Below are 115,343 nucleotides of genomic sequence, written 5' to 3'. Positions count from 1 at the left end.
TTTTAAACGTTTTTTGCTGCCTTATCCGTTATTGTGATACAAAGGTAAGGACATATTATCAAAAATCAAGTACCTTTGTAAAAAAAATCTGAGACCATGCCAGAAAACATGCACAAAGCAGGCTTTATTAATATTATAGGTAAGCCTAATGTGGGCAAATCTACCTTGATGAATGCCCTGCTTGGAGAAAAGCTTTCTATCATTTCGTCAAAAGCCCAGACCACTCGCCACAGGATTTTGGGAATTATGAATGAACCGGAATACCAGATCGTCTTCTCCGATACTCCTGGCATGCTGAAGCCGAAATATGAACTGCACAAAAGCATGATGGGTTTTGTACACCTGTCGCTCGAAGATGCTGATGTAATCGTTTTTGTGACAGATCTTTTTGAGAATGATGAAGAAATTGAAGACATTATCCAAAAGGTAAATGCGGCAGGAGTGCCTATTTTGCTTGTCATCAATAAAATTGACCTGAATAAGGAAGAAAAACTTGCTGAGGTAACGGAATATTGGACTGAAAGGATAAAAGCGGACGTAGTTATTCCGATTTCAGCATTGGAAAGTTTTAACCTCCAAAAGATCATGCAGGAAATCCTGGACCGCCTGCCAGTACATCCACCATTTTATGACAAAGAAGAACTAAGTGACCGCCCCGAACGTTTCTTTGCTTCCGAAATCATAAGAGAAAAAATCTTTAACCAGTACAAGAAAGAAATACCCTATAGTACAGAGGTTCGAATAGAAGATTTTGAAGAAACCGATCAATTGCTTCGCATGAGAGCGGTGATTTATGTGGAAAGGGACAGTCAAAAAGGAATTATCATCGGAGACAAGGGGAAAGCATTGAAAAGAGTGGGGACACAAGCCAGGATTGAAATGGAGAAATTTTTTGGAAAAAAAGTTTTTCTAGAAACCTTTGTGAAGGTTGAAGAGAACTGGAGAAAGAATAAAAACAAATTGAAAAAATTTGGTTACGACCAATAAAACATAGTATTATGGCCAATATAGTAGCAATTGTAGGGAGACCTAACGTGGGTAAATCCACGCTTTTTAACCGACTGGTAGAAGAGCGAAAAGCCATTGAAGACAACCTTAGTGGTGTGACAAGGGACAGGCATTATGGCCATGCCCAATGGGGCGGAAAGTTTTTCTCTGTCATTGATACCGGTGGGTATGTGATGGGATCAGAAGATATTTTCGAAAAGGAAATTCGCAAGCAAGTTAAGCTGGCCATAGAAGAGGCCTCTGTTATCCTATTTGTGGTGGATTGCATGGTTGGACTTACTGATCTGGATGCGGATTTCGCCAAAGAGCTGAGAGGTACAGACAAGCCTATCTTTATGGTAGCCAATAAGGCGGATAACCTGGACGACCTTTTAATGGCCAATGAATTTTATGCTTTGGGCATAGGAGAGGAAATCATCTATCCAACTACCGCCACTAGTGGAAGTGGTATAGGTGATTTACTGGATGAGGTGGTACAGAAATTTCCTGATGAAGGAGAAAGAGATCCTGATGAAGGAATTCCTAAATTGGCCATACTGGGAAGACCGAATGTTGGTAAATCTTCCTTCCTAAATGCTTTGATAGGCAAGGAAAGGTCAATAGTGACGGATGAAGCAGGAACGACCAGAGATGCCATCCATACGCGTTACCAGCTATATGGTAAAGACTATATCCTGACAGATACAGCAGGAATTCGTAAAAAGGCCAAGGTGAAGGAAGACATTGAGTTTTACTCAGTGATGCGCTCTTTGAGGACTCTCGAAGATTCAGATGTGATCATCATCATGGTAGATGCTACACGTGGGTTGGAAGCTCAGGATGTAAACATTATCTCTCTTGCTATTAAAAACAATAAAGGGATGATGATTATGGTCAATAAATGGGATTTGGTAGAAAAGGACCACAAGACCATGCAGGCTTTTAAGGACAATATGACAGAAAAACTGGGTGAAAATAAGTGGATCCCTATCATATTTATTTCTGCGCTTACCAAGCAAAGAATATTTCAAGCCATGGAATTGGCCATGCAGGTTTATGAAAATAAACAGCGTAAGGTCTCTACTTCTAAGCTGAATGAGATATTGTTGCCAGAAATCGAAAAATATCCACCACCAGCAAATAAAGGCAAATACATTAAAATTAAGTACATCACGCAGTTGCCAACTAAAAATCCTGTGATTGCGTTTTTCTGTAACCTGCCACAGTACATTAAATCGCCATACACGCGATTCTTGGAAAATAGGTTAAGGGAAAATTTTGATTTTACAGGTGTGCCTGTTAAAATTACTTATAAAAAGAAATAATAATTTCTATGAAAAAGTTTTCATCAATTCTCTCTTTGTTAGTGCTTTTGTTTATCTGGAGTTGTAAAACGACTCCTGAAGAGGAGAGTCCAGCACTAGAATTGGCAAAGAAAGAGTGGCGCATGCAAGAGGCTACTTTAACTGGTAGAGGTGTTGTCACAGTGTCTGGCGCTTCAGTGCCAGTGAGTATTGAGGGAAATGGAGAGGATTATGACATGACACTTGAATTTGGTGACGGGGATCAAATGGTCTCTGCGGCTGGGAGCTTCGTTTTTGATGTAGACTTAATAGCGCTAGGCTTTACGCTTCAAAATGAGAAAATCCCTGTCCAGGGTGTGGAAATTTTTTCCGGCACCTGGGAGTTGGTGGGTGATCAGTTGGTGATTACAGACAAAGAAGAGATAGTGATACTCGAAGTAGTGGACTATTCAGATACTATGCTGAGGCTTAAAGGTGAGATTGAAGTTTCGGATTTTGACCGTTTTCAGGAAGAGGGACTTACGGTAAGCGAAACCAATATTGAAGTGGTTTTGGTGAGGTGAGAAAAGTTCTCCTTGTTATTATAACCCAAGACAGGTAGTAAATGACCAGTCTTGGGTTATTTTTTTTTGACTTTTTAGTGAAGATGTGCAGAATAGGCCATGACTTTGGCCGAAAAACTAAATTTGAGATTGATCCGGGCAGTAATTATGTAAGGATTGATCCAAACCGAAAAACTTACCTTTTGCCTTCATAGGGTAGATAGACTACTTTTTTGGTCTCAAAATAAGGTTCGGTAAAATAATCTTCAAGATGGTAACTTACATAATTAAGGTTCAATGCTTCCAATTCCTCATCCACATCACCACCTTTTAGGTAGAAAACACCATTTTGGAACTCTTCGTGAACATCTTCTTTTCTAAACTTGTCTTTGATCCAGGGGTAAAATTTCTCCATCTGGGTTACTGCTCGGCTGACGATAAAGTGATACTTCCGGTCCTCTAAGCTTTCTGCACGCACTTGTTGTGGTTCTACATTTTTTAAACCCAATTGCTTGACAACATCCTTCACCACGGATATTTTTTTACCAATGGAATCCACAAGGTGAAACTGTACTTCAGGGAATAAGATGGCTAGTGGGATCCCTGGGAATCCTCCGCCCGTACCTATGTCGAGAACTTTGGTGCCGTCTTGGAATGAAAGTAGTTTAGCAACACCTAGAGAATGAAGTACATGGTGAATGTAAAAACTTTCCATGTCCTTTCGACTGATGACATTAATTTTACTGTTCCAATCAACGTAAAGGTCCCCCATACGCTCAAATTGATCCAATTGTTGGGCATTCAATTCCGGGAAATAATGTTGGATCAGTTTATGGTCTGCACTCATTAATTAAATGTGTTTATTTTTGCCCTTAGCAATTTCGTAAAGTAATTCTCTTGATCTGTGAAGTTGTGCTTTTACCGTTCCCAACGGTTTGTCCAGTTCAGCTGCGATTTCATCATACGACAACTCATCAAAATACCTTAGCTTAACCAGCTTTCGGTATTTTGCAGGCAACTTGTCGACAAAAATTCGCACCATCTCTTTTCTCTGGGTTTTGATAAACTCATCCTGCGGATTATTGTCATCATCTTCCACATCTATATTTACCGAATTCCCACCATCATCTGTCATGGTGTTGTTTAGACTCATGGTCTTGAGTTTCTTTTTTCGGATAAAATCGATGGTATTGTTGGTCGCAATTCTAAAAAGCCAGGTACTGAAAGTATAGTCTTTTTTGAATTTGTGAAGATTTTTAAATGCCTTAGCAAAGGCTTCCATGGTAAGATCTTCCGCATCATCGGTACCTCTGATCATTTTAAGGATCATAAAGTATACTGCTTTCTTGTACCGCTTCATGAGCGAAGCATACGCCTGCTGGTCTTTATCATTGACCGCTTTGTCGATCAATTCAAAATCTTCTAACGCTTTATCTGAAAAACTTCTTTCCTTTATTTCCATTTAACTGTTTTTGACAGATAACCTTTTGTTCCTAAGGTCCAAAAATAAATCATGTACATCAAATCAAAAAATAAAGTCCAAATTACCTTACCAGTCCCTTCTAATTTTTTTCTTGCCCTATGAATAATTAAATATTGCAGCATGGCCCTTGTAAAAACTAACCCCAATACAAGGGCAATTGGTTCCCAGCTGCTTTCAAGAATTACAATTCCTGCTGCGGAGAGCCAGAACACTAAATGACTTAACGAATACAAACCCAGTTTTAGTTTATCTTTAGTGCGATAATATTTCCCAGCGTGATAATGTCGCTTCTTTTGGGTGAAATAAGCTTTGAAACTCGTCTTCGGTTGAGAAATAGTAATGCTTTCAGGATGTGCTACCATGGCTGTATTTTCGGCCGTAGCATAGCGATTCACAAAAAGATCATCATCTCCTCCTTCAATATGCCAGAGTGATTTGAATGCTTTCTTTTCCATAAAAAAGTTCTTTTTGTAGCAGAGATTTCTGCCTACCCCCATAAATGGGGACTTCCAATAGCCAAAAGAGTAATAATAAATGGCGGTAAAAAGGGTTTCATATTGAATGATTTTGTTCAATAACCCAGGTAGTGCCAGGTATGATCCATGCCCGAGAGCAAAAGTTTTGCCCTCATTGCGTATAGGGGCAGTCATCCTCCTGATCCAATGAGGAGAAACAGGTCTGCAATCCGCATCGGTAAGTAAAATGGTATCGTATTTGGATACCTTTATGCCCAAAGTAAGGGCATATTTCTTGGCTGTTACATGATCTGGCGTATACCTGATGTTCACAATTCGCAGTTTGCTGTAAGTTTCAGCAAGCGATCTCAACATGTCTTCTGAATTATCAGTAGAGCAATCATTCACGATTAGCACTTCAAATTCAGGATAGTTCTGCTCCATAAGTAATGGAACCAGGTCTTGCAGGTGCCCGGACTCATTTTTAGCGGCTATAATAATAGATACCCCGCTGAGATTCATGTCCTGTTTTGCTTTTTGGTTGGCTTTGTTAAAAAAAACAAACCGGCCAAAAACTACCATCAAATAGGTAAACTGCACGCCCAAAGCTAAAAAAAATATCCACCATAATGTGTTTCCCATATTTGCACCTACTTTCGGTTCTTTAAGATTAATTCAAAAATCTCAAATTTTTGTTTAATTGCGGTTATTTTTGTGTTCCATTTGGAATAGGTCATGAACTGTGCAATGCGTGTTTTAATTAAAAAGAAATCAGGAGGGTTGAAGACCAGAACATAGCAAGGCCATGTGGATGTCAAAACTCGCAACGATTGACTGATTCTGAAATAATTTCAATGCATACTAAAATAACTATCGCCTATTTCGGATTCAAATATAATCAGTAAATGGGGGATTTATCAATGAAAGGGAGGAATGAAATTTAAACTTGAAAGCAAGGATCAAAACTCGAAAGCTCGAGCTGGCGAAATTCAAACAGATCACGGACTGATTCAAACACCTATATTTATGCCTGTGGGTACAGCTGGTTCGGTTAAGGCTGTTCACCAAAGGGAGTTGACCTATGATGTGAAAGCCCAAATTATTCTTGGCAATACCTATCACCTTTACCTTCGACCTGGACTGGAAGTGCTGGAAAAGGCCGGAGGTTTACATAAATTCATGGGATGGTCAAGCCCCATTCTTACGGACAGTGGTGGCTATCAGGTTTTTTCCCTTGAAGGGAATAGGAAAATAAAGGAAGAAGGGGTGGTCTTTAAATCCCATATTGATGGTTCAAAACATCATTTTACTCCTGAATCAGTGATGGACATTCAGCGGACTATTGGTGCAGATATTATAATGGCCTTTGATGAATGTACCCCCTTTCCTTGTGACTGGAGCTACGCTAAAAATTCCATGCATCTCACCCACAGATGGCTGAAAAGATGTATTGATCAGTTTGATAATACCTCGGGAAAATATGGTTACAGCCAATCTTTGTTTCCTATTGTCCAAGGGAGCACTTTCAAAGACCTGAGATTGGATGCGGCACGTTTTGTTAGTGACCAGGATAGAGAAGGCAATGCTATAGGTGGCTTGTCCGTAGGTGAACCTGCTGAGATGATGTATGAAATGACAGATCTCGTAACAGATATACTTCCAGAAGACAGGCCAAGATACCTTATGGGGGTTGGTACTCCCGCCAATATCTTGGAAGCAATAGCACTGGGCATAGACATGTTTGATTGTGTGATGCCTACGAGAAATGCCAGAAATGGCATGCTATTCACTACGGAAGGCATTATTAATATTCGAAATGAAAGGTGGAAAATGGATTTTTCTCCTCTTGACAGTGGCTTCCAGTCCCATGTAAGTAATTTCTATTCCAAGGCCTACCTTAGACACCTGACAATAAGTAAGGAAATGCTGGCTGCCCAAATTGCAAGTATTCACAATTTATCCTTCTATCTTTGGTTGGTTACACAAGCCAGAGAACACATACAGGCAGGTGATTTTACCACTTGGAAAAATGCGATGGTAGAAAAAGTGAGCAGGAGGTTATAAGGATTCTGCTAAAGCAGCCGTTTCATTTAATACAAAAGAGAAAGACCAGTTGGCATGAAACTATTGGATAAATTAATCATTAAAGATTTCCTCAAGACCTATTTGTTTGTGGTCATGATGTTGATTTTGGTCGTTTTGGTGTTGGATTTCACCGAAAAGAATGATACCTATATCCGAAACGAAGTTCCTGCCACTGAGATTCTTCAATACATGCTCAATTATGGGCTCTATTTAAACAATTTACTTACTCCAATTACCGTCTTTATTTCTGTCATTTTTATTACGTCAAAAATGGCAGGAAGAACAGAGATCATTGCGATTCTCAGCAGTGGGGTAAGTTTTATAAGAATGTTGGTGCCCTTTATAATGTCTGCAGTTTTGATTGCAGTCATCAGTTTTTTGCTCAATGGTTGGGTACTGCCCGTAGCTACTGCGGGAGTTTCGCAATTCAGGGTTGAATACCTGGACAAACAACAGGACCAAAACCAACAAAACATTCACATAAAAGTAGCTCCTGATTTGTATGCCTATATCCGCAGGTACTTTACCTCCGTCGATCAAGGGCATGATTTCACCTTGGAATATATTAAAGAAGGGCAACTAATATCCAAATTCTCCGCAGAAAGAATCGTCTGGGACACCACCAAAAATGTTTGGAATGCCCGAGATTGGAGGTTGAGGGTGTTGAATGAAATGGGGGAGACCTGGACCACAGGTGACGCTATGGATACAACTTTGTCCATTACCCCCGCTGATTTTGATCTACCTCTCAATCACCACGAAACCCTGACACTGCCTGAGCTTTCCAAGCAAATAGTTATTCTTGAGGAGAGAGGAGCGGACAATATTAGTTTCTATAAAATCGAAAAGTACGTTCGCTTTATGTCCCCGTTTGCAGCCATTCTTCTTACTTTCATTGGGGTTATTGTTTCTGCCAAGAAAACCCGGGGAGGTTCTGGTTTTAAAATAGCACTGGGCTTTATGCTGGCCTTCGTGTACATCATACTTTTTTTACTTTCGAGGACATTTGCTGAAGCAGGTACAGCTTATCCTATTTTGGCAGTATGGATACCTAATATTGTTTTTGGACTTACGGGACTGGTGCTTTACAAAACCGTGCCCAGATAATATTTAGTTTATGGTAAAAGATTATTTATGGCTTCATTTGGTCGTTCTTATCTGGGGATTCACTGCTATTCTAGGTTTATTGATAAGTCTTCCAGCAGTTGAAATCGTATTCTACCGCACACTACTTGCCAGCATAGGTCTTTTCTTGTTGCTTAAATTTAGAGGTCGGCCTTTAAAAGTAAATGGAAATGCATTACTCAAGTTTCTACTCACGGGAGGGCTGATTGGAGCACATTGGATTTTGTTTTTTTGGGCAGCGCAGGTCTCTACCGCATCAGTTTGTTTGGCGGGGATGGCTACCTGCTCGCTATGGACAGCACTTATTGAGCCATTGGTCAACAAACAACCTATAAAATGGTATGAAGTAATGCTGGGATTGGTCGTGATTCTTGGTTTGATAGTGATTTTTAAGTTTGAATCTGGCTACAGTCTTGGGATATTTCTAGCAGTCACCTCTGCCTTATTGAGCGCCTGTTTTACTGTGATAAATGGTAGGCTGACCAAAAGCCACAGTCCCTTTATTCTAACCTTTTATGAAATGATTGGTGCCTTTTTACTAACGGCAGGCTTTATTCCATTTTATGCTTATTGGTTTACTGTGGAAGGTTTTTCCTGGGTTCCGCAGGGTATGGATTGGTTTTGGCTGCTTGTACTTTCGCAGGTATGTACCGTCATCGCTTTTACCCTGTCTGTAAAACTCATGAAGCGGATATCAGCTTTTGCTGTTAACCTGACAGTAAATATGGAGCCCGTTTATGGTATCCTTTTGGCCTTTATCATTTTCGGAGAAAAAGAAAAAATGACACCTGAATTTTATTTGGGAACCCTGATCATTTTGGCATCCGTCTGTATTTATCCCATAATTCGTTTTGTCCAAAAAAGAAGGGTAGCTAGAACAGTTAGAAAAATACATTAATTTAAAAATTAGAAGGCTTATTGTCTATTTCGGGTTTAAGGTAGTTTTTCAGAGAAAAGAAAATAATGTCCTGGAAATTTCATTTCTTCTGGTGGATCCTTGAACAATCCAAATACTGCTGAACCTGATCCAGACATGGCAGCGTACCATGCGCCGGCATTATAGAGCTTTGCCTTTATGGCGGCTATTTCCGGATAATTAGAGAAGATTCCTTTTTCGAAATCGTTGACAAGGTTTGATTTCCAAGAAGATGGTGCTGCAAGAATAGCCTTCAGGTCCAATCCTTTTTCTGTGGGTTTGATCCCTGCATAGGCCTCTTTAGTGCCTATATGAATACCGGGATGAATTAAGTAAAGCCAATTTCCTTTTAGGTCAACGGCAACTGGCTCAAGCTTTTCGCCTCTTCCTGTTGCCATTTGTGCTTTATTTTGTACAAAAAAAGGGCAATCGCTACCTAATTGGGAGGCATAGTCTTCGAGTTGTTTTGGGTCCAGATCTAAAGAAAACAGTTTGCTCAAAAGTTTCAAAGCAAAAGCTGCATCAGCTGATCCCCCGCCTAAGCCTGCGCCTATTGGGATGTTTTTATGGAGGTGGGCAGCCACTGCTGTTAGCTTTGGGAAATCCAACAATAACAATTGGTAAGCTTTCACGATCAGGTTATGTTCTGACGTGCCAGGTATGGGTATTCCACTATGGGTAAAAGAAAAAGTTTTGGAGGGAATGATTTCCAAAGCTTCTGTTAAAGGTATGGGATACATGCAAGTATGAATATCATGGTACCCATCTATCCTCTTTCGGAGTACATGTAATCCAAGATTGATTTTTGCATTGGGAAAAACGATCATAATTGTACATCTTTAGGCCCTAAAAGTAAAACAAAGGTGTGGATTTTCTAGGAGGCTTTTTAAATCATTTAAATGGATAATTGCTTACTTAAGTTTAAAGTTGGTAAGGATGTCTTGAAAGTCGGTTTTTTTCCCAAAAAATTAACAAAACCTTGCATCAGAATAAAATTTTGAATTTTTTCGTCATTATAGAATAATTAAAATAAAATTGTATTAAATCTGTAATAATAAACTTTAATTTTTTAAATAAATTCATTTACATTATTTTCTTATTTTTTGTAAATTAAAAAAAGAATTAAAATATTGTAAGTATGGATTATGAGTTTTAATATTGCATTATAATAGTACAAATTAAAGTCAAAGAAAATACTCCGAAAGAGATATGTTAGTAGTTGTCAGCCTTGTCGTCCTAATTGTCATTATCATTTAGTAAGTGATGAAGCGCTGATCTATTGCCAATAGAAAAAATCAATCAAAGTGCTTCATTCGAGTGAAGCACTTTTTTTTATAAGCCAGTTGTTAAAAATAATACAGTTATAATGAGCAATTCGAAAAAAAATAGTTGGGAGGTAAGCGATAATCAAGAGAATCCGGCTTCAATGGCCATGTTGTATGCAACTGGGCTGACGGATGAACAGATGAAGCAACCTTTTGTAGGGGTGGCTAGTTGTGGATACGAGAGTAACCCTTGTAACATGCACCTTAATGACTTTGCAAAAGCCATCAAGGCTTCTACAATAGAGTCTAAGCTGACTGGATTGGTCTTCAATACAATTGGTATTAGTGATGGCATCTCAATGGGTACATCAGGCATGCGTTATAGCTTACCGTCTAGGGAGATCATAGCTGATTCCATAGAATCATTTATTTTAGGCCATTCATTTGATGGCATAGTAGCTGTAGCTGGCTGTGACAAGAACATGCCTGGTGCCGTTATGGGTATGCTACGTGTGAATAGACCTTCTATATTGGTCTATGGTGGTACCATCAGGTCTGGTAAATACAAAGGAGAAAAACTGAATATAGTTTCTGCTTTCGAAGCATACGGAAAGCGTATCAACCACGAAATTTCTGATGAAGACTATACAGGAGTAATAAAAAATGCTTGCCCGGGAGCTGGGGCATGTGGAGGTATGTATACCGCCAATACCATGTCTTCGGCTATAGAAGCCATGGGCCTTTCATTGCCTTATAGTGCATCCAATCCTGCCAATTCCAAAGAAAAGGCGGCTGAATGTGAAGCAGTGGGTGAATACATAGCCAATTTATTGGCCATGGACTTGAAACCGAAAGATATTCTGACAAAGAAAAGTTTGGAAAATGCAGTAAGGGTGGTAGTTGCACTTGCTGGTAGCACCAATGCAGTACTTCACCTATTGGCCATTGCCAGGACAGCGGAAATTGACTTTGGACTTGAGGATTTTAAAAAAATAAATGCCACTACACCTGTTTTGGGTGATTTTAAACCTAGTGGTAAATACATGATGGAGGACCTGCATGAGCAGGGAGGCCTACCTGCATTTATGAGGTACCTTTTGGACCATGGCTTATTGCATGGAGACTGTATGACAGTAACTGGCAAAACCATAGCTGAGAACCTTGCCGATATCGCTCCTATAAAAGCAGAAAAAGGCAGTGTGATTAATCCTATAGATGCACCAGTAAAAGCAACTGGGCACCTGTGCATTTTGACAGGAAACCTCGCTCCAGAAGGGTCAGTGGCAAAAATTTCCGGAAAAGAAGGTGTTTCCTTTACCGGTCCTGCTAAAGTGTTCAACTCGGAACAGGAAGCCAATGATGCCATGAAAAACAGTGAGGTGAAGAAGGGCGATGTAGTCGTCATTAGGTATGTAGGTCCTAAAGGAGGACCAGGAATGCCTGAAATGCTTAAGCCGACCTCTATTATTATCGGAGCAGGTTTGGGAGCAGATGTTGCGCTCATTACAGATGGAAGATTTTCAGGAGGAACACATGGCTTCGTAGTAGGACATGTGACGCCGGAAGCATATACAGGTGGCCCCATAGGGCTTTTACAAAACGGTGATAAGGTTACCATTAATGGTGAGACGCTCGAAATAAGTTGTGATGTTTCTGATGAAACTTTCGCAGAGAGAAGGAAAACCTGGGTGAATAAAGACTTAAGCCATTTAAACGGAACGTTAAAAAAATATTCTCAGTTAGTTTCTACCGCATCTGAAGGATGCGTGACAGATAAAGATTAACGATTATGAATGATTCAAAAATAAGAGGGGCAGAAATTGTAATCAAATCCCTGGTAGCAGAAAATGCCAAATTTATTTTTGGCTACCCAGGTGGTGCTATCATGCCGGTGTATGATGCACTCTATGATTATATGGATCAAATCCAGCATATCCTGACCCGACACGAACAGGGAGCAATTCATGCTGCCCAGGGATATGCAAGGGTTTCTGGGAAAGTAGGGGTTTGTATAGCTACTTCTGGACCTGGAGCCACGAATTTAATTACCGGCATGGCGGATGCCTTGATTGACAGCACTCCTTTGGTCTGCATCACAGGTCAGGTATTGTCACAGCTGTTGGGTACAGATGCTTTTCAGGAGACTGATGTAGTAGGTATCTCTATGCCTGCCACCAAGTGGAACATACAGGTAAGAAGAGTGGAGGATATCGCACCAGCGATAGCCAAAGGCTTTCATATCGCCAGATCAGGAAGACCAGGACCGGTTTTAATAGACATCACTAAGGATGCTCAAGTAGCCTTAGGGGATTTCAACTATGTTCCTTGCTTAAACATTCGTTCTTACCGTCCTTATCCTAAGGTACCGGACAGTGTGATCGAAGCAGCAGCAGCGCTTATCAACGAAGCCAAAAGACCTTATTTATTATACGGTCAGGGAGTAGTGTTGGGAAAAGCTGAAAGTCAGTTGAAAGCATTCTTGGATAAAACAGGAATTCCTGCGGCCTGTACTTTATTGGGAACAGGAGCCTTGTCAGAAGATCATCCAAATTATGTAGGGAAATTGGGGATGCATGGAAACTATGCGCCCAACTTGCTTACCAATAAATGTGATGTTTTAATAAGCGTCGGGATGCGTTTTGATGACCGTGTGACGGGTGATGTAAAGCGTTATGCCAAGCAAGCCAAGGTGATTCATCTTGAGTTGGATCCTGCAGAAATCGACAAGATTGTGAAAGCGGATGTACCTGTTTTAGGTGACTGTAAGGTCAGTTTGGAAAAACTTATAGAAAAAGTCGATAAAAAAGAACACCCAGAATGGATCAAGCAATTCAGGGTACTTGAGGCTGAAGAGAAAAGAGTAGTGGTAGGCAATGACATTTCCCCAACCAAAATAGGGTTGACCATGGGAGAAGTGATTCGGCATATCAATGAGTTTAAGGCTGATGACGCCATATTAGTAACGGATGTTGGGCAACACCAAATGGTGGCCTGGAGGTATTTTAAATACAAAACCACCAGGACTCAGGTAACATCAGGTGGATTAGGAACCATGGGTTTTGCCCTTCCGGCAGCTCTGGGAGCACAACTTCACGATTACAACCGAGAGGTAATATGCGTGGTAGGTGATGGAGGAATCCAAATGACTATTCAGGAACTTGGGACGATTATGCAAACCAAAGCACCTGTAAAGGTGGTATTGCTCAATAACAATTTCTTAGGCATGGTAAGGCAGTGGCAGCAATTGTTTTTTGACAAGCGCTATTCTTTTACGGAGTTGGACAATCCTGATTTTATTAAAATCGCTGAAGGATATAATTTCAAGGTTCAAAAAGTAGATGAAAGAACTGATTTACGCCAAGCTGTGGCTGAGATGTTTGTTCATGATGGACCCTATTTTCTTGAGGTTAAAGTAGAAAAAGAGGACAATGTATTCCCCATGATTGCTACTGGCAGTTCTGTTGAAGAAATTAGACTTAAATAACTCAGATGAAAAGAAGATATACAATTTCTGTTTTTACAGAAAATTTCATAGGCATACTCAGTAGAATTACTTTAATATTTACTCGGAGAGGGATTAATATCGATGGTTTTACTGCTTCAGAAAGTAGAGAAGAGGGTATTTACCGGATCACCATAGAGGTGAATACAACAGAAGCACAAGTGATTCAGTTGTCCAGACAAATTGAAAAAATCATCGATGTAATTAAAGCATTTTATTACATCGATGATGAAATGGTTTTTCAGGAAATTGCCTTGTATAAAATCCCAATCGAAAGCATAGATTCAGGTTTGGAAATGGTAATTCGCCAATACAATGCGAAGATTATTTCAGCAGAGAAAGGTTTTGTGGTCATTGAAATGACAGGTCATAAAAAAGACACCCAGGATTTGCTGGAAGAGCTAAAAGACTTTAATGTTCTGGAATTTGTTAGGTCCGGCAGAGTAGCAGTGGCCAAACCAATGGTGAGCATTGATAAATATTTATAATACCAATTTAAAATCAATTTTAATTTATAGTTATGAAACTGAAGTTCGGTACAGTTGAAGAAAACGTAGTGACAAGAGAAGAATTTCCTCTTGAGAAAGCCAAGGAAGTCCTAAAGGATGAAGTAATTGCCGTATTAGGATACGGAGTACAAGGCCCAGGACAGGCGTTAAATCTTAAAGACAATGGTTTTAATGTCATCGTTGGACAGCGAAAAGGTTCTAAAACATGGGACAAAGCCATTGCTGACGGATGGGTACCCGGTGAAACACTTTTTGAGTTGGAAGAAGCGTGCGAAAAAGGAACGATTCTTCAATTCTTGTTGTCTGATGCCGGACAAATTGCCTTATGGCCAACAGTTAAAAAACACTTGACTCCAGGAAAAGCACTTTACTTTTCTCATGGTTTTGGTGTTACTTACAAAGACCAAACAGGCATCATTCCTCCAGCAGATGTTGATGTAATTTTGGTTGCACCAAAAGGTTCAGGAACTTCATTGAGGAGAATGTTTGTTGAAGGAAGAGGCTTGAACTCATCCTATGCAATTTTCCAGGATGCAACAGGAAATGCGAAAGACAGAGTAGTTGCTTTGGGAATTGGTGTAGGTTCAGGTTACCTGTTCGAAACAGATTTCTACAAAGAAGTTACTTCTGATCTTACAGGAGAAAGAGGAACACTTATGGGTGCTATTCAGGGTATATTTGCTGCTCAATATGATGTATTAAGGGCAAATGGACATTCACCTTCTGAAGCCTTTAATGAGACTGTGGAAGAACTGACTCAAAGTTTGATGCCTTTAGTAGCAGAAAATGGAATGGATTGGATGTATGCCAACTGTTCTACTACTGCACAAAGAGGAGCATTAGATTGGTGGAAACCTTTCAGAGATGCAACCAAACCTGTATTTGAAGAATTATACAATAGTGTGAAAACAGGTAAAGAAGCTACCAAATCTATCGAGTCCAACAGTAAAGCGGACTACAGAGTGAAATTGGAAGCGGAATTGAAAGAATTGAGAGATTCTGAAATGTGGCAGGCTGGAGCAACTGTCCGAAAATTAAGACCAGAAAACAATTAAAAATAGCAATGTCAGAAAAGCTTTGGATATTTGATACCACCCTTAGGGATGGTGAACAGGTGCCGGGTTGTCAACTCGATACCAGGGAAAAAATTGTAGTAGCCAAGGCTTTAGAAGCATTGGGAGTTGATATCCTTGAGGCTGGATTTCCCATATCCAGCCCTGGGGATTTCAATTCTGTTGTGGAAATATCAAAGGCGGTAGAAGAACCTATCATCTGCGCACTTTCCAGAGCAGTTGAGAAAGATATAGAAGTAGCTGCTGAGGCGCTCAAATTTGCCAAAAAAAGTAGGATACACACTGGAATAGGTGTGTCAGGTTACCATATTGAGCATAAATTCAGAAGCACTCCGGATGCCGTTCTTGAAAAAGCCATTAGGGCTGTGAAATTTGCAAGGAATCTTGTCGGTGAAGTGGAGTTTTATGCTGAAGATGCTGGAAGGGCAGATCCTGAGTTTCTTGCAAAAATAGTTGAGGCTGTCATTAAGGCTGGAGCTACAGTTATCAATATCCCAGATACTACGGGCTATTGCCTTCCCGAACAATATGGCGATATCATTCGCTTCTTAAAAGAAAATGTCTCTAATATAGACAGAGCCATTCTGTCTACCCACTGTCACAATGATCTTGGATTGGCCACAGCAAATAGTCTTGCAGGCGTCATGAATGGAGCAAGGCAAGTGGAAGTGACGATGAATGGCATTGGAGAACGTGCCGGAAATACCTCGTTGGAGGAAGTGGTAATGGCCATTAAAAGCCACAAAGAGGTTCCTGTTTATACTGGAATCAATACCCAGAAAATCTACGAAACGAGTAGAATTATTTCCAAATTAATGAACATGCCTATTCAGCCAAATAAGGCCATTGTAGGTAGAAATGCTTTTGCTCACTCTTCTGGAATTCATCAGGACGGTGTCTTGAAAAATCGGGAGAATTACGAAATTATTGACCCTAAAGATGTTGGGGTTGAAGAATCATCCATAGTGCTAACCGCTAGAAGTGGAAGGGCAGCCTTGAAGCATCACCTCAAATTATTGGGATTTGAATTTGACAAGGAGAAATTGGATGAAATCTATGAGGCTTTTTTGATTCTTGCAGATTCAAAAAGAGACATAGGAAGAAAAGACCTTTTATCCTTATTGGGGGATCACCTGGAAAATTCTTCGTTTATAGAAATGAAGGATGTTTACTATGAAGGAAGTGAAGGCAAGGGTGGTCATGCCAAAGTAGTTCTTACTATAGGAGAAGAACAAAAGGAAAGTGAAGCCGATGGAAATGGCCCGGTAGATGCTGTAATTAAATCGATCAAAAAGCTTATCCCTCAGACGGTGATCTTGGATGAATTTCTAATTCAAGCCATTACCAAAGGAAGCGATGATGTATGCAAAGTACACATGAGATTGATGCATAATGAACGGCCATATCACGGCTTCGGATCAGAAACAGACATAGTATTGGCTTCGGCCAAAGCATTTATAGATGCTTTAAATAAATTACCTGTCAATTAAATTGACGAAAAGTTAAATATAATGGAGAAGAAATCATTATTTGATAAGATTTGGGATGCACATGTGATCCAGTCTATCCCAGATGGTCCGGATGTGTTTTTCATAGATAAGCATTTTATCCACGAAGTAACAAGCCCGGTGGCATTCCTGAACCTTGAAAAAAGAGGCAATAAGGTAATGTTTCCAGAAAGGACGGTAGCTACTCCTGATCATAATGTACCCACTATCGATCAGGACAAAACAATCAAGGATCAACTTTCTCGAATGCAAGTTGAAAGGTTGAGAGAAAATTGTAAAAGACATGGAATAGAACTTCATGACCTTGGAACAGATCATCATGGTATCGTCCATGTAATCGGACCCGAGCTTGGTATCACCCAGCCAGGAATGACGATTGTATGTGGAGATAGCCACACCTCTACTCATGGTGCCTTTGGTACCATCGCATTTGGTATTGGTACCTCAGAAGTAGAAATGGTATTTGCTACCCAATGCATTATGCAAGCAAAAGCCAAAAAGATGCGCATTACCGTAGATGGTGAACTAGGTAAAGGCATCACCTCAAAAGATATTATTTTATACATCATCGCACAGATTTCTGCGAGTGGTGGTACCGGATATTTTATTGAATATGCTGGAAGTGCCATCAGGGCATTGAGCATGGAGGCTAGAATGACCATCTGTAATATGAGTATAGAGATGGGTGCAAGAGGTGGATTGATAGCGCCTGATGAAACTACTTTTGAATACTTGAAAGGCAAGCAATACTCGCCTAAAGGTGAAGAGTGGGACAAAGCAGTGGCACATTGGAAAACCCTTAAAACAGATGAAGGTACTGTATTCGATTTGGAATACCATTACAATGCAGAGGACATCGAACCAATGATCACCTACGGTACCAACCCAGGAATGGGCGTAAAGGTAAAAGGGAATATCCCAACTACAGATGGGATGAATGACAGTGAAAACAAATCTTATATAAAATCTTTGGACTATATGGGCTTCAAGCCTGGCGAGTCTTTACAAGGCAAGAAGATTGATTATGTCTTTGTAGGGAGTTGTACCAATGGACGAATAGAAGATTTAAGGTCAGTGGCTCAATTTGTAAAAGGCAAAAAGAAAGCTGATAATATCACTGCATGGATAGTACCTGGTTCTAGAGAAGTTGAGAAAATGGCTATCAAAGAAGGTATTGTCCAAACACTCGAAGAGGCTGGGTTCAAGTTAAGACAACCTGGATGCTCCGCTTGCTTGGCAATGAATGATGATAAAATACCATCAGGAAAATATGCGGTTTCGACTTCCAACAGAAACTTTGAAGGACGCCAAGGACCTGGTAGCAGAACATTGCTCGCTTCACCACTTACAGTAGCGGCAGTTGCCATTACTGGTGTGATTACAGACCCTAGGGATTTTATAGAAGAATTAGTACAAGAAAAATAAGACCATGGCATACGATAAATTTGAAGTTTTGACAAGTAGGGTAGTCCCTCTTTCCTCTGAAAACGTAGATACTGACCAAATTATTCCGGCCAGGTTTTTGAAAGCTACAGAGAGAGAAGGATTTGGTGACAACCTCTTCAGAGACTGGCGTTATGATACTGAAGGAAAACCTAAGGCTGACTTTGTGTTAAACGATCCCACCTATTCGGGTAAAATCCTTTTGGCTGGAAAGAATTTCGGATCGGGCTCTAGCCGTGAACACGCTGTTTGGGCCATTTATGACTATGGATTTCGTTGTGTGGTTTCTAGTTTCTTCGCTGATATATTTAAAAACAATTGTTTGAATATTGGTGTTCTACCTGTAACAGTGTCTCCTAAATTTGCAGACGAATTGTTTTCAGCGGTTGAAGCCAACCCAGAAGTAGAAGTTGAGGTAGATATAAAGAAGCAAACCATCACGCTTTTATCCACAGGTAATTCTGAATCTTTTGATATAAATTCGTACAAAAAAGAGAACATGCTAAATGGGTTTGACGATATTGATTATCTGCTCAACCTAAAAGAAGAAATAGTGCAGTTCGAAGCCAATAAATAAAAACTACTCTGGGATTCGAAGTTGAAAATGTGTCAGGATAATGGTAAGCGAATGAGTAGAGAAAAGACAATAGAAATCATGGACACCACCCTTAGGGATGGAGAACAAACCTCAGGGGTGTCATTTCTTCCTTCAGAAAAGCTTCAAATAGCGAAGCTTTTGTTAGAAGAATTAAAAGTGGATCGGATTGAAGTGGCTTCAGCTAGGGTTTCAGAGGGAGAGTTGGAAGGTGTCAAACGGATTACTCATTGGGCAGAGGAAAAAGGCTATTTGGATAGTATTGAAGTTTTGGGATTTGTAGATACTCCCAAATCTGTGGATTGGATGGTAGAGGCAGGCGCTAAGGTGATGAATTTGCTCACCAAAGGTTCACTCAACCACTTGACCCATCAACTAAAAAAGACGCCAGAAGTTCATTTTGCTGAAATAGAAAAATGCATTGTTTATGCAAACCAGCATGACATTGAAGTGAACGTTTACCTTGAGGATTGGAGTAATGGCATGCGCAATTCCAGAGAGTATGCAATGTCCATGATTCAGTTCCTTTCCAAACAACCGGTTAAAAGAATAATGCTTCCTGATACCTTGGGACTGTTGTGTCCTGATGAAGTTAAGGAATTTATGGAGATGATATGCACAAAATTCCCTGAAGTACATTTCGATTTCCATGCGCACAATGATTATGACCTTTCGGTTGCCAATGTTCTTCACGCTGTCAATACTGGTGCAAAAGGTATCCATACCACTGTTAATGGTCTTGGTGAGCGTGCAGGTAATGCACCTTTGGAATCAATTGTAGCAGTAATAAAGGATTTTACCCCATTTCATCTCAATGTTAATGAGAATAAAATCTATAGAATTAGTAAACTAATAGAACAATTTTCTGGGTTGAGGATTCCGGCAAATAAACCTGTCGTGGGGGAAAATGTGTTTACCCAAACAGCAGGAGTACATGCAGATGGAGACAATAAAAAGAACCTTTATTTCAGCGATTTGCTTCCTGAACGATTCGGGAGAACACGTAAATATGCACTGGGTAAAACATCCGGCAAGGCCAACATTTCAAAAAATCTTGAAGAGTTAGGCATTTCTCTTGAACCAGATGAATTGACCAAAGTAACGCAGAAGATCATAGAGCTGGGAGATAAGAAGGAAAGGGTGACCACAGAAGATCTGCCTTATATTATCTCAGATGTGTTGCAAAACAACTCCATTCATAAGGACATTGTCATCGACGGGTACCATATGGTTCATTCCAAGGGTCTAAAGCCTTCTGTTCAGTTGCGAATGAAAATTTTCAGCAATTATTATGAGCAGAATGCTTCAGGAGATGGCCAATATGATTCTTTCATGAAAGCACTGAAAAAAATATACAAGGGCTTAGACATGGAGCTACCCAAGTTGACTGATTTTCAGATAAGCATACCTCCTGGAGGTAAAACAGATGCTTTTGTGGAATGTGTGATTACCTGGGATCTGAGTGGAAGAATATTTAAGACCAAAGGTTTGGATAGTGACCAGACTATAGCGGCCATGAAGGCCACTGAAAAAATGCTGAATATCATAGAACAAATCAAAAATAGTAACAAAACTGAAAAAAAGAATCCTTATGGAAATGAATATAGCCCTATTACCTGGTGATGGTATTGGCCCTGAAGTAATCGCTCAGGCAGTAAAGGTAGTGAATGCTGTCGCTAAGAAATTTGGACATACAATTACTTTTAAAGAAGCCATTACAGGAGCTGCAGCCATAGATGCAGTAGGAAATCCTTATCCTGATGCTACTCATGAAACCTGTCTTGCTTCTGATGCTGTTCTATTTGGCGCTATTGGTGATCCTAAATTTGACAATGATCCAAGTGCGAAGGTAAGACCTGAGCAGGGTTTATTGGAGATGAGGAAAAAATTGGGACTTTTTTCTAACGTTCGTCCTACATTTACTTTTCCTTCCTTGTTGCACAAGTCACCATTGAAACAGGAAAGGATTGAAGGTACTGATTTGGTATTTTTAAGGGAGCTGACTGGCGGCATCTATTTTGGAGAGCCAAGAGGTAGAAACGAACAAGGGACCAAAGCTTTTGATACCTGTGTATACTCTGTAGAGGAAATTGAAAGATTGGCTAGAATGGGTTTTGAGTTTGCCATGAAAAGGAGAAAACTTTTAACCTGCGTTGATAAAGCCAATGTATTGGCAACTTCCAGATTATGGAGGGAAACGGTACAGCGTTTAGCTCCTGAGTATCCAGAAGTAACAGTTGAATATGAATTTGTTGACGCGGTAGCAATGCGTTTGGTTCAATGGCCTAAAGCGTATGATGTCTTGATTACGGAGAACCTGTTTGGAGACATTTTAACGGATGAAGCATCTGTGATAAGTGGATCTATGGGATTGATGCCTTCAGCTTCTATAGGGCTTAAAACCAAGCTTTTTGAACCTATCCATGGCTCTTACCCTCAGGCTGCTGGTAAAGACATTGCCAATCCCTTGGCAGCTGTTTTGTCTGCATCCATGATGTTTGAATATGCCTTTGATTTAATGGACGAAGCCAACATCATTTCTGAAGTGGTCAATATGTCCCTGGAAAAAGGAATAGTAACTGAAGACCTATCCGAAGGTGAAAAAGCTTACAAAACTTCGGAAGTAGGAGATTGGTTAGCTGAGCAGATTGCTAAAATGTAAAAGAAAAATAATCACAAAAAGCCCCTATTGCTTGTTTAGCGTATATAGGGGCTTTTTTTTGTCAAAATATTGTTATTTATTTTTATTTGCCACGTAGGCATCGATCAAATCTTGCGTAATACCCGTCGTAGAATAGCCACCATCGTGAAACAAATTTTGCATGGTTACCATTCTGGTATAATCGGAAAACATGGTGATAATGTATTCTCCACATGCTTCGGCAGAGGCATTTCCAAGAGGAGAAGCCAATGCTGCAAAATCAAAGAAATCATCAAATCCTCCGATTCCTGATCCTGCAGTTGTTTTAGTTGGGGACTGGGAAATAGTATTGACCCTTACATTTTTGAGTTTACCATACCTTAAACCATAATTTCTAGCAATGCTTTCAAGAATTGCTTTGGCCTCAGACATATCGCTGTAAAATGGGAAAGACCTTTCTGCAGCAATGTAGCTTAATGCCACCACTGAAGCCCATTCATTAAGGATGTCTTTCTTTTCTGCTACATGAAGCATTTTATGAAAAGAGGTAGCAGAAACGTCGTAGGACTTCTGAACCCAATCATAATTCAGGTCACCATAGGATCTTCCTTTTCGGACATTTGGTGACATACCAATAGAGTGGAGCAAGAAATCGAAATTCCCACCCAAATACTCCTTTGCTTCATCGTATAATTTTTCAATGTCTTCGACGGATGTAGCGTCGGCAGGAATAATAATGGTATCACATATATCAGCAAGTTCCTGAATGGCTCCCATGCGCATAGCTATTGGGGCATTGGTTAGAACAAATTTTGCACCTTGCTCTTTTGCTTTTAATGCAGTTTGCCAGGCGATAGAATTTTCATCTAGAGCACCAGTGATAATTCCTTTTTTTCCTTTTAATAAATTTTCAGGCATTGTATTCTTTTGATTTTCTGACTTCAATTAAATAATATTCTATAAAATTAACTAATAATGGGTAAAACATTTTCCGAAGGGCTTTTAGAAAAGGCTAGTGGGCCATTATTTGTTAAGCAATTCTTTTGCGTTTTCAAAAGCGGTAGCTGAGGGATTTGAACCGGAAATCATTGTAGCGATTTCCAGTAATCTTTCTTCAGGATTTAATAGCTTTATTTTACTTATGGTCTTTAGCGCACTATTGTCTTTGTATACGAAATAGTGTTTTTCTCCTTTGGCGGCTACCTGTGGTAAGTGGCTAATGCAAATGACTTGGTGCTTTTTTGCAATTTGTTGCATCATGCGAACCATCTGCAACGCTATTTCGCCAGAAATACCAGTATCAATTTCATCAAAAATCAAGGTTGGTAGAGCCATCTTATCCGCCATTACATATTTAATGGCAAACATTAACCTTGAAAATTCACCTCCTGAAGCCACCTGACCTATAGGTTGGGGCTGGATTCCTTTGTTGGCGGAAAATAAGATGTCAATATCATCGATACCTGAATCATTGGGTACAACCTCACTTCGCTTAATTTCTACCTTGGCATTTTCCATGCCTAACTGCCCAAGTAAGGATTGAATCTCCTTGCTGAAATTGTTGAAAATGGACTGTCTTTTTTTCGAAAGATTATTGCCAAATGTGGTTAGCCTGGCCTTTGACTGTGTGAGTAATGCCCGCTGCTTGACCAGTTCTTCTTCCAAATGATCCCCTTTGAATACCTTGTCTGCAAGGGAAGAGGCAAGTGCTAAAAGCTCTTTATCACTCTGAAGCCCATGTTTTTTCTGTAGCTGGTAAATTTTACTTAGTCTTTCCCTGACCCACTCAGACTTTTCATAATCAACCTCTATTTCCTGCTCCTCAAGTGAGAGGCTTTCAATAATATCTTTAAGTTCTATAAGTATGCTTTCAAATCTCTGGTTTAAATCTTCAAAATTCTTACCGAATTTCTTTAAGTATTGGAAATGCTGTTGGGCTGCTCCTAACTGTTGCATCGCCCCCAACTCTTCGTTTTCCAAATGATCTAAAGCCTGTGACGCCCTGGATTTTATTTCTTCAGCATGGTTCAGTAGCTCTTCCTTTTCCTCCAATAAATCTTGTTCTCCTTCTTCAAGGTCCAATCCGGATAGCTCTTCCAGTTGAAACTGGTTGTAATCAGCTTCTTGCTGGTATTGTTGTTTCTCCTGTTCTAAAAGGCGCACCTTCTTTTGCGTCTTAATAAAGTCCTGAAACTGGTTGAGATAAGCTTCTTTTTCCTTTTGGACATTGGCAAATGCATCTATCAGAGATAGTTGGTAGGAAGAAGCCCCTAATAGCAAGGTCTCATTCTGGGAATGAACATCCATCAGAATTTTGCCCAATACTTTCAAGGTTTCCAGCCTAACTGGAGTATCATTGATGAAAGCCCTGGATTTTCCAGAGGGTGAAATTTCCCGCCTGACAATGCATGCAGGCTCATAATCCAACTCCTCCCTTTGGAAGAAAAGCTTTAAACCATAATTCTGGATATTGAAAACGCCTTCAATAATGCATTTTTTGGTTTCATCAAATAAAGTCCTGTTATCGGCCCTATTTCCAAGAAGTAATCCTACTGCTCCAAGCATAATGGATTTTCCTGCTCCAGTTTCTCCCGTGATCATGTTGAGTCCGGCACAGGGTTCCATTTCTAACTTTTCTATCAAAGCATAGTTTGTGATGCTAAGGTTGGATAACATGTTGCTTTGGTTTCGTTTAGAGGGTCAAAATTAACCAAATTTGAGGATTATCCTTTCAAAATATCATTGTATTTTCTGGCATTGTTAGGGTCAACCTTAAGTAGTACTTCTACTGCTTCCTCTTTCAATTCCATAGGTGCTCCTTTCAAAATTTTACTTATTTCATCAGATTTCGCATCCATAAAGCTAATTGTAAGAATACTATTTGGTTGAACCTTATTGGCTTCTTGTATCATTTTTATAGCTTCTACTATATTTTTATAGCTTTCTTCTGGCTTGGTTGTTAGTAAATCAAGTCCTTTTCTATGGTACAGGTAATAGGCATCTCTAACAGGAACCATTACTTGTGAGTTATACAGGTCATTGGCTAACCAATACCTGTTCCGCTTATCCGATGGGTTTTGGTTCCATCCCGGGTTGGAGGATTGTTGGGCATTGGCAACAATATTGTTGGCGATTTCAAAAAAAGCATCTCCCCCACGAGGTGAAAAAGAATCGTAATCTATGCCTATGGTTATGTAGGCATAATAGGCCAGCAGAGAAGTGATATTATTTAAGTAGGAAAATTGATTAAATTCCAGGGGCTGAGATTCCGTATACTCAAAAGTCCAATTTCGATCAGCAAAATTCAGGACCAAACTTTCATAATTGGATCCAAAAACGGGCCGTACTGTCTGAATCTGCACCGTTGCACTGAACAAACCTACTTGAGGCATATCGTTTATCGTGATTAATAAATTTCCTTTTATCCTTTCCTGTGGCTTAAGATCCGCATCTGTCCAATTTCGTCCATTGAGAAACTGTTCAAATGCCGATTTCATTTGTTCAAAAATATCTGTATCCTGGGTTTTTGCCCGCTCACTGTTGATGGTAACCGTAAAATTGAGCTGCTGAGATAGTACCGGAAAGGGTGCTATAAAAAGCGTCAAGAGGCTGAAGAAGATTATAGGACGTACCATTTGATAAATGAATTATTATTTAATCCGCTAACACATATAATCCGAAATGGACAATTGCCCATTTATTACTTGCTGAGATTGGTTTAAATAAAATCAGCAGCTTTGGTTTAGTTTTCCACCTGATGTGAAATTTTTTTAACATCAAAAAGGCCATCCCATTTTCAGAGATTTGGACAGTTTACGTTACCTTATTTACGATGCTTTTCTAATCGAAATTACTGTTTTTCCAGAATGGATGCTACCCGATCTAGTAATTGAATGGCCAGCAATTCTTTAGTCAACACTGGAGTTTTTATTTTCTCCCCATTCTTTGATAATATAGTAACCTGATTCGTGTCTTTTTGAAAGCCTGCTTTTGGATCAAGTAGTGAGTTTAAAACTACAAAATCAAAGTTTTTTTCCATTAGTTTTTTTTCGGCGCTCCCAAGACCTTCGTCCGTTTCCAGGGCAAAACCTACATGGATTTGCCCTTGTTTTTTATTCTCACCCAATGTTTTAGCAATATCGGGATTTTTTATTAATGTAATGGTCAAAGCATTTTCCTTCTTCTTAATCTTTTGAAGGGAAGGTGCCTCTGATCTGTAATCAGCAACTGCAGCACAAAATATAGCTACTTGTGCCTCATCATGGTGACTTTTAGTTGCATCAAACATATCAAGTGCACTCATTACAGGAATGATTTTAATATTGGGGTGTGGTCTTGGTTTTAAAGCGGTAGGACCTAGAATTAACGTGACTTTTGCGCCTTTATCGGCAGCCTTCTCCGCCAGGGAAATCCCCATTTTGCCACTAGAGTGATTGCTTATGTACCTAACAGGATCAATGGCTTCCTGTGTTGGTCCTGCCGTTATTAAAAACTTTTTGCCTTTAAGAACGGTATTAGGTTTTAGGATTTCCTTAATGGAAGTAAAGATCGCTTCAGGTTCTGGCATTCTCCCTTTACCAATCAGTCCACTGGCCAATTCCCCAGATGTTGCTTCCATAACCTGATTCCCAAAACTTTCGAGAATTTGTAAGTTTCGGATCACAGAAGGGTGTTGGTACATGTCTAAATCCATCGCTGGAGCCACAAGTACGGGGCTCGTACAAGATAAATAGGTGCAGGCCAATAAATTGTCGCTTTGACCTGTTGCAAATTTAGCCAATGTATTGGCTGAAAGGGGGGCGACAACCATTAAGTCAGCCCAATTTCCTAAGGCGACATGGTTAGTCCATTCACCAGTTTTCTTATCAAAAAAATCAATAGAAACTGGATTTTTTGATAAAGTGGCTAGTGTGAGAGGCGTAATAAAGTCAAGAGCAGAAGTCGTCATTATGACTTTGACTTCTGCTCCTGATTTTATCAATAACCGAATAAGTTGGGCTGCTTTATAGGCAGCAATTCCTCCAGTTACGCCTAATAATATACGTTTGCCAGATAATGGCATGTTAAGACTTGGTTTCCTCCTCTTCAGGGAACCTGTACATCACCTTGTCTTCCATGAATTCTTCCATTGCCAATGTACTTGGCTTCGGCATTCTTTCGTAGAATTTTGAGATTTCTATTTGCTCCTTGTTTTCAAAAACTTCTTCAAGGTTGTCTACTGTAGAAGCAAATTCAGATAATTTATTATTCAGCTCCTCTTTCATCGTAGATGAAATCTGCTTGGCTCTTTGAGAAATAATGAAAATAGATTGATAAAGATTCCCTGTTTTCACAGCTACCTTGTCTAAATCTCTCGTGATAATTGACGGATTAATTGCCATATAATTACTTGTTTTTAATTGCCTACTTCTTTTAAAGCCTCTGTAGCTTCCTGATCTTTCTTTTCTTCTTCTCGTAATCTTATTGCCTCGGCTGTTCTGGCTTTATACTGTTCTTTTATAGTATAGTGGTCCTCAAGTTTGGCCTTGGATTTCGATTGAATATTACTTACGCTATTCAGGTATTCACTTTCAGGGAATTTTTTCGCAAAATCTTCTGCAAAACCCAATGCCTGTTCAAATCGCTCTTCTTTTTTATCAAAAACACTTCTGTCAGCGTATGCTGCACTAACTTCCACTAATTTAAAGGCCAATTCCTCATTGTAATCACTATCAGGGAAGGATTTGGCAAAATTCTGAAAGTTAACGATACATGCCCTGTAAAAGTCCCCCGGGAATAATCCTTCTGTAAGACGATAATACATTTTTGATTCCTCAAATGCTTTTTCCTCAAATCTTTTTTGAAGATCGTCAATCATGGTAATGGAACGTTCATAGGAATCAGATTCGGGGAATCGATTCATGAACAGTTGTATAGCATTCACTGCTTCTCTGGAACTTCTTTGGTCCAGATTGTAATCCGGAGAGTCCAGGTACAGAGAATACGCATTCATAAATAAAGCCTCTTCTGCTAAAGGTGAGCGATTATAGGTGTCAAAAAAGGTTTTGAAATATTCTGCTGCTTCAATATACCTCTTGGTTCTAAAATGAGCATAGGCATAATTAAACTCAGCTAATTCTGCTTTGCCACTACCTTTAATTACTGGTAAAACCCTGTCATATAGGATTATAGCTTTATTGTGCTCGCCTTCGTCATAGTAACGATTGGCCGCTTCATAGAGTTCGTCCCAATTGGTGCTCTTCTCTAATTTGTAAAATTCACCACAACCGAAAGTCAGTAGTGAGGCAAGGAATATAAATAGGTATTGGTGTACTTTTATCATTTGACCTGCAAATATAATGGATTAATAATTGGTTATCAAGGCAGTTCCACTGCGAATGCGCATTCTTACCTTTTGACGTAAAGTTTTTTTGTGACAATATTCTTATTGTCAACGATCAAAGTGTAAAAATAAGTACCTGGGTTCAGGTCTGTTACTGGAATTATTAGGGTTTCTTGAGTAGGATCAAGGCTGAAATCATAAATCGGATTGCCGATAAAGCTATTGATTACTATCCTGACCTTCGCATTAGGGTTTTTGATTTTATAGTCTAATTGCGCGGTTCTCACGCTTGGGTTAGGATAGATTTCATCCATATCCACATCCCTGTGGCTAACATTGTCTGCGGGTTGGTCTGAGGTAACATTGTATACATTTTCTACAATAAAAGCATCTCTTTGATTGGATGTGTTGAAAAAATGTAAATCAAATGTTCCTTTTGTAGCCGTTATGCCTAGTTCAAATTCTATGTAGATGTTTGTTGAAACTTCTCCGGGTGCCAGTGTAAATCTAATTTGTGAAAGATCATTTCTAGGGTCAATACAATTGTCTCCTATACAAATAAGTATATTTTGAGAGGAGCCAACATTTCCCCGAAGGTAGCGTAGAAAGTAAGTAGCACTTTCGTTGGAGTCATTCTGAAGAATCAATGTTTTTCTTTGGGTGGTGTTCACTTTTCCGCTAAACTCAATTTTTTCACTAAGCACACGTACTTGTCTGGCGTCCAATGACTGTAGCGCAAACAATTGTAAGGTGATTAAAAGTGATAAAAATATTCTCATGTAAAGTTTAGTTCTATAAAATGTGCTTTATGTTAACAAAGATTTTCTACCTCTTTTAGAAGTATATACGTATAAAAATACCAAATTGGTTCGACTTTATCGGTAGGTTTGGGTTAAAAAATGTTAACATTGATGAAATTTTTTTTATTCTTCGGCGTTAAAAAACCTTTTTTACAAGATTTTTTTTCACAAAAATGTAATATATACTACAAAAGTTATTAATTGTCTGTAGGAATTTGTAGTTCGTCATTCTCCGGGTAAGGTAGTTTTACATCCGGCTCATCAAAAAAGCTATACCGATTTTTGTCTCTTATTTTAGGCGTTCTCCAGTCATCGATCTGTTTTTTAGTGGGTCTTTCCTCGTCTCTCCAAACAAAACCCTCCAATTTTTGCTCGCCTTCCTCGAATAAATGGGGAGGGGTGAAGGATGCTTCTGGCTTTATAGTATGACTAATTCTTGAGACTGTTCCTTCCTTAAATTCCATGATGATTCTGCCACAAAGTAATTTATTTAGTCCTTTTATGGTGGTGTCATTTTCAATAGCAAAGTACAAAGATTCCCCATTGCCTTCTACATCCAGTTTATCCATATCTCCATCCAGGAAGTATGCGGTCATTTTCCGACCTTTTATCTGGTTAAAATTGGCCACTGTGTCTCTTGTGATGGCAAATGCATTGTCCTGCAGTATGGCCTGGTCAATTTCCTGATTGGCAATAGTAAACTGAATACTATCCGCAGTAATCTGACTTTTATTGTTCCAAAGTATAGGGTCTGAATAAAGATGAACGGTTGAGTCAGCGTAAATATAGGCCATTGAATCAGCCCTACCGGCTAATTCTGCTTTTATCATTCGCATGTTGGGATAAGCAAGGGTGTATTTGTCCTCAGGATTTGCCCCGTCCTGAGTAATAAGCGTGTCCGCTATTACAAATAAGGTGTCTATTTCAAAATATTTACGAACCAGGGCTCTGCCAAAAACTTCTGAGTATTGCTTTTCCTCCCAATATTTACCTTCATCTCCAAAAACTTCTGCATTTTGCTCCTTATTAAAAATACTTACGTTTTCCTTGGCTTCGTAATATTGGGCATTTTCGTCAAAGAAGAGCTCCTCACCGTATACAATACTGGTTTCTGATTCGACATCTCCATCATAAAAACGGAAAATTTTATTCGCAGTATCATAGAAACTGCCTTTTTGGGCATTTAATCTATTGTCGTCTTTTGAAAGAATATTGGTAAGTCCTTCTGTTTCAGCAATCTTTGTAGTAGTGAAATAATACAAGATATTGGATTTCATGGTGTAATCCGGATTTTCCAAGACCACTTTTTTATTAAAAGTGATTTTTTCAATTTGAGTTTCGTAAAGCCCTTTCTCGCTTGTCAGTACATTGGTACTGTCCTTGACCATCCCGTTATTAAAATAATTCGCTTCACCATTGGCGCGGTTATAATCCAGAAAATCGGTATAAAGGGTGGTGCCTTCATTGACCAACACCACGTTAGTACGCAACAGAGCCAGTTGGGTATCTCCATCATACTCAGCATAGCGACTAGTGACGGTGACCGAATCTTCTTGATCATCAATCTTGACATTACCAAAAAGTTTAGCAAGGTTGTCCTCTGAATAGAAGTGGGCAGAATCACAATAGATTAATGAAGTTTTGTGCTTTAGAATCACATCTGTCAGTAACCTTTCAAAACCCTTGCCTCCTAAAAGTTGCTCAGCCTGTAATATTTCCAATCGGTTTTGCTCCTTCTGGGCTTGGGCCTTTGAAAAGACCAAAGATGTAAGTAAACAAAATAAAATAAATTTGATCTTTGTCATTCGAATTGATTTCCAAGGCAAAATTAATATAAAATAGTACTTTTGGTTTATGCTGGAGCGATTTATAAATCATGTACGCAAAAATAATATTTTGGATGTGCAATTGCCCTACCTCGTGGCGGTCAGCGGTGGGATAGATAGTGTGGTATTAGCCCATTTACTCCAAAGAAATGGTTTCAATATAGCGATTGCACATTGTAATTTTCAATTGAGAGGCAAAGCAAGCGATGCAGATGAAGCCTTTGTCATTAATTTGGCAATGAAATTGGGCGTGCCGGTTCACACAAAAGTTTTTGATACCCTCGCTTATATGGATGAAATGAACATCTCTTTACAAATGGCGGCAAGAGAAATAAGGTACAGCTGGTTTGAGGAACTTAATTTCAGTCTGGGTACCCAGGGAGTATTGGTGGCGCACCATGCAGATGATCAGTTAGAAACCGTCATGCTTAATTTATTAAGAGGTACAGGGATAGAAGGGATTTACGGCATGAGTAGCAAAAGAGATTTTATCCGAAGGCCTCTTTTACCTTTTTCCAGGCAAGAAATATTAGGGTATCTAAAAGAAAATGGGCTGGAATGGAGAGAGGACAGCAGCAATGAAAAAACAAATTATAAAAGAAATTTTGTCAGACATAAATTATTGCCCTTGTTTAAGGAGTTTGATCCCAAGGGGCCGGAATTGATGCAATACAGTTTCGATAGGATAAAGGATACCGGAAAAGCATTTTTCTATTTTTTTGATCTTTGGATCAAAACGAATGTTGTATCCAAGGGAGGTTATGATATGCTGCCATTTGGCAGTTTGGCGTCGGTGCCCGGTAAGTCATCGCTACTATTTTATTGGTTGAGAAAAAAAGGTTTTGTATATGCGCAGATTGAGGATATATTGTGTGCAGTTGATAACCAGGAGGCAGGTCGTCAATTCTTATCAGGGGATTGGATACTGAATATTGACAGGGAATCCTTGATTTTGGGGAAGCGTAAGGAAATTGACAAACCTATTCAAATAGGTGTAGAGGAGGAAGCGTTTTCTATAAATGGGCAATACCAGTACAGTTGTACCAAGATCGATGCCGGAGAATTAATAGATCGGTCCCCAGAGAATGCCATGCTGGATTTTGATTTACTTGATTTTCCATTGACATTGCGATCTTGGGAGCAAGGAGATAAATTTATGCCCTTAGGGATGCAACACTTCAAGAAAATAAGCGATTATTTAATTGACAATAAAGTACCTTTAATTAAAAAGGACAAGGTAAAAGTTCTGTGTTCCAGAGATAAGATCGTGTGGTTGATAGGATTCAGGATTGATGATCGATTCAAGGTACGACCGACAACCAGAAAGGTACTTTATTTAAATAAACATAAAGATGAATAACCCTTTTAGAAAAACTTATAGCCCTGCAGAGCGGGAGGATTTTGCTTTTTTAGGGAAAGTAAAGTTTTTTAAGCATTTGAATTTTGATGAGATGTCAAGGTTTTTGCCGGCGATTCATAAGAGGAAGTATGTCCAGGATGAAGTCGTGTTTTTTAGAAATGACCCCAGTCAGGCACTTTATATTTTAGAAAAAGGTGAAGTAACGTTAAATATTGATATTCGAACAGATTTTGAAACCATAATAAAAATTAAGGAAGGGGAACCGTTTGGTGAAAACTCCTTGCTGGAAAATTCCAAAAGGATTTATACTGCCATCGTAAATACGGAGGAAGCGATTTTATGGGTGATTCCGAATTATGCTATTTTAGACATTTTCCATAGCAATCAAAAGATAAAGGCCAAAATGATGAGTTCGCTGGCGACCTTCTATGATGGCAGGAACCAACAGCTTTTTTCTTCCTATAAGAAATCCTATGGATTTTTTAACCTCGGGCAGATGTTTGAATAATTATGATGAATCCTTCATATAAAGGACATTCTTTAATAACTTAGCGCAAATTTTGAAAAAACATCAATCTTAATCGATTATAAAAAATGACGAAAGTAACCGTAGTCGGAGCCGGAAATGTTGGTGCCACATGTGCAGATGTATTGGCTTACCGAGAAATAGCAGAAGAAATTGTCCTCGTTGACATTAAAGAAGGAGTAGCCGAAGGCAAAGCTTTAGATATTTGGCAAAAGGCCCCTATCAACGCTTACGATAGTAGGACTATTGGGAGTACCAATGATTATTCTAAAACTGCCGGGTCTGATGTGGTGGTAATCACTTCAGGTTTACCACGTAAGCCTGGTATGACCAGGGATGATTTGATTGAAACCAATGCTGGAATTGTGAAAATGGTTACAGAAAATGTTGTAAAACATTCTCCTGATGCTATCATCATCATCGTTTCCAATCCTTTGGATGTAATGACCTATCAGGCACATATCGTTTCTAAATTGCCAAGAACAAAAGTGATTGGTATGGCAGGAATTCTTGACACTGCAAGATATAGAGCTTTCTTAGCTGAAGCACTTGATATTTCTCCTAAAGAAATCCAAGCAATTTTATTGGGTGGTCATGGAGATACTATGGTACCATTGCCTAGATATACAACAGTCGCTGGTATCCCAGTTACTGAATTGATAGGCAAAGAGGCTTTAGATGCCATCATAGAAAGAACGAAGTCTGGCGGCGGAGAACTTGTGAAGTTGATGGGAACTTCTGCATGGTATGCACCGGGAGCAGCTGCGGCCCAAATGGTAGAGGCTATCGTGAAGAATCAAAAAAGAGTATTCCCTGTTTGTATCAAATTAGAAGGAGAATACGGTATTGACGATTGTTACCTAGGAGTACCTGTTATCCTTGGTAGAAATGGTATTGAAAAAGTAATTGAGCTGGATTTGAACAGTGACGAAAAAGCTTTATTGGAAGTTTCTAGAAGTCATGTCAAAGAGGTTATGTCTGTTTTGGATAAAATTGGCAATAAATAATTAGTAAATTATAACATCATAAAAAAATCCCAACTTTGAATCGTTGGGATTTTTTTGTTGTTTTGACAGTAGTTGATAAACATTAAATGAATAGGGCCTATTGAAAAATCTGCTGATAATTTTATTGATTTTGGTGTTTGGGTTCATCGCCTTTTTGTTGGTGAAGAGCGACTTTTTTGACTCCAAATTAAATGGGATGGAAGTAGTACCTCCAAATGCCATTTTTGTTTTTGAAACAAATGATCCGGTAGGTTATTGGAATAACCTGGTGAATCAACCTGTCTGGGAAAAACTTCACAATTTACCTGCCTTAGCTGACGTAGAGTCACAATTGATTTTTTTAGACAGTATCACAGGTAAAAGTGGGAATCTTGACAAATACCTCAAAGGACACCGTTTTAGGCTGTCGTTACATCCTATAGGTAAAGGTGCATTTGGCTTTTTAATAGGTATCGCCTTTGAAAATGAGCAATTCTTTGACTTTATTCAGCAACTTGCAGAAAACCCAGAGAATGGCATTTCAGGCCTTAAAAAAAGAAATTACAGCGGTGTTGAACTCTATGAAATTATAACAGACGGTGGAGCAAAAACCTTTACATTTACCCGCTTTGAGAATGTGTTGATTGGAAGTCATACTTCATTTTTGGTGGAAGATGGTATACGTTATGCAAAATCCCTTGAGCTACAGAACTTCAAACAATCCTATCCCCATTTATTTCAGCCATCTATCCCATTAAATTCCAAAGGTGTTTTGAGATTTTCGGGGGAGGGATTTGCGGCTCTTGTAAATGAACTGACGGATGGCATTGCAGAACCATTGCTAAAAAACCTGAGGGAAAATAAATTGTCCTCAAATTTGATTCCCGCATTTAGTGACACATCCATTTCATTTAGTGGACAATTTTATACTGATGGAGCTTCAGGAACAATGACGTCAGAAGGTGTAGCGCCAAATGGTATGTCTTTTGCATCGGTCATTAGTAATAGGGCCGCCTGGGTAACCCAATACCTGTTTTCGGGCTTTCAAGGATTCAAACAAATACCCAACCTGGCCTTTAATCCCAGACCCTTAATCGTAGCATCGCTCGATGAAAGCCAGGAAATCAATGATTTCTTAAATGCCTTGGGAGGTGAAGCCACCATGGTGCTCGAAGAAAATCTATTTGATAAAAACCCCAATCAAATTCTTTTGCTCCATCCTGAGAATGCGGAAAGAAGGTACCAAAATCTCGAGAAGTTTGCCTTACAAGTGAGTCAAAATGACAGCACAAAGCTCTTCAAAGAATACTTCATGGGAAAAGAAATCTTTTTGCTCGATGTAGAGGAATTTCCAGCGCATATTTTTGAAGGGAACTTCACTGGATTTTCTCGAAGTTATATTTCCATGGCGGGGGAGCACCTGATCATTGGAAACAGCCTCAAAACCGTGAAAAATCTTTTAGAAGATTTTTACAATGACAATACCTGGGGAAAATCACTGGCCTATAAGGACCTATTGAAGGAACAAAATAATGGTGCACCTGTTCGTTTGATATTAAATAATGACCGTTTTTACCCCATTTTAATTAAAAACAGTAACCCTACCTGGAGTCCTATATTTCAAAAATATGCGCCTGTTTTCCGTTCTTTTGACTGGGTGAACATTTCCATCTTCAAGGAAGGAACCGTCCAAATTAAGTTGGATATTGATTTAGGTGAGCCTGAAATTAACAAGCAATTGATTCTTTCTGAATCAAGAAGCACTTCCTTTGGGAGGCCATTGATCTACGGGCCTAAAGGAATCCAAAATTTTAATGATCGAAGTACTGATTTCCTGGTGCAGGATGAAGACTATTTTATTCACCTGATAAGTGGAGAAGGAGAAAGGATATTTTCCCAACGAATCCCCGGAGCCGTCATTAGTGAAGTACATCAAATAGATTATTTTAAAAATGGTAAACTCCAGCTTGTTTTCGCTACCAATGACTTTATTTATGCCTTGGACAGGTATGGCAATTTATTACCGGGATACCCAATTCCATTTATTGAAGACAAAGAAATCGCCTTCTTAAATGTACTGGATTATGACAATAATAGGAATTACAGGTACTTTGTGGCAGACAGTGAGGGCGAGTTATTTTTGTACGACCAAAAGGGCAATTTGTTGGAAGGATGGGAACCCAATACGCATAGAAGCGGACCATTAAGCTATATGCCAGGTCATCATCGGGAACCTGGACTTGGGGATTTTATGGTGAGCCTTCACCGCAATGGGAAATTAAACCTGTTTAACCGAAGGGGGGAATTGAAAGTAGGAGGAGGGGTCCTTATTGGTGATGGAGTCTCGACTGCTTATGCCATCGAAGAAAGCGGGAACAGCGAACCTTCCAAACTCGTGACTATAAATGATGCAGGAGAAGTGGTGAATGTGAATTTTAAAGGGGAGCTTACTTATAGAAACCAATTGCTTAGGCCAGATACAGATACGAGGTTTAGTTTGGTGAACGATCAGAATAAAACGGATTATGTATGGGTAATTGAGGAGTACAACAAGCTTACAGTCCTGCGGCCAAATGAACAATTGTTTTTTGAAATGAATATTCCATCCAACGAGATAGAATTCATGTATTTTTCCTTTGGTGAGGGAAAGAAAATATTCGCCGTACTGGATAAAGTGCAGGATTTTGCTTATTTGTATAATGGGAAAGGTCAACTTATCAATCAAAAGCCGATCAGCATTAGCCAAAGCCTTTGGATAAACTTCTCAGGAAGTGACAATGAGTATACGCTAATGACCGTGTATGGCGACAAACTTTACGAATACAAAATTCCATTGTAAATTCGAGGGAAGGCAAGTAAAATTAAGGGAGGTTTATAACAATGAATAATTGCATGCGAAATATATTAGTAATTTGTTTTTTGATCTTTTCTGGGTGGTTTTCACCCCTTCTGGCCCAGGTTTTCAATTCGGGGTCCGTGGTACTCGTTGATACTACAGATCACAACAACTTCAGTTCTCCGTACCATACGGTTTATACTTTTTTCTATAACTTAAATGAGCCAAATTATCACCCCGAGATAGCGGCGAAAGCTTTGAATATGGCTGGAAATGAAGGGGAAGATGCAGCCGCCTTAGCGATCAAATTAAAACAGGTTTTTGATGGAAAAGGCGTTTTTGTTAGGATGAATACTGTTCCTAATGTATCTGATTATAGGGATACTGTCAGAAACGGACAACAAGTTTATGTATTTGATGAGCTAATACTTCCAGCCGTTTATCTGGAGAAAGTCGGAGATCGATGGAAGTTTTCTTCGGCCACAGTGAAAAATATAAAAGCATTGCACCAAGAAACCTATCCCTTGGGGACAGCTAAATTGCTTGATATTTTGCCTAGAATCGGTAGCCAGGATTATTTTGGCTTGTACCTGTGGCAGTTAATAGGGATTTTCTTTTTGCTCTTGATGGTTTTTACCAGCCATAAGTTTTTTACTTTTTTAATTGACAGGCTCTTTTATTATGTTCTTATCAAGTCTGGATATGGGCAAATAGCCAAACAGTACCTTCTTCCGGTAGCAAGGATAGTTAGTGTTTATATAATAATACTGCTACTGTCAATATTCATTCGAGTTTTGCAACTTCCTATCAATATTGCGTCCTGGATTACCATATTGCTTAATGCTACAGAGCCTTTTATAGTCACTGTTATCTTTTATAAGTTGGTAGATGTGTTTGCGGCCTATATGGGTCGTATGGCTGAAAAAACAACTTCTACCCTGGATGATCAATTGGTACCATTGGTGCGCAAGACCCTCAAAGCATTTGTCATTGTTATCGGTTCCTTATTTATATTGAAATATGGCTTGAGAATTGATATTGTGCCTTTCCTTACCGGCTTGTCTATTGGTGGTTTGGCATTTGCATTGGCTGCACAGGATACTATTAAGAATTTTTTCGGTTCGGTTATGATCTTTATTGACAAGCCTTTTCAAGTAGGAGACTGGATCACCAGTGGTGAGGTAGATGGTACCGTTGAGGAGGTAGGGTTTCGCTCCACTAGAGTGAGGACCTTTAGAAATTCACTGGTGTATATTCCCAATGGTAAAATCGCCGATGCTACAGTAGACAATCATGGACTTAGAAAGTACCGCAGGTTTTATTCCACCATTACCATTACTTATGATACTCCCCCTGAATTGATTGAAGTTTTTTTATCTGGATTGCGAAAGATCGTTCAAAACCACCCCAAGACCAGGAAAGATTATTACAATATTTACCTAAACAACCTTTCTGCGTATAGTTTGGACATTATGTTTTATGTCTTTTTTAAGGTGCCATCCTGGCCTCAGGAGTTGAAAGCAAGGGAAGATTTAATTCTGTCCATCATCCGACTAGCCAATGAATTGGGGGTAAGATTTGCCTTCCCTACGCAAACGCTACACATGGAAACTTTCCCCGAAAAAAGTGGCTTTACGCCTATATATGAAGGCGACAAAGCTACTTACCAAAAACGCCTTGATTCATTTATCGAAACGGAGAAAGGGCAGGATAAAGATTAAGCCAAAAGGTTCACAAGTCAAATAATTGCGTTCCTTTTCATCTCAGACACTTTTCTGTAATGCCTTCATTTTCAATTTTAGTAAGATTGGTTTGATTTTTGAAACTATTATTTCAAATGAATTTTTAGTTAAATCGAACTATTATGGAACTAAATAACAAGATTGCAGTAATTACGGGGGCCAGTAGTGGCATAGGGAAAGCTATTTCTAAAACACTTTCTCAAAATGGATGCACGGTAATATTGGCCAGTAGAAGTATTGAAAAACTAAAGGAAATTCAAAATGAATTGCCTAACGAAAGTTTGGTGGTGGAAATGGACGTGAGTGATAACCTAAGTGTAGCAAGCGGCTTTAAAAAAATAAAAGACAAATACAGTCGCATTGATATTTTGGTAAATGCTGCTGGGGTGATGCCTTTGAGCTATATGAAAAACCGACACATTGATGAATGGCTTCAAACAATAGACGTAAATGTGAAAGGTGTGTTGCGCTGCATTTACGAAGTATTGCCGGAAATGAAAAGCCAAAACAGTGGGCATATTGTAAACATCACATCGGTTGACGGGAAAGAACTTTATGAAGGAGGAGCTGTTTATGGTGCTTCGAAAGCTGCGCTAATTGCCCTTTCAAGAGCCTTGCGTATGGAGTTGTCCCCAGAATTTAATATTCGCGTCGCGTCTATAGAACCTGGGACAGTAGATACAAATCTCCGTGATGATATTACCGATGAAGAGTTGTTGGAGGACAAGGATTATGGAGGAGATGAGGCCAAGCTTCAACCGGAAAATATTGCCGACGCTGTGCTGTATGTCCTAAGTCAACCGAAAACTGTTAATGTCAATGAGTTATTGATCAAGCCCACGGGGAAAGCTTAGAATTATTTCGATTCAATTAACTTCAGAAGGACTTTTATATCCTTTGAAATTATTTAAGGTATTATACGCTTTATAAACGTGAGATATGGTTGTCTTAGCAGCCATATCTTTTGGGTGGGGTTGGGATAGAAAGGTTGTGGCAGCACACGTTCAGTTGGAATTATTATGGATTTTTCGCTCAATGCTTTCTCTATATCTACTGTCTAACAATGATGAATTCCCTGGGAAATTAGATTGAACTAAGGGTATAATGGTGGCTAATTATTTAGCATAAGCCTCTAAAGTTAGTTTGATATTATTGAGTCTTTTAACTAAACTTATGGAAAAATAAAGTAACTTATAACACGCACCATTTACCACAAATTCAGGTTTTAATTTTACCCATAATCTAAAAATAACCTTACTTTAACTTGATTGAATATAGGTGATACCAATTAATAATCCTTAACCTGATGAATAATAGTTTTTTATTTTTTTTTACAATTTCCTTGTTGTTTTCATGTGCCAATAAAAACGAATCCATTACGCCTCAAATTAAAGACATTACCGAAAGTGTCTATGCATCAGGGTTTATAAAAAGTAAAAACCAATATGAGGTTTATGGAAAGTCCAATGGGGTAATTGAGAAAATATTTGTAACCGAAGGAATGCAAGTGAAAAAAGGTGACCCAGTCTTCCAATTGGAAAACGAAAATTCAAAAATAGCCACAGAAAACGCAAGGCTTGCCTCAGCTGCATCCGATTATAAATTAAATAAAGATAAATTACTTGATGCGGAGAAAGCCATAGGCTTGGCTGAAAAGAAACTTGCCAATGACTCTTTATTGTACCAAAGACAGAAAAACCTTTGGAGCAAAAGCATAGGGACCAAAATGGATCTTGAGCAAAAAGAGCTGAACTATGAAAACGCAAAAGTAGCTTTGGCCAATGCGAGAACGAATTTTGCGGACCTGAAACGGCAAATTAAATTGTTGTCAGAGCAGAGTAAAAACAATTTAGAAATCGCAAAAATTTTGGAGGAGGACTTTATTGTCAAAAGTGAAGTAGATGGTATCGTTTATAAGATTAACAAAGAGGAAGGGGATTTAATAAATGGTTCCGGTGCTGCAGCTATTATTGGTAGGGAGGATTTTACAATAGAATTGAACATCGATGAGTTTGATATTGTGAAGATAAATAAGGGGCAGCGGGCTTTTATTCGAATGGATAGTTACAAAGATCAAGTGTTCGAGGCTGAGATTGTTGCTATTGATCAAATGATGAACCTACGGACAAGGTCATTTCAAGCAGAGGCCGTGTTTACCCAAATACCTCCTACACTTTATCCCAACCTTACCGTCGAAGCCAATATTCTTATACAAACCAAAAATGAGGTATTGACCATTCCTAGGAGTTATTTGGTTAATGACACAAGTGTTAGGCTAGAAGGGGGTAAAATACAAAAAGTGGAAATAGGCCTAATGGATTACGATTATGTGGAAATTAAAGCCGGCATAAATAAAAACACTGTATTAGCATTGCCGGAACCATGAAAATTAAACACATAACGGAGATTTCTGCTGCACTTATGCGGGCACGATGGAAACAAACCCTTGTAGCGGCAGTTGGGGTTACTTTTAGCATTGCCTTTTTTATATCTCTGCTGGGTTTTATGGAAGGATTGAATCAGCTGCTTGATGGGATAGTCTTGAACCGTACCCCTCATGTACGTCTTTACAATGATATTCGGCCTTCTAAAATTCAGCCCATTGATTTAAGTGAAAATTTCAAAAATCACCATAATTTTATAAGCTCTTTAAAACCCATTAATAGCCGTAAAGAGATCTACAATGCCACACAGATAATGAGTAAACTCAATAAGGACAAGCGAGTGATAGGCGTGGCACCTAAGATTACCGCTCAGGTTTTTTATAACCTTGGGAATATCGACTTGAATGGCATTATCAATGGTGTAGACCCTGAAAAGGAAGCGGCATTCTTCTCCTTCAATGATTATATAGTTGGAGGTAATCCCCTGGGCCTTAAAAATGTTTCAAATAGCATCATACTCGGGCAAGGGGCAGCCAATACGATGAGGGCCAAGGTAGGAGATCTTATCACCGTCACTACGACTGAAGGAGAACAGTTCTCTTTAAAAGTGATTGGCTTTTTTCAGTCAGGTATATCGGAGATCGATAAAGTGCAAAGCTTTGCCAGCATAGCTACTACACAGAAGATCCTCGGGGAAAACAGTAATTATATTAGTGACATTCAAATAAAATTGAAAGACATGGCCCAAGCCCCGGCCATGGCAATCGAATTTGCTGATTTTTTTAAAATTGATGCAGAAGACATTCAAACAGCCAATGCGCAGTTTGAAACTGGTAGCAGTGTTCGCTCTATTATTTCTTATGCCGTCGGGATTACTTTGCTTGTGGTTTCAGGTTTTGGGATTTACAATATTCTCAATATGTTGATCTATGAAAAAATGGATACCATTGCGATATTAAAGGCTACGGGGTTTGCAGGTACCGATGTTAAAAAGATTTTCATTTCCATATCACTAAGTATTGGCATCTCAGGGGCATTGGCGGGAGTGCTTTTTGGGTTTTTACTTTCGGTAATCATTGATGCTATTCCTTTCAATTCGCCTACACTACCAACAGTAACTACCTATCCGATTGATTATGGTATTCAGTATTATACTATTGCTGCAATATTTGCACTTTTTACGACCTATTTGGCAGGGTATTTTCCAGCAAAAAAAGCAAGTAAGGTAGATCCTGTTGTAATAATAAGAGGGAAGTAAATGGAGAACAATAAAATTTTAGAGGCTCAGGCAATTACCAAATCGTTTCTTTTTCCTGTTAAGGTGGATGTGTTAAAGGAAGTTTCTTTTAGTTTGTCGCGTGGAGAATATGCATCAATCATAGGGAGATCAGGAAGTGGTAAATCTACTTTGCTTTATATTCTCTCCACCATGGATTCAGACTTTACAGGAGAACTCTTATTAGATGGGATAAGCATACGTGGCAAATCAGAAAAAGAATTGGCGGCAATACGAAATGAAAAGATAGGCTTTGTATTTCAATTCCATTATTTATTAAATGAGTTTACAGCATTGAAGAATGTAATGTTGCCAGGATTTAAGCTTGATAGATTGAGTGAAGAAGAATTAGAACACAATGCCTATGGATTCTTGAAAGATTTAGGCATAGAGAAATTGGCACATAAAATGGCTTATCAATTGTCTGGAGGAGAAAAGCAACGTGTTGCCATAGCCAGGGCCATGATCAATGATCCGCTGATCATTATGTGTGACGAGCCCACTGGTAATTTGGACAGCAAAAATGCGGACATTGTGTTTAACATATTTAAAGAGCTTACCGAGGCCTACAACAAAACACTTTTGGTGGTGACTCATGACATGGATTTTGCACACAAAACATCACGCATCATTGAACTGGGTGATGGTAGGCTTTTGAAGGAGTAAATTTATTTCCTGACTTTAATGTAGTCTGCTTTTGTATAAATCGATTCAGATTGTTTTATACAAGTTTCAAAAACATATAAAGCTCTGCATAAAACCCCAATTATTTTTTATAACCATTGGTCATCACTACATTAACAGTTGATTTATTACATGGGCTACTTCTAGGTTAAATGGGCCTGATTTTAAAGTGATTTCATCATGTATTGGAAGGTCTATTGTATAATGACGCGAAAACCTAAATAAACAATGATAAGGAAGAAAATAATGGTGATTGTCTTTTTTGCATTAGGCTTATTCAATGGCTGTCAGGACAAAGGAGGGACTGAACAATCGGGTGGTTTGCAAACCATTCGGATTGAACATAAAAATCAAACAGAGCTGTTTCTAGAGGATATTGCAGCAAATTACACCAGCATTCCTTTAGAGATGACTGAAGAAAGTTTAATAGGTTATATAGACAATATTGCAGTCTCTGAAAATTTCATTTATGTCAATCATGCAAAAGGTATACTTCAATTTAACCATGCAGGAAAGTATATCAAAAAAATAGGAGAAAATGGGGAAGCTCCGGGAAACTACAGACAGGTAAGGTCCATGATTATTGATCCAAAGGATCAGTCAATTGTTGTTACAGATTATGTATTGAGAAAGAGCTTGAAATTCAATGAGAATGGTAAGTTATTGGCTGAATCTGAAAGTTTGTCATCTCCACCCATTTTTATTACATCAATACCTGAGGGTTATGTGATAATAACTGATGACATTATTAAAGATGAAAATTCGAACATTCTTTCAATTAATAATTTTTTTATTCAGGACAGGGAATTTGTAAAATTAGACAGTTTAAAACCTTTAATGTCGAAGGTAGATAAGTTTGGTGGATCCATTTGGCGTCATCCTTCCTTTATTACACGATCAGATTCCATAAATTATCTATTTTTCCCAATTGGCCCGTTCAATGAACAGATAGAAAAAGACACACTGTTTCAGATAAATGAAAACGGTGATTTTATTCCCCATTTAAAATTCCAATTCTCAGAAAACGTAATCAATGAGGAAGGGAAGAGGGTGTTTTTCATTGAAAAGATTGAAGTCAATGAAGCCTACTATTTGGTGACCTATCATTATGAAGGGAATTATTATCTCTTTGGTTACGATAAGAAAAAGGATAGTTCTTGGCTGGTAAAGGATGGATTGAGGGTAAAGAACCTGGAAGGGCATTATCTTCCAAAGAGAAATGGGATTTCTTATTTAATTACGGAGGGAGTTTCTGAAATAAAAGGTGAAGAACCAAATCCTATTATTCATTTGATTGATTGGGGGAAATAGAAATCTGCTCATTTTATTTCTTACCTACCCATTTCCCTAAAGAAAATACATGTGATCCTAATTATGGAAATTGATATTTAATTAACTTATGGTAAGCCATCTTTTGTTAGGTATTAGTTAATTTGGCTCCTTACGATATGAAAAGACTTTTAGTTTTACTCAGCCTTGTTGTTCTAACAAATATTCCGTTTTCATGTGTTGATGATTGTGGACCTTTTAGTCCCATGGAATCCAAAATCACCAAGTTGTATGTCTTTGTAGGTAGCTTAACTTCTTCTGGTTTCATAGAAACAAAATCTACTGACTTTGATCTAGCGGCCATTCAAATTGGGATTGCTGACCTGGATTATACTGAAGTCATGGCATCCATTGCTCAGCCTCGATTTTCTTTTATTAATGCAGCCATAGCTTGCAGTCCCCGCTTACCTGAACCTACTCAGGCAATTGAATCAATGGTCATCACCTCCGTATCAACTGTGTATGCTCAAGGGAATGAATTCTTGCCTGGGGAGCAACTGAATGAGCTATTTAAATTAAATGGAAACCAATCAGTACCTGAGTATATCACAAAGCAAAAAAGTGATATTGAGCTTTTTGGAAATATTGGCTCAAGTATTAATTTCGAACTATTAGAGCAACCTGATAGTACCATCAATCAAACCTTCACTTTTGAAATTTAATTTTTTGATTTGAGTGAGATGATTGTGAAAAGTAAGGTTTTTGAGGTAAATAGCTAAAATCAGCCTGGTAGTTTTTTCCTACCGGAAAACGAACCATCTAAACCAAAATCACTTTAACCCCTTTTTCTTCGAGCATCTCTACATAATGTGCAGAGAGGTTCTTGTCTACTATAAAGGTGTCTATGTCTTCAAGGTTGGCAATCTTTCCAAAACTCTTTTTACCAAATTTGCTGCTGTCTGCTAAAACAATGGTTTTTTGAGCGGATGCTATCATGATGCTATTTAAATGGGCCTCTAATAAATTGGAAGTGGTCAACCCAAATTCAGGGTCAATGCCATCTACACTGATAAATAATTTGCTGCAGGCAAAATCCTTTATCATATTTTCGGCAAAATGCCCTACTACTGAACTACTGCTCTTGCGTACGACACCGCCCAGTTGTACTACCTCGGCCTCTGGCACATCCAATAATGCCATACTAACATTCATTGCAGCAGTAAGTACTGTGATCGAAAGCGTTTTGGGTATGGACTGAGCAAATGCCAGAACAGTTGTTCCCGAGCCAATTATAATCACATCGTCTTGTTGAAGAAATGCTGTAGCTCTTTTGGCAATGGCATTTTTTTGACTTACCTGGACCAATCTCTTTTCAGTAACAGGTTTGTCATTGACATAGGGGGCAACAGGTGTAGCGCTTCCATGGGTTCTAAAAAGCAAGCCCTTTTCTTCCAGGATTCTAAGGTCTTTTCTGACCGTAACCATGGTCACATCCATTTCCTTACTCAAAGCAGCTACACTTACATAACCCGCTTCCTCAAGCTTGTCTAATATGTGTTTATGTCTTTTAGCAATTATCATAACAGGAGAAATAATAGAGTTCAAATATACAAAATGATTTCCTTTTGTTTCTTTTTATTTCCTTTTGTATTACTTTAGTAATGTAAAATGTTGGCGATGAATAGAAAAGACAGTATATCAAGAATTAAAGACGAAAAGGGGAGTTGGGACCTGGTAATCATCGGTGGTGGTGCTTCTGGGTTAGGCGTTGCATTGGATGCGTTATCCAGAGGTTTAAAGGTCTTATTGTTAGAAAAATCGGATTTTGCTAAAGGAACTTCCAGTAGAAGTACCAAGCTTGTTCATGGGGGGGTTCGTTACCTGGCCCAGGGTGAAATCGGCTTGGTATTGGAGGCCTTAAGGGAGCGAGGTCGATTATTAAGGAATGCACCTCATTTGACGATCAATCAGCCCTTTGTTATTCCTTTGTATACACATTTTGATCGACTAAAGTACGGTTTGGGCCTAAAAATTTACGATTGGATGGCTGGTAGTCTACGACTGGGTAAATCCAAATTTGTGTCCAGGGAAGATACCATTAAAAGGTTGCCACAAATTCGTCAAAAAGGATTAAAAGGAGGTATTCTATACCATGATGGACAATTTGATGATGCGCGACTGGCTTTGGTTATCGCCAAGACCTGTATTGAAATGGGAGGATGCATTCTTAATTATGCAAGGGTCAATAAATTGACAAAAGATGCCTCTGGTACAGTTAGTGGGTTGGCTTTTAGGGATTTAATAGGTAAGCACAATTACGTAGTTTCCGCAACATCGGTGGTCAATGCAACTGGTGTTTTTGCCGATAAAATATTGCAAATGGATAATCCTGAAGCCCGTAGAATGATTCAGCCTAGTCAAGGGATTCATTTGGTGATGGACAGTTCCTTTTTGGGAGGTAATGATGCATTGATGATTCCTGAAACATCTGATGGTAGAGTGCTTTTTGCTGTTCCATGGGAAGGAAAGTTGGTGGTAGGAACTACCGATACTTTAGTGAAAAAACCAAAAATGGAGCCGAGGCCTTTGGCTGCTGAGATTAACTTTATATTGGAAACAGCCAGCAATTACCTGGTAAAACCACCAAAGAGAGCTGATGTTTTGTCAGTATTTGCTGGGCTTAGACCCCTTGCAGCTCCCAAAGAAGGGAGTACCAAAACCAAGGAGATTTCCAGAAGCCATAAAGTTATCATATCAAAAAGTAAGCTGATTACTATCACTGGTGGGAAGTGGACGACTTTTAGGAAAATGGGAGAAGATACCGTCGATGCTCATTTTAAAAATCACAAATTGAGTAAAATTGAAAGTACTTCGGCAGACAAGCATCTCCATGGATACAGTCAGAAAAAAATCAAAGGGCATTTGCAGCTTTATGGGAAAGATGCCAAATTTATCCTTGCCTTACAAAAGGAAAACCCAGCATGGGCGGAACGAATACATAAGGATTACCCCTATACTGGAGCAGAAGTAGTTTGGGCAGTACGAGAAGAGATGGCGCTAAAGATTGAAGATTTTCTTTCCCGTCGTTGCAGGATTTTATTGCTGGATGCCAAAGCTTCTATGCTAATGGCTCCTAAAGTAGCTGCAATAATGGCAGAGGAACTTGGGAAAGATGAAGCATGGATAAGTGAAGAGTTAGAAGAATTTTATAAATTAGCCAGGAAGTATTTAATAAATATCTAAAACCCAATGAACCCAAATAACCAATATCTAATGGCCATGGACCAGGGAACGACCAGTTCAAGGGCTATAATTTTTAATAAAAAAGGGCAGATTGTAGCTACCGCCCAAAAGGATTTTGAGCAATTCTTTCCAAAATCCGGCTGGGTAGAACACGATCCCAAAGAAATATGGTCTTCACAAGCCTCTGTGGCAACTGAAGCCATTACCAAGGCCAATATCACTGCCAGTCAGGTGGCTGCCATAGGGATTACCAACCAGAGGGAGACCACCATACTTTGGGATAGAGAAACCGGTGAACCAGTTTTCAACGCCATAGTATGGCAGGATCGACGTACCGCCGCCTATTGTAATAAGCTTAAGGAAGAAGGTTATTCAGAGCTGGTCCAGAGTAAAACTGGTTTGATCATAGATGCCTATTTTTCAGGCACTAAAATCAAATGGATACTGGATAATGTAGAAGGAGCCAGAAAAAGAGCGGAAAATGGAGAATTGTGCTTTGGCACGGTGGACAGTTGGCTGGTATGGAAAATGACAGCCGGGCAGACCCATGTCACCGACATTACCAATGCCAGCCGTACGATGATTTTCAATATTCATGATAGGCAATGGGACAAAGAATTGCTTGAGCTTTTAGATATTCCTGCAGCCATTTTACCAGAGGTAAAATCAAGTAGCGAAATTTATGGCAAAACTTCTGGCAATTTGCTTTCAGCAAAAATCCCAATTGCAGGAATTGCAGGTGACCAGCAGGCAGCATTGTTTGGCCAGTTATGTACCGAGCCTGGAATGGCAAAAACCACTTATGGTACTGGATGCTTCTTGGTAATGAATACTGGAGATAAGCCCGTTAAATCAAACAATAAACTTTTGACTACTGTTGCTTGGCAAATAGGGGATAAGGTTAATTATGCCTTGGAAGGCAGTGTGTTTATAGGAGGTGCAGGTATCCAGTGGCTTAGAGACGGTTTGGGGATATTCAATGATGCTAAAGATAGTGAGGCCATGGCATCCGGGTTGAAAGACAATGGTGGTGTTTATTTTGTACCTGCGCTTACTGGCTTGGGTGCACCCTATTGGGATCAAGAAGCTAGAGGTGCTTTTTTTGGGATTACCAGAGGCACAACTAAAGCCCATATGGCCAGGGCCGGCTTAGAAGCCATCGCTTTTCAGGTACATGATGTATTGAAAGCGATGGAAAAAGACGCTGGGGAAGAAACCAAGGAATTGCGTGTAGATGGTGGTGCCACCGCCAATAATTTTTTAATGCAGTTTCAGGCTGATTTGAACCAGTGCTCGATTAAACGACCAGAAATAATTGAAACCACTGCCTTGGGAGCAGCTTATCTCGCCGGACTAGCAGTTGGCTATTGGAAAGACATGGATGAAATTAGGAGCTTGTGGAAAGCAGATGAATCATTTGAACCTAAACAAGATGCAAAAACAATGCACTCAACTTTAGCCTATTGGCACAAAGCGGTAGAGCGATCACTAAACTGGATAAACGGGTAACTATGAACGTTTATATAGCTGAATTTATCGGAACCGCTTTGCTCTTGGCCATGGGCTCAGGAGTAGTAGCAAACGTAGTCTTGAATAAAACCAAAGGGCATAATTCAGGTTGGATGGTCATCACAACCGCATGGGCTTTGGGTGTTTTTATTGGAGTGGTGGTTGCAGGACCGCACAGTGGCGCCCACCTAAATCCTGCAGTAAGCATTGGATTGGCCATTGTGGGTGACTTTGGTTGGGAGATGGTGCCAGGGTATGTTTTAGCCCAAGTATTAGGCGCAATGTTGGGAGCAGGTGTTTCATACCTGGTCTATAAAGATCACTTTGACGCAACAGACGATCCAGGGCTTAAGTTTGCCCCATTTGGTACCGCACCTGCAATTAGGAATTTGTCCTCAAACTTCATTTCTGAAGTGATTGGAACCTTCGTTTTGATCCTTGTCATTCTATATTCCACCGGTCCCGTCATAGATGATGGTCAAGGAACTCCCATAGGTTTGGGCTCTATAGGAGCATTGCCTGTTGCCTTTTTAGTTTGGGTGATCGGTCTTTCTTTGGGTGGAACTACCGGATATGCCATAAACCCAGCCAGAGATCTTGGCCCCAGAATCATGCATCAGATACTCCCCATAAAAGGAAAAGGCACATCAGATTGGAGTTACAGTTGGGTGCCTATTATTGGGCCTTTATTAGGCGCTTCATTGGCAGGATTGCTCTTTTTGTTTCTGGGCAACTCAGGTGTATCCTAATGTAATATCAGAAATACGTAGCCCTAATGTTTAAATATAGGATTCAAATGGATACAAAGAGGGGGATTTGTCAAAGAGAGGAGTAAAGGCTATGGTGTAGATGAGCTGCAAGTTAGTAGCTTGTTTAGGTTTATTTGGTTCAAAAAAAATCCGAGGAATTAACCCTCGGATTTTTTTAGGCAAATAGAATCCCTACTCCTTAAATGGATTTTGCGAAACACTGTATGCTAGTAACTTCTTCCCAGGATCTGAATTCTATTAGAATCTAATTTTATAAAGATAAATAGCAGGATCGTAAAGGACCATAATGAAGAGCCTCCATAACTGAAAAAGGGCAAGGGAATACCTACAACAGGAAATAGGCCAATGGTCATGGCAATGTTTATAGTAAAGTGGAATAACAGCAAGCTTACCACGCAATAACCATAAATTCTTGAAAAGCGGGTCTTCTGTCTTTCCGCTAAAAAGACCAGTCTAAGGAGTAGTGTGACAAACAATGCGATCATTACAAAACTGCCAATCCACCCAAATTCTTCTCCTAGGGTACAGAAAATAAAATCTGTATGCTGCTCAGGGACAAAGTCAAATTTAGTTTGAGTGCCTTCCAGGTAACCTTTTCCAAGCAAGCCGCCTGAACCGATGGCTATTTTGGATTGGGTAACATTCCAGCCTACACCTAGGGGGTCAACATCGGGGTCAAACAACACCATGATTCGGTTTTGTTGATGCTCCGGAAGCTTCTCTACCACATAGTCCAGACTTAAGGCATAGACAGCCATGATACATCCCAGAAAAAGAAAGCTTATTGCGTTCTGCCAGGATTTTTTGCTCATGGCTACCAAAATAAGAATAACCACACCGATACTCCCAAATAAATACAGGTTGTTTTCAATGGCCAAGGTAAGGACAGTGAGGCCAGCCAATGCCAGGCCGATGACATAGTACCTTTGTGGCATGCCTTCTCTATAAAGCATGATGAAAAAAGCGCTGTAAACCATAGCTGTACCGGTATCCGGCTGGAGCAAGATTAGCGCAATAGGCAGGCAGATAATTCCTAATGCCTTCATCTGGTCTTTAAGCTTGCTTAGATCAAAACTTGGATTTTCCATTACTTTAGCCAATGCCAGTGCGGTGGCAAACTTGGTGAATTCGGCTGGTTGCAATCTGAAAGCACCAATCTCGAACCAGGCCCGCTGCCCATTTATTTCTTTACCAATAAATGGAGTTAAAAAAAGGATGAGAACAAATATGGCGTATAGTACTAGGCTGAGGTTATGAAAAAGTCGATAATCTGCGACCATGATGATTATGATCAGCAAAATGGCTGTGCCTATCCATACTAACTGTTTCCCGGAGTTGATGGAGAAATCAAAAATGGAGGTAGCATTTTGCTCATCATATACAGCCGCATAGATGTTTAGCCAGCCTATAAAAACCAGCGCGAAATATAGCCCTATGGTTACCCAGTCTATTTTATGTAAATTGGTCTCTTTTTGTCTCACTTAATAAATAAAATCTCCTTTTAGCACATATTCCTCCAATTCCGGCCTTTTAATTTCTCCAGTCAGGTATTTTTCTATTAAAAGACTTGCCGTACTAGCCGCAGCTCTTCCACCCCATCCAGCATTTTCAACATATACTGCAATGGCTATTTTTGGGTCATCTTTGGGGGCGAAAGCAATAAATACGGAATGATCTTCACCGGCAGGGTTTTGTGCAGTACCTGTTTTACCTGCTATTTCTATGTCTTTCATTATTGCTCTGGTGGCGGTACCTGATAGTGCCTCTACCATGGCATTCTGAATCAAGTCAAAATGTTTGGCGTCAATGCCGGAATCTCTTTTTTCTTTAAATCTATCTGGAATTCTGGAAGGATCATCATTGATCGATTTGATCAGATGGGGGGTATAAAAATAGCCTTTATTGGCAAAAATAGCCGCAAGATTTGCCATTTGTAAAGGAGTGACCAACATCTCCCCCTGGCCAATTGACAAGGAGTAAATGGTAGAATACTTCCACCTCCCTTTACCGTAGATCTTGTCATAAAGCCCACTTGAAGGGATGGAGCCACCTTTTTCTCCGTACATGTCTATCCCCAATCGGTTACTCAAACCAAATTTCAAAACGGCTTTTCTCCATTTGTCTAGTCCAATTTGAGTATCCGTATAGGTATTGGAGGAAACTTCCTGATTGATTACTTGCCTGAAGGCCTGGTGATAATAAGGGTTACAAGAATTTCTTATGGCTCCGAATAGATTGACAGGGGAAGGGTGGTTATGACAATTAACCAAAGCTTTATTACAAGTGAAAGTAGTGTTTGGTGTCAATATCCCTTCCTGAAGCCCTATTAGGGATTGGACTATTTTAAAAATTGAACCAGGAGGATAGGTGGCCATGATGGGCCTGTTAAACAATGGTTTTTCTGGGTCACTATTCAAAACAGAATAATTTTGACTGAATTTTGCACCAGTCAAAAGGTTGGGATCATAAGTAGGTGCGGAAATAATGGTTAGAATTTCTCCGGTTTTGGGTTCTATCGCCACAACAGATCCACGTTTCCCTTGCATAAGTAACTCCCCATAGAGCTGTAAGTTCAAATCGATTGTCGACTGAAGATTCTCACCGGGCATAGAAAGTGTGTCGAGGTCTCCATTTTTAAATGCTCCTTTTTCAATACCTCGGACATTGACCAGCTTGTATTTAACACCTTTTTTACCACGTAGTTCATGTTCATAAAAAGCCTCAATACCACTATGTCCTACATAATCACCCTGAACATAATAGCGGCTACTGTCACGTGAAAGTTGAGAACCACTTATTTCACCAATGTACCCCAAAACATTGGCAGCTGAAGACCGTGGGTAAGACCGAACCGAGCGTGTCATCACAAAGAGGCCTTTATAATCAATGAGAAAGTCTTGTACTTTGGCAAAGTCTTCCTTGGATATTTGCTTGATCAAGGGGTAAGGTTTTACCCAAGAGTAATTTTTTGCTGCCGTAAAGTTCTCTATTAAGAAATCTTTTTCTATGTCAAACAAGTTGCAAAACTTGCTGGTGTCTTGCAGGGTAAAATCTTTGGGAATAACCATAAGGTCAAAAACGGGGTCGTTAAAAACCAACAAAGAATTATTCCTGTCATAAACAAGACCCCTGTAAGGATGGTCTACTACACGCTGAATAGCATTTCGCTCTGCTTTTCTTAGGTAACTGTCATCCGTTACCTGAATTAGAAATAACTTACCCAATAAAATCAAAGCAATTACCCCAATTGTAATGGCAACGACTAAAGATCTTCCTGTGAACATTTATACTACCCTTTCTTTTTTGTAAAATATAGCTTGCACGATTGCCCCTAAAAGAAATGTGAACGCCATACTGCTGAATACTCTAATAACGAGAGGGAGGTACAAATCCGTTCCTAAACTGTCAATATAAAAAAATATAAGATGATGAAGAAAGATCAGAGGAAGGCTGTAAAATATATACCAACCCAATCCCATGTTTAATAAAGTAGGGGGAACATTGTCATCATAGCCACCTGTCGGCATTATGGCCTTGATCCAATTGTTGCGAACAAAGGCCAGGAAAACGGTGCTGGCCGCATGAATTCCAAAACTATCATAAAACATATCGATAAATAGCCCTAAGAAAAAGCCAATCAATAATAACCAAATAGTAGGTATTTCGTGTGGAAGACTTAAAAGAAAAAACACGTATAAAAAGCAAAAGGAGTAGCCAAATAAAACCAAATCCTTCAGGATAAAAACCTGAATTAGAAAGTAAAGGCAAAAGCTAAAGCTATACTTGAGTAATTTAACTGTTGTCATTGATTGGGATTCACCATTACTGTTTCCAAACTGTCTATTTCTTCCCGAAGGTCATTTTTCACTAAATACACGAAATTGAGCTTACTAAAATCTGCCCCCAAGGTGATTGTAATATCAAGGTAATTGGTCTCACTTCCATGAGAAACCTCTTTAACAATTCCTATTGGAATGCCTTCGGGGAAAACTGCATTGTAGCCAGAGGTAACGATTTCCAAGCCTGGCTCCACCTTTACATGGCGAGGAACATAAAGCAATTTGGCTTCATTAGAGTTAATTCCATCCCACTTTGTGGATCCAAAAACCTCTGTTTTTTTTATTTTAGATGAAATCAAAAGGTCTGTATGTAATAAAGATATTACCGAGGAGAAATGGTTACTTGTACCTTTTACCCTTCCAATAATACCCTGCTCATTGAATACACCCATTCCTTCTACTACCCCGTCAACTTTTCCTTTATCCAGAGTGATAAAGTTTTGACTCAGATTGATAGAGTTATTGATCACCCTGGCTGACCAAAAGTTGAAATTATTACTAAGGACACTATCTAAAGCGAAGTAGGCAGAATCGGTAACAGGAGTCATTCTATCCAACCGATTGAGAAGTGAAGCATTTTTCTCAGCCAAGGCTTTATTGGTAGAATAGAGCGTAAAGTAAGAGACAAAGTTGTTTTTTGAAGACAATAATCGTCCTGTGAACTTATTGCTACTATTAAAATAGACAGCCCCTTGTGGTGAATTATGCGTGAAAATAATCCCCAATGCCAGTAATTCCAGAATCAGAAAAAGAATAAATGCCCTTAGTCTATATAAAAATAGAAAGATTTGCTGCATTCTTTTTAGGTCATGAGAACAGTTCTGAATTGTTTGATATTTTTCAAGACATTACCAGTGCCTCTTACCACCGCCCTTAGCGGATCTTCTGCAATATGGATCGGTAACTTGGTCTTCTGATGTAACCTTCTGTCTAAACCTTTAAGCAAAGCCCCACCCCCTGTTAGGTGGATGCCATTGTCATAAATATCAGCAGAAAGCTCTGGTGGTGCAATCTCCAATGCTTTGAGTACAGCCTCTTCAATTTTAGAAACGGACTTGTCAAGTGCAAAAGCGATTTCTGAATAGGAAACTTTTATGACCTTTGGTATGCCGGTCATCAAGTCTCTACCTCTAATCTCATAATCTTCCGGTGGATCATCCAGCTCAGTCAAAGCTGAGCCGATGGCTATTTTCACTTTTTCGGCTGACCGCTCACCAATAAGTAAGTTGTGCTGTCTGCGCATATAATCCAGTATATCTTTGGTGAAAGTATCACCAGCCACCCTTATGGATTGGTCTGCCACTATTCCTGAAAGTGCTATAAGCGCAATCTCCGTGGTTCCACCTCCGATATCCACAATCATGGACCCCATCGGTTTCTCTATGTCTATACCTATACCTATAGCTGCTGCTAAGGGTTCATAAATCATGTAGACTTCTTTGCCACCTGCATGTTCACACGAATCTCTAACTGCTCGTTTTTCAACTTCAGTAATGCCAGAAGGGATACAAACTACCATTCTGTGAGATTGAGGAAACATGCCTTTGCTATGCCCAGGAATCATTTTGATCAATCCTCTGATCATTTGTTCAGCTGCATAAAAATCTGCAATAACCCCGTCTTTTAATGGCCGGATCGTCTTGATATTTTCATGCGTCTTCTCATGCATGTTCATGGCTTCGCGGCCAATAGCCAATACTTTATTGGTTGTTTTATCTATAGCGATTATGGATGGTTCATCCACAATTATTTTTTCTTTATGTATAATCAGCGTATTGGCAGTACCTAAGTCAATGGCGATGTCACTTGAGAAAAAGTCGAATAATCCCATTTTGATATTTTCTAAATTAAATGATCCTTGTTTCTTTAAATTTAACACAATTAAATCCGTGTGAATAACCAGGTCTAGCCAATTATCCCAACTTCCGGTGGAACCTGTGAGGTGATTGAATCAGATTTACCCCGAATTAAGCAATAGATATTCTATGATTAATTGGGAAAACTGATTTTTATCCACATCCCCAAATAGGTACTACCACTCATCTTCAATATAGCCTTATTTTAGGTGTTTTCAACACTAAATATGAATCCTATTACCGATTACATAATCCGTGTCTAATTTGTCGGCAATGTAAAAGGAATATTAATGGAAATAGGTATTTTTTCCAGATGAATCACATAAATAATAATCTGGCAATAAAAGCCAAAGCTTATGTCGATTAATGCTTAAAATGTCGAATGCCTGTCATTACCATACTCATGTTATTGGCATCACAATAAGCGATGCTGTCTTTGTCTTTGATAGAGCCTCCTGGCTGTACCACAGCCGATATTCCTTCATTTCCTGCTATTTCCACACAATCAGGGAATGGGAAAAATGCATCAGATGCCATAACAGCACCTTTGAGATCAAAGCCAAATGCCTTGGCTTTTTCTATCGCTTGTTTAAGTGCATCCACTCGGCTTGTTTGTCCCACTCCACTTGAGAAGAGTTGGTCATGGTTGCTGAGAATGATGGTGTTTGATTTAGTGTGTTTACAGATTTTTAATGCAAATACCAAAGCATCTTTCTCAGCTTCACTTGGCGCCAATTTGGTCACTACCTCAAATTGAGCTTTGGTTTCTGTTTTCAGGTCTTTGTCCTGTTCTACAAAACCATTCAACAGGGTTTTGACTTGTTTGGTACCTGCCAAGTTCATTTTTTGCTTTAAAAGGATTCTCTTTTTCTTTCCTTTTAGCAATTCCATGGCATCCTGGTCAAAATCCGGAGCGATAAGTACTTCAAAAAACAATCCATGCATGGCTTCAGCTGCGGGCAAGTCCACCTTTTTATTGGTAATTAAAACGCCCCCAAATGCAGAAATAGTATCTGCAGCAAATGCTTTTTCATAGGCTTCCTTTACAGTGGAACCAAGAGCAACACCACAGGCATTGGTGTGTTTTAAAATAGCGAAAGCAGTTTCTTCAGTGAACTCAGCAATTAAGGATACCGCAGCGTCCACATCTACCAGGTTATTGTAAGACAATTCCTTTCCGTTCAGCTGATCGAATAAGGCTTTAAGGTCTCCGTAAAAACGGGCTTCCTGGTGTGGGTTTTCTCCGTACCTTAAATCTGATGCGCTTTCCTCACTGATTTTTAAAGCAGGGATTTTTTCTTCCCGGTTAAAATAATTGAATATATGCGTATCGTAATTAGAAGATACTTTAAACGCTTGCGCAGCAAAATACCTGCGGTCAGCGGCTGTCAATGCGCCATTTTGAGCCTTTAATTTTTCCTCTAATTCTCCATATTGTGCTTTTGAAGCGATGATGGTTACATCCTTACAGTTTTTAGCCGCTGCCCTGATTAGTGCAATTCCTCCAATGTCAATTTTTTCTATAATATCTGCTTCAGAAGCTCCCGAGGCCACGGTCTCTTCAAAGGGGTAAAGGTCTACTATTACCAAATCTATAGCCGGAATACCATATTCACTGGCTTGTTGGATATCGTCTTCATTTTCTCTTCTATAAAGAATGCCTCCAAATACTTTGGGGTGAAGGGTTTTTACTCTTCCTCCAAAAATAGAAGGATAGCCAGTCAGTTCCTCCACAGGAATTACATCGGCACCTTGTTCTTCGATAAATTTTTGTGTGCCACCCGTAGAATAGATGGTTACCCCCTGGTCTTTTAATAGTTGAATAATGGGTTCCAGGTTGTCTTTATAATATACCGAGATAAGCGCAGATTGTATTTTTTTTTCAGCCATTACGATTGTAATTTATCACATTTAAATCTATCGGGGAATTTTAATTGGAAACAAACCGATAGCGAAGGAAATTATTTGGTATTTACTTTTGAGTATAACTTTATGAAGAGACAAAGTTAGGAAAATCAAGGCATTAAATCAGACTTTCAATGATTTTTGGATAGTATTTATGTTCGAGTACATGAACTTTCTCTGCGATTTGTTCAGGACTGTCATTTTCACCTATAGCTACTGCGGTTTGAAAGATGATTTTTCCCTCGTCATAATTTTCATTGACAAGATGTATGGTGATCCCTGTTTCGCTGTCTCCGGACGCTTTTACTGCCCGGTGCACATTGTCTCCATACATTCCTTTACCTCCATAATTTGGCAATAAAGCGGGGTGAATATTGACCATCAGGTCAGGGAAAGCTTTGATTAGATTACTAGGGATCTGGAGCAAAAAACCTGCCAATACCACAAAATCAATCTGCTGGGTTTGAAGCATTTTAGTGAGTTCACCACTTTCTAATTCTGATTTGGAAAAAACATGGCTTGGAATACCTAGTTTTTTTGCTCTTTCTAGCACAAATGCTCCTTTTTTGTTAGAGGCAATTAAGGCTATGCGGGCTTTTGTAGAACCCTGAAAATGATTTGCTATTTTTTCGGCATTTGAGCCGCTTCCTGAAGCGAGTATGGCAATGTTTTTCACTGTATGATTCGTTTATTCCTGCTGTAAAAATACTAAGTATTCTCTTTCACTACCTCATTTTTTAATCCTGAACCCCAGGTTATTTAGTAGGGAAATGTAGTGCCACCTCTGGGTGCATCGTGTAGAATCTAAATTGTTTGCCGTCATAAACAGGGAAACCGCTGGATTTGTTGTCTCCCATAATTGGATTTTCTGGATATTTTGTCCAGGTCTTCAAATCTTCCGAAACAGCCATGTTCATGGTCCAATCACTCCAATCCTCTAAGGAGGTGGCATGATAGTAGGCATAATAATGGTCCTGGTATTTAATGATTTTATTTACAGCTACCCCATATTTATCGTAAGCTTCAGGGCCAATATGGATTACAGGATCATCCTGCACATTTGTCCATACTTTTCGGTCTTTGGAGGTCGCCAACCAGATGCCTAGATCACCTCTTTCGTAAAACAGATACCAAACCCCATCCTCTACCCAAACAGTAGGTGTGCCATAAGGTCCCTCGCTTATTGGTGAGCCATCCACCTTTTTGATATTAAGGTCTCCTTGGTTTTCCCAATGAATGCGATCAGTGGATGTTAGCATTTTGGCAATGTCGCCTCTTCCTTCGGCAAACATATAATAAACACCATCCTCTTTCCATACCATCATGTCTTCTACCCAACTTTCGCTAAAAATAGGATTGCCTTCATATCTGGTCCATTCGATGCCATCTTCTGAAAAGGCATATCCTAAAATAAGGAACCTATCTTCACCAAACTTATCAAAGCCGGTATACCACATGTGATAGCCGTCCTCTTCTTTCATTATAAATCCCCTTTCTCTGATTCCACTGTCCCATGCACCTTCACTTGCTGCAGTGAAAATTGGGTTTCCTTCGGCTGGACTGAACTTCGTGATTTCGTCAGGAAAGAGTTGCGGTGTTTCTTCAGCAACAGTATTTGAGTGATTGGTTTTTCCTGAGCAGGAGAGCAGGAGAAAAGGCACTGCGAAAAGGACTAAAGCGATGGTATTGTTTTTCATGGTTATAAGTTTTTAATTTCTGGATTTGATTAAAGGAACCCCATACTTAGTATGCCCGTAAGCATAAGTATTTTGGAAATAGTACTCAGTTCAGAGAAATGAGATTTTCGATCTGCTTTGTATATCTTCACCATAAAGGCGATGAAAAATAGACTAAGGCCACCGAAATATAGAAAAAGCAGCGGCTCATTAATTTTGAAAGTAACAAAAAGAATAGCGACTACAAATAGGAAAGCGATTATAAATATAATGTTTTTGGTTTTTCGAAAACCCAATACAATGGGTAAGGTTTTGCAGCCATGTTTCCGATCTCCATTCCGATCTTCAATGTCCTTCAGAATCTCACGTATTAAATTGATGAAAAAGGCAAATATGGCATAGGTGATGATCAAAAGCTCTGATTTTTGATAATAAATGCCAATAATCCAAATGGCAAGCCCGGTCAAAGAAGCTACAGTCAGGTTGCCTATAAAAGGTAGGCGCTTAAGGGTATTGCTGTAAAGCCATAAAAGGAATGCCGCTACAAATGTAATGGCTCCGATTTTTGGATGGACCAATAAGCCAATCAAAATACCAACCACATTCATTACGGTATGAAGGATCATTACCATGCGCCTTTTCATACCTTTACCGATGACTACGGCTTGGGGCCGGTTCACATAATCAATCTTTACATCATAATAATCATTAATCATGTAACCTGAGGCCGTAAGTATGACCGTTGAAATGATCAACAAGTAGAGGTGGTAATCCCGCAAAACCGAAATCCCTTCGTTGGTAGTACCTACCAGAAAGAAGGCTGTCATCAATTGTGCAAAGGCGACCATAAGCAGGTTTTCAGGACGTATGATTTTCATAAATCCACCAAAAGTAAATACAGGAGAAGCCTTTGGATTTTTCATGCTACAAAACTAAGGAGATTAAGTGCAATCTGAACATTTAGAATTAATAAAATACTGATTTTAATAGAGATAACCGATAATGAGTCCATAATTATGGTCAATTGGCATCCATGATATCTTGAGAAATACTTCTATAAATCTCGGCAAGTTGTTCATTATAGCTCAGGTAATCATGGTGGTTTTCTAAGGTGTTGATATCATTTCTTACAGCTGGACCAGTTTGAGCTTCGCTTGCTCCTAATAGAAGCGTTTTATTCATCTGCTCAATGATCAGCGGTTTTAAAATATCAAAATCCAAACCTTGGCGTTTCATTATGGATTCAGCTAATAACACCATATGGTTGGTAAAATTAGCAGCAAATACTGCAGCAACATGGATGGATCTTCTGTCTTTAGATTTAATCTCATAACTTGGTGCTTTGAGACTTTTGCAAATGTTTTTTAAGTTTTTTAAAGTCTTTTTATCCTCTGACTCCAAGAGAAAAGGTACTTCCTCAAAGGATACCTCTCGGCTTTTGGTGAAGCCTTGTAAAGGATAAAGTATGCCTGTGAAATCAGCCGAGCTATAGGATAAAATATTCAGGGGCATGGTGCCACTTGTGTGAACAAGGATACTACGCTCTGGCAAAAGGACAGCTTCTGCAACGTCGGCTATGGCCTGATCACTTACTGCAATGATAAATAAATTGGCATTGCTTTCTGTGAAGTCCAGATGATCCTGTGCCTCTGTTGCATATAGCCTGGAAGACAGTTGACGTGCTTTTTGGATGTCCCTTCCATATACCTCCAGTATTTCATGCCCCGCATTCTCCAAAGCTGACGACAGGTGCCAGGCTACATTTCCCGTTCCGATAATCGCTATAGTAAACTTCATGTCCATAAATTTATAAAAAAATAACCCCTAAAGTTATTTAGGGGTTAAAACTTATTTATTTACTTTTTCTGACATCATTCCAAGCCTTTGGCTTTCATTTTTTGAAACTCGTCAAACCTGCGGAAAATGGCTACAGAAAAACCAATCAACATAATGATCGTACCTAGCCATAATAGGTTGATCATGGGCTTGACAGCAGCTTTCATCACTACATAATCTTTCTGGTAGGTGTTGACCTTAAAGACAAATTTGTTTTCTTCGGGAACGATATTATCGACTTCCACTTTAATGCCCAGGTCATGGTCTATATAATCTACTTTGCCTACTTGATTTCCACGAATTAAGAATACTGGTTTCAATGTTTTCTTTACATCATAGTCCATAATGGTAAGTACTGCCTGAACAGCAATGTCTCCTTCCTCCAAGGGAATCCCATCCATTTCTTTCACTACATCTGCACTCTCAAATTGAGTAACGAAATCATTGATGAAAAACTGTTCACCAGGAGCAGCATTGATAAACTGATCATCATTCCATTCTGGTTCCTCGTAATCATTTATCGCTGACACGTGCGTATAAAGGTCTTTGGTCAAGTATCTTTTTGAATCCGGGGAGGAAATCAAACCCATAGTAGGGTTAGGTTGAGACATGGGATACAATGTGAATTTCTTGTCATCTTCCTGAAAATATTCCACCTTGAAATAAGAATTTTCCTCCAAAACCAGTTTGAGTGTATCCCCTTTTTGGAAATAGACCTTGTCGGCAACTTCAATATTTTTTAAAGCCAGGGCTTCATTTACGCCATCGAGGGATTCCATCGCATCTGCTTTGACATAGCCAGGGACACCTACTACTTTCTTGTACCTTCCTCTGTAGACGACATCATAATCTTTCATCTGTAAAGGCTTGTTGATCCAAAGAAGTACATTTTCTTTGTTCAAGTCATCCTCCCAATCTTTTTTATAAGTGAGGCCAGACATATTGATAGATATGGTATCAGAGTAACCTGAAGAGAACATAATACCTATCAAGATCATGCCCAGCCCAATATGAGCAAGAGACCCTCCTGCCAATTTAAAGGTTTTTCGCTTCAATAATTTCACAAGAATGGTGAAATTGGCTACAATGGTGAACGCTCCTGCAAGAACAATCACGATATAGGTAATGTCATAAACTTTACCAACCGTAATGATAATGGCTGCCAAAACCATGGAGATAATATAAGGCGTGACCAAGGCGTTCTTAAGTTCCTCTTTGGTCATCTTGTTCCACCAGAAATACTGCCCAACACCGGTTAACAGTGCTAAAGCAACCGCAAACCAAAGTTGGAATTTGGTGTAAAACTCTATTTGGTCAGCTGGCGGAGCTAAATTAGACAAGCCACCAAATATTTCAACTATGGCATTGTAAACAGGAATGGAGGTGGGTACAATCACCTGAAAAGCCATCAAGGCAAGCGTGGTGGCACCTATAAAGATCCAAAATTCCCTGGAATATACTGAGGCTTCTTTTTCTGAGGTTGGAATGTGTTTCCATTCTTTAATAGTAAGGAAGATCGCAATGCCCAGAAAGAACAGCATGTAAATAAGTAACTGTCCCGATAATCCGAGATCAGTAAATGAATGCACAGAAGAATCTCCCAAGACACCACTTCTAACCAGGAAGGTAGCGTACAGAACCAGTATAAATGAACTGATCACAAGTATCATAGAAGTTTTTAATGCAGTGCTGCTTTTCTTAAAGGTGATCATGGTATGAATCGCTGCTACCATAATAAGCCATGGAACATAGACGGCATTTTCTACTGGATCCCAGTTCCAATACCCTCCAAAGTTAAGGGTTACATAGGCCCAATAAGCACCCATAATAATACCCATGCCTAAGATCATGGCAGAAAAGATGGCCCAAGGTAAAGCGGGTCTTATCCATTCAGAATAGCGCTTTAAGGTTAATCCTGCCATCAAAAATGCAAAAGGAACCAATGTAGAGGCATAACCCAAAAATAGGGTAGGTGGATGAATAACCATCCAAATATTTTGCAACAAAGGGTTTAGACCAGTTCCATCCTCAGGAACGAAATCTGGATTGATTTGAAATATTGGTGCTTCAGAAACATCGCGAAGCAACATAAAGGGTGAGCTACCTATTTTCAGGTCACCAATAACGATTCCCAGTATCATGGAAACTAAAAATGCTTGAACAAGCATGAACACCAACATGACAGGTCCTTCCCAGAATTTATTGGTATTTATAATGACCAGGCCAAGTACTACATCCCAGAATATCCAAAGAATAAAAGCACCTTCCTGACCTTCCCAAAAACTGGAGATCATATAATGTACAGGAAGCCCTTTTGAAGAATGCGAGTAGGCGTAAAAATACTCAAATCGATGGTTGTATATTATTTCAAAGAGGCAGAAAGCAATAGAAATAGCGGCAAAACCGTGGATGTAGAAAGTGATTCTGCTAAAGTTTTTCCATGATGGTTTATCCAACTCGCTAGCACGGGTGTAATAGAAGTAGGATACTGCTGAGACCAAGGCACTGACAAAAGCCAGAATTACCATAAAGTGCCCCAGATTACCCATAAAGGTATTCGTCATTATAAGGTTCTTTTTGAGTGGATAATAAGACCAGAAGCAATCAAGATGTTGTAGGTTTTACATCAGTTTCCTGGTATTTTGAGGGGCACTTCATTAGTATTTTTTCGGCTACGAACATTTCTTCGGTCTTATAAGTGCCTATGACCACTACTTGCTCTGATCTGATGAAGTCAGCTGGTACAGGTTCATTGTAATAAACTTGTTGTTCTTTACCGTCATTGTCTACCATTATGAAAATAAATGAGGTTTTATCTTCTCCTACCTCTATTCCTTCTACCTCTCCATTTTGTCCTTTTTTCAGTTGCCCTACCACATGAATGGCTTCGGTTTTCCCATTCATGGCCATCGATTTGGCAGTTGAAAAGCTTTCGTAAGTACTGGCATCACCTATTGAAGTGATAATGATTACAATAGCTACCGCTATTATACCCAAGCCTAATATATGTCCTCTTTTCATGACTTAATCGTTATATTTTTTTTCCAACCCACTAATCTTTCTATCTGTTTGTATCACATAAACGAGAATACCACCCAAAACAATTCCAATAATGCTGACTAATACGTAGATTTTTCCTTCTGACCGCATTTTGTCTGCCATATCGACACCTGAATTCTGGTAATCTTTTTCTGTAATTCCAATTTTATCCTGCGCTTTCGCGAAAAAGCTGATTAATAACAGGAAAATAACAATGAACTTTTTCATATTACTGATTGATCAATTTGTCTTCTAATTTTCTTTCCAATCGCCTTAACCTTACCCTTACCGTACTTATCCAGGTTCCAAGAAGGGCCCAGCCGATAATTGCCGGATAGAATACCATCCTTAAGTTGCTGTCCATATCGTAAGCGTTGAATCCGGGGTTGCCACCGTTGCCGGGATGAAGACTATCTGTAAGTCTGGGGAGGATAAATATCAAGGGTATAAATACGGCAAAAGCAAAAATGCTGTAAACAGCACTAATTTTGGCTCTTTGGTAGACGTCTGTAAGGGAATTTCGTAATACCAGATAGGCGAAATACATTAACAATCCTATTGCTGATGCATTGAGCTTGGGGTCGTTGGTCCAAAAATCACCCCAGGTAAATTTGGCCCATACCATGCCTGTAGTAATGCCTATGACGCCAAAAAGTATGGCCCCGTTGGTGAATTCTACGGCCATGTCATCATCTTCAAGTTTTCCTGTTCTAAGATGTCTTATGCCATAAACCACGGCAACGACCAGCATAATTAACATTCCAAACCACATGGTTACATGAAAGAACAATCCTCTGATCGTTTCATTCAGAATGGGAAGCCTTGGCACATCAATCAATAAACCTGCAATTATGGTATAAGCCAGCATTAAAATGGCCAGTATTTTCCACCAATAAGCCTTCATATTCGATAGTGTTTAGTGGGTCAAGTTCTTCCCATTGCTTTCATCCATAGATTAATATCCATAAATGCCTGAATCTTTTACAACAGTGAGTACAGGTGGGAAAACTGAAAATTGACCTCATTGAATCAACACGCAAAAATAGGGCATATTAAGTGATTTATTTACTTTTATCCCGTTTATTTGCTTATCGGTAAGTGTAAATCAATAAGCTGCTTTTAGTGGTGTTTTTAGAAAACATATAAACTGCTTTTTCCTAGCAATGGAATGGTTGGTTTTTTTAGTAAAAGGCGTGAAACTGGTATTTTATTTGGTTATGGCGATTTTCTTCCAAAGGAGAAATAAACTCGTTTTCTCCGTATATTTTCATCCCTAAACCTTCAACTGGCAATGGTACTCATCGGATTTCGCATGAATCACGTTAAAATCAATGAAATTTCATCGGACTTCACACAATCTGGACCTGTTGGTCCCGATCTGGTCTAAGTTTACCGAAGGGTAACTTAGACCTAAAATGCCGAAAGTTTTCAAATTCATTTAATAGTCCAGCTTTCCTTCCACACCAATTGATTAAAAAAAACCACTTCAATAGGAATGGGCTTCAGCCCATTTATTAGGGCAATGTATCATCATATGGCTTTAGCCAAAATACTAGGGGGAATAGTGAGACTATTAATTATGGTTCAACTTTAGGTAGGGCTTCAAATTAATTTAATGCCCTCTTTATATGAATCATTGGGCTAAAGCCCCAAAAAGAAGCAAACCCACATTAACTCCCAGCTGAAGCTTGGGCCATTGATAATGGGGAATCCATTCGATTGGGAATGGATTACATTACCCCGATCTGATCTAAGTTTACCGAAGCGTAACTTAGACCAAAAATGCCGAATGTTTTCAAATTCATTTAATAGTGCAGCTTTCCTTCCACACCAATTGATTAAAAAAAAACAACTCAATAGGAATGGGCTTTAATCATGTAGCTATTTAATTCATCTTAAATTTTTCCCTGTATTCGGTAGGACTTATACCTTCTTTCTTCTTGAAGAGTCTTGAAAAATAGTGCGGGTACTCAAAACCCAATTCATAAGCCACTTCAGAAATCGTTTTATTGGGTTTCAATAAAATATTCTTTGCTTCATCAATCAGGTAAAGTTGTAAATGTTCGGTAGATGTTTTGCCTGTTTCCTTTTTAAGGGTATCGCTTAGGTAACGCTGCGAAACCGACAGGTTCTCTGCAATTTGCTCAATGCTAGGAATTCCATTTTCCTGCAATTTTCCTGACTCAAAATAATTTTCCAATTGAAGGTTAAACTGTTCGAGTAGTTCGGTAGAAAGGTCCTTCCGATTGATAAACTGCCTTTCGTAGAACCGATTGGAATATTTCAACAGGGTGCTCAGTTGTGAAAGGATGATTTCCTTGCTAAATTCATCCTGATTGTTCTGATATTCCAGGTCAATATTTTCCACAATTGCTTCAATCTGCTTTTCTTCCCGTGGAGAAAGGTGAAGTGCCTCATTGACCGAATAGGAAAAAAAACTACATTTCTTAATCTGATGCGCCAATTCTGTCCCTTTTATGAAATCTTCGTGAAAGTTGATTGAAAAGCCCTTTTGCTCAAAGACGACGCTATTATCCCACTGCAATACCTGCCTTGGGGAAATGAAAAATAAAGCTCCATTCGTAAAATCATATTTGGTTCTCCCATAATTTAAATCTCCTTTTACAATCTTTTTAAAGCTTATGGTGTAACAATCGTTTAAAATGGGCGGTGAACTTTCCCTTGGACATGGTAATAAACCTTCCCCAGTAGCAGAAAAAACGCTTAGCATGGGGTGCTCAGGACGAGGAAGCTCCAGGTATTCCAAATAAGCTGATAATGTTTTGAAATGTTGCATTTTACTTATCTAATTCTATTTCTGCTTGTTGTAACTGTTTGTGGTAATTGTTAACCCGAGCATGCGCAGTCCCATCGATCAACAAAATCACCACTAACATGGCGATCGAGGTAATCATGCTTGCTCGCCAAATAGGTGAATTAACAAATAGGAGAATAAGTGCACAGGCTGCAATAATTATTGGGACTGCAGTAAAAACAACATTTTCATATTCTATTAAAGTGCTTTCCGTCCGCTCAAGTTCAGTGGCGACAAAAGCCATTGCATCTGCATTGTAGGCTGATTCAAATTGCGTGATCCTTGCTTTATTGGTGAAAAATAATCCAAGCCCGATGATTAATAGCAAAGCACCCGCCACCAAGGTGGGGATAATGTAAGCCCTGGCCATGTCTGTTTTCCCCAATTGCCAAAAACCTAAGCTCACCACCATAAAGATCACTCCAAAAAGGATGAAAAATGGTGTTGAAAAAAGTTCGGCTTTTGCCCAATCTATTGCTGATTTCAATATGTCCATGTTTTTGTGTTTTAGAGATATTCTAATTTATAAATTCCATTTAAAACTTGTAGCTTTTTCAGACATTTCCCACAATTTCTTTGCTACCGATTTGTTTTTTGCGTGGGACTCTAATTTACATTCTCCAACCGGCCCGGTCCAGTAATTTCGTCCTGTTGGCCCATAAAAACCATTTTGATCTAAGTTAGGCGCTGTGGCACACATCAATTCGGGATAAGCTCCTTTCTCAGCAGATTGTACCATGGGGGACAGTTTCATGAGTTGCCATAAAAAACGTGTTGTCCAACCACCACTGGTTTTGATAAGGGAAGTTGCAGAAGCCCCGGGGTGACAAGCATACACTTTCACTTTCGACTTCCCTGCATTTTTCAACCTATCTTGTAATTCATACACAGTCATAATCTGGGCTAATTTACTTTGACTATACACTGCATTAGGGCTATAGTTTTTGTCCCAATTCATATCCTCAAACTGGATGGTTTTAATTCCTAAATTATAACCCATACTTCCTACAGTCACAATACGACCTGCTGACGCTTCAATTCGTGGGTAAAGCAGACCTTGTAATAAAAAATTTCCGTAGTGGTTAACACCAAGCTGACTTTCAAAACCATCAACAGTCAACACTTGTTTTGGTACTTGAGCAATGGCAGCGTTACATATCAAGGCATCAATATGGGGCACCTTTTGAAGCACCTCTTCGGCCGCCTTCCTCACAGAAGCTTGTACTGCCAAATCCATACTTACATTAGAAACATCAATATTTTTTCCAAGCGCTAGTTTTAAAGCATTTATGGTGTTTTCTGATTTCTTGGCATTTCGGTTTAGCATTACCACTTTCGCTCCCTTTGAAAGTAATATTTTTGCTGCTTCATAACCTGTACCGCTAGTAGTACCGGTGATAACGTAGGTTTTACCATTTAATTCCTTTATTCTATCAGGCGTCCAACCTTGCTTTCCAAATTTATTTGCCTTCATCTTTCTTTTAGTTTTTTGTGTTAATGAATAAAACAAAGGTAGAATGCAGGATGGTATAACCATTTACACGGAATTTCAAATCTTGTGTACTTTTTGGTATGTTGTGTCTGATCCCTGTTTAAGGCAACCTTGAACCCATTAACCCGATCTGGTCTAAATTTAGCGAAGGGTAACTTAGACCTAAAATGCCGAAAGTTTTCAAATTCATTTAATAGTGCAGCTTTCCTTCCACACCAATTGATTAAAAAATACAACTCAATAGGAATGGGCTTGAGCCCATTTATAAAGGACAATATTATTTCATCTGGCTTTAGCCAAAATTTGCAGAGAAATGGGTGGCTCTAAAGCCCCAAAAATAAGGTTAATCGGTAAGTATTTTCAAAACCATCTTATAAGGGCCATTTAACGAATTCAGTAGCCTATCCTACAATTGAGACTGGAGAGAAAGGACAATCCATTATAGGAAAAAAATTAAAGGCTTCTTCGCGCAAGTTTGATAGCTTTTTCTGGGCAAACCTGAACACATATACCACAGGCATAACACAAATCCGGGTCTTTTACATAGGCTTTTTTTGGCTTGAAAAATGTTTTTAATTTCCCTTTGAAATTTAGCGTTAGCCGATCTTCTTCGGTTATCATTCTCATTTCCAATACATCATAAGGACAAGCGGTAATACAGTCTTCTTTATCACCACAATTACTAAGGTTGATAATGGGGACTAACTTTCCGCTTGTTTTGTCACAATTAGTTTTGTCTTTATTCATAAAAAGATGGGTTTTCAGAAGTGCTATTCACCATAGACCTTGTTCTTCTAAATGTTAGACAGGATTATTTTTTACAGGTTTTACCGTGTTTCAATTATTCAATCGTTAAAAACAGCCTGTTACCTGTAGGATCATAGACACAATAGGATCCATTTTTTTCTTCAAATACAGTGACATTATTTAAGGCTTCGCTTAGTTTTTCTTTGGTGCTATAGTTGAGTTGAAAATGAGCCATTCCTGCATGATCAGTTGGGGCCAATGGTTTATCTATTCCATGCCAGGAATTTATCGCCAAACGGTGTTGGTAAGGACCTCCTGCACCCAAATCGGCAAACATGAATTCTGGAAAGTTATTGAATTGAGTAAAACCTAATTTTTTATAAAAAGTATTGGCTTTTTGGACATTGTTGGCGTAAAGGTGTAAATGGCCAATATAGGTATGCTTGGAAAGCGGTTTATCTACGTCTTTGTCCTCCACATCTTCCAGTATCTTGTCTACATCAAGGTAGACCGAAGCACCTCGGATGTTACCGGTAGCATCTTCAATTCGGATTCCTCCGTCACTTATTACTCTTTTGAATCTTTCAGGAGTTTCCAGAGTGAATTCCACATTGATTCCATCGGGATCGTCTAAATACAGTGACTTTGACATGGTATGATCTACAGGGGAATAAGGGTAGTTGTTAATATGCAAGCGGTGTAACATTCTGGCAAATTCACCCTTGTTTGGCGCATGAATAGCAAAATGGTAAATGCCACTATAGCCTTTTTTAAAAGGAGTCTTGGCGGTTTGGTGTACGACTACCAATGTCTTGGTTTCAGTACCAAACTCAGCAATGTTTCCCCTGCTTTCCCTTAATTTCATGCCTACTATTTTGGTCCAAAAATTAGTAGACTTTTCCAGGCTAGTATTTTTCAGGTGCATTGCGCCAAATGAAGCAAATTCCTCTGAAATTTTATTTTTTTGATTCTTTATCGGATTGGCTTTTGCCAAGTTTGAAATTGTGTCCATATTTTTTCTAAAATCGAAGTGCCATTTCTTTTTAATTGATTCTTTTTGCTGCACAGTTCTAAGTATTTTATCGGACAAATGGGTTTATGTAAAGTTTCGACTAATCCCTTACAAACTTAATTCCTGCCGTAAAAAGGTTGGAGCTAAAAGTAGTATTTCTGTCATATCGGTAGAATTTTAAATCAATACTTTTCAATCCCCATTTCGCAATATGGGCCTTAGTGAAAATATCTGTATAGGAGACTCCAAACCCAAGCTGATTGGCAGAGAATTGAGATAAATCATAATCAGAAGTGTAATATTCATCTGTTGACACTGCTGTTTCATAGGGATTAAAATAATCAGCAGCAGTTTGGTTATAAAATCTGTAAGAAGGATAAAAGGTAAACTTACTTGTAACTTTGATTGGGACTTCGATACTTGCTGTATGCGAAGTAATTCCCCAGTTATCGAAATAATACCTGTAAAATGTTCTTAGTGTCATCCTTTCATTTAAGTACCAATTAAGTCGCCCACCAATCGCCACTTTAAATCTATTGTCAGGAAGCCGCTCATTGGCGTCTGCCAATTGAAAATCATCAATAAATGAGTCTGCTACATCACTGAAGTAGACCCTTTGAAAAGGAGTGGACAGTAAGCCTTGCTGTTGTACAAAATCCAAAGCCATTGATCCTTGAACATTCTTGTGTAGGATTTGAGAAATTCCTAATCCCATAGAATAAGAATTTCGTCCTTTGGCAGCATATTCATTAAAAATAGGACTGTAATTTGGGTTGCCTGTAAGGGTATTGTTAGTAAATAAGTTGTTTGTTAAACCATTTTCTCCGCCCGAAAAAGGCCTTAATTCTATTGGGTAAATTGTAGTCCAAGAATCAAAAAACACATTCCCTTTTACACTAAGTTCTGTATTTTGCTCATTGAAGAGTTTGGTATAAGCGCCTCCTGCACCTATTGAAAAATAGTCATATTCATTGGCGAAGGATATGCTTGTAGACCAAATGGAATTGCGGTCGTCAGAACTATGACTATAGCTTCCAGTAAAGTTTGTCCATACATCACTTTTGGAAGCGCCAGAGGAGGCCTGAAAAGCATCTGCTTTTCCACCGTCAAATGGATCTATATTACTGGATGAAGCAGAGGTATAAGCAGATATTCCTGCGTCAATGGTTAAAATGTCATCATCGTTTAAAGGGATAGAAATTATAAATGTGGTAGTGAAATCGGTTAAAGCTTCGGTTCCAATGCCACCACTTACAGCGGCATTATTACCATCCTGACTATAATAACTCGATAGAATATCGACTTCCGCGCTTTCTAATACCCGTTTTTTATATACTTGGGTAGTATCTTGAGCAAAACCTGCAAATGAAGTTGTAACCAAGCAAAGGAGTATGATATATTTTAAGGTATGCATTTTTCTTGTTTAATTAATTACAGCCACATCCACCACCAGTTTTTCCACCGTTGGCACCAACGGCAGCTTCTCTGTATGAATGCATAGTGGTTACATTTCGGTCAAACTTCTTATCAGAAAGCCCCATGTCCGGATCATTGATGTTTATTTTCTCATATCCTTTTACAACCACACAGCTACTTGAAAGACAAGTGATAAAGGAGAATATTAAAATTATTCTTTTCATAATTTATCGATGGCTATGTTATTCGATTTTGAAATGTTTCCCTTGTCATCTATAATGATACATTCTATGTTGGGAAGTTGATTAATGCGGTCCAATCCAGCTTCTTTGCCCATTACGAATACTGAAGTAGCAAGGGCATCAGCGAGCTCTGCCTTTGACGCAAAAACAGTTACGCTAATTATTCCAGTTGAAGGATATCCTGTTCTTGGGTCAATTATGTGTGAATACCTTTTACCATTAAAATCAACATATTTCTCGTAGTCTCCTGAGGTGACAACAGCACCATTGCTGATTGGTAACAAAGCAAAAACTTTGTTCTTATTGAGTGGATTGGTAATGGCGACTTTCCATTCCTTGCCATCCGCTTGCTTGCCCCAGGAATTCATATCGCCCGAAGCATTGATAATGCCAGAAGTAACTCCTTTAGCTACAAGTAATTGTTTAGCCATATCTGCAGCATAGCCCTTTCCAATGGCCCCAAAGCCAATTTTCATTCCCTTAATTTTGAGAAACACCGTAAGTTTGTCTTTGTATAGCAAAATATTATTATAACCTACATTGGTTACTGAAGCACGAATGTCCTCCTCAGAAGGCATTTTTTTCATGCTGCCATCAAACTTCCAGATTTTATCCATTGAGGCATAACTGATATCAAATGCTCCATCCGTCAATTTCGAAATCAGCATAGCCCTCTCAATAAGACTGAAGAGCTCAGCCTCAACTTTAACGGGTTTGATCCCTGCGAATTTATTTATTTCCGAAGTTTGAGAATTTTCATCCCATGAAGAGATTAATTTTTCTATCCTGTCGATTTCTTCTATTGCACTATCTATATAATCCTTTGCTGTAATCGAATCTTCGGCAACGACTGTAATGTCAAATCTGCTCCCCATTAATTTTAGGGTGCGTTTGTAAGCTTGTTGTGCGTTAGTTGTGATTGACAGGGAGAATACAAGGAGTGCAATAAATAGTCTCATTTTACTTGATAAAACTGTTCAGTTCCTCGATGTAAGCTTTTGGAGTGGTGTTTTTATAGCCTGTCTCACCCAGTAATTTCCCTTTGTTGTCCAGAACAACGACCAATGGGAAAACCCCGTTTTTATCATAAATTTCCGCCAATTTTGCGTTGGCAGTAGCTTGTTTTTCTGGCAAAGCATTTTTCTTTTTTCGAGGAAAATCTGCCTGAAACATTATATAGTTGTCTTTTGCGTACGCTATAAATGTTTCTGTGCTCCAAATCTCCCTGCTTAGTTTAATACAGGGCGCACACCAGTCCGAGCCTTGGAATACCAAAATTATGGGCTTTTTTTCTTTAGTAGCCAATTCTTTCGCCTTTGAAAAATCAGTTTGCCAATCTTGAGCATATCCTGAACCCATGCCGGTAAATGCAATAATTAAAATGATGAGGCTTTTTTTCATGGTCGCGGGAAATTATTTAATTTTCTCTGAAGTCCTTAATATAAACGGGTCTACTAATCAGGGAAATGAAATTTTATCTCAGATTCGAAGACATTGATAAGTAACGTTTTGCAACAAATTTAGGTCGATATTTTGTTTGTATTGTTGCTGAAAAAGGCATTAATATGACCAAAATCATGGATTCAGCCTAGGTTATGCATTTAGATTTCCTGATTTCAATTGAAAGGTGATTCGATCGGGTATCAGAATGTCTATTGCTTTTTTCGAGTTTAATTGAATTGGCCTTTTCAAATGAAGAAAATCGTCCGTTATTAATAGAACGTTTGATTTATATGGGAGGGCATAAAATTGTGAGTAATTATTTTAAAATCAATATTTCACTAACATAACACTTGGTCCGTGTCGATTTTTTCCTGGCATGTATACACCTTTCCGGATCCTCGATCTGGTCTAAGTTTAGCGAAGCGTAACTTAGACCTAAAATGCTGAAAGTTTCTAAATTCATTGAATAGCCCAGCTTTTCTTCCACACAAATGGATTAAAAAACCTCCTCAATAGGAATGGGCTTCAGCCCATTTATAAAGGCCAATATCATTTCATCCGGCTTTAGCCAAAACTTAGATAGAAAATCGGTCATTAAAAACCACATCTGTAATCCTATGGCTTCGACAAGCTCAGCCACCGGGCTTCGACAGGCTCAGCCACCGGAATTTGACAGGCTCAGCCACCGGACTTCGGCTCCGCTCCGCCAGCGGTAGGGGGGATCGCTTGGGCTAAAGTCCAAAATCAGATGCTCCCATACCATCCCCCAGCAGGCGGCTGGGGGATATTGATGATCGGGGATCAATTCGATGGATAATAATTTAACAAGACTATTTATTTGAATTTTATTTTGCGAGAATGGGAGCTTTTTTACTTCTTCCCCAAGCCACAAATAAAGCAATTGCCATAAATACCACATTCGCTCCTATACCTGAGAATTCACCTCGTGAAGCGTGAAAAAGCGCTGCCAATACCATAACTACTGCAAGTCCGATTGCTGCCCATACCGTTAAAAATGGTTTGATTCGAAGCAAGGCAGGAAGGATTAGACCTATACCGCCTAATAATTCACTAATACCAATAAATCTAACCAGCCCTACGGAAGTAGAGGATACCCATGGAAGTGACTCTGCCAATACTTCAATGGGTTGTGCAGTTTTCATAAAGCCTGCCATTATAAACATAACTGCCAATAATGCTTGTGCAATCCAAAGTGAGATATGAATTGCTTTGTTGTTTTTTTGATTTGCCATTTTTTTAATATTTTTTGATTAACAATGGCACAAAGTTGCGGCAAAGTGGCCTAACAAAAAATAAGATACCTTAAGAAATGCGTATGGGTTTACTTTTTAGCCATCCTTCTTCTAATGTCACTTAAGTATTCAGGTGTAACACCAATATAGGCTGCTATTAGTTTAAGGGGAAGCCTTTGCACCAATGTGGGATAAGTTTCTGTAAAATCGATGTACCGCTGTTCGGAAGTAGCACTTAGCAGTCCCAGAATTCTTTTATTGGACGCTATGAGGTTGTTCCTGAATTTATTGGCGATATCTACCACTACCTCTTTATCAAAGCTGTCGATATCTATAAAGTCTGATTTGGAAATCAGTGATATCTCGCAATCCTCGATCGTTTCAATAGTGACGGAAGAAGGTACCTGATTGGTAAAGCTGTCTAAATCTGAAATCATCCAATTTTCGGGAGCAAACTGCATAATATGCTCTTTGCCGGCATTGTCTACTGTGTAACTTTTTAAGCAACCTTTTTTTACCAAGTACCCATATTTTGCAATTTCTCCCTGTTTTAAAAGGATATCTCCTTTTTTAAAAGTTTTTAATGCGTTGATTTTCAGGTTTTTCATTTTAATCAGGGTTGGTCAATTGTTAGGCTTAAATTAAGTCTTTTTACTAAAAAAACAGTAAATTCCTGAAATAGAAAGGTGCTATAGTGTATTTGTATTTTCTCAGAACGAATTTATCAATTTGTTTTTTGATCTTTTTACAAATCTGATTTTTCTTTTCTGAACAAATTGTTAATTTCTTTCGAATTGAACGAAATTACACACCTGCAACATTGATTTCTAAATAGGTGTAAAAGTGTAGATAAATTAATGAAATAGTTTTACTTTTGGTTAGTTATAAACGTAAGAATGCCAACCTAAAACGGGCTCAGAGGGATTAGAATGAAAAAAATTGCTTTTATCAGATTTTTCATATTGGGATATATGCCCTTAAAGTTAATGATTTTTTCAAATTTTAAGCCATTGCTCTCTCTTCAGAATCCTGAAAAAATAGGCGAGACCATTGGTGAAGTGTTGGGCATTTTGATCTTGATTTTAGTACTTTTATATCATGCACTTCAGGGTATTAAAGAGTTGAAAAATGAGAATTTTAGCTCAAAAGGTTTAAGAATTTTGTCTATTTTGTGGGGCTTTTTCTTAATAATAGTTGTTGTAACTGGTATACTTCAAGTCTTTAAATTTGGGATTACAAGTGCCTTATTGTTTTCGATACTTTTTGTGACGGGGTTATCAATAACTATTCTGACTGATATTAGATTAGTGAAAAATAAATTTTGATTAAATCCAGATTATGCATTGGGATTACCCCATTAAATCAGGAGTTGATGTCAATATTCAACAGAAGGCAAAAGAATCCGGAAATTTTAGAGACTTAATTGATATTAATTTGTTTTTTTTGGCTTTTTGAAAGGTGGGTCTTATTTCTTAAGTCTAGTGACATTAAATGTTAATAATGCAATGATGTAAGAAAAAGTGACTCAACACTAAAATTTGTAAGTATTGATCAAAACTTAAAATTGTAAGATATAGATGATAAAGAAGACATTGTTTTATATTGTTTCGATTAATTTTTTAATCGCTTGTAATGGGGAAGATGGGACGCATGGATTTGATGGGAAAAACAGTCTTATAAATGTTTTAGATGAAAGTGCAGGTGATTTCTGTGAGAATGCTGGCTTAAAAATAGAAACTGGGCTCGATGCCAACTCCAATGGAATCCTTGATATTTACGAAGTTCAAAACACAAAGTACATCTGTAACGAATCAATGGAAATAGCAGTCTTACCACTGTTATCAATGAACCAAGTGGAGCCAACTGTGTAAATGGTGGGATAAAATTGAATTCAGGTTTAGATATAAATGGAAACGGTAATTTGGAAGAAAATGAAATAACCTCTTCCGCCTATGTTTGTGATGGGATAACCGGAACAGCGGGCCTTATAAAAATTACCAATGAAAATTCAGGTGACAATTGCATAAATGGAGGTTTGAAAATTGATTATGGCTTGGATTCTGATATGGACGGAATCTTAAATGAAAATGAAGTAGAATATACTTCCTATACATGTAATGGATTGAATGGTACTTTAAGTCTTATTAATATTACGGATGAACCTGATGGAAGTATTTGTGCGTATAGCGGCATAAAAATTGAATCAGGAATTGATCAAAATGAGAATAAAATTTTGGACAAAAGCGAAGTTCTGGTAACCAAATATGTTTGCAATGGAAGTAGTGGGGTGATTAATGAAGAAATCCGGCTAAGGATTGCCGAAGGAGTAGGTGGCCCAGCCAATACGACCAGCACATCTCCAACAATTGTATCGGGTATCCCATTTGACCTTAAAAATTACCCAAATGTAGGAACAGTTTACTTTGAAGCTGATCCATATGTAGAAAAAAGCAGTAACCATGCTTTGCTTGAGCTATACAACATTACCGATAATACTGTGATCACCAGTTCTTTGATAAGGACCAATAACAGATATACTGAAAAAGAATTTTTAAGAACAGAAAACCTCATCAATGATATCCCTGATAAGAATATAGTTTTAGGGATAAGGTTAAGATCGGAAGTTAATGGATCATTTTCAGCTAGTGGAGTTCCTTATTTAGTTATAAAAAAGTAATTATTTAAAAGTACATGGGCTTATAATTAATGGCTCATGAACTTTATTTCTTAGTATTGATCTTGGGGAGTTTATCCGATGCACTGGTCTAAGTTTAGCTAATCGTAACTAAGACCTAAAATGCTGATAGTTTCCAAATTCATTGAATAGCCCAACCTTCCTCCCACACAAATTGATTGAAAAACCGCCTCAATAGGAATGGGCTTTAGCCCATTTATAAAGAGCAATCCCATATCACCCGGCTTCAGCCAAAATTTGGAGAGAAAATGGGGTCATTAAAAACCACATCTGGAAACCTATGGCTTCGACAGGCTCAGCCACCGGTAATATATTGTCGTTATGGCTTAAGCCCATTTAAAAAGGAGAATAATATTTTATCCGGCTTTAGCCGAAATTTAGAGAGATAAAGGATTATTAAAAACCACATCTGGAAACCTATGGCTTCGGCAGGCTCAGCCACCGTATCTCGATAGGACTAGCTCCTAGCTCCTCCAAAGATAAGGGAAAAGCAGGTAGGAGGTGGCCATTACAATTGCATTGATAGCCATTAAAGTCAGGATTTTCTCTGCACTAATGCCCCTGTCTAATCCATCGATGGCACTCTTGGAAACCTGAATGGTCATCAGTAGAATTGGAATCATCACGGGGAAGCTTAAAATGGCCATCAAGGTACCATTGTTTCCTGCCTTTGAAGCAATCGCAGATACCATGGTCAGCGCTGCTGAAAAACCTATGGCTCCTAGCAAAAGGTTCAAAAGGAACAAAGGATGGTCGGCCACGGGATTACCAAAAACCACACTAAAAACCAAATAGCCCAAAAGGGCCAATACAAGAGTAAGCCCAGTGTTATAAATGGTCTTAGACAAAATAATAGCTTCAGGAGAAGCAATCATGAAATAGTAGAGTTGCCTACCTTGCTGTTCTTGTACAAAACTCTTGGCCACAGCATTTACTGCTGAAAAAAGAATAATGATCCAATAAAGGGCATTCCATATGGGTACTTGCAATTTTCCTTGGCCTGTCCCCATGCTTAGATAGGCAATAAAAACCGCACTGGTTACATAAAGGAGTATCCCATTGAGGGCATACTTTTGTCGCCATTCCAACAAGGCTTCTTTTTTTACCAACAAAGCGATTTCCTTCCACATATAGAGGGCAAATATAGGTACCTAATCATAATATTTCCCCCGTAAAGCCAAATTATATTGCTTTCTACTGGTCTGTTTGCTCTTTTTAGAGGTTATTAGTGTATACAATTACTTTAAACAATTAAATTTACCACCCAATTGAAGCCGAATCATCGGGTTTAAATCAATAACATTACCATGAGTTTTGAAAACGACAGGAGAAAATTTTTAGGAAAAATGGCATTAGGAACATTGGCGGGACTTACCCCCTGGAATAGTCTATTGGCGAACACGCCAATGTCGGCAAAAGCTGTCGAAAAAGCTTTTGTACCTGTAATGCTGACCCCTTATAAAGCAGACATGACTGTAGATTATAAAGGGTTAAAAAAACTAACAGATTACTATCTTGAATCGGGAGCACGTGGATTATTTGCCAATTGCCTGAGTAGTGAGATGTATGACCTGAGTCCTGAGGAAAGGTTGAAAGTGACCAAGACCGTAGTCAAGAAAGTCAATGGGAAATTCCCTGTTGTTGCTACAGGATCCTTTGGTAATACTGCGCAAGAAAAGGCGGAATTCACGAAAAAAATTGCTGATACTGGTGTTGATGCTGTCATTATGATTACTTCTCACTTCGCAGAAAAAGGCGAATCAGATGATATTGTGATCAAGAATCTGGAAAAATACCTGTCTTTGACTGGAGATATTCCATTAGGGACTTACGAATGTCCTACACCTTATAAAAGAATACTTTCTCAAAAGGTTCTTAAATTTTTATTGGATTCTGACAGATTGGTTTACCATAAGGATACCTCTGAAGACATAGACAATATTAAAGAGAAACTTAAAACGGCTAAAGGTACTAAAATGGGCTTTTACAATGCCCACATGGGTAGTGCGGTAGCCTCTCTTCGAAATGGAGGAGCTGGATTGTCTCCAATTGCAGGTAATTATTACCCAGAAATTATCGCTTGGATTTGTAAAAATGCAACTGATTCAGGAAATAAAGAGCAGGTGGATTGGTTACAAGACAAAGTTAGAGACATGGAAAGAAGGATTACCGCCAACTACATGCTTTCCTCCAGGTATTACCTTAATAAAGAAGGGTTGGATTTGGAAATTGTAAGCCGTAGGGCAAAAAATCCACTTACTTCAGATCAACAAAGTGTAGTTGACACATGCTATGCTGAGGTGCAGGACTGGAAACAGAAATTGTCGATATAATCTTTATTGATAAAATTAAAAAGGGCTTCTCTTATTAAAGAAGCCCTTTTTTTTATATTGGATATTTTAGCTCGAAAAGCCTATAACAAGTATTGCCTAAGCGATGGTGTCAAAACCCAAGTATGGAACCAATACCTTTGGCATTTTAATGCCCTCTTCGCTCTGGTTATTTTCCAAAATGGCTGCCATTATTCTTGGCAGTGCAAGGGCACTACCATTGAGTGTATGTGCCAAAACGGTTTTTTTGTCTTTGTTCTTAAAGCGTAATTTCAAGCGATTGGTTTGGTAGGTTTCGAAATTACTTACGGAACTTACTTCCAGCCATCTTTCCTGCGCGGCCGAATAAACTTCCATATCAAATGTCAGTGCAGAGGTGAACCCTAAGTCTCCACCACAAAGTCTTAAGACCCTGTAAGGCAGCTCTAATTTCTGTAACAAGCCTTGTACATGTAAACTCATGTCCTCGAGGGTATTGTACGAATTGTCCGGATGGGTAACTTGTACAATTTCTACCTTATCGAATTGGTGCAATCTATTCAATCCCCGTACATGTGCTCCCCAACTCCCCGCTTCTCTTCTAAAGCAAGGAGTATAGCCTGTATTCTTTTTAGGCAATTCATCTTCTTGAAGAATTACGTCGCGGTACATGTTTGTAATGGGAACTTCAGCGGTAGGTATCAGGTATAGCCCGTCTTCTTGCGCAAAGTACATCTGCCCTTCCTTGTCTGGAAGTTGCCCTGTAGCATAGCCACTTTCTTCATTGATTAATATGGGTGGCTGCACCTCTGTATAACCCGCTTTTTCGGCTTCATCTAAGAAAAAGTTGATCAATGCCCTTTGCATCTTGGCTCCTTTGCCTTTGTAGACAGGGAATCCTGCACCAGCGATTTTCACTCCCAGTTCAAAATCAACGATATCGTATTTTTTAATCAAATCCCAATGAGGACTTTTATTGCCTTCTTCCAATTGAGGGACTGTTCCATTTTCTAGAACGATCTCATTGTCTTCTGCAGATTTACCCGCGGGAACAGATGAATGCGGTATATTCGGTATTGTATATAGAATTTGGGTTAGTTCAGTTTCTGTATTGGAATAGCTGTCTTCTAAAGATTTCACTTGTTTTTTTATCTCAGAAGTTCTCAACTTTATCTTTTCTGCCTCTTCCCTATTGCCAGCCTGCATCAATTTGCCAATTTGCTTCGAAATTGTGTTGGATTCAGCCTGAAGGGTGTCTCGCTCTAGCTGTATTTGTTTCCTTAAGTCTTCTAGCCTTATTACATCCCCCAGCAATTCTTCAGGGTTTTCAAAATTCCTGGCGCGAAGCCTTTCGCAGGCATGCGCAAAGTTTGCTCTTATTTCATTTACCTGAAGCATATCCGATTGTACTTTGTTTTGCGAAATTAAATTTTAGGACGCAAAGATAAGGAATAAGTTCTGAGTAAAGTGGGCAATTGGCCGATAATTTGGATTAATGGATTGGCAAAACTGGCCTAAATGCCTATCTTCAACCTTGAATTTTCACCAACCGAAAAATTGACTATGAAATCAAGTTTTATTGCAATTTTGTTCTGTTTTTTCGCTGTTTCTATAGTAGAAGCCCAGGAAAGACCATTAAGGATCATTATGATAGGTGCCCATCCTGATGATTGTGATATAAAAAGTGGTGGCACAGCTTCTCTTTTTGTGGAGATGGGGCACAAGGTGAAATTTGTCTCTGTCACAAATGGTGATGCAGGACACATGGAAGAGGGTGGTGGTATGCTTGCAAAAAGGCGTATTGCTGAAACCCAGGAAGTGGCCAAAAGACTTGGGGTTGCTTATGATGTTTTGGACAACCATGACGGTGAATTATTGCCTACACTAGCGATAAGACTTCAGATCATTCGGAAGATCAGGGAATGGGGTGCAGATGTGGTAATTGCTCCCCGACCTAATGACTACCACCCAGACCATCGCTATACGGGAGTTTTGGTGCAGGATGCCGCCTATATGGTAGGTGTTCCTAATGTGGCTCCAGATACACCACCACTAAGTAAAAATCCTGTGTTTTTGTACTTTCAGGATCATTTTCAAAAACCCAACCCATTTGAACCTCATGTAGCGATAGACATTACCTCTGTAATCGACAAGAAAATACATGGATTGGATGCTCATGAGTCTCAATTTTATGAGTGGCTGCCTTGGATAGCAGGCTATGCTGATGAGGTGCCAGAAGGAGAAGAAGAAAGAATAGCCTGGTTAAAAGAAAAAAGAGGGGGAGGCATAAATTCTTCGGTAAGGAAGAGCTTGGAGAAATGGTATGGCTCTGCTAAGGCTGCAAAAGCGCAGTATGCTGAAGCTTTTGAAGTTTGTGAATATGGTTCCCAACCTTCAGATGAGGAATTGAAGCGGTTGTTCCCTATGTTGGGTCAATGATTATAAAAGTAAAAAATTAACTAATTAGAAAATTTCATAGTAAATGAAGGGGAAAAATGTTTTGGTTACAGGTGGGGCCAGCGGAATAGGTTTGGCAATAGTAGAGAAATTTGCAGCCTCAGGTGCCACAGTCTATGTTTTAGACTTTAATCAGGAAAATGGACTGGAAGTTGTCAAAAAAATAAAAGACAAAGGTTATGATGTCTATTTTAAGCAAACCGATGTTTCTAATCAGGATCAAGTAAATGAAGTGATCGCAGGAATATCCGGAGGAATAGATGTTTTGATCAACAATGCCGGCGTCTCTCATATTGGAAATCTTGAATCCACCGAGGGAGCCGATTTGGACCGTTTATTTGCTGTGAATGTAAAAGGCGTATTCCATTGTTCAAAAGCTGTGATTGGAAGGATGATAGCCAATGGTGGAGGAGTGATTATTAACATGGCCTCCATCGCGGCCACAGTTGGTATTCCAGATCGTTTTGCCTATTCCATGAGTAAGGGAGCAGTGCTCAACATGACACTTACCATTGCCAGGGATTATGTAAAAGACAATATTCGCTGCAATGCCATTTCGCCTGCGAGGGTACATACTCCTTTTGTAGACAATTATATTTCCAAAACCTATCCGGGGAAAGAAAAAGAAATGTTTGAAAAACTTTCGGCTACGCAGCCCATTGGGAGAATGGCAGCTCCTGATGAAGTAGCCAGTATGGCTTTTTTCCTAGCTTCTGATGAAGCCAAATTTCTAACGGGTGCTGATTATTTGGTAGACGGTGGATTTTCTAAATTAATAATGTAATTACTTTAAACTATAATTGAAAAATGAAACTAATAAGATTTGGAAAAGTAGGGCAGGAAAAGCCCGGAGTTATAACGGCTGAAGGTAAAAAAATTGATTGTTCGGCTTTTGGTTCAGACTGGACCGCTGATTTTTTAGGCGATGAGGGGAATCTGAAAAAATTAGCGACATGGTTGGAGGCCAATGCAGCAAGTTGCCCCGAAATCGGATCAGATGTGAGGTTAGGATCTCCTGTTCCTTTTCCATCCAAAATAATTTGTGTAGGGTTGAATTATTCTTTACACGCAAAAGAAAGCGGAATGGCTGTTCCTGAGCAACCTGTGTTGTTTATGAAAGCAACCTCTGCGCTTTCAGGACCTTTCGATCCAATTGTAATTCCAAAGAATTCCCAAGCAACGGATTGGGAAGTGGAGTTGGCAGTGGTGATAGGTAAAAAAGCCAGTTATGTTTCTGAAGAGGATGCCATGGATCATGTGTTCGGTTATGTCGTGCACAATGATGTTAGTGAGCGAGATTTTCAGTTAAGACATGGTGGACAGTGGGTTAAGGGAAAAAGTGCTGATTCCTTTGCTCCACTCGGACCTAATTTGGTTACTAGGGATGAAATCGCTGATCCTCACAATTTGAGGTTATGGCTTAAGGTGAATGACGAATTGTTGCAAGACAGCAATACCTCTGATTTGGTTTTCAATATTCCTCAACTAGTAAGTCATATAAGTCAATACATGAGTTTATTGCCTGGTGATATTATTAGTACAGGAACACCTGCAGGAGTAGGGATGGGATTGAAGCCACCAAGATACTTGAAGGCTGGTGATGTTGTAGAACTGGGTATTGATGGCTTAGGTGTTTCTAGCCAAATTGCTGAAGACTATAAAGGCTAAGAAGTCAATTGTAAATAAATATTGATTGAAACGGGCAGAATTTTATCTGTCCGTTTTTTTATTCATCCACTGTGTCCAGGTATACTTTTAAATGGATACTCATTTTTTCCCGGAAGGATTCCGGCGTTCCCTGTTGCAGATCCAGCAATAAATCTCGGTGGGTAACAGCGTTCTTAACCTCGGATTTACTGATGATTTGCCCACTGTGGACTAGATTGAATATAGGCAGCAGCATTTTTTGAAACCTCAAAAGCGTTTGATTGCCTGAGATTTCATATAGCATCGAATGAAACTCTACATCGTACCTGTTTTTCAGAAACTTGTCTTTTGTTTCTTCTTCTTTTTTCACAAGTAACTCAAGCCTTTCCAGGTTGTCCTTGGATTTTCTCCTAAACAAAAAGTCTGTGATGCCCATTTCCAGGACCAAGCGCAACTCAAAAATATCCTGAAGTGTGGCACTATCCAATAGCATTGGATTCAATACCCGCTCGAAGCTTCCTAAAATATCTGGTTGGGTTAAAATGATGCCCCTGTTTCTTTTAGACTCTATTAAGCCTAGTGTTCTAAGTCTTGAGAGAGCTTCTCTTAAGGCAGTTCTGCTTACTCCCATAGACAAGGCCAATTCCGACTCTTTTGGAATGGCGTCACCTGGCTGAAGATTGGCTTCTGCGAAGTACTCTCTTAAGTTTTGCTCTACCTTGTCTACCAAAGATAGCGTGGCATCTAAAACTGGTTTTGGCTTGACATTGAATTTACTCACTTATGCTTTTTGTTTTTTTGACTTCCACAAATATAATAAGTATTATTAAACAGCTCATCCAAAAACCAATCAACCCCTTAATTTAAATGCGTAATATTTTAATAAATGGAGACTATTTCCTTTTGATTGATCCATTAAGGAAGATTTTTATATTTAAATACCTGCCTATTATTAAATTTAATAATAATATATAATACATAAAATTAATAAAAGAAAGGCATTTTGGTTTCTAAAATACCTTTCGCTTAGCACATACTCTTGCTACTAATCTCCATGTTCAGCACATTAAAATGTTTCTAAATAGTGATTTAGTTTCACTTTCTTTATTATTTTTATATTTAACTCTATTATTGATTTAATTTTTAGTTTTGTTTTAGGTGTATAAAGGGTACTTTCCTTAAATGGTATGATTGATTAAGGAAGCATTCGTTCCAGATAAAATGATTGAAATGATCAATTGGTATTTTATTTGATTTTCATTAAATTTAATAAGTAAAAACAAATAAAATATTGATAAATAAAAATTATAGAAATTTAATTCTATTTAATTACTACCTATCGCTAACTCATAGTTGATTTGGAATTCAAATAAATCTTTAAAAATCTCGAATTATTGGATGACTGGATTTTGAGGGCTGGAATTAATCATTATATTTGAATAAATAATACATATTATAATCAAACTTTAATCCCTAAGAATAAGTGATTTGCGGGGGTTAATTATTGAAACACATTATAAATAGGACAAATATGATCGAGAAACTCTACACACAATGGTGGCAATCCGTTTTTATAGTGTTGCTGTTAATATCGTTCTCTACGGAGAAGACTTGGGCGCAGTCCCAAAATGTAACAGGGACAGTATATTCCGAAGAAGATGGAAGTACAATTCCTGGTGTTAATATTATACATGTAGGCACTGCCACGGGAACTGTTACAGATATGGATGGGAAATTTTCAATTAGCCTATCCGGTAACAATACCGTTTTGAAATTTTCTGCTATTGGTTTTAAACCTCAGGAAATTAGTATTGGGAATCAAACCAATATTGATGTAACCTTAGAAACAGCCCTTGGAGCCCTCGATGAAATCATCGTCGTAGGTTATGGAGAGCAATCCAGAGAAAAACTGACTTCTGCAGTAAGTACGCTTGATACCAAGGTGCTTGAAAATGTGCCTTTAGGTAATGCCGCTTCAGCTTTACAGGGAACTGTATCGGGTGTTCGGGTACAAACTTTAAGTGGTCAGCCAGGTGCTGCGCCAAGAATAATCGTAAGGGGTGGAACATCAATAAACAATCCGAATGGTGCCGAGCCGCTATATGTAGTGGATGGCGTAATTAGGGATGATATTCAGGGGATCAATCCTATGGATATCGAATCAATGCAAGTATTAAAGGATGCGGCTTCTACCGCTATTTACGGATCTCGAGCATCTAATGGTGTGGTTATTTTGACTACTAAAACCGGTAAGGCTGGTGATACTAAGGTTACCTATAGGTACACTATCGGTACCTCACAATTAAGAGAGAAATATGACCTGCTTTCTGCAAGAGATTATATATACTATTCAAGGTTAGGCATAGCGGCTACAGGTATCAAATCTCCCACAAGACTTGCCCAGTTAGATGGTGCCTTCGGATATGGTATTGGCAACGACCTTACCAATAACACGGCTTATACCACTCAATACCTGACACCTGAAAATGAATACAAGCTGAGTGAGGGATGGCAAAGTATGCCGGACCCAGTTGATCCTACCAAAACCATTATATTTGACGAAGTTGATTGGCAGGATCAGCTGTTTAGAACAGCAGTGACCCAAGACCACTATTTGAATTTGTCTGGAGGTACTGAAAAAGCAACTTTTAATATAGGTGTGGGCTATGCTGATATGGATGGAATAGCAATTACCACCAATTATAAAAGATTCACTGCCAATATGAATGGTAGGTTAAAAGTAAGTGACAAGTTATTTGTATTTGCAGGCTTGAATTTCACCAGGTCCTCCGATAATTTGGTGTACAGTGAGAACAGCTTGTTTGAAAGATCTATCGCTACTCCTCCTACTGCAAAGTATGCATTTGAAGATGGAACCCTTGCTCCGGGAGTCGGTCGTTCTTTAGGTAATCCAGCCTATCAATTAAGTCGTAGCGTTAATGACAATACATTAAGTCTTATGACATTGAGTGGTGGTGCCAATTGGGAGTTAGCTCCGGGCCTCAGCTTTGAACCTTCAGCATCTCTTTATACCAAATCCAATACAGCCAACACGTTCTTGATGTCTTACCTTAATTCTCCTACTCAGTTGGTGGAAGATAGAATTGCGACAGGAAGCCAAACAAACTGGGAGCAATTACAGTTGGATGCAGTTTTAAACTATGAAAAAAGCTTTGCTCAACAACATAATTTCACTGCCACCCTTGGCTATTCAATGTACCAGAGAGACAATTACAGTCTTTATGCTCAGGGTAGAGGAGCAGCCACAGATTTAATCCCCACATTAAATGCTTCAGGCGAAGCTGTACAGGTTTCTAGTTCTAAAGGGAAGCAATTGATCCTGGGTTATTTTGGTAGAGCCAATTACGATTTTGATAACAAATATTTATTTTCAATGAGTGCCAGATATGATGGCGCTTCTAATTTAGGTTCTGAATACAAATGGGGTTTCTTTCCAGGGGTATCTGCTGGTTGGAATTTACATAACGAATCCTTTTGGGACACGCCAGCAGCAATTGATAAGTTCAAGTTGAGAGCTAGTTATGGTCTCAATGGTAACCTTGGTAATTTAGCCGATTTCCAGGCGCAAGGAGCCTATAGTGTAGGTGGTATTTACCAAGGAAATGCCGCTGTTGAATATACTACTATTGCCAACCCAAATCTTAAATGGGAACAATCCAGAACTTTTGATGTAGGGTTTGATGCAGGTCTATTCAATAATAGGGTTACTGTTCTGTTTGATTATTATCAAAGGGTAACGTCCAACCTAATCACCACCTTGGCCATGCCGAAGTTGACTGGTTTCACCAGCATTTTAACAAACCTAGGTAGTTTGGAGAACAGTGGTGTAGAGCTTGAAGTCAATTTTAATGCCATTGAGACCAAAGACTGGTTGTGGAATATTGGATTCAATACTTCTTTTGTAAAGAATAAAATATTGGAGCTTCCTGAAAATGACAATGAAAACAACAGGATTGGCGGTTTGTTTATTTATGATGAGGCCATTGGAGATTATGCCTGGAAAGGCGGTTTGCAAGAAGGCGGACAAATCGGTGAGATGTACGGTTACCAATACCAATCTATTTTCCCTACTGACGAAGCAGCGGCTGCAGCACCTCAGGATGTAATCATGGCAGGTCCTGATAGAACCAGGTATGGTGGAGATGTGGATTGGCTGGATGTCGATGGAAACAATGTGATCGACACAAGGGATAGGGTTTATATGGGGAATATTTTCCCTAAATGGACCGGAGGATTTTCTAATAATGTGAATTATAAAGGAGTCAATCTTTACCTGAGAATGGACTATACCACCGGACATACCATCTATAATTATGTAAGGGCCAACCTGGATGGAGAGTTTGTTGGAAATACCAACATGAGTTCAAATATCGCGAGGTCTTGGGAAAACCAAGGGGATGTTACAGATGTTCCCAAATTTTACTGGGCAGATCAGGTTGCCCAAAGTAATTACTGGAGAGGAGATCCAAGAAACCTAAACAATGGTGGAGGAAGCTCTGTGAATTATGAAAAGGGAGATTTCCTTGCCTTAAGGGAGCTTACTATAAGTTATGATTATACTGCAGGATGGTATAAAAAGATTGGTATTGAGGGAGTTAGGCTAAACCTTACTGGCAATAACTTGATGTATTTTACCAGCTTTAGTGGTCTTTCTCCGGAAGATGGAGGGATAAACAGAGGGCGTTTTCCTGTGCCTCGTAACATCATGCTAGGTATTAACCTTTCTCTTTAATTAAGTCCTGATAAAATATAAAAAGTCATGAAAAAATTAGTTAATATAAAGATATACCTTCTCGGGATTGTTGTTTTTTTTCTAAATTATTCCTGTACAGAACCTTTGGAACTAGCTCCCATTAGTTCAATAGGGGCTAACTCATTCTGGCAATCAGAACAAGATGCCTATGGTGGAGTGATAGGCATGTACAACCAGTTTAGGGATTTGTCAAGTAGGACACTCTATTTTATGGGTGAAGCAAGGAGTGAAGTAATGGGTGAAGGAGTTCAAAATGCTGACTATAGAAGAAAGTATTTTGAAAATGACATGAATGAGAGCAATGCGGACTTGGATTGGTTGCAATCCTACAAGGTGATCAATTATGCCAATCTGGTGATAAAAAATGTTCCAAATATTTCCTTTCCTAGTGAAGAGAATAAAAATGATTTGTTAGCGCAGGCGTATAGCATGAGGGCATTTGTTTATTTTGTTCTTGCAAAAACCTGGGGAGATGTTCCTTTGATCACTGAGCCTGTAGAGGGCTATGATGCTGAAACTACGTTTCAGGAAAGAGCTGCAATTTCTGCTGTTTTCGACTTGATTAAGGCTGATTTGGACATGGCAATAAGCTTGTTCCCAAGCAATGAGTTTGAGAATGGCCGATCCATGTGGTCCAAACCTGCAGCCAATACGCTCAAAGGAGATGTGTATTTGTGGACAGGCAAAACAATGGGGGGTGGCGATGCTGATATTACGATTGCTTTGAGTGCGTTGAATGATGCAAACTCAGCTGACCTTGGCCTATTGGATGATTATTCGAGGGTTTTTGACTTTGACAATAAAGGAAATCAAGAAATTATTTTCTCAGTTCATTTTAGTGATTTTGAGGTTTCCAATAACATGTTTTCAGACATGTATATCAATGCCCTCGATGTAAGAGAAACCTTTGATCAGGAAACATTAGAGACGATTGGAACCCCTGGCGGATTTAATTGGTGGGCTCCTTCTGCCACAATGAGAGATCAGTTTACTGATGATGATAGCCGAAAATTAGCTAGTTTTTTTGAAGTATATTCCAATGAAGCCGTCAATGCCTATATAACCACAATTGTAACAAAGGGTAGTGGGTATACTGAATCAGGCTCTAGAAGGTTTCTTGATGATATTGTGATTTACAGGCATGCGGAATTGTTGTTGCTAATAGCTGAAGCGAAAAATGCCCTTGGTCAGGATCCATCTGCTGAAATAAATAGTGTAAGAAGTAGAGCTTATGGCGAAAATTTCTCTAGCTACGAATTCACCAGTGGTTCTCAAGCTGAAAACGACGAAGCCATATTGCAAGAAAGATTATTTGAATTGGCTTTCGAAGGTAAAAGATGGTGGGACTTAATTCGCTTTGACAAAGCATTTGAAAAGGTGCCTTCCTTACAGGGAAAAGAAGGTCAGGACTATCTTATGTTGTGGCCTATATCATTGGAAACCATTAGTTTAAATTCAAAAATAACCCAGAATACTGGTTACGAACAGTAATACAAATGCAGACGTAAACCTATAAATAGCCCTAACAACCATGTTTAAAATTCATCGATTTTTAACCCTAACCTTGATCATGACTGCCCTTTCCCTTTCGGGAAAGGCGCAGCATGCTCTTTTAAGTGCCGACAATGGTAAATCTATCTCCATAGGAGCTTTGGTGCACAGTGATGTAGAAGAAATAAAAGACCTTAAGATGGGGCCTTTTGTCAAATTGGACAATGGAGACATCCTGACAGTGGAAGGTACAGATTGCACCATTAGCAATGACAATGGTAAATCCTGGCAAAGCTATCCTGTATTTGAAGATCCTGAGAATTTCTTGATTTCAGATGAGCGGGCCATACTAAAGACCAGCAATGGAGTGATCATTCTGGCTTTTATGAATTTGAAGGAGAGAGCCAACTGGAACTGGCAAGAAGCTATTTCTGATTCCCCTGGGGCCAGACTACCAACTTATACCGTGAGAAGTTTGGACGGTGGTAAAACCTGGCAAGATGTGCAAAAGCTTCATAATGAATGGACAGGTGCGGTTCGTGACATGATAGAAACCGAAAATGGGAATATAGTCTTCACCTCCATGATGATGAGACACCACCCTGGCCACCATACGGTATTGACTTATAAGTCGGGCAATGAAGGTAAAACCTGGGAAAGGTCTAATATTATTGATTTAGGAGGTATTGGGCACCATAGCGGTGTAACAGAAGCTACCCTGGAAGCCCTTGAATTCGGAAAATTATGGCTATTGATGCGGACCAATTGGGGTACTTTTTGGGAAGCTTTCTCAATGGACGATGGTAAAACCTGGGACAATATACGTCCTACTGATATAGCTGCAAGTTCTGCACCAGGACTTCTTAAAAGGCTCGAAAGTGGCAGATTAATTTTGGTGTGGAATAGAAGATTCCCTGAAGGAACCGATCAATATCCCTTACGAGGTGGGGACAGACAATGGTCGGAAGTAGCGGCTAGTAATCACAGGGAAGAATTGTCCATCGCTTTTTCCGAAGACCATGGTAAGACGTGGACAGCTCCAAAAGTAATTGCTAAAGTTGGTGAAAACCAAAAAACGGACCCAACCTTTAAGTGGATTTCTTATCCCTATGTTTTTGAACGAAACCCTGGAGAATTATGGGTGACCACCATGCAAGGAGAACTTCGTGTTAAATTTAATGAGAAGGATTTTACACATTAATTGGATCATTGGTGCAAAAGCAAACTTGATGAGAAAATCAAGATTTGACTATTGCATATTTCGGGTTTAAAATGTTTACTTAAATATTTGTCTTTAATCGATAATAAAGAAAATGAAAAGATTCTCTAGAAGAAGGTTTTTTGAAAAATCTTTATTTCTGCTTCCATTACCAGCGATTTTATCCTTTACCAATAAACTCACAAGTTTGGAGGTCCTTCCTGTTTCCCATCTTTCTGGTGAAAGTGACAAGGAAAGGATTACGGGCTTGCTAAAAGATAAAGCGCCATTGATCTGGACTTTTACTGGAGACAGTATCACCCATGGCGCAAAACACACTCATGGGTACCGCTCCTATCCCGAAGTTTTTGGAGAACGTATTCGGTGGGAAATGGGCAGAGTAAGAGATGTAATTATAAATACAGGAATCAGCGGAAATACAACCGAAACAATCCTTCAGGACTTTGACTGGAGGATTAAACAGTTCAAGCCAAATGTTGTGTCTTTGATGATTGGTACAAATGATTGTTCCAATGAGAAGGTATCAATAGAAGCTTATGAAGAGAATCTTAACCTTTTGGTTAAAAAATTCAGAGGGCTTGGTGCAATTCCTATCCTTCACACCCCTAATCTAATTATCAAAGAATTGGATCTTAGCAGGGCAAGCTTGGATAAATATGTTGCCGTAATAAGGAAGGTCGCATTAGAAGAAAATATTATCCTGGTTGATAATTATGGGCATTGGCTTGAGACAGCTGAAAAGGCCGACGGTATAAACGTAAATAAGGAATGGTTAAATGACCCACTTCATCCAGATGGTGAAGGACATTCTGAAATAGCAAGGCTGATGTTCAAGGAGCTCTCAATTTTTGACCCTGAAGCGTCTACCTGTGGCGGGCCTTATTATGAAGGGAAACATTAAATGGCACTTCTGTGCAAATTATATTGATAAGAAAAATTAGATTATTGATATTAACGGGTTTGATCCTTCTGGGTTTTGTGAATTTTTCTGAAGCCCAGGTTCTACTGGACCCTTCAGAAGTGGTGCTCCATATTGGGAAAGATGGGGTTCCACCTAGAAATAGTGAAGGAGCCTTTATTCAATTGAAAGATGGAAGGATTTTATTTGCCTATTCCAAATTCGAAGGAGGGTCTGGTGACCATGCAAATGGATCAATCGCTGGACGCTATTCTTTAGATGGAGGAAAAACCTGGACCAAAAATGATGAGATAATCATTTCCAATGAAGGGGGTATGAATGTCATGTCCGTGTCATTTTTAAGGTTAGACAACGGTTCAATCGCTATTTTCTACGCTAGAAAAAATTCTCTGGACGATTGCAAACCCATTATGCGGATTTCTAATGACGAAGCACAAACCTGGTCAGCACCCATTCCTATAATCAATGACAAAGAAGGTTATTTTGTATTGAACAATGACAGGGTGATTCAACTTCCAGGTGGAAGATTACTGGCACCTGTTTCTCTCCATAAAACTACCGGCAAAGATTTTAGCATGCGTGGTAGTATTTATTGCTATTACTCCGATGACCATGGTAAAACCTGGAAAAGTAGCCAGGAAATGCCCAATCAAGACAATATAGTGGTTCAAGAACCGGGAGTGGTTTTGCTGAAAAATGGAGACATTATGATGTGGTTAAGAACAGATCGGGGTGTACAATATATAAGTAAATCCCATGATAACGGACTTACCTGGAAAGAAGTGCAACCATCAAAAATTGTCTCACCCAGAGCTCCGGCCTCTCTAAAAAGAATCCCAAAAACCGGAGACCTATTGTTGATATGGAACAACAATAAAAGTTTAGATAAAAAGACAGCCACTTTCAGAACGCCACTGACTGCAGCTATTTCTAAGGATGAGGGCAAAAGTTGGATACACCTAAAAGTACTTGAAAATGATCCCGAAGGTTTTTTCTGCTATACAGCGATTTCTTTTGTGGACAATGAAGTATTACTAGCCTATATGGCTGCAGAAAGAATGGGCCTAAAAGAAAAAATACCCATGGTAGTGCGGAAATTAAGTTTGGATGAATTTTACGACTAAATGATATGAATATGACGATGAACAAATTGAGTGGTGCCATCAAAATGTTGGGTTTAGCAGCTTTGGTAACCTATGGTTGTGGCGGTAAGCCGGTAGAAGATCAGACGGCCGAAGCCAATGAGGCTGACAATGAAATTGTAAGTGTTCCTGGAAGTTTGGTCCTCAATCCTGGAGACAATAACCCAAGAAACAGTGAAGGTGATTTTATTGAGTTGAAAGACGGAAGAATGCTCTTCGTCTATTCGCATTATTATGGTGAATCTTCCAGTGATCATGCGACAGCTTATTTGGCTGGACGCTATTCAGATGATAAAGGACAGACCTGGACATCAGAAGATGTGGAAGTATTAGCAAATGAGGGTGGAATGAATGTGATGTCCGTATCCTTGCTTCGACTCCAAAATGGAGATATTGCCCTGTTTTATTTGAGGAAAAACAATACAGACGATTGTATTCCTTATATGAGAATTTCAAAGGACGAAGCCAAAACCTGGTCAGACCCTATCGCATGTATTATAGACAATGAAGGTTATTTTGTGCTTAACAATGACAGGGTTATTCAACTGGAAGATGGCACTTTAATGATTGCCGTGGCCAAACATGCCGGTCCTGGAATGGAGTGGAGAGGCAGAGCTGACCTTTTTGCTTATTCTTCTACTGACAACGGACAAACATGGGAAAGTAGCGAATTGGTACCTAACCCCAAAGAAATTGTATTGCAAGAGCCAGGCTTGGTTGAACTTAATGATGGGTCACTTTTGATGGTGATTAGAACCGATGCTGGGGTTCAATGCTATTCTTATTCCAGAGACAAAGGTAAAACCTGGTCAGAAGTAGAAAAAAGCAACTTGGTATCACCTGTTTCTCCTGCAACCATTGAAAGAATTCCTGGAACAGGAGACTTATTGGCTGTTTGGAACAACAACTTGTCAAAGGATCCAGATGTGGCCAAGCTTAGGACACCATTGAGCGCTGCCATTTCTCAAGACGAAGGTAAAACATGGAGCAATTACAAGACCTTGGAGAACGACCCTGATGGTTGGTACTGCTATATCGCCATGGATTTTGTAGGGGATGATGTATTATTGGGCTATTGTGCGGGTAACAGACCAGCTGGAACAGGCCTTTCAGTTACCAAAGTAACCAAGTTAAGCACAGACTGGTTTTATAAAGATTAATTAACATGAAAGAACTTTTAGGCAATAGATTTAAATTGATTTTATCAGGTTTACTACTCTTGGTATTGATGGCTTCATGCGAATCTGGCCTGAAAAGTTCTGGGGAAACAAAACCCAATATTATCCTAATTGTTTCAGAAGATCATGGGCAGGATCTTGGTGCTTATGGTAATAGCATAGTGACCACTCCAAACATTGATGCTTTGGCAGAAAATGGAGTAATGTTTCTTAATGCCTATACGACCTATTCTGTTTGTAGCCCCTCCAGGGGTTCCATTTTGACGGGACTTTACCCTCATCAAAATGGTCAGATAGGACTTGCCACACATGATTTTGAAATGTATAAAGCATTTGAGAACATCCCTTCTTATTTAAAGGATAAGGGCTATAGTACAGGGTGTTTGGGAAAGTTACATGTAAATCCTGAATCGGCATTTCCCTTAGATTTTCACGAAATTGAAAGTTCAAATTTTGCCAAGGAAAAAATGGGGGATTATGCCATTAAAGCTTCTGAATTCATCAGATCAGCAGGAGAGAAACCATTTTTTCTTATGGTCAATTTTCCAGATGCGCACTTCCCATTGTTAAGGAAGGTTGAAGGATTGCCAACGATTGAAGTTACTGGAGACAATGTTTCAAGTACACTCCCTTTTGTGGGTGCAAATACAGTAAGACTAAGAGAGCAAACTGCAGACTATTATAGTCAGATTAATCGATTGGACGAATCAATAGGGATGCTGTTAGATTCTCTTAAAGCTACAGGAAAAGCTGAAAACACCTTGATAATTTTCCTCAGTGATCACGGAGCTCAGTTTTCCAGAGGTAAAACCACAAATTACGAAGCTGGTCTAAAAATACCTTTAATAGTGAACTGGCCAGAAAAATTAACTGGAGGACAAGTGATAAGTGATGAGCTGGTATCTGTAATCGATATTTTCCCAACCATCGTAGATGCAATTGCTGATGAAGAAAAATCAGCGCTTCCGGGGAAATCACTTTTGAAAATAGGTAGTGGGCAACAGCTTGGGCATGAATATATTTATGCCGGTGGAATGATTGGAACAGCTAAATATTTTTACCCCAAAAGAAGTGTACGGGGTAAGCAATATAAGTTGATCCATAACTTGTACAGTGGTGAACCTGATCCTTACTTTTCAGTCTACACCGATCATATTTACCCAACGGTTTTGTCAGGTACTTCCAGAGAAGAAATAACCTCATTATCAGGTGAACTTAAAGAAGTTTATGCACGCTGGGAAAATCCACCGGCTTTTGAGTTTTATGATTTGGAAAATGACCCCTGGGAGTTTAAAAATCTGGCAGATAACCCCAGTTATCGGGAGGAGATGGAGCACTTAAAGGATGTGCTTAATAAATGGAGGGTGAATACAAGAGATCCTTTTATGGATTCGGTTAATGTTAAAATGATAAGGGCAGAAGTTGACTCAATAAACAAATATTATCCAGATCATAGCTATCAAAAAGACAGCTCTTTTCATTGGAGATATCCGGATTATTTTGGGCGTTATGTGTTGGAAGAGAATTAAGCTACCATAGAAAATAGTTAAAAATATGAATGGAAATAATTTAAGTATAAGGCTAGGGAAGGGATTGATTTTTCTATTCCTCCTATTTAGTTTTTCCGCTATGGAAGAATTAAAAGCACAGGAAAGAAAAACTGTTTTGCAGTTGGATCCAGGGGAAAATAATCCCCGAAACAGTGAAGGAGATTTTATTCGCTTAAAAGATGGGCGAATCATGTTTATTTACACCCATTTTACGGGCAAATCCGCTAGTGATTTTGGTAGTGCTTTTTTGGCAGCCAGGTATTCTGAGGATGATGGGGAAACTTGGACTGATGAAGACAGGACCATCGTTCCAAATGATGGGAGAATGAATGTCATGTCCGTTTCATTACTTAGGCTTCAGGATGGAAATATCGCACTGTTCTATGCGCGTAAAAACGGTTTAAGCGATTGTAAACCTTTAATGCGAATTTCTAAAGATGAAGGAGAAACCTGGTCAGCACCTACATCTTGTATTACAGATAGAGAAGGATACTTCGTTCTTAATAATAACAGGGTACTCCAATTGGAAAATGGCAGGTTGATAATGCCTGTGGCCTTACACAGAACTTCGGAAGGAGAAGATTTCAACGAAAAGGGCCGGTTATTCACTTACTATTCAGATGACAATGGCGCAACCTGGAAGTCAGGAAAAGAGGTAAAAAATCAAAACAATATCGTCTTTCAGGAGCCTGGTTTGGTTGCCCTGAAAAATGGACAACTGATGATGATCATCCGTACTGATGATGGGGTGCAATATTCCTCCTATTCAAAAAACTTAGGAAAGAAATGGACCCCCGCAAAACCTACAAATATTTCATCTCCGGTCTCTCCGGCTACTATCGCAAGGATTCCTTCTACAGGAGATTTGTTGATGGTCTGGAATAACAATGGAGTTAAGGAAGGAATGCAAAAGGGGAAAAGGACCCCATTGAATATTGCCATTTCTAAAGATGAAGGTAAAACCTGGGAAAGCGAAAAAGTTTTGGAAGACGATCCTGATGGCTGGTATTGTTATACAGCCATTCATTTTGTAAATGATGATGAGGTCTTACTCTCCTATTGTGCAGGGGATAGACCAGCAGGAACAGGACTTTCCGTAACCCGATTAACCCTTTTAGATTTGGATTGGGTTTACGGTGACTAAGTAATTCAGAAAGTTATTGAGTCCTGAAATATAGTTGGCCAGCATAAATTTAATGCAAAGATGAACCTATTAGTTGTACTGTTTTTATTAAAGTTATTACCATCGCCGGTAGTGGATACTGTTTTCAATGCCAACTTCGAAAAGACAATTGAAACAGAAACAGTTTCGTCGATGGGGGATAAGCTAAAAATTGTCGCTTTTGGGAACTCAATAACAGCAACTCGAAATACCATAGAGCAGGTTTTTGCGCAAAGGTTGCCTTCACTCCTTTTAGAGAAAGGCATTGCCGCAGAGGTGATTAATTCTGGAATTCCTGGAAGTCATACTGGAAGCATTAAGGAACATGATTTATTCAAAATTAAACATGGTATGGACAGATTCGAAACGGATGTTTTGGCACATAATCCTGATTTGGTGATCATAGGTTTTGGTACCAATGATGCCCATATAGATGATGCCGGACCTGATGGAAAATCAAGGATCCCCTTAAAGTGGTACAAGCGGAACCTTAAATTCATGATAAAGGAGCTTCAGGCCCAAGGGGCAGATGTGATTTTAATAGCGCCTAATGGCCTAAGAGGTAAATATCCGGAATACCAGAATGTCAGGTTGAAACAATATGTAGAAGTAGTTAAAAAGCTATCAAATAGATACAAGATAGGTCTGGTAGACAATTTCAAGCTGTTTTCCGACTATTATAACAGTAAGGAAAATACAGCTGAAGAAATATTATTGGACGGAGTGCATCCCAATGATAAAGGGCATGCACTCATGGCGGAGGAAATAAGCCAGGAAATAGTTAGAATTAGAAAGTTAAAAAATCAATAAAAAGGATGGCTGAATTATTTTCGACGCATGTGATCAAGTCGGCTTCAAAAGGTCCAACTGGGCTGATAATTGCTGGAGTCCATGGGGATGAATACCAACCGGTATTGGCCGTGATGAAATTGATCGAGCAGTTGCAGGGAAGCCTAATTGCAGGTACAGTTACCCTTGTGCCCATTACCAATAGAAATGCTTATTTTTCCGGAGCACGTGTAGGCGAAGACAATCTGGATCTTGCCAGGACTTGTCCTGGAAATACAGAAGGGACGGTTACAGAAAAAGTTGCTGCTGAAATTAGTGAGCTGATCAGGAAAGCAGATTTCTTTATTGATATGCATACGGGAGGCAACTTGTTTGATATTTCGCCCCTTTCTGGATATATGCTGCATCAGGATTCCGCAGTTTTGGAAAAGCAGAGAGCCATGGCAACGGCTTTTAATTTGCCGATTGTTTGGGGAACAAGTCCTGAATTGGAGGGAAGAACTTTATCGGTGGCTAGAGATGCCAATGTGCCGGCGATTTATAGTGAGTATAGAGGTGGTGACTACCGTACTGAAGGTGTGGGTAGTCTGGTGTCTGGGTGTTTGAATGTTTTAAAGTACTTTGGCATGTTGAAAAATAAAGTCACCCTTGATAAGCCTAAATACTTTATTGAAGACCATAAGCCGGGAAGTGGGCATTTGCAGGTGATGCATCCTGCCCCTGAAGAAGGGTTGTTTGTCGCCACTGTTAATTTGGGAGACCTTGTTACTGAAGGTGACATATTGGGCTACCTATTAAAAGAGAGTGGGGAAAAAGGAGCAGCTATACCGGCACAAAAATCTGGGCTGGTATTTTTAAAGCGGGCAGTTCCTATGGCAAAGGCAGGAGATGCCCTTGCTGGAATTTTACCAATACAATAAATAGCATTAAATGAAAAGTGAAGAGGAATACAAGCCTAGGGTAATTATTGTTACCGGTGCTTCCAGGGGCATAGGCAAGGCAATTACTGAAGCTTTTGTTGCCAATGGTGATTTTGTTGCCATGGTTTCAGAAAACGAAGATGAATTGCAGGCCGCAGCGGATTCCCTTTCTAAACCAGAGAATGTTTTGGTTTTGGATGGAGACCTGGCCATAGATGATTTTGTGGATGAAATCGTGGAAGCGACATATAGTAAATGGGGCAAAATTGATGTATTAATTAACAATGCAGCCTGGAGAACCATTGAGACTTTAAATACTATTTCCAGAGAAAATTGGGAAAAGACCTTAAAGATCTGTCTCACCTCTCCGGTGTTTCTGTCAAAATTGGCGGCAAAAAAGATGGCGTCTGGAAGCAAGGGGGGAGTAATTGTCCATCTGAGCAGCGTGATGGCAGAAAGAGCAGGAGGTTCTAGCCCAGCCTATATTGCTGCAAAAGGGGCTCTATTAAGTTTAACCTATGAAATGGCAGCTTTATATGGGCCATCAGGCATCAGAGTAGTAGCGGTTTGCCCTGGGAATGTAACCACGGCCATGAGCAGTAATTTCAAAGACACGGAAGGCATTGATGTGAGTCAAAGCCTGGTGGATGAAATGGAAGACATGACACCATTGCAACGAAGTGCCTCTCCTGAGGAAATCGCCAACGGCGTTTTCTGGCTGGCATCAGACAATGCCTCTTTTGTAAATGGGACCTCATTGGTTATCGATGGAGGATTTGCCCATAATTTCAACAGTTATAAAATCAAGAACCTACAATTCCCCAACGAATTTTGAAAGGAATAAGCAAATACACACCGTTATTAAATTTACCCCTGGGAATAGCACCATTTTCATTGGGGGAGGGGAATACACCCTTGATTAAATCCAGGCAGATTGGCCCTGATTTGGGTTTTCCGAACCTTTATTTCAAACTGGAATCCTCCAATCCTTCCGGTTCCTACAAAGACCGTTTTGCTGCATTTGCTATAGCAGATGTTTTGGCAAACAAGGGCAAAATTTGCTTGGCTACCTCCAGTGGAAACACTGGCGCGGCACTCGCTGCTTATGCCGCTGCAGCAGGTATTCCCTGCAAAATTGCGATCGTAGATGGAGCGCCTGAAGGTAAATTAAAACAAATGAGGGCTTATGGCGCCTCTTTGTATGTTATCAAAGATTTTGGCAAAAACAGTGAAGTAAGTGAGAGGATATTTGAGAAGCTAGGTGAAGTAGCTGTCGAAAACAATACTCGCTTACAGGTAAGTGCTTTTAAGTACAGTCCAATTGGGATGACAGGCGTACAAACGATAAGTTTTGAGCTGGCAGAAGATCTTGAGCATGTGGACAATGTATTTGTCCCGTCTGGTGGTGGAGGCTTGGCCTTGGCGATTGCCAGAGGCTTTCAAACATGGAAACGCCAGCATGCAATTTTTGAAGTGCCTAGTGTGCATTGTGTTCAACCCGATGGAAATGACACGATCGCCGGAAACCTGAGAAATGGCTTGGAAGAAGCCAAAGCTGTAACAAATGCCACTACTAAGGTGAGTGGGCTTCAAGTGGCGAATGTAATAGACGGAACGGAAACCTTAAGAGAATGCAAGGCAACCGGTGGAAATGGTTTCCTGGTCAGTGATGAAGAAACCTTTGAATGTCAGCGATTATTGGCAATCAAAGAAGGGATATACACAGAACCCGCGGGTGCGGTAGCTTTGGCGGGATGGATGAAAGCGGTAGCCGCTGGTGAAGTGGATAAAAATGCCAATGCAGTTTGTATCGTTTCTGGAAGTGGTTTTAAAGACCCGGATGCCGTTGAAGAGTTGATTGTCCACAACCCGGTAAGCTATTTAAGTAGTTATAAAGAAATGGATCAATATTTTGCAGTATAAAAGATAAATCAATTAAATATGTATGAAAATTTAAAAGGGGTATGGCCAGCAATGCTTACTCCAATGGATGGCAATGGTCGTCCTGAATTTAAGCAGTTAGAGAAGTGGGTTGATGTTTTAATAGCTCAAGGTGTAGACGGATTGTATCTACTTGGATCCACAGGTCAAGGATTTTTGCTAAGTGAAGCGGACAGAAACAAAGTGACTGAGATTACTGCAGATGTCAATGCAGGCAGAGTGCCAATTATTGTGCAGGTAGGTTCCATGACGACACATGAGTCAGTGCGTTTGGCCAAGCAGGCTGCAAAGTGCAAAGTAGACGGTATTTCCTCTGTTGCTCCTGTTTATTACGGCCCTACAGACGGAAGTTCAGGGATGGCATTAGAACATTATGGGGCGATAGCTACCGCTACGGATTTGCCTTTCTTTCCTTACCAATTGGGTTCTACCAGTTTTTCAGACGGATTGAGTGGATTTGTAAATAAACTACTCAAGATGCCTAATATGGTGGGCATGAAATTGACTACCAATAACCTTTTGGAGATAAGTACCATTTCTTACAGTTCAAAAGGTAAGTTGGTGCTTTTTAGTGGAGCAGATGAATTGATGTGCCATGCAGTTTTATGTGGTACTAATGGCGCTATTGGTTCTTATTATAATGTTTTCGAGCCTGAGTGTAAACATGTCCGAGATGCATTTATAAAAGGGGATGTGGCATTGGCAACAGACTTCATGCTGGTTTTTCAAGAGGTAATTGCTGAAACCTTACCAAATATCTGGACTTTCTTTAGACAAGCCATTCAAATGAGGTATGGAGTAGATATTGGGGCTTCTATAGCGCCCGTTGGCAATACCAATAAAGTTTGGGAAGACAAGAAGGTGGAAGAATTGATTGATAGAGTTGTAAAAGCGGCAAAAATAGATGCTTAAACTCGGAATAGGGTAAAACTCCCATTACATAGGGAAATCACATGAAAATCTGGCGTGTAATCTGTTTTTTATGTGGTTTTACCATTCATCCTGAAGAAAATTCAGGACGAATTATTTTGAATAAACTGGGTTAAAAATAATATATGACTGATCAGATTTGTAAATTGTATTAAAATCCACCCGATTAAAATCAGGGCAAATCAAATCTCAGAAAAAAGATTAATAAATTATGGTAAATAAAGAAGTTATTTCAGGCGAAGGTGTTCCAAGTAGTCCATTGCCTTTTTCTCCAGCACTCAGAGTAAACAATATGGTCTTTGTTTCTGGCCAGGCTTCTGTCGATGAAAACGGGAAAATTGTCAACGACACATTTGAAAATGAAGTAAGAAGATCTTTTGACAACGCTAAAAAAATTCTAGCAGCAGCTGGTTTAGATTTTAGTGATGTAGTTCAGGTGAGAAACTACGTAGGAAACCAAGAGGACCTGGCGGAATTTAACGCCATTTATAAAGAATACTTTCAAGCACCTTTCCCTGCTAGAACTACCTTGATTGGTTGTTTAGGTACTTTGTTAAAGTTTGAAGTTGATTTAGTTGCTTATGTCAAATAGTAAGAAAAAACGTATTGGTATAATTGGTGTTTACCATGAATCAAACACCTTTTTGGACCAACAGACAACTTGGAAGGATTTCGAAAATGGCCACTTATTGTATGGACAGGATGTTATAGATGAATACCGGGATGCCTTTCATGAAATAGGCGGGATGGTGTCGATCTTAAGCGCTGAAGAGGACATAGAACTTGTTCCCTTGTTTTATGCTGAAGCTACTCCAGGTGGAATAATTGCAGAAGAAACAGCTATTCGTTTAATCCAAGAGGTGGAGCGAACCCTAAAGGAAGCGCCTCAATTAGATGGTTTAATGGTAGTGCCTCATGGTGCAGGTGTCAGTGTTCCTTATCTGGATTTTGATGGCCATTGGTTAAAAATGGTTCGGGAAATTCTGGGGCCAGATCTCCCTATTATTGGCACAATTGATCCGCATTGCAATCTAAGTAAAACCATGGTGGAAGCGGTGGATGCGCTTGTTGCTTACAAGACCAATCCTCATGTAGACCAAAGAGATGTAGGTAAATCAGCTGCCATCTTGATGGTGGACACCCTTAAGGGCGAGATAAAGCCTGAAATGTTTCTGATGCAAACGAAGGTTGCGATAAGCATTGAGATGCAGCATACTGGATCAGATCCCTGCAAAACCTTATTTGCCTTTGCCAGAGAAATTCAGGATGATCCTGGCGTTTTATCTACAAATGTTGTTTTGGGATTTCCTTATGCTGATGTTCCAGAAATGGGGACCAGCTTTATTGTGATTACCAATAACGATAAATATCTGGCAGAGAGTAAAGCAAATGTTTTAAATGATTATCTGCTTAAAAATCACCAGGATTTCTCAGGAAAGAAAATAGGCTTGGAAGAATTGCCGGCGCATATCGACAAGGCTGAAAAACCTTTGCTGATATTGGACATGGGAGACAATGTCGGTGGCGGTTCACCTGCAGACAGCACCTTTCTTCTTGATGTTTTGGAATCCTGTTCTGGAGTGAAAAGTTTCGTGTGTATCTATGATCCAGAAGCAGTAGCTGAATTAAAATCGGTCAATCCAGAAGGGTATTACACTTTAAATGTTGGTGCAAAAACAGACAAATTACATGGTGAAACCATGACTTTGGAAGTAAAGTTGGAGGACATTGTAGATGGGAAGTTCACCGAGAAAGAACCAAGGCATGGTGGGCAGGTCAATTTCAATATGGGAGAAACTGCCATTGTGACCAGCAAATCCGGCAATACCATTATGCTTACTTCTTTGCGGATTGTTCCATTTAGTCTTCAGCAATTGCTTCATTTTAATATTGACCCATCGTCCTTTGATGTATTGGTGGCCAAAGGGGTTAATGCGCCATTGGCAGCATACCAGTCTGTTTGTAAAACGATTTTAAGAGCCAATACGCCTGGTGTTACAAGGGCAGACATGGCAAGTTTGACTTACAAGCACCGAAGAAAACCTTTGTTTCCATTGGATAAAATATAAGTTAAATGATAGAAGGAAACCACATTCACCAGAAGCTCCCTGATCCCAATACCATCCAGCCTGAAATCATGTTGGAGCTGGAATATTATACAGAGGGTCCAGTTTTAGGGAATGATGGTTTCCTTTATTACACTGACCTGGCTGGTGAAGGGATTTACCGGTATCAAGCTGAAAAACCCAAACTGTGGGCCAAAGGAAAAAGGCCCAATGGACAAGCAATCATGGCCAATGGAGACCACTTGCTCTGTGACAGTTTGTCGTCCAGAGTTATAAGATATGATCACGAGGGGGGATTAATAGGAGATGTATCCCCAGCTCAGATTAATGGAGTGACGATCAATTGCCCCAACGACATCGCGGTTCATACAGATAAAGGTTTCTATTTCACTGATTCTATAAGGCACAATGGGGGTGTTTATTTTGTAGGTTGGGAGGGGGAGGCCTATGCTGTTGCCACTGGCATTGATTTTCCAAATGGGATTGTGTTCCACAAAGAAAAAAATGTCTTGTACATCGCCGAAAGCTATAAAAACAAGATCCTTAGAATCAACCTCAACCTGCCCGCTACAAGTGACGATTACCTGACGGTTTTGGCCACCCTGCCATTTAACAATGAAAATAGGGAAACAGGAAACCTACCCGATGGATTGGCAATGGATAGAGAAGGTAGGATATGGGTTGCTCATTACGGCATGCAGGCCATTCAGGTGCTTTCGTTAGAGGGAGAATTACTTGCTAGCTACGATTCGGGTATTCCACTTACCAGCAACCTTTGCTTTGCAGATGGCTATCTCTGGATAACTGGAGGAGTAGGTGAACCAGGTCCAGGTAAAGTAAGCAGAATCAATATTGGAATTGAAGGTATGCCATTGAATTGAATAGAAGGAACCAAAGGAAAAATGATAGGGATTGGAATTATAGGTGCGGGAAATTTTAGCTCAAGACATATTGAAGCCATACAAAAAATCCCCTCACTTAAACTTAAGACCATTTGTAGAAGAGATGCAGCTTCTTTGTCTATACTTACTGATAAATACAAGCTAAAGGGAGTTTCAGATTACCGCGAATTGTTAGGCGACTCAGAGATAGATGCTGTCCTTATTGCCACGCCTCATCATTTGCATACAACGATTGCACTTGAGGCCGCGGCCGCTGGAAAGCATATTTTGCTGGAGAAGCCTATGGCTTCAACTTATTCAGATTGTAAAGCCATCTATGAGGCTTGTGATAAATCAGGCGTAAAGTTAATGATTGGGCATGTGGCTCAATTTTCCCCTTCTTTTATTGCGGCAAAAACGGCTATCTCCTCTGGGGAAATTGGGGAAATATACATGGCCAAAGCGAGCTCAATATCTTTTTGGAAACATGGCGATCGGAAGGATTGGCACTTGAAGAAGGCTTCTGGTGGAGGATATTTGCTCACTGTAGCCATCCATCAATTGGATGCCATGTGCGCTTTGATCCCTTCTGATGTCAGCAGTGTTTCTGCCAGAATGACCAATGCTTTTCATGAAGATGAAGTAGATGATGGAGGGGTGATTTTGCTGGATTTCAAAAACGGGCAGAAAGCTTCCCTGCATTACTCAGGATTTAAAAATGGCGTGAATGATATCTGCATCGATTTTAACGGAAGCATGGGCAGTCTTAAAATTGACAATACCAAAGGTACTTTCTTGGGGAAAGATCAAAATTACCAACTTCTTCCAAATTCATATTCCGAGGATTGGATGAATGAAGCTTTGGTCAATCAATGGGAGGAGTTTTCCAATGCTATAATGGAAAACCGAGAACCAATTGCTTCTGGTAGACATACTATAAAGGTCATGGAAGTTTTATTTGCAGCCTTTGATTCTGCTTCATCAGGAGAGCCTATAAGGCTAAAATAAATTAAAAATAAATAATATAATTAAAATAAAAATGCACTCAACCCTGGAAAAATACTTATTGATCACCCTATTTTTTATTCTTGTAGTTTTTCAAGCAGTTGGTAAAGAAGTGAGATGGGAGGAATTGCCTGCTATTCCAGACAAAGAGGGATTTGCTGGAATGTTTGCGGGTGTGAGTAATGGTGCGTTATTGGTAGGTGGTGGTGCCAATTTCCCAGAAAAGAGACCTTGGGAAGGTGGAGAGAAAGTGTGGTATGATGAGATTTATTTCATGGAAAATACTAAGACAGGATGGACAGTTGCGGGACAAAAGTTACCACAACCACTGGCTTATTCTGTTTCAGGGACTTATAAGAATAAGGTTTGGATTATAGGAGGGAATGATGCCAAAGCCCATAGCAATTTGGTCATTGGCCTGGTTTTCCGCAACGGAGAAATTGTTCTGGAAAATGATTACCCACAGCTTCCAGTTCCATTGGCAAGCATGACAGGAACAATTCTGGATGGGGTGTTTTATGTTTTAGGAGGGCAAAAGACCCCTACTGGCCTTGCAGAGACTAAATTCTATTATCTTGATTTAAAGAAAAGCAAAGCAGAGATGAAATGGGAAGAAGGACCTGCATTTCCTGGTATGGCTAGAATACAGGCAGTGGCCGCTTCACATAAAGATGCATTTTATATTTTTAGTGGTTTTGGGCTGTATAAAAACACAGACCAAAGTTTAGGCAGGACCTTGTTAAAGGATGCTTATCGATTTATTCCTGGAGATCAACCTGCACAAGGAATTTGGGAGGAATTAATAGATTTGCCTAGAGGCGTTGCTGCAGCACCTTCGCCAGCATTCAGTTTGGGTGGAGACCATATTTTGATCCCCGGTGGCCTGGATGAAAAAACATTGATGCATACTGATCCTGCAAGTCATCCTGGCTTTTTAGATAAAATGTTGGCTTACAATACCAATTCTGAGGAATGGGTGGAAATGGGAGACATGCCAGAGGGAACTTCCAGAGTCACTGCTCCTTCAACTTACTGGGAAGGTTATTGGGTAGTCCCTAATGGCGAAAAAGGCCCAGGAGTTAGGTCTCCTAAAGTGATGGCTTTGAAGATACAAAATCCTTTTGGATGGGCCAACTGGACTACTTTGGGGGCTTATCTTGCTTGTATGCTTGGAATTGGTTTCTACTTTTCTAAAAGAGAAAATACAACAACGGAATATTTTTTAGCAGGCAAGCGCATACCCTGGTGGGCTGCAGGATTAAGTATATATGGCACGCAATTAAGTGCCATCACCTTTATGGCGGTTCCTGTCATTGTATATGCCACCAATTGGCGTCTGGCTGTAGGATCCTTTATGATATTGGCGATTGTCCCTTTAATCATTAAATATTACCTGCCTTTTTTCAGGCGGTTAAACATCACTACCGCCTACGAATACCTGGAGTTGAGATTCGATATCAGGGTTCGGCTTTTAGGGAGTTTGACCTTTATTTTACTTCAACTTGCCCGAATGGGAGTTGTGCTTTACCTGCCAGCAATAGCGATTTCGTCGGTAACCAACATGGATATTTTTCTATGCATTGCGATAATGGGGGTGTTCAGCACGATTTATACTGTTTTGGGTGGTATGGAAGCCGTGATTTGGACAGACGTAATACAGGTTGTGGTATTGTTAGGAGGAGCGCTTCTATCCATATTCATTGCAATAGCCAATATCGATGGAGGTTTTTCTACTGTTATTGAGGTGGGAATGGAATTCGAGAAGTTTAAGTTTATAGACTGGTCATGGGATTATACGCAACTTGTTTTTTGGGTAGCCATTATAGGGTTTTTCTTTTTAAATTTAATCCCTTATTCTTCAGATCAAGTAGTGATTCAGCGATACCTGACTGTAAAAGATGAAAAAGAGGCCGCGAAAAGTTTGTGGACAAATGGTATTATCACTATACCAGGGATATTTTTATTTTTTGGCTTGGGAACCGTTCTTTTCGTTTACTACCTCACCAATCCAGAAAAGATAGGAAGTGCTAATCCTGAAGAACTCTTGCCTTACTATATAGTAGCTGAACTTCCTGTAGGAATAGCAGGTTTGGTGATTGCTGGAATCTTTGCGGCGAGTATGTCTTCCCTGGACAGTAGTATGAACAGCATTGCCACTGCCTATATTACAGACATTCACAAGTATCTAAAGCCTGGGCTTAAGGATCGTCAGTACCTAAAGTTGGCCAAGACTGTCACGATTATAATGGGGGTTTTTGGCACCCTAACCGCCGTTTGGATTGCGGCTACAGAGGTGGGTTTTATTTTTGATTTGTTTCAAAAATTACTGGGGATGATTGGTGGCTGCCTTGCAGGGGTTTTTATTCTAGCGATATTCAGTCAAAGAGCCAATTCATTTGGAGTGATCATTGGGACGCTCTCAGGTGCCGGAATTACTTTTTTGGTCAGCAGATTTACAGAGGTTAATGGATACCTCTATGGTGCTATTGGTGTGATAAGTTGCGTAGTTATTGGTTTTGTTTTTAGTTTAATCTTCCCAAACAGTAAAAGTCAGCCCGAGGGGCTTACCTATAAGTCAATGGTTAAAAAGTAAACTTTTGATGGTTAGTGACGGTCTTTATATTTTAAATGGTGTCAAAATGGCAGTTTGCTATGCAGTTTGAGATCAGTATGATTGTGATGCAATGGTTTTATATGCCCTGTATTTAAAAGGTATTGCGTATATAGTTTTATTTGACCTGTGTCATAATGACGCAAAAATTTGTTTTTTCTATTGACTACTACTTTTCTTTATTTGCTATAGTCTATGGAGCCTATTGGGTAGGCTAAATGAGGGGATAGTTATTAGTAAATCTTGAAGGGATGCCTGATAACGGTGCTGAAAAAGGCTGATTTTCTTGTGTTTACGCAATTTTTTGAGGGAAGGCATAACAGGCTAGAATTTGCTTTGTTGTGCCATTAGCGTTAATAAATCAAGGTTTTTTTGACCTGTTTTAAATATATTATGAAATAAAACCTACCTTAAATTAACTTTTTCTCAGGGCATATTGTTGTTAATGAGTTGCAGGGTAGTTGCTTTCTTTGAAATGAAGGTAATGTTTATTTGGTTTTTGAGGTTTATTTAAGAATATGCTGAAAGAAATACATCTTTTTATGTTAAATGCTGTTAAATAGCTAACCGAAAACTCAACTGGCATCGTTTTAGAAGTAACATAAGAAATAATATTTCGTGTTGATTGATTTAATTTAAAAGAAAGGTATACAATGAATAAAAAACAGTTTTTCCTGGGAATCGTGCTCGCTTCTTTAATAGGAGGTTTTGTGGCAGTTCTTGGTGTAGGGTTTTTACAAACCAATCAAGATTCTACAAAAAATTTTACTGAAAAGCAAAACACCAGTTTGGTGAATTGGCTTAATGATGACAAGTTTGTGATTCCTGAAGGAATTAATTTTGTGGCTTCAGCAGCTCAAGTTACACCTGCTGTAGTACACGTAAGAAGTACAGTAACCATGGGTAAAAGCCAGCAAGGTGTGGATCCAATGGAAGAGTTATTTGGTTTCAGGTCTCCAAGAGGTGAGGCCACCCCAAGAGAAGGCAAAAGTACTGGATCAGGTGCAATTATATCTGAAGATGGCTATATTGTGACCAATAATCACGTGATTGACAATGCTTCAAAGGTAGAGATAACCTTAGAAGATAACAGGAGATTTACCGCAAGGGTAATAGGGGCAGATCCAACGACAGACCTTGCATTGCTAAAGATTGAGGCCAATAATCTGCCTTTTATTCCCTTTGGAAACTCGGATGAGGCTCAAATTGGAGAATGGGTTTTAGCAGTAGGTAACCCATATGAATTGAATTCAACGGTAACTGCAGGCATCATTAGTGCGAAGTCAAGGAATATTGGAATTCTTCGAGACGAGAGCAATATGCAGGTAGAATCTTTTATTCAGACCGATGCTGCTGTAAACCCTGGGAATTCGGGTGGACCACTGGTGAATCTTAACGGAGAGATCATTGGGGTCAATACAGCAATAGCCTCAAGAACAGGTGGCTTTAGTGGGTATTCATTTGCGGTTCCAAGTAGCATTGCGAAAAAAGTAATGGATGATCTTTTAGAATTTGGTACTGTGCAAAGAGGCTTACTTGGTGTAATTATCAGAGATGTAAATGCTGACCTTGAAGCAGAAATCGGTGAGGAAGTCAAAGCAGACAGAGGTGTATTCGTTGCGGAAGTTAAGGAAGGTAGTGGAGGAGAAGAAGCTGGTTTGCAAAGAGGCGATATTATCATTGGTATTGATGGAGCAGATACCTACACTACTTCTACTCTTCAGGAAAGAGTAGCAAGGAAGCGACCTGGTGACAAAATTAATGTTAAATTCCTTCGTGACGGCAAAGAAATGACTGCAATGGCTACCCTTAAGAATGTATCTGGTGATACAAAGGTGGTGGTTAAAGTAATTCCAAAAATCACTGAGTTTGAAGGAGTAGTCTTTGAAGACTTAAAAGTAGAATATAAAGAAAGGCTTGAACTCGAAGGAGGAGCAACTATTGCTTCCATAGATAACAAGTTATGGAAAGATGCAGGAGTTCAAGAGGGCTTTATTATCACTAAAATCGGTAGGATTAAAATTCTTTCCGGAGAAGATGTGATCAATGCGCTTAAAAAGTATGAAGGTGAGGATATAATCATTTTAGGAGTTTATCCAAATGGACAGCGCTCTTATTATGAGCTAAGTCTTTAATCGGTTTTAAAATAGAATCTACTTGCTTACAATATATGGCCACCTAAAAGAGGTGGCCTTTTTTTTGCTTAAAGTCTTAGGTTAAATTAGATTATCAAAAAAAATGAACAGCAACATAAACGATTTTCCTAAAATGAAAATGATCAGTGGCTAATTGAGATTTACGAAAGTTTTTACTCAGCTACATTATTTTCCTTTAGTCCTATGGTAAACAATTCTCCTTGAGAGAGAATGCGCCTTAAACTTGACAGAAGTTAATTTGTATTAATAAAGCAAGCCTGCTGGTGAAAGTAATCTTAAAAAATCCTTCTCTTTCAATTTTTTTTAAAGATAAAATCATTTCATCCCAATCTGCGAACCTTTTGGACAGATCCGAGAATAGTGTGTAAAAGTGGCATGACATGAAATAAAAAAAGCCTTATTAAAAGGCTTGATGTGGGAGTTGAGGGATTCGAACCCCCGACCCTTCCGATGTAAATCGGAATGCTCTGAGGGATTATGGTTTGAGATTAATAAGGTCTAGTATCTTCTTTCGGCTTTTCCATTTTTTAACTTCTCGCTCTCTGGCAAAGGCTTCCTCCTTATTTTCAAAGCTTTCAGAATAAACAAACTCCCAGTCACCTACCCCGCCGGTAAATCCCTTCTTATGGTTTGAATTATGTTTGCGAACCCTTTCCTTAAGGTCATCACAGGTTGCGCCGATATAAAAACGGTTTTTAATGCCGGAAAACAATATGTAAAAATGGCATGACATGAAATAAAAAAAGCCTTATTAAAAGGCTTGATGTGGGAGTTGAGGGATTCGAACCCCCGACCCTCTGCTTGTAAGGCAGATGCTCTGAACCAACTGAGCTAAACTCCCAATATATTAGTACTGTTTGAAAGACATATGAGTTGAGATTTCGTTCTTTGACCCTTCCGATTAAAATCGGAATGCTCTGAACCAACTGAGCTAAACTCCCAATATATTAGTACTGTTTGAAAGACATATGAGTTGAGATTTCGTTCTTTGACCCTTCCGATTAAAATCGGAATGCTCTGAACCAACTGAGCTAAACTCCCAATATGCTTTTAACAACTTGTATTGTTAAACCGGTACTTTTACCGGAAATGTGATTTATAATTATTGTGGGAGTTGAGGGATTCGAACCCCCGACCCTCTGCTTGTAAGGCAGATGCTCTGAACCAACTGAGCTAAACTCCCAATATTTTAAATTAATTTTAGGTTACTTTTAACCTCTTAATTATTCTTTTTTCAACAAATTAACCTAGCGGTATGAAGTGCACTTAAAGCAATTGGTAGTGGTAAATCACCCGATTTGGATTGCAAATGTAGGGTTAAATTTTAATGTTGCAAAAATTAACCTGGTTTTTTTCAATTTAAATTGCTGGTAAAGCTTTTTATAAATCAATATATAGAATTCACGATATTAACACGTACATTTTAGTGAAAATTAAGGTAACCTTTACTCCTATATGGTGCAATAGAATTCATTGATGTTTTACAAGCTTAAGCACTTTATCGATATAGGAGTTATTTCTTCTAGATTTCTTTTGTAAAGGATGATTAATTTGCCCATTTTTAGGATTAAAATTGGATCAACTATTAGGCTTTCTACTCTCTGTTAGAAGTCAGGGGTAGTACTTGCCACTAATTATCAGGAAATGATGACAATGGCCCTTGGCTGAATTTCGGGACACATGCAGGTTCTGCAGGTGGTTTGAGAGAAGGGAAGGGCACCAGTTTTGAAGGCGGGCAGCGAGTGCCGTGCATCGTGAAATGGCCCAAAAGAGTCCCAGAAGGTGCCATCAATAATAAATTGGCTTCCACCATCGATTTTTTCCCAACTTTTGCGGAAATTCTGAACGTGCCTTTACCGGAAAGAATAATTGACGGCGTAAGCATACTGGCATTATGGGAGAATATACCGAATGCCAATCCAAGGGAAACGTTTAACTATTATTACCAAAAAAATGCTTTGGAGGCAGTGCGAAAAGGCCATTGGAAACTCGTATTTCCACATATTCACCGTACTTATGAAGGGTCTTCTCCTGGTAAAGATGGTGTGAATGGTGGGACAAGACAGGTAGAAACAGATTTGGCCTTGTACGATCTCCGAAGAGATCCTGGAGAACGCTATGATGTTAAAAAAGAATACCCTCAAATTGTAGCGGAACTGTCATTATTGGCAGATGAAGTGCGCACAGATATGGGGGATGACTTGATGAAAATACCTGGAAAAAACAGGCGTGAACCTGGTAGAATTGAAACAATTAAACAATAAATACAATGAATTTTTGTAAACTAAAATTAATCTTTTACATGGCTGCCATTGTCTATATGGCCGTAGGATGTAATACCAAAGTGGAGGAAAATACGGATGAAAAACCACCCAATATCCTCTTTATCATGTCAGATGACCATGCTTATCAGGCCATCAGTGCTTATGGACATGATTTGAATGAAACACCGAATATAGACAGGATAGCGAATGAAGGCGCCATCTTTACAAGAGCCACTGTAACCAACTCCATTTGTGCCCCTAGTCGGGCGGTTCTTCTTACTGGCAAACACAGTTTTGTCAATGGTAAGGTGGACAATGTGCAGCCCTTTGATTGGAATCAGGACAATTTCCCGAAGCTATTTCAAGCGAATGGATACCAAACAGCTTTGATCGGAAAGATCCACCTGGATGGATTGCCTCAAGGTTTTGATTACTCCATGGTTTTACCTGGTCAAGGAAATTATTACAATCCAGACTTTTTGGTAGATGGTAAGCGAACAAGGTTTGAGGGTTATGTGACCGACATTACCACAGATGAAGCCTTAAAATGGTTGGAAACTGGAAGGGATAAAGAAAAACCTTTTGCATTGATGTACCATCAAAAGGCACCTCATAGAAACTGGAAGCCTGCAGAAGAATACCTGACATTGTATGATGATAGGGACTTTACACCTCCTGCCAACTTCTTTGATCAGGAAACCAATTATGCTGGTAGAGGAACTGCTGCCAAGACACAAGAGATGGAAATAGATGGACATGCCCGATGGGGACATGATTTTAAAATGGAAGTGGACCCTTATGGTGACAGTACTGGTTTTGCCAATGAATTAAAGCGTTTTAATCCAGAACAACTGGCCAAGTGGAAAGCAGCCTATGACCCAAAAAATGAAGCTTTTAAAAAGGTTTTTGGACAAGGAGATGAGGCTACTTTTAGCAATGAGAAAAAGAGGGAAATTGCGCACTGGAAATTTAACCGTTACATTAAAGATTACCTGAGAACAATCAAGTCAGTAGATGATGGTGTAGGTGAAGTACTTGATTATTTGGAAGCCAACGGTTTGGCTGAGAATACTATTGTAGTCTATACTTCTGATCAAGGTTTTTACCTGGGAGAACATGGCTGGTTTGACAAGCGTTTTATGTATGAGCAATCTTTCAGAACGCCTCTTTTGGTTCGTTATCCAAAAGAAATTAAAGCGGGTACCAAAATTGATAAACTGGTTCAAAACCTAGATTTTGCGCCTACCTTCCTGGATTATGCGGGTGTTGATACCCCGAAAGAAATGCAGGGAGAATCTTTCCGGAAACTGGTAAGTGGAGAATCAGGGGAATGGAGAGATGCTGTCTATTACACTTACTATGAGTATCCTTCTGTACACATGGTAAAGCGTCATTATGGAGTAGCCACAGATCGCTACAAATTGATGCATTTCTATTATGACATTGACGAGTGGGAAATGTATGACTTGAAAACAGACCCTTCTGAGATGAACAATGTGTATGACGATCCGGAATATGCAGAGGTAAGAACCATGATGCATGAAAGACTGAAAGGACTCCGTGAAAAATATGGAGACAGCAACGAAAACGATAAAAAATACCTGGAGGCTTATATGGAAGCGTACAATAAAAGACGCAACTAGGTTAAGGTAATTTTTGCTATTATTGGCAAAAAGGGCCTATTGAAAGAAGCCCCTGCAAATGAGTAATCTCTCTTTGCAGGGGCTTCTTTGCTTTAACCCAGATCCTAAGATATCGATTGGCAACGTTTTGAAGCTAACTTAGCTTGAGATTTTGTCAGCATTGTTGCTGAAAAAAAAAGCAACAATACCGCCAAAATCGTATTTTATATAATTATCTAATCCAAGGGCTGCCGCCCTTGGCTACAAAAATTCCACCCCGTTGGGGTTTTTTGGATTTATTAAATTTTATAGCTTAACATCAGCATAGAATGTAATGTTAAGCTATAAAAAGATAGATGGAATCGAAGTTTTCTTTTCGTACCCTATATTTACTTACTTTAACCTGAAATTCATCCCGGCTCTTGCCCATCTCCCCGGCATTTGCACGGTTCCGGCTTCTACGTAATCCGTATTGCTAATATTCGAAATCTCTGTGAAAAAGCTGAATTTTTTCAGGCGATTATAATCCAGACGGGCGTCAAATAAGAAGTAGGGGTCTAAGCTCATCCTTTCTATATACCTCATTTTAGCAGTAAGTTCGAAGCTTTCTTTAAAGGTTAGTTGCAGACCTGTGATTAGCTGATGACGGAGTGCCGTTAAAGAATACCTGGTTTCTATCCCTTCTTTCTCTATAAGGTTGGCATCTATATAGTTATAACTGATACTTATTTCCTGTAATTTTAAATCCTTTTGCGTATCAGCAAATTGGTACTGTATCCCTGTTTCTATTCCCTGAAAAGTGACCTCGTTAAAGTTTTGTGGCTCCCACGGGGATTCAGTATCGGCCCTGGTCCATTCAATCAGGTTGTCAGTATGTCGGTTAAAATACACCACTTCTGCTCTAAACCCTTTTTTGGAAATTTTGAACCCACCTTCATAATTGATTGCTTTTTCAGGCTTCAGGTCTTCATTGCCTATATTGGTGGGGCCAACATAATACAAATCAGTATAAGTAGGGATTCGGAAGCTCATGCCGAAATTGGCATAGGTTCTCAACCATGGGTTGAGTTGATAACCCACCTCAGCTCCCGGGAAATGTTTCCATCCATATTCTGAATAATAATTGGAATAGAGCCCTGCCCTTACGTCTCCAAATTTTGAAAAATTCAATCGATGTTCCAGAAAAGCACCCATGATGGTTCTTTCTCTTAAGCCCAGATTATTGCTGTCTATATCTTCCTGTCTTCCTTCTACCCCATATCCTAGCGTACCAAAATCAGTGTCCTGACGGCCATTGATTTCAATGGCATAAACATTGGTTGTATGTTGGTTTTGAAAAAAGGAAGGATCATTCCTTACCAACCTGAATTCATCTTTGTTACTTCTCCAATAAGCCCGTGTCTGAAGATAAGTATTGCCTTTTTCTAGTGTATGACTGATGGCTGCCAGGCTGGTTTGGGTGCTTTCCCATTGTTCAGGGAAAGAACTTGTGTAAAAACCATTGGCCCCAAAATCCCTACCCGCAAATGACAGAATGGTTTTTAATTCCTGGGAATTTGTCAAGGCTAATCCAGCTTCATAGAAGAGGGTATTGATGGAATAATCGCTATTGTGCCAATGTCCATCGCTGGCATCATGAGCAACTGATATGTTTTGTTTGAACTTTCCGATTGGTAAGGACGCTTGAAAAGAGCCACCTCTCATGCCAAAATCACCCCCATAAACGCCGCCTTGCAGGTTGAAACTATCAGAAAGCTCTGTGACAATGTTTATTGCACCAGCATAGGCATTTTGTCCGTATATTCTGGAAGCAGGGCCTTTGAGTACATCAATTCTCTGAACACTGGACAATGGCACCGGGATATTGACCATGTGGTGCCCTGTTTGTGGGTCTGAAAGTTTAATCCCGTTGACCAACATAAGGGTCTGCTCAAAAGAACCACCTCGAATGCCTATGTCTGCCTGCACACCACTCACGCCCCTTTGCCTAACGTCAATACCGGGCGTAAAAGACAGGATTTCCTGAAGGCTTCTTCCTGGAGTTGTTTCAATTTCCTTTCTGTGGATAATACTTATGT

100 protein-coding genes and 2 tRNA genes (1 of these 102 running past the window's edge) are annotated in these 115,343 nt (G+C 39.3%); 57 read left to right on the top strand and 45 right to left on the bottom strand.

Translation table 11 applies throughout. The annotated features are described in order from the left end of the window. Positions 1 to 96: 96 nt before the first annotated feature. From era to AC0L7T_RS25345, 3 genes are read left to right on the top strand one after another with little or no spacing between them, the layout of a single operon-like run. On the top strand, positions 97 to 987 hold the full coding sequence (gene era / locus AC0L7T_RS25355) for a GTPase Era (protein ID WP_473339344.1): 891 nt from the start codon (positions 97 to 99) through the stop codon (positions 985 to 987). A gap of 11 nt (positions 988 to 998) precedes the next feature. Next, positions 999 to 2,312 carry a ribosome biogenesis GTPase Der gene (gene der, locus AC0L7T_RS25350; RefSeq protein WP_473339343.1) on the top strand — a complete coding sequence of 438 codons (1,314 nt, stop codon included), beginning with the start codon at positions 999 to 1,001 and terminating at the stop codon, positions 2,310 to 2,312. An 8-nt stretch (positions 2,313 to 2,320) separates the two neighbouring features. After that, positions 2,321 to 2,854, top strand: coding sequence for a hypothetical protein (locus AC0L7T_RS25345; protein WP_473339340.1), 534 nt, complete (start codon positions 2,321 to 2,323; stop codon positions 2,852 to 2,854). 175 nt (positions 2,855 to 3,029) lie between these two features. Here the strand turns inward: AC0L7T_RS25345 and rsmG are convergent, their stop codons facing one another. The 3 genes from rsmG to AC0L7T_RS25330 are packed head-to-tail and all read right to left on the bottom strand — an operon-like array spanning position 3,030 to position 5,413. Continuing rightward, positions 3,030 to 3,680, bottom strand: a complete 651-nt coding sequence (gene rsmG, locus AC0L7T_RS25340; RefSeq protein WP_473339339.1) for a 16S rRNA (guanine(527)-N(7))-methyltransferase RsmG — start codon at positions 3,678 to 3,680, stop codon at positions 3,030 to 3,032. 3 nt (positions 3,681 to 3,683) lie between these two features. After that, the gene (locus tag AC0L7T_RS25335; protein WP_473339337.1) at positions 3,684 to 4,295 is read right to left on the bottom strand and encodes an RNA polymerase sigma factor; all 612 of its coding nucleotides are present in this window, start codon (positions 4,293 to 4,295) and stop codon (positions 3,684 to 3,686) included. Then, a complete protein-coding gene (locus tag AC0L7T_RS25330) occupies positions 4,286 to 5,413 on the bottom strand; it encodes a glycosyltransferase (protein ID WP_473339336.1) in 1,128 nt (375 codons plus the stop codon). Before AC0L7T_RS25330 ends, AC0L7T_RS25335 begins: the two co-directional genes overlap by 10 nt. A gap of 291 nt (positions 5,414 to 5,704) precedes the next feature. On the opposite strand from AC0L7T_RS25330, the gene tgt reads away from it, so the two are divergent. Genes tgt through AC0L7T_RS25315 form a run of 3 tightly spaced genes read left to right on the top strand, consistent with a single transcriptional unit; the run spans position 5,705 to position 8,879 of the window. Further along, positions 5,705 to 6,835: a tRNA guanosine(34) transglycosylase Tgt gene (gene tgt / locus AC0L7T_RS25325; protein ID WP_473339334.1), complete on the top strand. Its 1,131-nt coding sequence runs from the start codon at positions 5,705 to 5,707 to the stop codon at positions 6,833 to 6,835. Between the two features lie 54 nt (positions 6,836 to 6,889). Further along, positions 6,890 to 7,963: an LptF/LptG family permease gene (locus AC0L7T_RS25320; protein ID WP_473339333.1), complete on the top strand. Its 1,074-nt coding sequence runs from the start codon at positions 6,890 to 6,892 to the stop codon at positions 7,961 to 7,963. A gap of 10 nt (positions 7,964 to 7,973) precedes the next feature. Then, positions 7,974 to 8,879 carry a DMT family transporter gene (locus AC0L7T_RS25315; protein WP_473339331.1) on the top strand — a complete coding sequence of 302 codons (906 nt, stop codon included), beginning with the start codon at positions 7,974 to 7,976 and terminating at the stop codon, positions 8,877 to 8,879. Between the two features lie 35 nt (positions 8,880 to 8,914). Here the strand turns inward: AC0L7T_RS25315 and ispE are convergent, their stop codons facing one another. Continuing rightward, positions 8,915 to 9,724, bottom strand: coding sequence for a 4-(cytidine 5'-diphospho)-2-C-methyl-D-erythritol kinase (gene ispE / locus AC0L7T_RS25310; protein ID WP_473339330.1), 810 nt, complete (start codon positions 9,722 to 9,724; stop codon positions 8,915 to 8,917). Positions 9,725 to 10,263: 539 nt separating this feature from the next. Between ispE and ilvD the strand changes: the two genes are divergently transcribed. The 9 genes from ilvD to leuB are packed head-to-tail and all read left to right on the top strand — an operon-like array spanning position 10,264 to position 21,454. Further along, complete coding sequence (ilvD, locus tag AC0L7T_RS25305; protein ID WP_473339329.1) at positions 10,264 to 11,946, top strand: dihydroxy-acid dehydratase; 1,683 nt, start codon at positions 10,264 to 10,266, stop codon at positions 11,944 to 11,946. A 5-nt stretch (positions 11,947 to 11,951) separates the two neighbouring features. Further along, positions 11,952 to 13,646, top strand: coding sequence for a biosynthetic-type acetolactate synthase large subunit (gene ilvB, locus AC0L7T_RS25300; protein WP_473339327.1), 1,695 nt, complete (start codon positions 11,952 to 11,954; stop codon positions 13,644 to 13,646). Positions 13,647 to 13,651: 5 nt separating this feature from the next. After that, on the top strand, positions 13,652 to 14,152 hold the full coding sequence (ilvN, locus tag AC0L7T_RS25295) for an acetolactate synthase small subunit (RefSeq protein ID WP_473339325.1): 501 nt from the start codon (positions 13,652 to 13,654) through the stop codon (positions 14,150 to 14,152). A 32-nt stretch (positions 14,153 to 14,184) separates the two neighbouring features. Beyond that, positions 14,185 to 15,228 carry a ketol-acid reductoisomerase gene (gene ilvC, locus AC0L7T_RS25290; RefSeq protein ID WP_473339324.1) on the top strand — a complete coding sequence of 348 codons (1,044 nt, stop codon included), beginning with the start codon at positions 14,185 to 14,187 and terminating at the stop codon, positions 15,226 to 15,228. Between the two features lie 8 nt (positions 15,229 to 15,236). Further along, positions 15,237 to 16,736 carry a 2-isopropylmalate synthase gene (locus AC0L7T_RS25285; protein ID WP_473339323.1) on the top strand — a complete coding sequence of 500 codons (1,500 nt, stop codon included), beginning with the start codon at positions 15,237 to 15,239 and terminating at the stop codon, positions 16,734 to 16,736. Positions 16,737 to 16,757: 21 nt separating this feature from the next. After that, positions 16,758 to 18,179 (top strand): 3-isopropylmalate dehydratase large subunit, encoded by a 1,422-nt coding sequence (gene leuC / locus AC0L7T_RS25280; protein WP_473339322.1) that lies wholly within the window; start codon positions 16,758 to 16,760, stop codon positions 18,177 to 18,179. Between the two features lie 4 nt (positions 18,180 to 18,183). Continuing rightward, a complete protein-coding gene (gene leuD, locus AC0L7T_RS25275) occupies positions 18,184 to 18,774 on the top strand; it encodes a 3-isopropylmalate dehydratase small subunit (RefSeq protein ID WP_473339320.1) in 591 nt (196 codons plus the stop codon). A 51-nt stretch (positions 18,775 to 18,825) separates the two neighbouring features. After that, positions 18,826 to 20,415, top strand: coding sequence for an alpha-isopropylmalate synthase regulatory domain-containing protein (locus tag AC0L7T_RS25270; RefSeq protein ID WP_473339319.1), 1,590 nt, complete (start codon positions 18,826 to 18,828; stop codon positions 20,413 to 20,415). Continuing rightward, positions 20,384 to 21,454, top strand: coding sequence for a 3-isopropylmalate dehydrogenase (gene leuB, locus AC0L7T_RS25265; protein WP_473339318.1), 1,071 nt, complete (start codon positions 20,384 to 20,386; stop codon positions 21,452 to 21,454). The genes AC0L7T_RS25270 and leuB overlap by 32 nt, the downstream gene beginning before the upstream one ends. 72 nt (positions 21,455 to 21,526) lie before the next feature. Here the strand turns inward: leuB and AC0L7T_RS25260 are convergent, their stop codons facing one another. The 8 genes from AC0L7T_RS25260 to AC0L7T_RS25225 form a co-directional block, all read right to left on the bottom strand. Next, on the bottom strand, positions 21,527 to 22,351 hold the full coding sequence (locus AC0L7T_RS25260) for an enoyl-ACP reductase FabI (protein ID WP_473339316.1): 825 nt from the start codon (positions 22,349 to 22,351) through the stop codon (positions 21,527 to 21,529). Positions 22,352 to 22,456: 105 nt separating this feature from the next. Further along, positions 22,457 to 24,109: a DNA repair protein RecN gene (gene recN, locus AC0L7T_RS25255; protein WP_473339315.1), complete on the bottom strand. Its 1,653-nt coding sequence runs from the start codon at positions 24,107 to 24,109 to the stop codon at positions 22,457 to 22,459. Positions 24,110 to 24,156: 47 nt separating this feature from the next. Next, positions 24,157 to 25,068: a type IX secretion system protein PorD gene (porD, locus tag AC0L7T_RS25250; protein WP_473339313.1), complete on the bottom strand. Its 912-nt coding sequence runs from the start codon at positions 25,066 to 25,068 to the stop codon at positions 24,157 to 24,159. 215 nt (positions 25,069 to 25,283) lie between these two features. Then, positions 25,284 to 26,495, bottom strand: a complete 1,212-nt coding sequence (coaBC, locus tag AC0L7T_RS25245) for a bifunctional phosphopantothenoylcysteine decarboxylase/phosphopantothenate--cysteine ligase CoaBC (protein WP_473339312.1) — start codon at positions 26,493 to 26,495, stop codon at positions 25,284 to 25,286. Between the two features lies 1 nt (position 26,496). Further along, positions 26,497 to 26,814, bottom strand: coding sequence for a DNA-directed RNA polymerase subunit omega (locus AC0L7T_RS25240; RefSeq protein ID WP_473339310.1), 318 nt, complete (start codon positions 26,812 to 26,814; stop codon positions 26,497 to 26,499). Between the two features lie 14 nt (positions 26,815 to 26,828). Further along, positions 26,829 to 27,755 carry an outer membrane protein assembly factor BamD gene (locus tag AC0L7T_RS25235; protein WP_473339309.1) on the bottom strand — a complete coding sequence of 309 codons (927 nt, stop codon included), beginning with the start codon at positions 27,753 to 27,755 and terminating at the stop codon, positions 26,829 to 26,831. 65 nt (positions 27,756 to 27,820) lie between these two features. Then, positions 27,821 to 28,534, bottom strand: a complete 714-nt coding sequence (locus AC0L7T_RS25230; protein ID WP_473339307.1) for a T9SS type A sorting domain-containing protein — start codon at positions 28,532 to 28,534, stop codon at positions 27,821 to 27,823. A 218-nt stretch (positions 28,535 to 28,752) separates the two neighbouring features. Continuing rightward, positions 28,753 to 30,360 (bottom strand): OstA-like protein, encoded by a 1,608-nt coding sequence (locus AC0L7T_RS25225; RefSeq protein ID WP_473339306.1) that lies wholly within the window; start codon positions 30,358 to 30,360, stop codon positions 28,753 to 28,755. A 49-nt stretch (positions 30,361 to 30,409) separates the two neighbouring features. Here AC0L7T_RS25225 and tilS point away from each other — a divergent pair, with 49 nt between their 5' ends. The 11 genes from tilS to AC0L7T_RS25170 all read left to right on the top strand — a co-directional run bounded on the left by tilS (position 30,410) and on the right by AC0L7T_RS25170 (position 44,166). Next, the gene (gene tilS / locus AC0L7T_RS25220; protein ID WP_473339305.1) at positions 30,410 to 31,741 is read left to right on the top strand and encodes a tRNA lysidine(34) synthetase TilS; all 1,332 of its coding nucleotides are present in this window, start codon (positions 30,410 to 30,412) and stop codon (positions 31,739 to 31,741) included. Then, the gene (locus AC0L7T_RS25215; protein WP_473339303.1) at positions 31,734 to 32,249 is read left to right on the top strand and encodes a cyclic nucleotide-binding domain-containing protein; all 516 of its coding nucleotides are present in this window, start codon (positions 31,734 to 31,736) and stop codon (positions 32,247 to 32,249) included. The genes tilS and AC0L7T_RS25215 overlap by 8 nt, the downstream gene beginning before the upstream one ends. 86 nt (positions 32,250 to 32,335) lie before the next feature. Then, positions 32,336 to 33,274 carry a malate dehydrogenase gene (gene mdh, locus AC0L7T_RS25210; RefSeq protein WP_473339302.1) on the top strand — a complete coding sequence of 313 codons (939 nt, stop codon included), beginning with the start codon at positions 32,336 to 32,338 and terminating at the stop codon, positions 33,272 to 33,274. A gap of 100 nt (positions 33,275 to 33,374) precedes the next feature. Then, positions 33,375 to 36,092, top strand: a complete 2,718-nt coding sequence (locus AC0L7T_RS25205; protein ID WP_473339301.1) for a hypothetical protein — start codon at positions 33,375 to 33,377, stop codon at positions 36,090 to 36,092. 53 nt (positions 36,093 to 36,145) lie between these two features. Further along, positions 36,146 to 37,810, top strand: a complete 1,665-nt coding sequence (locus AC0L7T_RS25200; RefSeq protein ID WP_473339300.1) for a mechanosensitive ion channel family protein — start codon at positions 36,146 to 36,148, stop codon at positions 37,808 to 37,810. A gap of 143 nt (positions 37,811 to 37,953) precedes the next feature. Further along, positions 37,954 to 38,685: an SDR family oxidoreductase gene (locus tag AC0L7T_RS25195; protein ID WP_473339299.1), complete on the top strand. Its 732-nt coding sequence runs from the start codon at positions 37,954 to 37,956 to the stop codon at positions 38,683 to 38,685. Positions 38,686 to 39,137: 452 nt separating this feature from the next. Then, positions 39,138 to 40,217: an efflux RND transporter periplasmic adaptor subunit gene (locus AC0L7T_RS25190; protein WP_473339297.1), complete on the top strand. Its 1,080-nt coding sequence runs from the start codon at positions 39,138 to 39,140 to the stop codon at positions 40,215 to 40,217. Further along, complete coding sequence (locus tag AC0L7T_RS25185) at positions 40,214 to 41,473, top strand: ABC transporter permease (protein ID WP_473339296.1); 1,260 nt, start codon at positions 40,214 to 40,216, stop codon at positions 41,471 to 41,473. The genes AC0L7T_RS25190 and AC0L7T_RS25185 overlap by 4 nt, the downstream gene beginning before the upstream one ends. Then, positions 41,474 to 42,157, top strand: coding sequence for an ABC transporter ATP-binding protein (locus tag AC0L7T_RS25180; protein ID WP_473339295.1), 684 nt, complete (start codon positions 41,474 to 41,476; stop codon positions 42,155 to 42,157). A 246-nt stretch (positions 42,158 to 42,403) separates the two neighbouring features. After that, positions 42,404 to 43,486: a 6-bladed beta-propeller gene (locus AC0L7T_RS25175; protein WP_473339293.1), complete on the top strand. Its 1,083-nt coding sequence runs from the start codon at positions 42,404 to 42,406 to the stop codon at positions 43,484 to 43,486. A gap of 137 nt (positions 43,487 to 43,623) precedes the next feature. Next, the gene (locus AC0L7T_RS25170; protein WP_473339291.1) at positions 43,624 to 44,166 is read left to right on the top strand and encodes a hypothetical protein; all 543 of its coding nucleotides are present in this window, start codon (positions 43,624 to 43,626) and stop codon (positions 44,164 to 44,166) included. Positions 44,167 to 44,263: 97 nt separating this feature from the next. Here the strand turns inward: AC0L7T_RS25170 and AC0L7T_RS25165 are convergent, their stop codons facing one another. Then, complete coding sequence (locus AC0L7T_RS25165; RefSeq protein WP_473339290.1) at positions 44,264 to 45,025, bottom strand: DeoR/GlpR family DNA-binding transcription regulator; 762 nt, start codon at positions 45,023 to 45,025, stop codon at positions 44,264 to 44,266. 96 nt (positions 45,026 to 45,121) lie between these two features. Here AC0L7T_RS25165 and AC0L7T_RS25160 point away from each other — a divergent pair, with 96 nt between their 5' ends. The 3 genes from AC0L7T_RS25160 to AC0L7T_RS25150 are packed head-to-tail and all read left to right on the top strand — an operon-like array spanning position 45,122 to position 48,945. Further along, the gene (locus AC0L7T_RS25160; protein WP_473339288.1) at positions 45,122 to 46,687 is read left to right on the top strand and encodes a glycerol-3-phosphate dehydrogenase/oxidase; all 1,566 of its coding nucleotides are present in this window, start codon (positions 45,122 to 45,124) and stop codon (positions 46,685 to 46,687) included. 6 nt (positions 46,688 to 46,693) lie between these two features. Beyond that, positions 46,694 to 48,196 (top strand): glycerol kinase GlpK, encoded by a 1,503-nt coding sequence (gene glpK / locus AC0L7T_RS25155; protein ID WP_473339287.1) that lies wholly within the window; start codon positions 46,694 to 46,696, stop codon positions 48,194 to 48,196. Positions 48,197 to 48,198: 2 nt separating this feature from the next. After that, positions 48,199 to 48,945 carry an MIP/aquaporin family protein gene (locus AC0L7T_RS25150; RefSeq protein WP_473339285.1) on the top strand — a complete coding sequence of 249 codons (747 nt, stop codon included), beginning with the start codon at positions 48,199 to 48,201 and terminating at the stop codon, positions 48,943 to 48,945. A 227-nt stretch (positions 48,946 to 49,172) separates the two neighbouring features. On the opposite strand, the gene rodA is transcribed toward AC0L7T_RS25150, so the two are convergent. The 25 genes from rodA to AC0L7T_RS25025 all read right to left on the bottom strand — a co-directional run bounded on the left by rodA (position 49,173) and on the right by AC0L7T_RS25025 (position 74,145). After that, positions 49,173 to 50,447, bottom strand: coding sequence for a rod shape-determining protein RodA (gene rodA, locus AC0L7T_RS25145; RefSeq protein ID WP_473339284.1), 1,275 nt, complete (start codon positions 50,445 to 50,447; stop codon positions 49,173 to 49,175). Further along, positions 50,448 to 52,250, bottom strand: a complete 1,803-nt coding sequence (mrdA, locus tag AC0L7T_RS25140; RefSeq protein ID WP_473339283.1) for a penicillin-binding protein 2 — start codon at positions 52,248 to 52,250, stop codon at positions 50,448 to 50,450. It abuts the gene before it with no gap. Further along, positions 52,251 to 52,772 (bottom strand): rod shape-determining protein MreD, encoded by a 522-nt coding sequence (locus AC0L7T_RS25135; protein WP_473339282.1) that lies wholly within the window; start codon positions 52,770 to 52,772, stop codon positions 52,251 to 52,253. It lies immediately after the preceding gene. Next, on the bottom strand, positions 52,769 to 53,602 hold the full coding sequence (gene mreC, locus AC0L7T_RS25130) for a rod shape-determining protein MreC (RefSeq protein WP_473339280.1): 834 nt from the start codon (positions 53,600 to 53,602) through the stop codon (positions 52,769 to 52,771). Before mreC ends, AC0L7T_RS25135 begins: the two co-directional genes overlap by 4 nt. A gap of 5 nt (positions 53,603 to 53,607) precedes the next feature. After that, positions 53,608 to 54,636 (bottom strand): rod shape-determining protein, encoded by a 1,029-nt coding sequence (locus AC0L7T_RS25125; protein WP_473339278.1) that lies wholly within the window; start codon positions 54,634 to 54,636, stop codon positions 53,608 to 53,610. A gap of 388 nt (positions 54,637 to 55,024) precedes the next feature. Continuing rightward, positions 55,025 to 56,551 (bottom strand): bifunctional phosphoribosylaminoimidazolecarboxamide formyltransferase/IMP cyclohydrolase, encoded by a 1,527-nt coding sequence (gene purH, locus AC0L7T_RS25120; protein WP_473339274.1) that lies wholly within the window; start codon positions 56,549 to 56,551, stop codon positions 55,025 to 55,027. A 133-nt stretch (positions 56,552 to 56,684) separates the two neighbouring features. Continuing rightward, a complete protein-coding gene (gene purN, locus AC0L7T_RS25115) occupies positions 56,685 to 57,242 on the bottom strand; it encodes a phosphoribosylglycinamide formyltransferase (protein ID WP_473339273.1) in 558 nt (185 codons plus the stop codon). 79 nt (positions 57,243 to 57,321) lie between these two features. Then, positions 57,322 to 58,263, bottom strand: coding sequence for a glycosylase (locus AC0L7T_RS25110; RefSeq protein WP_473339270.1), 942 nt, complete (start codon positions 58,261 to 58,263; stop codon positions 57,322 to 57,324). 29 nt (positions 58,264 to 58,292) lie between these two features. Beyond that, positions 58,293 to 59,165: a geranylgeranylglycerol-phosphate geranylgeranyltransferase gene (locus AC0L7T_RS25105; protein ID WP_473339266.1), complete on the bottom strand. Its 873-nt coding sequence runs from the start codon at positions 59,163 to 59,165 to the stop codon at positions 58,293 to 58,295. Between the two features lie 97 nt (positions 59,166 to 59,262). Beyond that, complete coding sequence (locus AC0L7T_RS25100) at positions 59,263 to 60,039, bottom strand: Rossmann-like and DUF2520 domain-containing protein (RefSeq protein ID WP_473339265.1); 777 nt, start codon at positions 60,037 to 60,039, stop codon at positions 59,263 to 59,265. A gap of 74 nt (positions 60,040 to 60,113) precedes the next feature. Continuing rightward, on the bottom strand, positions 60,114 to 62,642 hold the full coding sequence (gene ccsA, locus AC0L7T_RS25095) for a cytochrome c biogenesis protein CcsA (RefSeq protein ID WP_473339263.1): 2,529 nt from the start codon (positions 62,640 to 62,642) through the stop codon (positions 60,114 to 60,116). Between the two features lie 40 nt (positions 62,643 to 62,682). After that, positions 62,683 to 63,099, bottom strand: coding sequence for a cytochrome c maturation protein CcmE domain-containing protein (locus AC0L7T_RS25090; protein ID WP_473339261.1), 417 nt, complete (start codon positions 63,097 to 63,099; stop codon positions 62,683 to 62,685). A 3-nt stretch (positions 63,100 to 63,102) separates the two neighbouring features. Then, entirely contained in the window at positions 63,103 to 63,345 is a 243-nt protein-coding gene (locus AC0L7T_RS25085; RefSeq protein ID WP_473339259.1) for a CcmD family protein, read from the bottom strand. Between the two features lies 1 nt (position 63,346). Beyond that, on the bottom strand, positions 63,347 to 64,021 hold the full coding sequence (gene ccsA, locus AC0L7T_RS25080) for a cytochrome c biogenesis protein CcsA (RefSeq protein ID WP_473339256.1): 675 nt from the start codon (positions 64,019 to 64,021) through the stop codon (positions 63,347 to 63,349). A gap of 981 nt (positions 64,022 to 65,002) precedes the next feature. After that, positions 65,003 to 65,914 (bottom strand): helix-turn-helix domain-containing protein, encoded by a 912-nt coding sequence (locus tag AC0L7T_RS25075; RefSeq protein WP_473339255.1) that lies wholly within the window; start codon positions 65,912 to 65,914, stop codon positions 65,003 to 65,005. 1 nt (position 65,915) lies between these two features. Continuing rightward, positions 65,916 to 66,428: a hypothetical protein gene (locus AC0L7T_RS25070; RefSeq protein ID WP_473339254.1), complete on the bottom strand. Its 513-nt coding sequence runs from the start codon at positions 66,426 to 66,428 to the stop codon at positions 65,916 to 65,918. Between the two features lie 27 nt (positions 66,429 to 66,455). Continuing rightward, the gene (locus AC0L7T_RS25065) at positions 66,456 to 67,406 is read right to left on the bottom strand and encodes an SDR family oxidoreductase (protein ID WP_473339253.1); all 951 of its coding nucleotides are present in this window, start codon (positions 67,404 to 67,406) and stop codon (positions 66,456 to 66,458) included. Between the two features lie 471 nt (positions 67,407 to 67,877). Continuing rightward, positions 67,878 to 68,171 (bottom strand): 4Fe-4S dicluster domain-containing protein, encoded by a 294-nt coding sequence (locus tag AC0L7T_RS25060; protein ID WP_473339252.1) that lies wholly within the window; start codon positions 68,169 to 68,171, stop codon positions 67,878 to 67,880. Between the two features lie 94 nt (positions 68,172 to 68,265). Beyond that, the gene (locus AC0L7T_RS25055; RefSeq protein ID WP_473339251.1) at positions 68,266 to 69,183 is read right to left on the bottom strand and encodes a VOC family protein; all 918 of its coding nucleotides are present in this window, start codon (positions 69,181 to 69,183) and stop codon (positions 68,266 to 68,268) included. A gap of 100 nt (positions 69,184 to 69,283) precedes the next feature. Then, entirely contained in the window at positions 69,284 to 70,597 is a 1,314-nt protein-coding gene (locus AC0L7T_RS25050) for a DUF3570 domain-containing protein (protein WP_473339249.1), read from the bottom strand. A gap of 13 nt (positions 70,598 to 70,610) precedes the next feature. After that, the gene (locus tag AC0L7T_RS25045; RefSeq protein ID WP_473339247.1) at positions 70,611 to 70,823 is read right to left on the bottom strand and encodes a DUF4266 domain-containing protein; all 213 of its coding nucleotides are present in this window, start codon (positions 70,821 to 70,823) and stop codon (positions 70,611 to 70,613) included. Next, positions 70,820 to 71,800, bottom strand: coding sequence for an FAD:protein FMN transferase (locus tag AC0L7T_RS25040; protein WP_473339244.1), 981 nt, complete (start codon positions 71,798 to 71,800; stop codon positions 70,820 to 70,822). The genes AC0L7T_RS25045 and AC0L7T_RS25040 overlap by 4 nt, the downstream gene beginning before the upstream one ends. A gap of 1 nt (position 71,801) precedes the next feature. Further along, positions 71,802 to 72,242, bottom strand: coding sequence for a thioredoxin family protein (locus tag AC0L7T_RS25035; protein WP_473339243.1), 441 nt, complete (start codon positions 72,240 to 72,242; stop codon positions 71,802 to 71,804). Between the two features lie 887 nt (positions 72,243 to 73,129). Then, entirely contained in the window at positions 73,130 to 73,537 is a 408-nt protein-coding gene (locus tag AC0L7T_RS25030; protein ID WP_473339241.1) for a DoxX family protein, read from the bottom strand. An 89-nt stretch (positions 73,538 to 73,626) separates the two neighbouring features. Next, positions 73,627 to 74,145 (bottom strand): Crp/Fnr family transcriptional regulator, encoded by a 519-nt coding sequence (locus AC0L7T_RS25025; RefSeq protein WP_473339239.1) that lies wholly within the window; start codon positions 74,143 to 74,145, stop codon positions 73,627 to 73,629. Positions 74,146 to 74,466: 321 nt separating this feature from the next. Between AC0L7T_RS25025 and AC0L7T_RS25020 the strand changes: the two genes are divergently transcribed. The 3 genes from AC0L7T_RS25020 (at position 74,467) to AC0L7T_RS25010 (ending at position 76,214) form a co-directional block, all read left to right on the top strand. After that, positions 74,467 to 74,862 carry a hypothetical protein gene (locus AC0L7T_RS25020; RefSeq protein ID WP_473339238.1) on the top strand — a complete coding sequence of 132 codons (396 nt, stop codon included), beginning with the start codon at positions 74,467 to 74,469 and terminating at the stop codon, positions 74,860 to 74,862. Positions 74,863 to 75,114: 252 nt separating this feature from the next. After that, positions 75,115 to 75,408, top strand: a complete 294-nt coding sequence (locus AC0L7T_RS25015; RefSeq protein WP_473339237.1) for a DUF7151 family protein — start codon at positions 75,115 to 75,117, stop codon at positions 75,406 to 75,408. A gap of 14 nt (positions 75,409 to 75,422) precedes the next feature. Then, on the top strand, positions 75,423 to 76,214 hold the full coding sequence (locus AC0L7T_RS25010; protein ID WP_473339235.1) for a DUF7151 family protein: 792 nt from the start codon (positions 75,423 to 75,425) through the stop codon (positions 76,212 to 76,214). Positions 76,215 to 76,696: 482 nt separating this feature from the next. Here AC0L7T_RS25010 and AC0L7T_RS25005 read toward each other — a convergent pair whose 3' ends face one another. Beyond that, positions 76,697 to 77,362: a heme exporter protein CcmB gene (locus AC0L7T_RS25005; RefSeq protein WP_473339233.1), complete on the bottom strand. Its 666-nt coding sequence runs from the start codon at positions 77,360 to 77,362 to the stop codon at positions 76,697 to 76,699. 177 nt (positions 77,363 to 77,539) lie between these two features. Here AC0L7T_RS25005 and AC0L7T_RS25000 point away from each other — a divergent pair, with 177 nt between their 5' ends. Next, positions 77,540 to 78,565, top strand: coding sequence for a dihydrodipicolinate synthase family protein (locus AC0L7T_RS25000; protein ID WP_473339232.1), 1,026 nt, complete (start codon positions 77,540 to 77,542; stop codon positions 78,563 to 78,565). Positions 78,566 to 78,661: 96 nt separating this feature from the next. On the opposite strand, the gene serS is transcribed toward AC0L7T_RS25000, so the two are convergent. Beyond that, positions 78,662 to 79,939, bottom strand: a complete 1,278-nt coding sequence (serS, locus tag AC0L7T_RS24995; RefSeq protein ID WP_473339230.1) for a serine--tRNA ligase — start codon at positions 79,937 to 79,939, stop codon at positions 78,662 to 78,664. Positions 79,940 to 80,104: 165 nt separating this feature from the next. Between serS and AC0L7T_RS24990 the strand changes: the two genes are divergently transcribed. Genes AC0L7T_RS24990 through AC0L7T_RS24980 form a run of 3 tightly spaced genes read left to right on the top strand, consistent with a single transcriptional unit; the run spans position 80,105 to position 82,666 of the window. Continuing rightward, positions 80,105 to 80,980 (top strand): PIG-L deacetylase family protein, encoded by an 876-nt coding sequence (locus AC0L7T_RS24990; protein WP_473339228.1) that lies wholly within the window; start codon positions 80,105 to 80,107, stop codon positions 80,978 to 80,980. Positions 80,981 to 81,023: 43 nt separating this feature from the next. After that, positions 81,024 to 81,782, top strand: coding sequence for an SDR family NAD(P)-dependent oxidoreductase (locus AC0L7T_RS24985; protein WP_473339227.1), 759 nt, complete (start codon positions 81,024 to 81,026; stop codon positions 81,780 to 81,782). A gap of 23 nt (positions 81,783 to 81,805) precedes the next feature. Next, positions 81,806 to 82,666 (top strand): fumarylacetoacetate hydrolase family protein, encoded by an 861-nt coding sequence (locus AC0L7T_RS24980; RefSeq protein WP_473339225.1) that lies wholly within the window; start codon positions 81,806 to 81,808, stop codon positions 82,664 to 82,666. Between the two features lie 58 nt (positions 82,667 to 82,724). Here AC0L7T_RS24980 and AC0L7T_RS24975 read toward each other — a convergent pair whose 3' ends face one another. After that, positions 82,725 to 83,426 carry a FadR/GntR family transcriptional regulator gene (locus AC0L7T_RS24975; RefSeq protein ID WP_473339224.1) on the bottom strand — a complete coding sequence of 234 codons (702 nt, stop codon included), beginning with the start codon at positions 83,424 to 83,426 and terminating at the stop codon, positions 82,725 to 82,727. Between the two features lie 750 nt (positions 83,427 to 84,176). On the opposite strand from AC0L7T_RS24975, the gene AC0L7T_RS24970 reads away from it, so the two are divergent. The 19 genes from AC0L7T_RS24970 to AC0L7T_RS24880 all read left to right on the top strand — a co-directional run bounded on the left by AC0L7T_RS24970 (position 84,177) and on the right by AC0L7T_RS24880 (position 109,358). Next, complete coding sequence (locus AC0L7T_RS24970) at positions 84,177 to 87,398, top strand: SusC/RagA family TonB-linked outer membrane protein (protein ID WP_473339222.1); 3,222 nt, start codon at positions 84,177 to 84,179, stop codon at positions 87,396 to 87,398. Between the two features lie 27 nt (positions 87,399 to 87,425). Then, a complete protein-coding gene (locus tag AC0L7T_RS24965; RefSeq protein ID WP_473339221.1) occupies positions 87,426 to 88,910 on the top strand; it encodes a RagB/SusD family nutrient uptake outer membrane protein in 1,485 nt (494 codons plus the stop codon). Positions 88,911 to 88,950: 40 nt separating this feature from the next. Next, positions 88,951 to 90,111 carry a sialidase family protein gene (locus AC0L7T_RS24960; protein ID WP_473339219.1) on the top strand — a complete coding sequence of 387 codons (1,161 nt, stop codon included), beginning with the start codon at positions 88,951 to 88,953 and terminating at the stop codon, positions 90,109 to 90,111. Positions 90,112 to 90,223: 112 nt separating this feature from the next. Then, positions 90,224 to 91,030, top strand: a complete 807-nt coding sequence (locus AC0L7T_RS24955) for an SGNH/GDSL hydrolase family protein (RefSeq protein WP_473339217.1) — start codon at positions 90,224 to 90,226, stop codon at positions 91,028 to 91,030. An 11-nt stretch (positions 91,031 to 91,041) separates the two neighbouring features. Next, entirely contained in the window at positions 91,042 to 92,172 is a 1,131-nt protein-coding gene (locus AC0L7T_RS24950) for a sialidase family protein (RefSeq protein WP_473339215.1), read from the top strand. An 11-nt stretch (positions 92,173 to 92,183) separates the two neighbouring features. Continuing rightward, positions 92,184 to 93,350, top strand: coding sequence for a sialidase family protein (locus AC0L7T_RS24945; RefSeq protein ID WP_473339213.1), 1,167 nt, complete (start codon positions 92,184 to 92,186; stop codon positions 93,348 to 93,350). A gap of 5 nt (positions 93,351 to 93,355) precedes the next feature. Next, on the top strand, positions 93,356 to 94,897 hold the full coding sequence (locus tag AC0L7T_RS24940; protein WP_473339210.1) for a sulfatase family protein: 1,542 nt from the start codon (positions 93,356 to 93,358) through the stop codon (positions 94,895 to 94,897). 100 nt (positions 94,898 to 94,997) lie between these two features. Further along, positions 94,998 to 96,062 carry a sialidase family protein gene (locus AC0L7T_RS24935; protein WP_473339208.1) on the top strand — a complete coding sequence of 355 codons (1,065 nt, stop codon included), beginning with the start codon at positions 94,998 to 95,000 and terminating at the stop codon, positions 96,060 to 96,062. A 60-nt stretch (positions 96,063 to 96,122) separates the two neighbouring features. After that, positions 96,123 to 96,890 (top strand): SGNH/GDSL hydrolase family protein, encoded by a 768-nt coding sequence (locus AC0L7T_RS24930; RefSeq protein WP_473339207.1) that lies wholly within the window; start codon positions 96,123 to 96,125, stop codon positions 96,888 to 96,890. Positions 96,891 to 96,895: 5 nt separating this feature from the next. Further along, positions 96,896 to 97,789, top strand: a complete 894-nt coding sequence (locus AC0L7T_RS24925; RefSeq protein WP_473339206.1) for a succinylglutamate desuccinylase/aspartoacylase family protein — start codon at positions 96,896 to 96,898, stop codon at positions 97,787 to 97,789. Between the two features lie 10 nt (positions 97,790 to 97,799). Continuing rightward, complete coding sequence (locus AC0L7T_RS24920; RefSeq protein ID WP_473339205.1) at positions 97,800 to 98,624, top strand: SDR family NAD(P)-dependent oxidoreductase; 825 nt, start codon at positions 97,800 to 97,802, stop codon at positions 98,622 to 98,624. After that, positions 98,621 to 99,712, top strand: coding sequence for a threonine synthase (locus AC0L7T_RS24915; RefSeq protein ID WP_473339203.1), 1,092 nt, complete (start codon positions 98,621 to 98,623; stop codon positions 99,710 to 99,712). Before AC0L7T_RS24920 ends, AC0L7T_RS24915 begins: the two co-directional genes overlap by 4 nt. Positions 99,713 to 99,730: 18 nt before the next feature. Then, a complete protein-coding gene (locus AC0L7T_RS24910; RefSeq protein WP_473339201.1) occupies positions 99,731 to 100,642 on the top strand; it encodes a dihydrodipicolinate synthase family protein in 912 nt (303 codons plus the stop codon). 229 nt (positions 100,643 to 100,871) lie between these two features. After that, entirely contained in the window at positions 100,872 to 101,252 is a 381-nt protein-coding gene (locus AC0L7T_RS24905) for a RidA family protein (RefSeq protein WP_473339200.1), read from the top strand. After that, positions 101,242 to 102,729: a M81 family metallopeptidase gene (locus tag AC0L7T_RS24900; RefSeq protein WP_473339199.1), complete on the top strand. Its 1,488-nt coding sequence runs from the start codon at positions 101,242 to 101,244 to the stop codon at positions 102,727 to 102,729. Before AC0L7T_RS24905 ends, AC0L7T_RS24900 begins: the two co-directional genes overlap by 11 nt. Positions 102,730 to 102,734: 5 nt before the next feature. Beyond that, positions 102,735 to 103,607, top strand: coding sequence for an SMP-30/gluconolactonase/LRE family protein (locus AC0L7T_RS24895; protein ID WP_473339198.1), 873 nt, complete (start codon positions 102,735 to 102,737; stop codon positions 103,605 to 103,607). Between the two features lie 21 nt (positions 103,608 to 103,628). After that, positions 103,629 to 104,615 carry a Gfo/Idh/MocA family protein gene (locus tag AC0L7T_RS24890; protein ID WP_473339197.1) on the top strand — a complete coding sequence of 329 codons (987 nt, stop codon included), beginning with the start codon at positions 103,629 to 103,631 and terminating at the stop codon, positions 104,613 to 104,615. Between the two features lie 31 nt (positions 104,616 to 104,646). After that, on the top strand, positions 104,647 to 107,205 hold the full coding sequence (locus AC0L7T_RS24885; protein WP_473339196.1) for a sodium:solute symporter family protein: 2,559 nt from the start codon (positions 104,647 to 104,649) through the stop codon (positions 107,203 to 107,205). 671 nt (positions 107,206 to 107,876) lie between these two features. Further along, on the top strand, positions 107,877 to 109,358 hold the full coding sequence (locus tag AC0L7T_RS24880; protein ID WP_473339195.1) for a Do family serine endopeptidase: 1,482 nt from the start codon (positions 107,877 to 107,879) through the stop codon (positions 109,356 to 109,358). A 496-nt stretch (positions 109,359 to 109,854) separates the two neighbouring features. Here AC0L7T_RS24880 and AC0L7T_RS24875 read toward each other — a convergent pair whose 3' ends face one another. From AC0L7T_RS24875 to AC0L7T_RS24865, 3 genes are all read right to left on the bottom strand, one after another. Next, the gene (locus AC0L7T_RS24875; RefSeq protein ID WP_473339194.1) at positions 109,855 to 110,112 is read right to left on the bottom strand and encodes a GIY-YIG nuclease family protein; all 258 of its coding nucleotides are present in this window, start codon (positions 110,110 to 110,112) and stop codon (positions 109,855 to 109,857) included. 33 nt (positions 110,113 to 110,145) lie between these two features. Beyond that, positions 110,146 to 110,220, bottom strand: a tRNA-Val gene (locus AC0L7T_RS24870). 267 nt (positions 110,221 to 110,487) lie between these two features. Further along, positions 110,488 to 110,562, bottom strand: a tRNA-Val gene (locus AC0L7T_RS24865). 517 nt (positions 110,563 to 111,079) lie between these two features. On the opposite strand from AC0L7T_RS24865, the gene AC0L7T_RS24860 reads away from it, so the two are divergent. After that, positions 111,080 to 111,643, top strand: coding sequence for a sulfatase/phosphatase domain-containing protein (locus AC0L7T_RS24860; protein ID WP_473339193.1), 564 nt, complete (start codon positions 111,080 to 111,082; stop codon positions 111,641 to 111,643). A 5-nt stretch (positions 111,644 to 111,648) separates the two neighbouring features. Next, a complete protein-coding gene (locus tag AC0L7T_RS24855) occupies positions 111,649 to 113,286 on the top strand; it encodes a sulfatase family protein (protein WP_473339192.1) in 1,638 nt (545 codons plus the stop codon). Positions 113,287 to 113,658: 372 nt separating this feature from the next. Here the strand turns inward: AC0L7T_RS24855 and AC0L7T_RS24850 are convergent, their stop codons facing one another. Continuing rightward, on the bottom strand, positions 113,659 to 115,343 hold the 3' portion of the coding sequence (locus AC0L7T_RS24850; RefSeq protein WP_473339191.1) for a TonB-dependent receptor plug domain-containing protein. 142 nt of this gene lie beyond the right edge of the window; 1,685 of the gene's 1,827 nt are visible here — the last part of the coding sequence; its start codon lies off the right edge, out of view — the gene reads right to left on this strand; the stop codon is at positions 113,659 to 113,661.

The organism is Cyclobacterium sp. 10D3-21 (genome assembly GCF_055809755.1).
This window is presented reverse-complemented; position numbering and strand designations above follow the sequence as displayed.

Coding starts and splice junctions, on each gene's coding strand:
- AC0L7T_RS25060 (WP_473339252.1), bottom strand. CDS start 68,171: ATGAATAAAGACAAAACTAATTGTGACAAAACAAGCGGAAAGTTAGTC.
- tilS (WP_473339305.1), top strand. CDS start 30,410: ATGCTGGAGCGATTTATAAATCATGTACGCAAAAATAATATTTTGGAT.
- AC0L7T_RS24875 (WP_473339194.1), bottom strand. CDS start 110,112: ATGTCATGCCATTTTTACATATTGTTTTCCGGCATTAAAAACCGTTTT.
- AC0L7T_RS25050 (WP_473339249.1), bottom strand. CDS start 70,597: ATGCATACCTTAAAATATATCATACTCCTTTGCTTGGTTACAACTTCA.
- ilvD (WP_473339329.1), top strand. CDS start 10,264: ATGAGCAATTCGAAAAAAAATAGTTGGGAGGTAAGCGATAATCAAGAG.
- AC0L7T_RS24925 (WP_473339206.1), top strand. CDS start 96,896: ATGGCTGAATTATTTTCGACGCATGTGATCAAGTCGGCTTCAAAAGGT.
- AC0L7T_RS25200 (WP_473339300.1), top strand. CDS start 36,146: ATGCGAAATATATTAGTAATTTGTTTTTTGATCTTTTCTGGGTGGTTT.
- AC0L7T_RS24880 (WP_473339195.1), top strand. CDS start 107,877: ATGAATAAAAAACAGTTTTTCCTGGGAATCGTGCTCGCTTCTTTAATA.
- serS (WP_473339230.1), bottom strand. CDS start 79,939: ATGCTTCAGGTAAATGAAATAAGAGCAAACTTTGCGCATGCCTGCGAA.
- AC0L7T_RS25090 (WP_473339261.1), bottom strand. CDS start 63,099: ATGAAAAGAGGACATATATTAGGCTTGGGTATAATAGCGGTAGCTATT.
- ilvB (WP_473339327.1), top strand. CDS start 11,952: ATGAATGATTCAAAAATAAGAGGGGCAGAAATTGTAATCAAATCCCTG.
- mdh (WP_473339302.1), top strand. CDS start 32,336: ATGACGAAAGTAACCGTAGTCGGAGCCGGAAATGTTGGTGCCACATGT.
- rsmG (WP_473339339.1), bottom strand. CDS start 3,680: ATGAGTGCAGACCATAAACTGATCCAACATTATTTCCCGGAATTGAAT.
- AC0L7T_RS25270 (WP_473339319.1), top strand. CDS start 18,826: ATGAGTAGAGAAAAGACAATAGAAATCATGGACACCACCCTTAGGGAT.
- AC0L7T_RS24905 (WP_473339200.1), top strand. CDS start 100,872: ATGGTAAATAAAGAAGTTATTTCAGGCGAAGGTGTTCCAAGTAGTCCA.
- AC0L7T_RS25345 (WP_473339340.1), top strand. CDS start 2,321: ATGAAAAAGTTTTCATCAATTCTCTCTTTGTTAGTGCTTTTGTTTATC.
- AC0L7T_RS25230 (WP_473339307.1), bottom strand. CDS start 28,534: ATGAGAATATTTTTATCACTTTTAATCACCTTACAATTGTTTGCGCTA.
- AC0L7T_RS25225 (WP_473339306.1), bottom strand. CDS start 30,360: ATGACAAAGATCAAATTTATTTTATTTTGTTTACTTACATCTTTGGTC.
- coaBC (WP_473339312.1), bottom strand. CDS start 26,495: ATGCCATTATCTGGCAAACGTATATTATTAGGCGTAACTGGAGGAATT.
- AC0L7T_RS25330 (WP_473339336.1), bottom strand. CDS start 5,413: ATGGGAAACACATTATGGTGGATATTTTTTTTAGCTTTGGGCGTGCAG.
- AC0L7T_RS25240 (WP_473339310.1), bottom strand. CDS start 26,814: ATGGCAATTAATCCGTCAATTATCACGAGAGATTTAGACAAGGTAGCT.
- AC0L7T_RS25000 (WP_473339232.1), top strand. CDS start 77,540: ATGAGTTTTGAAAACGACAGGAGAAAATTTTTAGGAAAAATGGCATTA.
- AC0L7T_RS25070 (WP_473339254.1), bottom strand. CDS start 66,428: ATGGACATATTGAAATCAGCAATAGATTGGGCAAAAGCCGAACTTTTT.
- AC0L7T_RS24980 (WP_473339225.1), top strand. CDS start 81,806: ATGAAACTAATAAGATTTGGAAAAGTAGGGCAGGAAAAGCCCGGAGTT.
- AC0L7T_RS25170 (WP_473339291.1), top strand. CDS start 43,624: ATGAAAAGACTTTTAGTTTTACTCAGCCTTGTTGTTCTAACAAATATT.
- AC0L7T_RS25085 (WP_473339259.1), bottom strand. CDS start 63,345: ATGAAAAAGTTCATTGTTATTTTCCTGTTATTAATCAGCTTTTTCGCG.
- AC0L7T_RS25160 (WP_473339288.1), top strand. CDS start 45,122: ATGAATAGAAAAGACAGTATATCAAGAATTAAAGACGAAAAGGGGAGT.
- AC0L7T_RS25195 (WP_473339299.1), top strand. CDS start 37,954: ATGGAACTAAATAACAAGATTGCAGTAATTACGGGGGCCAGTAGTGGC.
- mrdA (WP_473339283.1), bottom strand. CDS start 52,250: ATGTTCACAGGAAGATCTTTAGTCGTTGCCATTACAATTGGGGTAATT.
- AC0L7T_RS25030 (WP_473339241.1), bottom strand. CDS start 73,537: ATGGCAAATCAAAAAAACAACAAAGCAATTCATATCTCACTTTGGATT.
- AC0L7T_RS25065 (WP_473339253.1), bottom strand. CDS start 67,406: ATGAAGGCAAATAAATTTGGAAAGCAAGGTTGGACGCCTGATAGAATA.
- AC0L7T_RS25175 (WP_473339293.1), top strand. CDS start 42,404: ATGATAAGGAAGAAAATAATGGTGATTGTCTTTTTTGCATTAGGCTTA.
- AC0L7T_RS25185 (WP_473339296.1), top strand. CDS start 40,214: ATGAAAATTAAACACATAACGGAGATTTCTGCTGCACTTATGCGGGCA.
- AC0L7T_RS24935 (WP_473339208.1), top strand. CDS start 94,998: ATGGAAGAATTAAAAGCACAGGAAAGAAAAACTGTTTTGCAGTTGGAT.
- AC0L7T_RS24940 (WP_473339210.1), top strand. CDS start 93,356: ATGAAAGAACTTTTAGGCAATAGATTTAAATTGATTTTATCAGGTTTA.
- AC0L7T_RS25025 (WP_473339239.1), bottom strand. CDS start 74,145: ATGAAAAACCTGAAAATCAACGCATTAAAAACTTTTAAAAAAGGAGAT.
- AC0L7T_RS25125 (WP_473339278.1), bottom strand. CDS start 54,636: ATGGGATTATTCGACTTTTTCTCAAGTGACATCGCCATTGACTTAGGT.
- glpK (WP_473339287.1), top strand. CDS start 46,694: ATGAACCCAAATAACCAATATCTAATGGCCATGGACCAGGGAACGACC.
- tgt (WP_473339334.1), top strand. CDS start 5,705: ATGAAATTTAAACTTGAAAGCAAGGATCAAAACTCGAAAGCTCGAGCT.
- AC0L7T_RS24960 (WP_473339219.1), top strand. CDS start 88,951: ATGTTTAAAATTCATCGATTTTTAACCCTAACCTTGATCATGACTGCC.
- AC0L7T_RS25135 (WP_473339282.1), bottom strand. CDS start 52,772: ATGACAACAGTTAAATTACTCAAGTATAGCTTTAGCTTTTGCCTTTAC.
- AC0L7T_RS25150 (WP_473339285.1), top strand. CDS start 48,199: ATGAACGTTTATATAGCTGAATTTATCGGAACCGCTTTGCTCTTGGCC.
- AC0L7T_RS24895 (WP_473339198.1), top strand. CDS start 102,735: ATGATAGAAGGAAACCACATTCACCAGAAGCTCCCTGATCCCAATACC.
- AC0L7T_RS25315 (WP_473339331.1), top strand. CDS start 7,974: ATGGTAAAAGATTATTTATGGCTTCATTTGGTCGTTCTTATCTGGGGA.
- AC0L7T_RS25165 (WP_473339290.1), bottom strand. CDS start 45,025: ATGATAATTGCTAAAAGACATAAACACATATTAGACAAGCTTGAGGAA.
- AC0L7T_RS25100 (WP_473339265.1), bottom strand. CDS start 60,039: ATGAAGTTTACTATAGCGATTATCGGAACGGGAAATGTAGCCTGGCAC.
- ilvN (WP_473339325.1), top strand. CDS start 13,652: ATGAAAAGAAGATATACAATTTCTGTTTTTACAGAAAATTTCATAGGC.
- AC0L7T_RS25015 (WP_473339237.1), top strand. CDS start 75,115: ATGATAAAGAAGACATTGTTTTATATTGTTTCGATTAATTTTTTAATC.
- AC0L7T_RS24910 (WP_473339201.1), top strand. CDS start 99,731: ATGTATGAAAATTTAAAAGGGGTATGGCCAGCAATGCTTACTCCAATG.
- AC0L7T_RS25335 (WP_473339337.1), bottom strand. CDS start 4,295: ATGGAAATAAAGGAAAGAAGTTTTTCAGATAAAGCGTTAGAAGATTTT.
- AC0L7T_RS25045 (WP_473339247.1), bottom strand. CDS start 70,823: ATGAAAAGAATAATTTTAATATTCTCCTTTATCACTTGTCTTTCAAGT.
- AC0L7T_RS25055 (WP_473339251.1), bottom strand. CDS start 69,183: ATGGACACAATTTCAAACTTGGCAAAAGCCAATCCGATAAAGAATCAA.
- AC0L7T_RS25235 (WP_473339309.1), bottom strand. CDS start 27,755: ATGATAAAAGTACACCAATACCTATTTATATTCCTTGCCTCACTACTG.
- ispE (WP_473339330.1), bottom strand. CDS start 9,724: ATGATCGTTTTTCCCAATGCAAAAATCAATCTTGGATTACATGTACTC.
- AC0L7T_RS25320 (WP_473339333.1), top strand. CDS start 6,890: ATGAAACTATTGGATAAATTAATCATTAAAGATTTCCTCAAGACCTAT.
- AC0L7T_RS25005 (WP_473339233.1), bottom strand. CDS start 77,362: ATGTGGAAGGAAATCGCTTTGTTGGTAAAAAAAGAAGCCTTGTTGGAA.
- ccsA (WP_473339256.1), bottom strand. CDS start 64,021: ATGAAGGCTTATTGGTGGAAAATACTGGCCATTTTAATGCTGGCTTAT.
- AC0L7T_RS25020 (WP_473339238.1), top strand. CDS start 74,467: ATGAAAAAAATTGCTTTTATCAGATTTTTCATATTGGGATATATGCCC.
- leuC (WP_473339322.1), top strand. CDS start 16,758: ATGGAGAAGAAATCATTATTTGATAAGATTTGGGATGCACATGTGATC.
- AC0L7T_RS24945 (WP_473339213.1), top strand. CDS start 92,184: ATGACGATGAACAAATTGAGTGGTGCCATCAAAATGTTGGGTTTAGCA.
- AC0L7T_RS24970 (WP_473339222.1), top strand. CDS start 84,177: ATGATCGAGAAACTCTACACACAATGGTGGCAATCCGTTTTTATAGTG.
- AC0L7T_RS24890 (WP_473339197.1), top strand. CDS start 103,629: ATGATAGGGATTGGAATTATAGGTGCGGGAAATTTTAGCTCAAGACAT.
- AC0L7T_RS24990 (WP_473339228.1), top strand. CDS start 80,105: ATGAAATCAAGTTTTATTGCAATTTTGTTCTGTTTTTTCGCTGTTTCT.
- AC0L7T_RS25110 (WP_473339270.1), bottom strand. CDS start 58,263: ATGAAAAACAATACCATCGCTTTAGTCCTTTTCGCAGTGCCTTTTCTC.
- AC0L7T_RS25040 (WP_473339244.1), bottom strand. CDS start 71,800: ATGAGACTATTTATTGCACTCCTTGTATTCTCCCTGTCAATCACAACT.
- AC0L7T_RS25285 (WP_473339323.1), top strand. CDS start 15,237: ATGTCAGAAAAGCTTTGGATATTTGATACCACCCTTAGGGATGGTGAA.
- AC0L7T_RS25105 (WP_473339266.1), bottom strand. CDS start 59,165: ATGAAAAATCCAAAGGCTTCTCCTGTATTTACTTTTGGTGGATTTATG.
- AC0L7T_RS24920 (WP_473339205.1), top strand. CDS start 97,800: ATGAAAAGTGAAGAGGAATACAAGCCTAGGGTAATTATTGTTACCGGT.
- leuB (WP_473339318.1), top strand. CDS start 20,384: ATGGAAATGAATATAGCCCTATTACCTGGTGATGGTATTGGCCCTGAA.
- der (WP_473339343.1), top strand. CDS start 999: ATGGCCAATATAGTAGCAATTGTAGGGAGACCTAACGTGGGTAAATCC.
- era (WP_473339344.1), top strand. CDS start 97: ATGCCAGAAAACATGCACAAAGCAGGCTTTATTAATATTATAGGTAAG.
- AC0L7T_RS24930 (WP_473339207.1), top strand. CDS start 96,123: ATGAACCTATTAGTTGTACTGTTTTTATTAAAGTTATTACCATCGCCG.
- AC0L7T_RS24900 (WP_473339199.1), top strand. CDS start 101,242: ATGTCAAATAGTAAGAAAAAACGTATTGGTATAATTGGTGTTTACCAT.
- leuD (WP_473339320.1), top strand. CDS start 18,184: ATGGCATACGATAAATTTGAAGTTTTGACAAGTAGGGTAGTCCCTCTT.
- AC0L7T_RS25035 (WP_473339243.1), bottom strand. CDS start 72,242: ATGAAAAAAAGCCTCATCATTTTAATTATTGCATTTACCGGCATGGGT.
- AC0L7T_RS24885 (WP_473339196.1), top strand. CDS start 104,647: ATGCACTCAACCCTGGAAAAATACTTATTGATCACCCTATTTTTTATT.
- AC0L7T_RS25190 (WP_473339297.1), top strand. CDS start 39,138: ATGAATAATAGTTTTTTATTTTTTTTTACAATTTCCTTGTTGTTTTCA.
- ccsA (WP_473339263.1), bottom strand. CDS start 62,642: ATGACGAATACCTTTATGGGTAATCTGGGGCACTTTATGGTAATTCTG.
- purH (WP_473339274.1), bottom strand. CDS start 56,551: ATGGCTGAAAAAAAAATACAATCTGCGCTTATCTCGGTATATTATAAA.
- AC0L7T_RS25180 (WP_473339295.1), top strand. CDS start 41,474: ATGGAGAACAATAAAATTTTAGAGGCTCAGGCAATTACCAAATCGTTT.
- ilvC (WP_473339324.1), top strand. CDS start 14,185: ATGAAACTGAAGTTCGGTACAGTTGAAGAAAACGTAGTGACAAGAGAA.
- mreC (WP_473339280.1), bottom strand. CDS start 53,602: ATGCAGCAAATCTTTCTATTTTTATATAGACTAAGGGCATTTATTCTT.
- AC0L7T_RS24855 (WP_473339192.1), top strand. CDS start 111,649: ATGAATTTTTGTAAACTAAAATTAATCTTTTACATGGCTGCCATTGTC.
- recN (WP_473339315.1), bottom strand. CDS start 24,109: ATGTTATCCAACCTTAGCATCACAAACTATGCTTTGATAGAAAAGTTA.
- AC0L7T_RS25260 (WP_473339316.1), bottom strand. CDS start 22,351: ATGCCTGAAAATTTATTAAAAGGAAAAAAAGGAATTATCACTGGTGCT.
- porD (WP_473339313.1), bottom strand. CDS start 25,068: ATGGTACGTCCTATAATCTTCTTCAGCCTCTTGACGCTTTTTATAGCA.
- AC0L7T_RS24955 (WP_473339217.1), top strand. CDS start 90,224: ATGAAAAGATTCTCTAGAAGAAGGTTTTTTGAAAAATCTTTATTTCTG.
- AC0L7T_RS24965 (WP_473339221.1), top strand. CDS start 87,426: ATGAAAAAATTAGTTAATATAAAGATATACCTTCTCGGGATTGTTGTT.
- AC0L7T_RS25215 (WP_473339303.1), top strand. CDS start 31,734: ATGAATAACCCTTTTAGAAAAACTTATAGCCCTGCAGAGCGGGAGGAT.
- AC0L7T_RS24985 (WP_473339227.1), top strand. CDS start 81,024: ATGAAGGGGAAAAATGTTTTGGTTACAGGTGGGGCCAGCGGAATAGGT.
- AC0L7T_RS25075 (WP_473339255.1), bottom strand. CDS start 65,914: ATGCAACATTTCAAAACATTATCAGCTTATTTGGAATACCTGGAGCTT.